109 protein-coding genes, 1 pseudogene and 1 riboswitch (1 of these 111 only partly in view) are annotated in these 113553 nt (G+C 65.1%); of the genes and pseudogenes, 64 read left to right on the plus strand and 46 right to left on the minus strand.

The features are described 5' to 3' along the window. Positions 1-237: 237 nt before the first annotated feature. From DFR67_RS22450 to DFR67_RS22475, 6 genes are all read left to right on the plus strand, one after another. Positions 238-1587, plus strand: a complete 1350-nt coding sequence (locus DFR67_RS22450; protein WP_110471717.1) for an MFS transporter — start codon at positions 238-240, stop codon at positions 1585-1587. A gap of 99 nt (positions 1588-1686) precedes the next feature. Beyond that, positions 1687-3114, plus strand: coding sequence for a benzoate 1,2-dioxygenase large subunit (gene benA / locus DFR67_RS22455; protein ID WP_110471718.1), 1428 nt, complete (start codon positions 1687-1689; stop codon positions 3112-3114). Further along, on the plus strand, positions 3111-3626 hold the full coding sequence (gene benB, locus DFR67_RS22460; protein ID WP_110471719.1) for a benzoate 1,2-dioxygenase small subunit: 516 nt from the start codon (positions 3111-3113) through the stop codon (positions 3624-3626). Before benA ends, benB begins: the two co-directional genes overlap by 4 nt. An 11-nt stretch (positions 3627-3637) precedes the next feature. Then, the gene (gene benC / locus DFR67_RS22465) at positions 3638-6346 is read left to right on the plus strand and encodes a benzoate 1,2-dioxygenase electron transfer component BenC (RefSeq protein ID WP_110471720.1); all 2709 of its coding nucleotides are present in this window, start codon (positions 3638-3640) and stop codon (positions 6344-6346) included. 40 nt (positions 6347-6386) lie between these two features. Further along, entirely contained in the window at positions 6387-9050 is a 2664-nt protein-coding gene (locus tag DFR67_RS22470; RefSeq protein WP_110471721.1) for a helix-turn-helix transcriptional regulator, read from the plus strand. A 165-nt stretch (positions 9051-9215) separates the two neighbouring features. Continuing rightward, positions 9216-10262 carry a glycerophosphodiester phosphodiesterase family protein gene (locus tag DFR67_RS22475; protein ID WP_170135270.1) on the plus strand — a complete coding sequence of 349 codons (1047 nt, stop codon included), beginning with the start codon at positions 9216-9218 and terminating at the stop codon, positions 10260-10262. 45 nt (positions 10263-10307) lie between these two features. On the opposite strand, the gene DFR67_RS22480 is transcribed toward DFR67_RS22475, so the two are convergent. After that, positions 10308-10973 carry a winged helix-turn-helix transcriptional regulator gene (locus DFR67_RS22480; RefSeq protein ID WP_110471817.1) on the minus strand — a complete coding sequence of 222 codons (666 nt, stop codon included), beginning with the start codon at positions 10971-10973 and terminating at the stop codon, positions 10308-10310. Between the two features lie 53 nt (positions 10974-11026). Between DFR67_RS22480 and DFR67_RS22485 the strand changes: the two genes are divergently transcribed. Together DFR67_RS22485 and DFR67_RS22490 are read left to right on the plus strand one after the other, a co-directional pair. Continuing rightward, the gene (locus DFR67_RS22485; RefSeq protein WP_110471723.1) at positions 11027-12604 is read left to right on the plus strand and encodes an MFS transporter; all 1578 of its coding nucleotides are present in this window, start codon (positions 11027-11029) and stop codon (positions 12602-12604) included. A 113-nt stretch (positions 12605-12717) separates the two neighbouring features. Next, positions 12718-13299 (plus strand): nuclear transport factor 2 family protein, encoded by a 582-nt coding sequence (locus tag DFR67_RS22490; RefSeq protein ID WP_110471724.1) that lies wholly within the window; start codon positions 12718-12720, stop codon positions 13297-13299. A gap of 9 nt (positions 13300-13308) precedes the next feature. Here DFR67_RS22490 and DFR67_RS22495 read toward each other — a convergent pair whose 3' ends face one another. Next, positions 13309-14673: an NAD(P)/FAD-dependent oxidoreductase gene (locus DFR67_RS22495; protein ID WP_110471725.1), complete on the minus strand. Its 1365-nt coding sequence runs from the start codon at positions 14671-14673 to the stop codon at positions 13309-13311. A 384-nt stretch (positions 14674-15057) separates the two neighbouring features. Between DFR67_RS22495 and DFR67_RS22500 the strand changes: the two genes are divergently transcribed. Continuing rightward, a complete protein-coding gene (locus tag DFR67_RS22500) occupies positions 15058-16512 on the plus strand; it encodes an aldehyde dehydrogenase family protein (protein ID WP_110471818.1) in 1455 nt (484 codons plus the stop codon). Positions 16513-16527: 15 nt separating this feature from the next. Here DFR67_RS22500 and DFR67_RS22505 read toward each other — a convergent pair whose 3' ends face one another. Beyond that, entirely contained in the window at positions 16528-18048 is a 1521-nt protein-coding gene (locus DFR67_RS22505; protein ID WP_110471726.1) for a PAS domain S-box protein, read from the minus strand. A gap of 181 nt (positions 18049-18229) precedes the next feature. Between DFR67_RS22505 and DFR67_RS22510 the strand changes: the two genes are divergently transcribed. The 3 genes from DFR67_RS22510 to DFR67_RS22520 all read left to right on the plus strand — a co-directional run bounded on the left by DFR67_RS22510 (position 18230) and on the right by DFR67_RS22520 (position 20597). Further along, entirely contained in the window at positions 18230-19402 is a 1173-nt protein-coding gene (locus DFR67_RS22510; protein WP_110471819.1) for an acyl-CoA dehydrogenase family protein, read from the plus strand. A 68-nt stretch (positions 19403-19470) separates the two neighbouring features. Next, positions 19471-19833: a hypothetical protein gene (locus DFR67_RS22515; protein ID WP_110471727.1), complete on the plus strand. Its 363-nt coding sequence runs from the start codon at positions 19471-19473 to the stop codon at positions 19831-19833. Further along, the gene (locus DFR67_RS22520) at positions 19833-20597 is read left to right on the plus strand and encodes an SDR family NAD(P)-dependent oxidoreductase (protein ID WP_110471728.1); all 765 of its coding nucleotides are present in this window, start codon (positions 19833-19835) and stop codon (positions 20595-20597) included. Before DFR67_RS22515 ends, DFR67_RS22520 begins: the two co-directional genes overlap by 1 nt. A 10-nt stretch (positions 20598-20607) precedes the next feature. On the opposite strand, the gene DFR67_RS22525 is transcribed toward DFR67_RS22520, so the two are convergent. Then, on the minus strand, positions 20608-21267 hold the full coding sequence (locus DFR67_RS22525; RefSeq protein ID WP_110471820.1) for a response regulator transcription factor: 660 nt from the start codon (positions 21265-21267) through the stop codon (positions 20608-20610). Positions 21268-21382: 115 nt separating this feature from the next. Next, a complete protein-coding gene (locus DFR67_RS22530; protein WP_245938099.1) occupies positions 21383-22669 on the minus strand; it encodes an amidase in 1287 nt (428 codons plus the stop codon). 108 nt (positions 22670-22777) lie between these two features. Between DFR67_RS22530 and DFR67_RS22535 the strand changes: the two genes are divergently transcribed. Then, positions 22778-23953 carry a flavin reductase family protein gene (locus tag DFR67_RS22535; RefSeq protein WP_245938100.1) on the plus strand — a complete coding sequence of 392 codons (1176 nt, stop codon included), beginning with the start codon at positions 22778-22780 and terminating at the stop codon, positions 23951-23953. 82 nt (positions 23954-24035) lie between these two features. Here DFR67_RS22535 and DFR67_RS22540 read toward each other — a convergent pair whose 3' ends face one another. Further along, positions 24036-24326 (minus strand): hypothetical protein, encoded by a 291-nt coding sequence (locus tag DFR67_RS22540; protein WP_110471730.1) that lies wholly within the window; start codon positions 24324-24326, stop codon positions 24036-24038. Positions 24327-24551: 225 nt separating this feature from the next. On the opposite strand from DFR67_RS22540, the gene DFR67_RS22545 reads away from it, so the two are divergent. From DFR67_RS22545 to DFR67_RS22555, 3 genes are read left to right on the plus strand one after another with little or no spacing between them, the layout of a single operon-like run. Further along, the gene (locus DFR67_RS22545) at positions 24552-25853 is read left to right on the plus strand and encodes an aromatic ring-hydroxylating oxygenase subunit alpha (protein WP_110471731.1); all 1302 of its coding nucleotides are present in this window, start codon (positions 24552-24554) and stop codon (positions 25851-25853) included. Next, positions 25846-26430, plus strand: a complete 585-nt coding sequence (locus DFR67_RS22550) for an aromatic-ring-hydroxylating dioxygenase subunit beta (protein ID WP_110471732.1) — start codon at positions 25846-25848, stop codon at positions 26428-26430. Before DFR67_RS22545 ends, DFR67_RS22550 begins: the two co-directional genes overlap by 8 nt. Beyond that, on the plus strand, positions 26427-27380 hold the full coding sequence (locus DFR67_RS22555; protein ID WP_110471733.1) for a PDR/VanB family oxidoreductase: 954 nt from the start codon (positions 26427-26429) through the stop codon (positions 27378-27380). The genes DFR67_RS22550 and DFR67_RS22555 overlap by 4 nt, the downstream gene beginning before the upstream one ends. A 193-nt stretch (positions 27381-27573) precedes the next feature. Here DFR67_RS22555 and DFR67_RS22560 read toward each other — a convergent pair whose 3' ends face one another. Together DFR67_RS22560 and DFR67_RS22565 are read right to left on the minus strand one after the other, a co-directional pair. After that, entirely contained in the window at positions 27574-28884 is a 1311-nt protein-coding gene (locus tag DFR67_RS22560; RefSeq protein ID WP_245938101.1) for a solute symporter family protein, read from the minus strand. A 234-nt stretch (positions 28885-29118) separates the two neighbouring features. Next, positions 29119-29406 carry a DUF485 domain-containing protein gene (locus DFR67_RS22565; RefSeq protein ID WP_110471734.1) on the minus strand — a complete coding sequence of 96 codons (288 nt, stop codon included), beginning with the start codon at positions 29404-29406 and terminating at the stop codon, positions 29119-29121. 196 nt (positions 29407-29602) lie between these two features. Between DFR67_RS22565 and DFR67_RS22570 the strand changes: the two genes are divergently transcribed. Together DFR67_RS22570 and DFR67_RS22575 are read left to right on the plus strand one after the other, a co-directional pair. Then, a complete protein-coding gene (locus DFR67_RS22570; protein ID WP_110471735.1) occupies positions 29603-30229 on the plus strand; it encodes a TetR/AcrR family transcriptional regulator in 627 nt (208 codons plus the stop codon). Then, positions 30226-31209, plus strand: coding sequence for an LLM class flavin-dependent oxidoreductase (locus tag DFR67_RS22575; RefSeq protein WP_110471736.1), 984 nt, complete (start codon positions 30226-30228; stop codon positions 31207-31209). The genes DFR67_RS22570 and DFR67_RS22575 overlap by 4 nt, the downstream gene beginning before the upstream one ends. A 26-nt stretch (positions 31210-31235) precedes the next feature. Here DFR67_RS22575 and DFR67_RS22580 read toward each other — a convergent pair whose 3' ends face one another. The 4 genes from DFR67_RS22580 to DFR67_RS22595 all read right to left on the minus strand — a co-directional run bounded on the left by DFR67_RS22580 (position 31236) and on the right by DFR67_RS22595 (position 34801). After that, the gene (locus DFR67_RS22580; protein ID WP_110471737.1) at positions 31236-32654 is read right to left on the minus strand and encodes a family 43 glycosylhydrolase; all 1419 of its coding nucleotides are present in this window, start codon (positions 32652-32654) and stop codon (positions 31236-31238) included. Positions 32655-32794: 140 nt separating this feature from the next. Beyond that, entirely contained in the window at positions 32795-33676 is an 882-nt protein-coding gene (locus tag DFR67_RS22585; protein ID WP_211325138.1) for an alpha/beta hydrolase fold domain-containing protein, read from the minus strand. Positions 33677-33773: 97 nt separating this feature from the next. After that, positions 33774-34088 (minus strand): DMT family transporter, encoded by a 315-nt coding sequence (locus DFR67_RS22590; RefSeq protein WP_110471739.1) that lies wholly within the window; start codon positions 34086-34088, stop codon positions 33774-33776. An 18-nt stretch (positions 34089-34106) separates the two neighbouring features. Next, positions 34107-34173, minus strand: a riboswitch (guanidine-III (ykkC-III) riboswitch). A 55-nt stretch (positions 34174-34228) separates the two neighbouring features. Beyond that, positions 34229-34801, minus strand: a complete 573-nt coding sequence (locus DFR67_RS22595; RefSeq protein WP_110471740.1) for a TetR/AcrR family transcriptional regulator — start codon at positions 34799-34801, stop codon at positions 34229-34231. A gap of 106 nt (positions 34802-34907) precedes the next feature. Between DFR67_RS22595 and DFR67_RS22600 the strand changes: the two genes are divergently transcribed. Together DFR67_RS22600 and DFR67_RS22605 are read left to right on the plus strand one after the other, a co-directional pair. After that, positions 34908-35855 carry an SDR family NAD(P)-dependent oxidoreductase gene (locus DFR67_RS22600; RefSeq protein WP_110471741.1) on the plus strand — a complete coding sequence of 316 codons (948 nt, stop codon included), beginning with the start codon at positions 34908-34910 and terminating at the stop codon, positions 35853-35855. A 56-nt stretch (positions 35856-35911) separates the two neighbouring features. Further along, positions 35912-37003: an NADH:flavin oxidoreductase/NADH oxidase gene (locus DFR67_RS22605; RefSeq protein WP_110471742.1), complete on the plus strand. Its 1092-nt coding sequence runs from the start codon at positions 35912-35914 to the stop codon at positions 37001-37003. Between the two features lie 6 nt (positions 37004-37009). On the opposite strand, the gene DFR67_RS22610 is transcribed toward DFR67_RS22605, so the two are convergent. Then, entirely contained in the window at positions 37010-37336 is a 327-nt protein-coding gene (locus DFR67_RS22610) for a cupin domain-containing protein (protein ID WP_110471743.1), read from the minus strand. Between the two features lie 132 nt (positions 37337-37468). On the opposite strand from DFR67_RS22610, the gene DFR67_RS22615 reads away from it, so the two are divergent. Further along, the gene (locus tag DFR67_RS22615) at positions 37469-38038 is read left to right on the plus strand and encodes a hypothetical protein (protein ID WP_110471744.1); all 570 of its coding nucleotides are present in this window, start codon (positions 37469-37471) and stop codon (positions 38036-38038) included. A gap of 28 nt (positions 38039-38066) precedes the next feature. Here DFR67_RS22615 and DFR67_RS31415 read toward each other — a convergent pair whose 3' ends face one another. The 3 genes from DFR67_RS31415 to DFR67_RS22630 form a co-directional block, all read right to left on the minus strand. Then, entirely contained in the window at positions 38067-38297 is a 231-nt protein-coding gene (locus tag DFR67_RS31415) for a YbdD/YjiX family protein (protein ID WP_110471745.1), read from the minus strand. After that, positions 38258-40519, minus strand: coding sequence for a carbon starvation CstA family protein (locus tag DFR67_RS22625; RefSeq protein WP_110471746.1), 2262 nt, complete (start codon positions 40517-40519; stop codon positions 38258-38260). The genes DFR67_RS31415 and DFR67_RS22625 overlap by 40 nt, the downstream gene beginning before the upstream one ends. Positions 40520-40716: 197 nt before the next feature. Next, positions 40717-41400, minus strand: a complete 684-nt coding sequence (locus DFR67_RS22630) for a hypothetical protein (protein WP_110471822.1) — start codon at positions 41398-41400, stop codon at positions 40717-40719. 29 nt (positions 41401-41429) lie between these two features. Between DFR67_RS22630 and DFR67_RS22635 the strand changes: the two genes are divergently transcribed. From DFR67_RS22635 to DFR67_RS22645, 3 genes are all read left to right on the plus strand, one after another. Continuing rightward, positions 41430-43604, plus strand: coding sequence for a sensor histidine kinase (locus DFR67_RS22635; protein WP_146240506.1), 2175 nt, complete (start codon positions 41430-41432; stop codon positions 43602-43604). Continuing rightward, on the plus strand, positions 43601-44254 hold the full coding sequence (locus DFR67_RS22640) for a response regulator (RefSeq protein WP_110471748.1): 654 nt from the start codon (positions 43601-43603) through the stop codon (positions 44252-44254). The genes DFR67_RS22635 and DFR67_RS22640 overlap by 4 nt, the downstream gene beginning before the upstream one ends. A gap of 315 nt (positions 44255-44569) precedes the next feature. Beyond that, the gene (locus tag DFR67_RS22645; protein ID WP_110471749.1) at positions 44570-45784 is read left to right on the plus strand and encodes an HNH endonuclease; all 1215 of its coding nucleotides are present in this window, start codon (positions 44570-44572) and stop codon (positions 45782-45784) included. A 202-nt stretch (positions 45785-45986) separates the two neighbouring features. Here DFR67_RS22645 and DFR67_RS22650 read toward each other — a convergent pair whose 3' ends face one another. The 8 genes from DFR67_RS22650 to DFR67_RS22685 all read right to left on the minus strand — a co-directional run bounded on the left by DFR67_RS22650 (position 45987) and on the right by DFR67_RS22685 (position 54751). Continuing rightward, on the minus strand, positions 45987-46961 hold the full coding sequence (locus DFR67_RS22650; RefSeq protein WP_110471750.1) for a 2-hydroxyacid dehydrogenase: 975 nt from the start codon (positions 46959-46961) through the stop codon (positions 45987-45989). Positions 46962-46976: 15 nt separating this feature from the next. Further along, positions 46977-48332 carry a glucarate dehydratase gene (gene gudD / locus DFR67_RS22655; protein WP_110471751.1) on the minus strand — a complete coding sequence of 452 codons (1356 nt, stop codon included), beginning with the start codon at positions 48330-48332 and terminating at the stop codon, positions 46977-46979. A gap of 25 nt (positions 48333-48357) precedes the next feature. Further along, positions 48358-49074, minus strand: coding sequence for a sulfite exporter TauE/SafE family protein (locus DFR67_RS22660; RefSeq protein ID WP_110471752.1), 717 nt, complete (start codon positions 49072-49074; stop codon positions 48358-48360). Beyond that, entirely contained in the window at positions 49071-50135 is a 1065-nt protein-coding gene (locus DFR67_RS22665; RefSeq protein WP_110471753.1) for an ABC transporter ATP-binding protein, read from the minus strand. The genes DFR67_RS22660 and DFR67_RS22665 overlap by 4 nt, the downstream gene beginning before the upstream one ends. Then, positions 50128-51150: an ABC transporter ATP-binding protein gene (locus DFR67_RS22670; protein ID WP_110471754.1), complete on the minus strand. Its 1023-nt coding sequence runs from the start codon at positions 51148-51150 to the stop codon at positions 50128-50130. The genes DFR67_RS22665 and DFR67_RS22670 overlap by 8 nt, the downstream gene beginning before the upstream one ends. After that, positions 51147-52163, minus strand: coding sequence for an ABC transporter permease (locus DFR67_RS22675; RefSeq protein WP_110471755.1), 1017 nt, complete (start codon positions 52161-52163; stop codon positions 51147-51149). The genes DFR67_RS22670 and DFR67_RS22675 overlap by 4 nt, the downstream gene beginning before the upstream one ends. Positions 52164-52172: 9 nt before the next feature. Next, the gene (locus tag DFR67_RS22680; protein WP_110471756.1) at positions 52173-53099 is read right to left on the minus strand and encodes an ABC transporter permease; all 927 of its coding nucleotides are present in this window, start codon (positions 53097-53099) and stop codon (positions 52173-52175) included. A 74-nt stretch (positions 53100-53173) separates the two neighbouring features. After that, complete coding sequence (locus DFR67_RS22685; protein ID WP_425451322.1) at positions 53174-54751, minus strand: ABC transporter substrate-binding protein; 1578 nt, start codon at positions 54749-54751, stop codon at positions 53174-53176. 363 nt (positions 54752-55114) lie between these two features. Here DFR67_RS22685 and DFR67_RS22690 point away from each other — a divergent pair, with 363 nt between their 5' ends. Further along, positions 55115-56137 carry a 2-hydroxyacid dehydrogenase gene (locus DFR67_RS22690; protein WP_110471757.1) on the plus strand — a complete coding sequence of 341 codons (1023 nt, stop codon included), beginning with the start codon at positions 55115-55117 and terminating at the stop codon, positions 56135-56137. Next, the gene (locus tag DFR67_RS22695) at positions 56134-56529 is read left to right on the plus strand and encodes a universal stress protein (RefSeq protein ID WP_110471758.1); all 396 of its coding nucleotides are present in this window, start codon (positions 56134-56136) and stop codon (positions 56527-56529) included. The genes DFR67_RS22690 and DFR67_RS22695 overlap by 4 nt, the downstream gene beginning before the upstream one ends. Positions 56530-56607: 78 nt before the next feature. On the opposite strand, the gene DFR67_RS22700 is transcribed toward DFR67_RS22695, so the two are convergent. The 4 genes from DFR67_RS22700 to DFR67_RS22715 form a co-directional block, all read right to left on the minus strand. Continuing rightward, on the minus strand, positions 56608-57501 hold the full coding sequence (locus DFR67_RS22700; RefSeq protein ID WP_110471759.1) for a LysR family transcriptional regulator: 894 nt from the start codon (positions 57499-57501) through the stop codon (positions 56608-56610). Positions 57502-57585: 84 nt separating this feature from the next. Next, the gene (locus DFR67_RS22705; RefSeq protein WP_110471760.1) at positions 57586-58857 is read right to left on the minus strand and encodes a glucarate dehydratase family protein; all 1272 of its coding nucleotides are present in this window, start codon (positions 58855-58857) and stop codon (positions 57586-57588) included. Continuing rightward, positions 58857-59792 (minus strand): 5-dehydro-4-deoxyglucarate dehydratase, encoded by a 936-nt coding sequence (locus tag DFR67_RS22710; RefSeq protein ID WP_110471761.1) that lies wholly within the window; start codon positions 59790-59792, stop codon positions 58857-58859. The genes DFR67_RS22705 and DFR67_RS22710 overlap by 1 nt, the downstream gene beginning before the upstream one ends. Positions 59793-59827: 35 nt before the next feature. Continuing rightward, entirely contained in the window at positions 59828-61426 is a 1599-nt protein-coding gene (locus DFR67_RS22715; protein WP_110471762.1) for an aldehyde dehydrogenase (NADP(+)), read from the minus strand. A 344-nt stretch (positions 61427-61770) separates the two neighbouring features. Between DFR67_RS22715 and DFR67_RS22720 the strand changes: the two genes are divergently transcribed. Continuing rightward, positions 61771-63111 (plus strand): wax ester/triacylglycerol synthase domain-containing protein, encoded by a 1341-nt coding sequence (locus DFR67_RS22720; RefSeq protein ID WP_110471763.1) that lies wholly within the window; start codon positions 61771-61773, stop codon positions 63109-63111. A gap of 24 nt (positions 63112-63135) precedes the next feature. Here DFR67_RS22720 and DFR67_RS22725 read toward each other — a convergent pair whose 3' ends face one another. Together DFR67_RS22725 and DFR67_RS22730 are read right to left on the minus strand one after the other, a co-directional pair. Continuing rightward, complete coding sequence (locus DFR67_RS22725; protein WP_110471764.1) at positions 63136-63879, minus strand: hypothetical protein; 744 nt, start codon at positions 63877-63879, stop codon at positions 63136-63138. A gap of 39 nt (positions 63880-63918) precedes the next feature. Continuing rightward, complete coding sequence (locus tag DFR67_RS22730; protein WP_110471824.1) at positions 63919-64500, minus strand: HhH-GPD-type base excision DNA repair protein; 582 nt, start codon at positions 64498-64500, stop codon at positions 63919-63921. A 167-nt stretch (positions 64501-64667) separates the two neighbouring features. Here DFR67_RS22730 and DFR67_RS22735 point away from each other — a divergent pair, with 167 nt between their 5' ends. Both DFR67_RS22735 and DFR67_RS22740 read left to right on the plus strand, forming a co-directional pair. Continuing rightward, positions 64668-65180, plus strand: coding sequence for a hypothetical protein (locus DFR67_RS22735; protein ID WP_146240507.1), 513 nt, complete (start codon positions 64668-64670; stop codon positions 65178-65180). Between the two features lie 162 nt (positions 65181-65342). Next, positions 65343-66839 (plus strand): sugar porter family MFS transporter, encoded by a 1497-nt coding sequence (locus DFR67_RS22740; protein ID WP_110471766.1) that lies wholly within the window; start codon positions 65343-65345, stop codon positions 66837-66839. A gap of 7 nt (positions 66840-66846) precedes the next feature. Here the strand turns inward: DFR67_RS22740 and DFR67_RS22745 are convergent, their stop codons facing one another. Beyond that, positions 66847-67656 carry an enoyl-CoA hydratase gene (locus tag DFR67_RS22745; protein WP_110471767.1) on the minus strand — a complete coding sequence of 270 codons (810 nt, stop codon included), beginning with the start codon at positions 67654-67656 and terminating at the stop codon, positions 66847-66849. 161 nt (positions 67657-67817) lie between these two features. Between DFR67_RS22745 and DFR67_RS22750 the strand changes: the two genes are divergently transcribed. Continuing rightward, positions 67818-68027 carry a PspC domain-containing protein gene (locus tag DFR67_RS22750; protein ID WP_110471768.1) on the plus strand — a complete coding sequence of 70 codons (210 nt, stop codon included), beginning with the start codon at positions 67818-67820 and terminating at the stop codon, positions 68025-68027. A 22-nt stretch (positions 68028-68049) separates the two neighbouring features. On the opposite strand, the gene DFR67_RS22755 is transcribed toward DFR67_RS22750, so the two are convergent. From DFR67_RS22755 to DFR67_RS22770, 4 genes are all read right to left on the minus strand, one after another. After that, complete coding sequence (locus tag DFR67_RS22755; protein ID WP_158540012.1) at positions 68050-68763, minus strand: lysoplasmalogenase family protein; 714 nt, start codon at positions 68761-68763, stop codon at positions 68050-68052. Between the two features lie 7 nt (positions 68764-68770). After that, the gene (locus DFR67_RS22760; RefSeq protein ID WP_110471770.1) at positions 68771-69952 is read right to left on the minus strand and encodes a lipase family protein; all 1182 of its coding nucleotides are present in this window, start codon (positions 69950-69952) and stop codon (positions 68771-68773) included. Between the two features lie 34 nt (positions 69953-69986). After that, positions 69987-70850 (minus strand): hypothetical protein, encoded by an 864-nt coding sequence (locus DFR67_RS22765; RefSeq protein ID WP_110471771.1) that lies wholly within the window; start codon positions 70848-70850, stop codon positions 69987-69989. Between the two features lie 249 nt (positions 70851-71099). Further along, positions 71100-71900: an Rv1157c family protein gene (locus DFR67_RS22770; RefSeq protein ID WP_110471772.1), complete on the minus strand. Its 801-nt coding sequence runs from the start codon at positions 71898-71900 to the stop codon at positions 71100-71102. A gap of 301 nt (positions 71901-72201) precedes the next feature. Here DFR67_RS22770 and DFR67_RS22775 point away from each other — a divergent pair, with 301 nt between their 5' ends. The 4 genes from DFR67_RS22775 to DFR67_RS22790 all read left to right on the plus strand — a co-directional run bounded on the left by DFR67_RS22775 (position 72202) and on the right by DFR67_RS22790 (position 76335). Continuing rightward, positions 72202-73233 carry a thiamine ABC transporter substrate-binding protein gene (locus DFR67_RS22775; RefSeq protein WP_110471773.1) on the plus strand — a complete coding sequence of 344 codons (1032 nt, stop codon included), beginning with the start codon at positions 72202-72204 and terminating at the stop codon, positions 73231-73233. A gap of 137 nt (positions 73234-73370) precedes the next feature. Further along, entirely contained in the window at positions 73371-74912 is a 1542-nt protein-coding gene (locus DFR67_RS22780; protein WP_110471825.1) for an ABC transporter permease, read from the plus strand. Further along, positions 74912-75943: an ABC transporter ATP-binding protein gene (locus DFR67_RS22785; RefSeq protein ID WP_110471774.1), complete on the plus strand. Its 1032-nt coding sequence runs from the start codon at positions 74912-74914 to the stop codon at positions 75941-75943. Before DFR67_RS22780 ends, DFR67_RS22785 begins: the two co-directional genes overlap by 1 nt. Further along, positions 75943-76335: a (deoxy)nucleoside triphosphate pyrophosphohydrolase gene (locus DFR67_RS22790; RefSeq protein ID WP_110471775.1), complete on the plus strand. Its 393-nt coding sequence runs from the start codon at positions 75943-75945 to the stop codon at positions 76333-76335. Before DFR67_RS22785 ends, DFR67_RS22790 begins: the two co-directional genes overlap by 1 nt. Before the next feature lie 77 nt (positions 76336-76412). On the opposite strand, the gene DFR67_RS22795 is transcribed toward DFR67_RS22790, so the two are convergent. Continuing rightward, positions 76413-76595, minus strand: coding sequence for a hypothetical protein (locus DFR67_RS22795; RefSeq protein WP_084892178.1), 183 nt, complete (start codon positions 76593-76595; stop codon positions 76413-76415). 208 nt (positions 76596-76803) lie between these two features. Here DFR67_RS22795 and typA point away from each other — a divergent pair, with 208 nt between their 5' ends. The 6 genes and pseudogenes from typA (at position 76804) to DFR67_RS22825 (ending at position 84202) form a co-directional block, all read left to right on the plus strand. Further along, on the plus strand, positions 76804-78714 hold the full coding sequence (typA, locus tag DFR67_RS22800) for a translational GTPase TypA (protein WP_110471776.1): 1911 nt from the start codon (positions 76804-76806) through the stop codon (positions 78712-78714). Between the two features lie 90 nt (positions 78715-78804). Then, on the plus strand, positions 78805-80781 hold the full coding sequence (locus DFR67_RS22805; protein ID WP_110471777.1) for an ABC transporter family substrate-binding protein: 1977 nt from the start codon (positions 78805-78807) through the stop codon (positions 80779-80781). A 14-nt stretch (positions 80782-80795) separates the two neighbouring features. Then, positions 80796-81668 carry an N-acetyl-1-D-myo-inositol-2-amino-2-deoxy-alpha-D-glucopyranoside deacetylase gene (gene mshB, locus DFR67_RS22810; protein WP_110471778.1) on the plus strand — a complete coding sequence of 291 codons (873 nt, stop codon included), beginning with the start codon at positions 80796-80798 and terminating at the stop codon, positions 81666-81668. Then, a complete protein-coding gene (locus tag DFR67_RS22815) occupies positions 81668-82066 on the plus strand; it encodes a facilitated glucose transporter (RefSeq protein WP_110471779.1) in 399 nt (132 codons plus the stop codon). The genes mshB and DFR67_RS22815 overlap by 1 nt, the downstream gene beginning before the upstream one ends. Positions 82067-82091: 25 nt before the next feature. Then, positions 82092-83408 (plus strand): annotated as a pseudogene (cofG, locus tag DFR67_RS22820) (7,8-didemethyl-8-hydroxy-5-deazariboflavin synthase CofG); the annotation flags it as partial. A gap of 38 nt (positions 83409-83446) precedes the next feature. Next, positions 83447-84202, plus strand: coding sequence for a hypothetical protein (locus DFR67_RS22825; protein ID WP_110471781.1), 756 nt, complete (start codon positions 83447-83449; stop codon positions 84200-84202). Positions 84203-84230: 28 nt separating this feature from the next. Here DFR67_RS22825 and DFR67_RS22830 read toward each other — a convergent pair whose 3' ends face one another. Together DFR67_RS22830 and DFR67_RS22835 are read right to left on the minus strand one after the other, a co-directional pair. Further along, positions 84231-84611 (minus strand): rhodanese-like domain-containing protein, encoded by a 381-nt coding sequence (locus DFR67_RS22830; protein WP_110471782.1) that lies wholly within the window; start codon positions 84609-84611, stop codon positions 84231-84233. Positions 84612-84657: 46 nt separating this feature from the next. Continuing rightward, positions 84658-85233, minus strand: a complete 576-nt coding sequence (locus tag DFR67_RS22835) for a cysteine dioxygenase (protein ID WP_245938103.1) — start codon at positions 85231-85233, stop codon at positions 84658-84660. Between the two features lie 369 nt (positions 85234-85602). On the opposite strand from DFR67_RS22835, the gene fdxA reads away from it, so the two are divergent. The 5 genes from fdxA (at position 85603) to DFR67_RS30960 (ending at position 89056) form a co-directional block, all read left to right on the plus strand. Continuing rightward, positions 85603-85929, plus strand: a complete 327-nt coding sequence (gene fdxA, locus DFR67_RS22840) for a ferredoxin (RefSeq protein ID WP_084892184.1) — start codon at positions 85603-85605, stop codon at positions 85927-85929. 8 nt (positions 85930-85937) lie between these two features. Beyond that, positions 85938-87053, plus strand: a complete 1116-nt coding sequence (dapC, locus tag DFR67_RS22845; RefSeq protein WP_110471783.1) for a succinyldiaminopimelate transaminase — start codon at positions 85938-85940, stop codon at positions 87051-87053. Positions 87054-87223: 170 nt separating this feature from the next. After that, entirely contained in the window at positions 87224-88126 is a 903-nt protein-coding gene (locus DFR67_RS22850; protein WP_110471784.1) for an MbnB/TglH/ChrH family RiPP precursor modification enzyme, read from the plus strand. After that, the gene (locus DFR67_RS22855) at positions 88104-88577 is read left to right on the plus strand and encodes an SCO6045 C-terminal-like domain-containing protein (RefSeq protein ID WP_110471785.1); all 474 of its coding nucleotides are present in this window, start codon (positions 88104-88106) and stop codon (positions 88575-88577) included. Before DFR67_RS22850 ends, DFR67_RS22855 begins: the two co-directional genes overlap by 23 nt. Positions 88578-88828: 251 nt before the next feature. Next, a complete protein-coding gene (locus DFR67_RS30960) occupies positions 88829-89056 on the plus strand; it encodes a hypothetical protein (protein WP_146240508.1) in 228 nt (75 codons plus the stop codon). A 93-nt stretch (positions 89057-89149) separates the two neighbouring features. On the opposite strand, the gene dapD is transcribed toward DFR67_RS30960, so the two are convergent. Continuing rightward, positions 89150-90100, minus strand: coding sequence for a 2,3,4,5-tetrahydropyridine-2,6-dicarboxylate N-succinyltransferase (dapD, locus tag DFR67_RS22870; protein WP_110471787.1), 951 nt, complete (start codon positions 90098-90100; stop codon positions 89150-89152). Positions 90101-90147: 47 nt separating this feature from the next. Between dapD and DFR67_RS22875 the strand changes: the two genes are divergently transcribed. Next, the gene (locus DFR67_RS22875; RefSeq protein ID WP_158540013.1) at positions 90148-90861 is read left to right on the plus strand and encodes a helix-turn-helix domain-containing protein; all 714 of its coding nucleotides are present in this window, start codon (positions 90148-90150) and stop codon (positions 90859-90861) included. Positions 90862-90898: 37 nt separating this feature from the next. Here DFR67_RS22875 and DFR67_RS22880 read toward each other — a convergent pair whose 3' ends face one another. Beyond that, positions 90899-91315: a VOC family protein gene (locus tag DFR67_RS22880; protein WP_110471788.1), complete on the minus strand. Its 417-nt coding sequence runs from the start codon at positions 91313-91315 to the stop codon at positions 90899-90901. A gap of 125 nt (positions 91316-91440) precedes the next feature. On the opposite strand from DFR67_RS22880, the gene DFR67_RS22885 reads away from it, so the two are divergent. The 12 genes from DFR67_RS22885 (at position 91441) to DFR67_RS22940 (ending at position 101707) form a co-directional block, all read left to right on the plus strand. Beyond that, positions 91441-92085, plus strand: a complete 645-nt coding sequence (locus tag DFR67_RS22885) for a maleylpyruvate isomerase family mycothiol-dependent enzyme (RefSeq protein ID WP_110471789.1) — start codon at positions 91441-91443, stop codon at positions 92083-92085. A gap of 47 nt (positions 92086-92132) precedes the next feature. Then, positions 92133-93230, plus strand: a complete 1098-nt coding sequence (gene dapE / locus DFR67_RS22890) for a succinyl-diaminopimelate desuccinylase (protein WP_110471828.1) — start codon at positions 92133-92135, stop codon at positions 93228-93230. A gap of 25 nt (positions 93231-93255) precedes the next feature. Next, complete coding sequence (locus DFR67_RS22895; protein WP_110471790.1) at positions 93256-94011, plus strand: LOG family protein; 756 nt, start codon at positions 93256-93258, stop codon at positions 94009-94011. Then, on the plus strand, positions 94008-94547 hold the full coding sequence (locus tag DFR67_RS22900) for an LOG family protein (RefSeq protein WP_110471791.1): 540 nt from the start codon (positions 94008-94010) through the stop codon (positions 94545-94547). The genes DFR67_RS22895 and DFR67_RS22900 overlap by 4 nt, the downstream gene beginning before the upstream one ends. Positions 94548-94648: 101 nt before the next feature. Continuing rightward, positions 94649-96427 (plus strand): long-chain-acyl-CoA synthetase, encoded by a 1779-nt coding sequence (locus DFR67_RS22905; RefSeq protein ID WP_110471829.1) that lies wholly within the window; start codon positions 94649-94651, stop codon positions 96425-96427. 12 nt (positions 96428-96439) lie between these two features. Next, positions 96440-97339: a dihydropteroate synthase gene (folP, locus tag DFR67_RS22910; RefSeq protein ID WP_110471792.1), complete on the plus strand. Its 900-nt coding sequence runs from the start codon at positions 96440-96442 to the stop codon at positions 97337-97339. 98 nt (positions 97340-97437) lie between these two features. Beyond that, positions 97438-98370 carry a glucosyl-3-phosphoglycerate synthase gene (locus DFR67_RS22915; protein WP_245938106.1) on the plus strand — a complete coding sequence of 311 codons (933 nt, stop codon included), beginning with the start codon at positions 97438-97440 and terminating at the stop codon, positions 98368-98370. Positions 98371-98506: 136 nt separating this feature from the next. Further along, complete coding sequence (locus DFR67_RS22920) at positions 98507-99379, plus strand: SDR family oxidoreductase (RefSeq protein WP_110471794.1); 873 nt, start codon at positions 98507-98509, stop codon at positions 99377-99379. Beyond that, positions 99376-100116, plus strand: coding sequence for an acetoacetate decarboxylase family protein (locus DFR67_RS22925; RefSeq protein ID WP_110471795.1), 741 nt, complete (start codon positions 99376-99378; stop codon positions 100114-100116). Before DFR67_RS22920 ends, DFR67_RS22925 begins: the two co-directional genes overlap by 4 nt. 94 nt (positions 100117-100210) lie before the next feature. Then, positions 100211-100531 (plus strand): DivIVA domain-containing protein, encoded by a 321-nt coding sequence (locus tag DFR67_RS22930; protein ID WP_110471830.1) that lies wholly within the window; start codon positions 100211-100213, stop codon positions 100529-100531. A gap of 132 nt (positions 100532-100663) precedes the next feature. Then, positions 100664-100837: a DUF3117 domain-containing protein gene (locus DFR67_RS22935; protein ID WP_084835037.1), complete on the plus strand. Its 174-nt coding sequence runs from the start codon at positions 100664-100666 to the stop codon at positions 100835-100837. Between the two features lie 33 nt (positions 100838-100870). Then, complete coding sequence (locus tag DFR67_RS22940; RefSeq protein WP_110471796.1) at positions 100871-101707, plus strand: putative RNA methyltransferase; 837 nt, start codon at positions 100871-100873, stop codon at positions 101705-101707. Here the strand turns inward: DFR67_RS22940 and glgA are convergent. Beyond that, positions 101680-102852, minus strand: a complete 1173-nt coding sequence (gene glgA / locus DFR67_RS22945) for a glycogen synthase (protein ID WP_211325139.1) — start codon at positions 102850-102852, stop codon at positions 101680-101682. The genes DFR67_RS22940 and glgA overlap by 28 nt on opposite strands. A gap of 153 nt (positions 102853-103005) precedes the next feature. Here glgA and glgC point away from each other — a divergent pair, with 153 nt between their 5' ends. Continuing rightward, positions 103006-104223 (plus strand): glucose-1-phosphate adenylyltransferase, encoded by a 1218-nt coding sequence (gene glgC / locus DFR67_RS22950; RefSeq protein ID WP_110471798.1) that lies wholly within the window; start codon positions 103006-103008, stop codon positions 104221-104223. A gap of 246 nt (positions 104224-104469) precedes the next feature. On the opposite strand, the gene DFR67_RS22955 is transcribed toward glgC, so the two are convergent. From DFR67_RS22955 to cofD, 3 genes are read right to left on the minus strand one after another with little or no spacing between them, the layout of a single operon-like run. Further along, positions 104470-105036 (minus strand): NUDIX hydrolase, encoded by a 567-nt coding sequence (locus DFR67_RS22955; protein WP_110471799.1) that lies wholly within the window; start codon positions 105034-105036, stop codon positions 104470-104472. After that, entirely contained in the window at positions 105033-106394 is a 1362-nt protein-coding gene (locus DFR67_RS22960) for a coenzyme F420-0:L-glutamate ligase (protein WP_110471800.1), read from the minus strand. The genes DFR67_RS22955 and DFR67_RS22960 overlap by 4 nt, the downstream gene beginning before the upstream one ends. Beyond that, positions 106387-107403 carry a 2-phospho-L-lactate transferase gene (cofD, locus tag DFR67_RS22965; RefSeq protein ID WP_211325140.1) on the minus strand — a complete coding sequence of 339 codons (1017 nt, stop codon included), beginning with the start codon at positions 107401-107403 and terminating at the stop codon, positions 106387-106389. Before cofD ends, DFR67_RS22960 begins: the two co-directional genes overlap by 8 nt. A gap of 486 nt (positions 107404-107889) precedes the next feature. Here cofD and DFR67_RS22970 point away from each other — a divergent pair, with 486 nt between their 5' ends. Next, positions 107890-108123, plus strand: a complete 234-nt coding sequence (locus tag DFR67_RS22970; RefSeq protein WP_168186967.1) for a WhiB family transcriptional regulator — start codon at positions 107890-107892, stop codon at positions 108121-108123. 68 nt (positions 108124-108191) lie between these two features. On the opposite strand, the gene DFR67_RS22975 is transcribed toward DFR67_RS22970, so the two are convergent. Further along, positions 108192-108695: a metallopeptidase family protein gene (locus DFR67_RS22975; protein ID WP_110471803.1), complete on the minus strand. Its 504-nt coding sequence runs from the start codon at positions 108693-108695 to the stop codon at positions 108192-108194. A 75-nt stretch (positions 108696-108770) separates the two neighbouring features. Here DFR67_RS22975 and DFR67_RS22980 point away from each other — a divergent pair, with 75 nt between their 5' ends. After that, positions 108771-109211: a DUF3499 domain-containing protein gene (locus DFR67_RS22980; protein ID WP_110471804.1), complete on the plus strand. Its 441-nt coding sequence runs from the start codon at positions 108771-108773 to the stop codon at positions 109209-109211. On the opposite strand, the gene DFR67_RS22985 is transcribed toward DFR67_RS22980, so the two are convergent. Continuing rightward, positions 109132-110370 (minus strand): phosphatase PAP2 family protein, encoded by a 1239-nt coding sequence (locus DFR67_RS22985; RefSeq protein WP_110471805.1) that lies wholly within the window; start codon positions 110368-110370, stop codon positions 109132-109134. The genes DFR67_RS22980 and DFR67_RS22985 overlap by 80 nt on opposite strands. Before the next feature lie 137 nt (positions 110371-110507). Here DFR67_RS22985 and DFR67_RS22990 point away from each other — a divergent pair, with 137 nt between their 5' ends. The 3 genes from DFR67_RS22990 to manA all read left to right on the plus strand — a co-directional run. After that, positions 110508-111893, plus strand: a complete 1386-nt coding sequence (locus DFR67_RS22990; protein WP_211325141.1) for a phosphomannomutase/phosphoglucomutase — start codon at positions 110508-110510, stop codon at positions 111891-111893. An 88-nt stretch (positions 111894-111981) separates the two neighbouring features. Beyond that, positions 111982-113079: a hypothetical protein gene (locus tag DFR67_RS22995; protein WP_110471806.1), complete on the plus strand. Its 1098-nt coding sequence runs from the start codon at positions 111982-111984 to the stop codon at positions 113077-113079. Then, a protein-coding gene (gene manA / locus DFR67_RS23000) for a mannose-6-phosphate isomerase, class I (RefSeq protein ID WP_110471807.1) crosses the window boundary here: on the plus strand, positions 113079-113553 show its 5' end (the start). Its footprint extends 761 nt past the window's final position; only the first 475 of its 1236 coding nucleotides appear in the window; its start codon is at positions 113079-113081; its stop codon lies beyond the right edge, outside the window. The genes DFR67_RS22995 and manA overlap by 1 nt, the downstream gene beginning before the upstream one ends.

Below are 113553 nucleotides of genomic sequence, written 5' to 3' on the forward strand. Positions count from 1 at the left end.
TGTTTGACGCCGTGCGCGATCATCGTGCCGCCGATGGCGGCGCGGAGCAGTAGTTGCACGGCGGTGTGGTCGGAGGCCGGCTTGGTGAACAGGCGTGTCATTGTCTCTTCAATCCCTTCGTTATGTACGAAGCTCTATGCAGAACCCCAGGTCGAGACTAGGCAAGACCCTGGTGTGACGGTAACCACAGCCATTCATGATCTGTGAATCAGCCCACCAAACACCTGGAGTCCAGTGATGACCTCACCACCGACCTGGTCAAACCCGGAGCACCGCAGAAGTGTTCTCTGGATCGTTGCCCTTGCCACCGCAGCCATCATCTTCGACGGTTACGACCTCGTCGTCTACGGCACCGTTCTTCCCACGCTGCTCGATGATCCGACGCAACTGGGCAACCTGAATCCGGGAACGGCCGGCGCGCTCGGGTCCTACGCGCTCGTCGGCGTGATGGTCGGAGCCCTCGCCGCCGGAGCAATCGGAGACAGGATCGGCAGACGACGAATGATGCTGATCAACATCGTCTGGTTCTCGATCGGCATGGCCGTCACTGCGACCGCCCAGAGCATCGTCTCGTTCGGAGTACTGCGCTTCCTCACCGGTATCGGGGTCGGCGGACTCGTCGCCACGGTCGGCGCCATGATCGCCGAGTTCGCTCCACCTGGAAAGCGAAATCTGTACAACGCCATCGTCTACAGCGGAATCCCGGTCGGTGGTGTTCTGGCCGCAGCGCTCGCGATCGTGCTGGAAGACCACATCGGCTGGCGCGGATTGTTCTGGGTCGGTGCACTTCCACTCGTCATCCTGCTGCCGCTGGCGATGCGCAAGATGCCGGAATCGCCGCGCTGGTTGATATCTCGGGGCCGCCTCGAAGACGCGCGAAATGTCTGTGACAGCACGGGTATCCCGTTCCCCGAGGACACGGTAACCGCGTCCGACACCGCCAAGGTCGGCTTCGCAGTGCTGGCAACCCGGAAGTACCTCACACCGACCGCCCTGCTCGGCGTGATGAGCTTCTCCGGCCTGTTGCTCACCTATGGTCTCAACACCTGGCTCCCGCAGATCATGAAGAACGCGGGATTCAACGCGAAGGGATCACTGGCCTTCTTACTCGTCCTCAACGGCGGCGCGATAGTCGGTGGTCTCATCGCTTCCCGGCTAGCCGACAAACGCGGCCCACAACGGATAGTTGCCACCAGCTTCTGCCTCGCGACGTTCGCGCTGATCTGTCTCACGCTGGGATTCCCGCTGCCGATCCTGCTCGCCGCAGTAGCGGTGGCCGGCACGGGAACGATCGGGACCCAGGTGCTCATCTACGGCTACGTCTCGAACTACTACCCGACCAGTGCACGGGCCGCAGGCGTGGCCTGGTGTGCCGGATTCGGACGGCTCGGCGGCATCGTCGGGCCGATGATCGGCGGGCTGCTCCTGGGTGCAGGGATCAGCTCCGCAAGCGCCTTCTACATCTTCGCCGCGGTCGCGCTGGTCGGCGCCGGGGTCACCATGCTGGTACCGAAGCGGGCCGACGAGTTGGACGCTGCCTCGTCGCCGCTGCCCGGCGGGACCCTAGCCCCCCTGGGTAGGGACTAGGCACATGCCTGGTGTGACCCAGGACACTCCCTGCCAATCTGGCAACAGCCCGCACTCTTCCACCCCCTGGCCACGGCCGGGTCTTCCAGGAGGCACGCCATGAGCGCACCCACCGCCGACAACCTCGGCCACATCGCGACGGTCCTGTCGGATGCCGTGATCGATGACCACGACGCCGGCGTCTTCCGGGCGAACCGACGAATCTTCACCGACGAAGACGTCTTCGAACTCGAGATTAAGCACATCTTCGAGGGCAACTGGATCTACCTGGCCCATGAGAGCCAGCTCCCCAACCCGGGGGACTACTTCACCACCTACATCGGTCGGCAGCCAGTGGTGATCACCCGCGCCAAGGACGGCGAAATCCATTGCCTCATCAACGCATGCGCTCACCGCGGCGCGATGCTGTGCCGCCGCAAGACCGACAATCGAATGACGCTGACCTGCCCGTTCCACGGCTGGACGTTCCGCAACGACGGCACCTTGCTGAAAGTGAAAGACCCCGACGACGCAGGTTACCCGGAGACGTTCGATGTCGACGGATCGCACAATCTGACCAAGGTGGCCAGATTCGACAGCTACCGCGGCTTCCTGTTCGGCAGCCTGAACCCCGACGTGCTCACCCTCGATGAGCACCTCGGCGACACCACCAAGGTCATCGACATGCTCGTCGATCAATCACCCGAAGGGCTCGAGGTCTTGCGTGGATCGTCGACCTACACGTTCGACGGCAACTGGAAGGTACAGGCCGAGAACGGTGCTGACGGCTACCACGTCAGCGCGGTGCACTGGAACTACGCGGCAACCACCTCCCGGCGCGGTACGGGGGAGTCCAAGAACGACACCAAGGCGCTCGACGCCGGCGGCTGGGGCAAATCCGGCGGCGGCTACTGGTCGTACCCTAACGGTCACCTGTGCCTGTGGACATGGGCCGCCAACCCCCAGGACCGACCGCTGTGGGACCAGATGGACGAACTCAAGCAAAAGCATGGAGACGCAAAGGGCGAGTTCATGGTCAAAGGTTCTCGGAACCTGTGCCTGTACCCGAACGTGTACCTGATGGATCAGTTCTCTACGCAGATCAGGCACTTTCGGCCCATCGCGCCGGACAAGACCGAGGTGACCATCTATTGCATCGCACCGAAGGGAGAAAGCGACGCGGCCCGCTCTCACCGGATTCGGCAGTACGAAGACTTCTTCAACGCCTCCGGCATGGCCACCCCGGATGATCTCGAAGAGTTCCGCTCTTGCCAACTCACGTTCCGTGCCCAGGCATCTCCCTGGAACGACATGAGTCGTGGCGCCGAGCACTGGAAGAACGGACCGGACCCGGTCGCGACCACCCTCGGCATGGACGGCGTCATCTCGTCGGGGATGAAGAACGAGGACGAGGGCCTGTATCCCGTGCAGCACGGATATTGGCTGTCTGCCATGAGAACCGCACTGGACCACGAACGAATGGCGGACGCAGAGGGTCTTGCGGCCGGGGACGGCGGCAGCGCCTCAACCAAGGAGGCACGAGCATGACCAGCACCGACACCACCAGCGCCCTGATCACACAGAACTCGATCGAACAGTTTCTGTACCGCGAAGCGAGGTATCTCGACGATCGTGAATTCGAGAAATGGCTCGAGTGTTACGCCGATGATGTCGTCTACTGGATGCCCTCCTGGGACGATGCCGACCTGCTCGTCGAGGATCCGCAACGCGACATCTCCCTGATCTACTACGGCAACAAGGGCGGACTGGAAGATCGCGTATTCCGGATCCGGACCGAGCGTTCGTCAGCGACCTCGCTGCCGGAGCCGCGTACCAGCCACAACATCAGCAACGTAGAGGTGATCGAACGTCGCGGAGACATCGTCGACGTCCGATTCAACTGGCACACCATGTATTTCCGGTACAAGACCGTCGACCCCTACTACGGGACGTCCTTCTACACGATCGACTTCTCCGGAGAGCAGCCGCTCATCCGGCGCAAGACGATCGTGCTGAAGAACGACTACATCCACCACGTGGTGGACATCTACCACTTCTGAAGGGCCATCCGATGACAACCACCCAGGAGGCGCCCGCCGACACGGGCGGTCACCAGGTCGCCCTCGCTTTCGAAGACGGCGTCACCCGATTCATCAACTGCCGCAGTGATCAAACGGTCGCCGACGCGGCATACCGGCAGCGGATCAACATCCCGCTCGACTGCCGCGACGGTGCGTGTGGCACGTGCAAGGCGCTGTGCGAATCCGGCGACTTCGACGGCGGTACCTACCTCTCCGATGCGCTGTCCGACGACGAGGCGGCGGCGGGCTACAGCCTGCCCTGCAGCATGAAGCCCCGCTCAGACCTTGTGTTGCAGATCGCCGCGACCTCGGCCATCGCGAAGACCGAGGCCGCCACGTTTTCCGGGAAACTGGCAGAGCTGGAAAGGATCTCGCAGACCACTGTGCGATTCGGAGTCGAGATACCCAACCGCACGGACCTGGTCTTCCTGCCCGGACAATACGTGAACATCTCGGTGCCGGGAACCGAGGTCACGCGGTCGTACTCGTTCAGCAACGGCCCTCACGAAGATCGGTTGACCTTTCTCGTGAAACTCAACGACGGTGGCGCCATGTCGGAGTACCTGACGACAAGGGCAGCGGTCGGCGACACACTGAGCTTCACAGGTCCGCATGGGTCGTTCTTCCTGCGCGAGGCCGAACGCCCGATCCTGATGCTGGCCGGCGGCACCGGTCTGGCGCCGGTCCTGTCGATGGTGCGCACGCTGCGCCGAGAGGGCAGTGACCGCACCGCTCACCTGATCTACGGGGTCAGCACCGATGACGACCTGGTCGAGACGGCCGAATTGGACGAACTCGCCTCGGGTTTGAGCAACTTCACCTGGGACCACTGTGTCTCCGATCCCGCGACGACCGCAGTCAACCATGGCTATGTGATGAGCCTGATGAGGCCCGATCACCTGAACGACGGCGATGTGGCCATGTATCTCTGTGGACCACCGCCGATGGTCGAAGCGGTACGGTCGCATGTCAAGGAAGCCGGCATCGACCCGACGGGGTTCTATTACGAGAAGTTTGCCCTCGCCGTACCGGCGGGTTCGCCCGACATCGCTTCCGGTCCGGTCGATTCCGCACCGGACATGCTCGAACAACTGCTCCTGTCGCCAGATGCGCGCGCCGTCGCCGGCCAAGAGATGTTGCGAGGGGCGCAGATCGAGCCCTGGTCCGGTCTTGCACGCAACACTGACCACGGTGACGTCCTGCGGCGGATCGCCGGTCAGCTCATCGTGCCCCGAGAGGCCGGTGCCCAGACGAATGGAGAGATGACCCTGGACCCAGACGGTGCCTCCGTCGCAGGATTCGAGTCCGCGCGAGCCATCGCGGGCCAAGAACTCTTCCCGGCCGCCGAGCACCCGGCCGTAGCAATGACGCCTGCGGAACCGCGACCGGTACCGCCGCCGAATTCCCTGGTCACCGTTGGCGAGGGCGGATACGAGATCGGAGAAGACCACCCGGCGGTTCACGAATCCGACGCCATCTTCGAGGCGCGCCGCGCCCTGGAACTCGGTGCCCTCGAGGTGACCCTGGGGCGGTTGAACAGCAGGCAGCTGGCCGGATATCGATTGCTGGCCGAATCGACACTGCCGCACGTGGAAGGCGATCGGTTCGTGAACGCCGCGGAGTACACCGAGACCAATGCCGCGTTTCACGACTATCTGTTCACCCTGACCGGCAACCAGCATCTGCTGCAGGCGTATACGGCACTCGGTGTGAAGGGGCGGATGAGCGAGGTCCTGAGGAACGCGACGTGGTGTCATCCCTTGTGCGCGCAGGACCATCTGGACATAGTTTCGGCCTTCGAGGCAGGCGACCGAGACGCGGCTCGGACCCTGATCGTCGCCCATGCCGAGCGGTCGAAGGAGACGATGCGTCGCGCGATGGCCGACAATCTCGCCGCGCAGACCCCGCGGCATGTCACTCCCGGCAGATTCGCCGGCAAGGTCGTCGTTGTCACCGGCGCGGCACAGGGGATAGGCGAGCGCGTGGCCCGCCGGATCAGTGCCGAAGGCGGCACACTTGTGGTCGCCGACCGCTCTGAGCTCGTCAAAGAGCTCGCAGATGACCTGTCGGCCGCGGGTCCGCGCACCTGTGCGGTCACCACTGATCTCGAACAGTGGGAGGGCGCCGAGAACCTCGTCCAGCAGGCGTTGTCGGCGTTCGGTCGCATCGATGTGTTGATCAACAATGTCGGTGGAGCCATCAACTTCAAGCCGTTCACCGAGTTCACCGATGCCGAGATCAGAGCGGAGATCGATCGGTCACTGTTCACGACGCTGTATGCCTGCCGGGCGGTGTTGCCGTCGATGGTGAAACGGGGCGATGGCGTTATCGTCAACGTGTCATCGGCGGCCACGCGAGGCATACACCGCATTCCGTATTCGGCAGCAAAGGGCGGTATCAATGCCATCACCGCCTCGCTCGCGATGGAGTACGCCGATGCCGGAATCCGCGTGGTCGCGACAGCGCCGGGTGGGACGGAGGCACCTCCACGCCGGATCTCCCGTGGCACACCGGAGCCGACCGACCGCGCCGAGGCGGATTGGTTTCAAGCACACATCGACCAGACGCTCTCGTCGTCCCTGATGCACCGATACGGAACCCTGGACGAGCAAGCCGCCCCGATCTGCTTCCTGGCCTCACCGGAGGCGTCGTATCTGACAGGGACGGTCTTACCGGTTGCCGGCGGTGATCTGGGCTGAACACGCAGGTCTTGCGAGCGCTGACGATTAGGCTGGATCGATGAGGTCGGCGGCAGACTGTGTCGGACGAGACGACGAACTCGCCGTGCTCGGTCGGTTCCTGGCGGACGCGCAGACCGGTGAAGCGACCATCGTGGCCGTGACCGGTGAGCCGGGCATCGGAAAGAGTTCTCTGGTGCGATGTTTCGCCGATGAACACAGTGGTCCGGTGTGGCGGGCGCGGTGCGCCCCGTGGGAGTCGGGAACCCCGGGTGCTGTATTGCACCAGTTGTTCCAGCATGAACTGAGCGGTGACCCGATCGCCGTCGCTGATCAGATCCTCGACCTCCTCGGGCCCAGGGACTCCTCAGAGGGTGTCCGTCTGATCGTGGTCGACGACGCAGAGTTCGCAGACGAGACCGCGCTGCAAGCGCTGGTATCCACGGTGCGGCATCATCGCGGTCTGCCCTTGCTGGTCGTGCTCACGGTCAGAGATCGGGCTTCCGTTGCCGCGTCACTCGCGCAGGAGGTCGTCGCGATCTCGGGGCTCACAGGAGCGGCGGTCGCCGAACTCGCTTCCGGTCGCGGACGTCCCCTGCACCCTGCGATCGCCCAGGCCCTCACCGACCACACCGGTGGGAACCCGGGTTACGTCGTCGCGTTGCTCGACGAAGTCGCCGAGTCGGTCTGGGCGATGCCGGGAGCGGCGCTACCGGCGCCGAAACACGTGGTCGCGGACGTGCGCGAACGACTCTCGGACTGCGGCCCGCAAGGACAGGTTTTGGTCATGGCTTTGGCCATCCTCGGCGAGCACGGGTCGCTCACCGAGGCCGCGCAACTCGCGGACCTGCCGAGCCCGCTGGCTGCGATCGACGAGGCGTCGGCAGCCGATCTCATCGTCAGGTCGCTCATTCCAGGACAACTGCATGAGGTGCGTATCCGCGACTCGATGACCCGCGTCGCCGTCCTGGATGTGATGGGTGCACATGCAGCCGGGCAGGCGCATCGGCGAGCCGCCGATATCGTGATCGACCGCGGACGCAGCCTGATCCATCGTGTCAATGCCACACCGATGCCCGACGCCGCTTTGGCTGACGAAGTCGATGCCCTGGCGCACGAGCGGGGTGCCGGAGGGGCGTGGGCTGAAGCGGCCGGGCTCTTCCGGGAAGCGAGTAGGCTCTCGCGTGATCGCGCTCTGCGTGATCAACGGCTCATTCGCACGGCGGATTCACTGGTCGCTGCCGGTGATGTCACAAGCGCGCTCGCGATGGTGCCTGCACTCGAATCGCTCGGGGAGACCCCGCTGCGCGACGCGGTACTCGCGTACCTCGCGATCGTCCGCGGCCGGGCTGCCGAAGCGGAACTTCGTCTGGCGCGTGCGTGGGACATCGTCGATCCCGACTCCGATCCCGATTCGGCGGCACTGATCGCTCAGCGTTTCGTCTTGCATTCACTGAGTCGTTGCCGGAGTGGCCAATTGGTTGAATGGGCTGATCGGGCGCTGCAGCTCGCGGACTACGACTCACCCGCTGGCATCGAGGCTGCGGCGATCCGGGGCCTCGGTCTCGGTTCCTCCGGGCGGCCGGACCTGGCCGCGCAGGCGTACGCGAACCTCTCCGAGCGGGTGCACCACGGCGTGCAAGCGCAACGGGTGACCCTTGGGCGCGGGTGGCTGCAGCTGGCGCAGGATGATCTCGACGGCGCCAGGAGCACACTGGAGACGGCGGTGGCGACCGCACATCTGGGAGGGTCCGCCCGAATCACTCTGTGGGCGTACGGGTGGCTGGGAAGGGTCCAGTTCCTCACCGGCGACTGGGATCAGGCCTTGCAGACTGTGACCGCAGGACGAGGACTCGCCGAGTCCAGCGGAATCGTCTTGGCCACAACACTGTTGGAATGGACCGCTGCGCAGGTCGGTGCGCTGCGCGGTGCATGGGAGGAAGCCGACGCTGCCGTGCGGAGGGCGGAAGCGGTCACCCAGGACTACGAGATCATGCGAGCGCCCATCTACTTCGCGCGAGCACACATCGCCGAGGCGTCGGCTGACTACGGCGCCGTGGTCAGAGCCCTCGACGAGGTTCGCAAGATGTCATCGACCACGTCGCTGAAGCATCCCGGATTCTGGCCGTGGGCGGACATACTCGCCAACGCGTTGGTGGTGGACGGCAAACTCGACGCCGCAGAGATTTTCCTGCGCACTCAAGAAGCCGTCGCCGACGAGATGGGTCATTGCTCCACCCAGGCCCGCCTCGGCTACGCGCGCGGCCGGTTACTCGGTGCGACGGGCGACTTGGTGGGCGCACGGCGATCTTTCGAGCGTTCCCTGTCCCTGCTCGACGGACTTCCGCTGCGCTACGATCTGGCTCGCGTCAACTTCGCCTACGGCCAGACCCTGCGTCGTGCGGGCAAACGCGGGGAGGCCGATCCGGTTCTGGGAGCGGCGAGAGACATATACCAATCGCTCGGTGCGACCACCCTGGTGCAGCGGTGCGACCGCGAGCTCCGGGCAGGTGGGGTGAACGCCAAACTGCCCCGCGGCGACATCAGCCTCACACCGCAGGAAGAGGCCGTCACCAAGCTTGTCTCTCAGGGGTTTTCGAACAGAGAAGTGGCGGCGGAACTGTTCGTCTCGGCCAAAACGGTTCAGTATCACCTCACCCACGTCTACGCCAAGCTGGGCATCCGTTCCCGGGTCGACCTCGCTCGGGTCTACAGCTCCGACTGATGCGCTCGCCGCGTCGGCTTCATCCACCGGGTCTCCGTGACATCCACCGAAACAAGAGATGAATTCCCTCGCCGCGGTGGCTTGGGCCTGCCGAACCGCACTAGGTTCATAGCGATGGGACTACTGCGTATGGGGAGGCACGTGAGTAAGCGATCTGCACTGTCCATGGCGGCAGCCGCGGCGGTGGTGGCCGCGCTCGTGTCGTGCTCGGAGGATGACGGAGACAGTGGCACCGCCGAGTCGACGTCGTCTGCCACGCCGGCAGCCGCCGAGCCGTTTGATCTCCAGGCCCACCGCGGGGGCCGAGGTGAGTACACCGAAGAGTCACTGGCAGCGTTCGACAAAGCGCTGTCGCTCGGCGTCAGCACCCTCGAGCTGGACATCGTGCTGACCGCGGACAAGCAGCCGCTGATCTGGCACGATCCGAAGATCGACGCGACGAAGTGCAGCGACACCGCGGCCGCCGAACCGGGTGATCCGCAGTTCCCCTACGTCGGCAAGCTCGTTCACGAGTTGACACTCGCCCAGGTGCGTACCCTGGATTGCGACAAAGTGCTCGAAGGCTATCCAGACGCGCAACCTGTCGTCGGCAACAAGATCGCGACTCTTCCCGAACTGTTCTCGTTGGTCGACGAACGCGGTGCTGATGCGGTGCGGTTCAACATCGAGACGAAAGTCGAGGGGGAAAATCGCGCCGAGTCGGCTGCCCCCGAGGAGTTCGTCGACGTCATCCTCTCTGCGGTCACTGCTGCAGGCAAGGTCGACCGGGTCAGTATCCAGAGCTTCGACTGGCGCACACTGCCGCTCGTACATCGGGCGCAACCTTCGGTTCCTCTGGTGGCGCTGTGGGACGAGACGACGTGGAAGCAGGGCTCACCGTGGCTCGGGCCGGTGGACTTCGACGCCGTCGGAGGTGATGTCATCGCCGGTGTGCAGACGATCGACGGTGTGTCGATCCTGTCGCCCGGATACGTCGACCCCTACCCGGACGGCTCGGTGCCGCCGGCCGGATACAAGCTGGTCGCGAACAAGGAGTTCGTCGAGCGTGCTCACGCCGCCGGCTTCACCGTGATCCCGTGGACCGTCAACGACGCCGCGGTCATGAACGCTCAAATCGATTCCGGGGCAGACGGAATCATCACCGACTATCCGACGACGCTGCGAACGGTCATGTCTGATCGGGGTATGGCCGTACCGCCGCCGGTGCAGTAGCAAGCCTCACCCCGAGTGCTCCGGCTGCCGGCGCTGAGGTGAGCGCTACCGGGGCCCGAGGGTGGATAGCTCGATGCCATGGGTGTGGGCCATGCTGGTCAACTCCGAGAAGCGTTGCAGCGCTGCAGCCTCGCCGACGGCAGCCGCCGTGGGTTGGTCGGTGAGTTCGCCGGACAGCGTTCGGAACACATCGTCCGAGCGACCTTCGATGGTGATGTCGGCGGTCCGGCCCGGGCCGGCCAGGGTGGTGTGTACGCCGTCGGCGCCGGCGGTGAGCAGTAGTTCGTCCCCGTCGGCCACGATGCGGACGGTCAACGGGGGATACTCGGCCTTCTCCGGATAGAGCGCCATGATGGCGAAGGCGAGCCATCGACCCTGACTGTGGTCACCGTCGATGCCGGGGGTCAGCAGGGGTACACCCCAGCGGGCGAGATCGACCAGCACGGTCTGCAGGCCGCGGCCCCAGTCGGTCAGTGAGTACACCCGAGCAGAGACCGGGGCCGGTTGCTCCTCGGACGTGACCACTCCCGCCTCCTCGAGGGTGCGCAGGCGTTGCGCCAGCAGGTTGGTGGCAATCCCGGGCAAAGCTTTGTGCAGGTCAGAGTATCGACTGGGGGCGATCAGGAGCTCACGTACCACCAGCATCGTCCACCGGTCGCCGATCACATCCAGAGCGCGCGACAACGCGCAGTATTCGCCGTACGACTTCATGACTGCCATCCTACGCTTGACAAAAAAGAGTTTCTACTTGAAATAATAAAGCGGTGACTTTCCTCGATAGACAACAACGAACCACTCCACGCAGGGTGGTCTTGGCCGTCCTGTGCTTGGCGACATTGACCATCAGCCTCGCCACGACAGCGATCAACGTGAGCTTGCCCTCGCTGGCGGTGGAGTTGGATGCGAACAACCGCGACCTGCAGTGGATCGTCGACGCATACAACCTGTTGTTCGCGACCTTCGTCCTGGCATTCGGTAGCCTCAGCGACCGCTACGGCCGAAAGGGTGCATTGGTCCTGGGCTTGATCGTCTTCGGCGGCGGTGCGATCGGGGCGTCGTTCGCGACCAGCTCGACCCAGCTGATCGGCTGGCAGGCGATCATGGGTCTGGGTGCGGCGTTTGTGTACCCGACGACCCTGTCGATCCTGTCGAACATCTTCACCGAACGTTCCGACAAGGCCAAAGCCATCGGAATCTGGGGCGCCACAACGGGAATCGGCGTTGCCTGCGGTCCCATCTTGGGTGGTTGGTTGCTGGAGTCGTTCTGGTGGGGCAGTGTATTTCTCGCGCTGTCCACAGCGGCAGCTGTCGCAGTGATCGCGGCCTTGTTGTTCGTCGAAACCTCCCGAGATCCCTCGACGCCGCGCATCGACTATGGCGGTCTCGTGCTGTCTGTGCTGGCTGTCGGCACGCTGGTCTACACCGTCATCGAGGCTCCGGAACACGGATGGTTGAGCACGGTGACTCTCGGTGGTTTCGCGGTGTCGGTGGGGTTGTTTGCCGGCCTGGTGTTCTGGGAGCGCCGCCGATCGGAACCGATGATCGACGTGACGCTGTTCACCAACATGCGGTTCACCGCCGCGAGCGCATCGGTGACGTTCGCCTACTTCGCGCTGTTCGGTTTCATCTTTCTCATCACCCAGTACTTTCAGCTGGTCCGCGGATTCGGCCCACTCGAGACGGGGGTGAAGTTCATACCGGTCGCGACCTCCATCGCAGTGGGGTCGATCCTCGGGACGATGCTTGCGGTTCGGTTCGGCAACAAGGTGGTGGTCTCCGGTGGGTTGGTGCTGTTCACGGTCGCCTTCCTCTGGATTTCGACACTGAGCGAGACCACGAGTTACTTCGAGATCGCATGCCAGATGATTCCGCTCGGACTCGGGTTGGGGTTGACGTCCGCACCGGCCACCGAGGCCATCATGGGTGCTGTGCCCGTGAACAAGGCGGGAATAGGCTCGGCCATGAACGACGCCACCCGCGAGGTCGGCGGCACACTGGGTGTCGCGGTCATCGGTAGCGTCTACGCCTCGCTCTACGCTTCCGGTCTCGCAGACTCCGACAGTGTCAAGCAGCTACCTTCACAGGTGGAGTCGGCCGTCAGTGAATCCGTCGGCTCGGCGCGGATCGCTGCCGAGCAACTCGGTGCCGCCGGCGATGTGCAAGGGGCACAGTCCGTGTCCGATGCGGCGGGCAGTGCGTTCCTCGACGGCCTGGCTGCCGGATCCTACGTTGCCGCCGCGGTCACCCTTGTGGGTGCCGTTGTTGCAGCAGCATTTCTACCGTCACGGCCGGCCCGCTCGAACTCAGATCGTCATCGTGGCGAGGAGGTCGGTGCTCGGTGACGCTGCGCCGCGGCGCTTTCGTCCTGCCGACAGCTCGCGACTAAGGATTCTTCTCATGGTGCGGAGCGTGTTGTAGACCGTAGCGTCGGAATGGCAAGCGTGCACTGCCGCCGATGAATGGAGATTTTGCTGTGACGATCGATACGGACCAGGCGTTGGCTGCGTTGACTGCGCGCGTCGAGATTCTTGAGGCCGAGGCCGAGATCCGTAGGATCCAAGCCCGATACATGTTCCTGTGCGATACGCCGTGTCCTGAGTTCGGGGTCCGCGACGACGCCCACCGTATCGATCTGATCCTCGATCTGTACACCGCGGATGCGGTCTGGGAAGGCGTCGGGGAATACTACGACGGACAATTCGGTCGCGCCGAGGGACATGAGGCCATTCGCGCTCATTTTCAGAACTTCTGGGGAACGAAGCGGGAGCCCGCGCTGCTGCTGAATGCGCACTACCTCACCTCAGAGCAAATACACGTGACCGGCGACGAGGCCATCGGTCAGTGGATCCACATGCAGCCCTGGCTCTTCGCCGACGGTTCCGGGATCTTGCGATCGAGCCGGCTGAACAACGCGTTTCGCCGAGTCGATGGGACGTGGAAGATCAGCCGGACCCGGACCGAGAACGTCTTCATTGCCCCGCTGCCAGATGCTTTCGCCGAAAGTTATCCCGCCGCCTCCGTGTTGATGAAGGACTGACCTCTCGCCTCAGTTCTGTGATCGGACGTCGTTGATCAGGCCGCGCGCAGTGCGGATCCCTGATTCGATCGCCCCGTCGACGACCACACCGTTCCATCCTTTGGCCCAGTCGGCCCCGGCAAAGCGCAACCGCGTCGCCGACTCCTGGAAATGGTTCCAGCCGCTGAAGAACTGCCCCGATTTCACGGTGGCCCAAGTTTGTCCGGACCATTCGTCCGCGACCCAGTCATGGCCACCGCAGTCGATGACCTGCATACCGGACTGCCACACGTCGAGCGCTTTCTGGGCAGAGGCCACGTTGTCGAGCTCGATGGACGTGTGGTCGGATCCGAATCCGACCAGGATTGTGGTGTCGTCCTCGAGGAAATACTCGCTGCGCAGAAGTGAGATGGGGTTGTCACCGGGTGCACCGGCGATCACCGAATGGTGCCCTTCGACCTTGATCCAGATCTTGAAACCCTGTGAGTTGGAGCCATCTCGGATGAGCCGGTTCTGGTCGTCGGACAGGGCGGGAACGAACTCGATCCGCTTCAGGGCGCCGATGGGGGCGGTGACGATGACAGCGTCTGCAGTCACGACGGTGCCGTTGTCCAATTCGACTGCGGCACCTGACGCTCCGTGTTCCACTCGGCGGACAGGAGTGCCGAGGGTGATGGTGGCTACCAACTCGGCTGCCATCGATTCGTACAGTCCGCGCATTCCGTGCACCAGCTTGAAACGCAGTGTCTGCTCGTCCATCAGCGAGCTCCGGTGATCGCTGAGTGCAGCCCAGTGTTTGGCCATCAGGGGCGACGCGGTTGATGTGGGGCCCTGGTATCCGGCCGACCAGTACGCATCCGCGAGATCGATGTCTTCTCGGGTGAACTGTTCATCGTTTTTCAGGCAGTCCAGAACACTGCCAGAATCCGCAGCCAGAAAGCGGGCCTTGAGGTCCTCGTCGGCGCTGATGCTGTCGAGGAGGAACAGGGGATCGTGTGGAAAGGGAAAGTAGTCGCGCGAATCCTCGCAGATCTTCTCCTGCACGCGCGCCAGCTTGGTGTCGAGGTCATGCTCGCTGCCTCTGTGCACGGTGCCGTCACTGACCCACATCGCAGTGTCGATGTCCGGGCTCGGATAGATTTCCTGTCCGTACCGAGTGATCTCGGTCCAGATGAACGGCTGCATCCAGTGCACCCAGGTGGCGCCCATCTCCAGCTGATGACCGACCCTGGTGTCGGTCCACGCGCGTCCGCCGATCCGGTCTCGAGCTTCGAAGATCTGAACGCTCCAGCCTGCGTTTTCCAGCTCGCGTGCGGCGGTGAGGCCGGAGAAGCCCGCCCCGACGATGATGGCCGTGGGCCGCGTTGGGTTGGTGTTGTCAGTGATGCCTGTCATGGGTGACCGCCTAGGTGACTAGCGAGTGAGGTGACGCGCAGGGCTGATTCGCAGCGTAAAGTGATGACAGCTTTGATGCAACAGTTGTAGAATAAAAGGTAGAAGTCTTGACGATGACCCCTGATCGGAGGTGGGTACTGAAGAAATCTTCAGTAGCACGAGGGTTTCACCCAGTGGTGCGCTTTCGCGGCACGTGACTACGCTGACGGCACCACGCCGGGTGGCGGGGGGTGCTCGACAGGAGCCCCAAAAGCATTGACACAGTGCGGGTCTCGAAAAGATGCCGCACTAGTCGAAGAACTGGTCCGTCCGCGCGACGTGGACGTCGGCAGCTGCACGCCTCGCCGACCCGCAGCTCATCCCACCATCTACACAGGAGACACCATGGTCGATCTGTCACACGTCAATACCGGACTGTTCATCGGGGGCCGATGGATTCAGCCCGAATCCGTCTACACGAGTGTGAATCCGGCTACCGGGGCATCGCTGGCGGAGATCGCCTCCGCGTCCACCGACGATGTAGACGCCGCTGTCGGTGCAGCCACCGACGCCTTCCGCGGTGATTGGGGCGCGCTGGCACCCTCCCAGAAGGGTGCGTTGCTGTACCGGCTGGCCGACCTGGTCGAGCGCGATATCGAGGTCCTGGCGCACCTCGAGTCCCTGGAGATGGGACGGCCGATCGGGATGAGCATGGCCCTGATGGTCCCGAATCTGGTTGCTTCGCTGCGCTATTACGCCGGATGGGCCGACAAGATCAACGGCGAGCACATCTCGAACGACGGCTACCTGGGAGGCCCGACGCCGACACACGCCTACACCCGTCGAGAGGCGCTGGGCGTGGTCGCGGCCATCGTGCCATGGAACGCGCCACTGATGATCCTGGGCTGGAAACTGGCCCCTGCCCTTGCGTGCGGCAACACCGTGATCGTCAAACCGTCCGAAGACGCGTCGTTGTCGATACTGCATCTGGTGGCTCTGGTCACCGAGGCAGGCTTCCCGGCCGGTACCGTCAACGTCGTTCCGGGTACGGGTGCCGTTGCGGGCGAGGCGCTGGCGCTGCATCGGGGCGTCAAGAAGATCTCGTTCACCGGGTCGACAGCGGTGGGCCGCAGGATCCTCGAGCATTCGGCGACCAACTTCAAACGCACCGCGCTCGAGCTCGGAGGCAAGGCGCCTCAGATCATCTTCGACGATAGCGATGTGGAAGCCGCGGTGGCGGGCACAGCCATGGGGCTCTTCTTCAATCAAGGAGAGGTCTGTGCAGCCGGCACCCGCATCATCGTGCACCGCAACGTATACGAGCAGGTGCTGGCAGGCCTGGAGAACGCTGCCAACGCGCAGGTGCTCGGTGATCCGTTCGACCCGGCGACGACGATGGGGCCACTCGTCAACGAGCGGCAACGCGACCGGGTACTCGCGTACTTCAAGGCCGGCGCCGAAGACGGTGCGCGTGTGGTCGCCGGGGGATCGGCGCCCGATCGACCCGGATTCTTCGTCGAACCGACGGTGTTCGCGGGTGACAACGACATGCGGGTGGCGCGCGAGGAGATCTTCGGACCGGTCGGTGTCGTCATCCCGTTCGACTCCGACGACGAAGCGGTATCCCTGGCCAACGACAACGATTACGGCTTGTCCGCCACCCTGTGGACCACCGATCTCTCCCGGGCTCACCTGCTCTCCGCCCGCATCGAGGCAGGGGCCGTTGCAGTCAACGGCTGGTCACCGCTTGCGCCGCAGTTACCCTGGGGCGGAGTCAAAGCCAGCGGTATCGGACGAGAACTCGGATATGAGGGCGTTCTCTCCTACACCGAGACCAAGACGGTCACGATCGTCTTGTGACCGCGGCGCGCGGACCTACAACCACGATTCGGCCGTCGGCGGTGTCATCGGCAGGTCGAACTCGAAAATCGCTCCGTGAGGGTGGTGTTCGCGGGCCGTCAGGGTGCCGCCCTGACGGGTTATTATCCGGTGGCTCAACGCAAGGCCGACACCGTGACCGTTCGATTTGTCGGTGAAGGCGCCGTCGAAGATCCGTCCCTCGGGCATGTGAGAGAGACCCTTGCCGCGATCGGTGACGTTGACAATGCCCCGATTGTCTTGCCGCCGCACGGACACCGACACGACCCGTTCGGCCTCCGGCCACTGCGACATCTCGTCGATGGCGTTGAAGCAGAGATTGAGGATGACCTGGCCGGTGAGGACCCGTTCGCACACAACCTCCACCGGATGGTCCGCCAGCGCGTAGTGCAGCGTCACGCCTTTCTCCCTGGCGCGCAGGTCGAGGAAATAGGCGCATTCGCCCACGATCTCGTTGAGGTCGGTGTGCTGCTGTGACTCCTCGAGCGTGGTGACGTACTCCCGGAGACTCCGGACGATCTGGCTGGCCCGATCGACCTGCCTCCGTGCGTTGTCCAGTCCGCGGTGGATCTCCGCGTTCGCCGTGTCCTGATCGGCGAGTCTGCTCTGTGTTCCCGCGAGATAGTTGGTGGCAGCCGCCAGCGGCTGAGCCAATTCGTGAGCGATGGCCATCGCCATGTCGCCCATGGCGTTGTAGCGCGCGAGATGGTTCAGGTACTGCGCGTCGCGACGATGCTCCTGCTCGGTCTCGACCAGGTCGGTGACGTCGTGACACAGCAGCAGCGAGCCGCTGAGATCGTTCTCGATGGCGATGTGTTGGCAGCTCCCTGCGTGCCACCGCCGCCGACCGCTGGGAAGTTCGAGTTCGTACCGTAGCCCCTCGGATTCGCCGTGTTCGGCCGTCCGGCGAAGGGCGGCGCGGACGGCGTCGCGCGAGGAGCCTGCCCGGCACAGTTCGGTGAACGTTATGCCCAGCAATTCGTCTACGTCGCTGTCGAGCAGATCGGCCGCCGCGGCGCTCGCGTACGTGATCTGCCCGTCGTCGTTCAGCACGATGATCCCCTCGCTCATGTTGCGAAGGAACGCCGACAGTCGCGCCTCGGTGCGGCTGAGATCGGCTTCGGTACGGACGAGATCGCGCCGCATGAGTGCTTCTCGTTCGATGTCGCGGAACTGCACCATGACCACCGCACGCGAAGACAACTCCACGCGGATCGCGATCGCTTCGGTCAAGATCACCCGCCCGCCTTTGGCGCGGTAGGCCCATTCGGTGACGGCCACTCCGTTGTCCACCGCGTCCTGAAGCCAGCGACGGCCGACCGATCGTCGATAGCGTTTCTCCTGGGCGCTCATCTGATGCGCCTTGAGGGGCCGGAGTTCTTCGACGCTGAACTCGAGCAACTCGGCGGCCGCCGGGTTGGCCCAGAGGATGTCCTTGGTCTCCGCGTCATGGACCAGCACGCAATACCGCAGTGAGCGCACCAACTGCTCGTAGTCGGCCGCACCGAGGTCAGGCATTACCGCCTCCTGTGTCGAGTCAGTGCCCGGGCAGGCAGTACTGGACTACCAGCATCAACTGATGACAAGGGCGACGCAAGTAAGGAATTGCTTAGTGGCTTCGCGGGAACTCCCGATACCGGTGGTGGCTGCTCCGCAATAGCGTTCACGGCAGTGCGAACCGATGAACGGAGACATGCAGATGACGACCGATAGCGTGATGCAGCGGGTGGCCGCCGAGCCGGCCGGACCGGCGCGTGCCGCGGCGTTCGAACACGCACTGGACGTGCTGCGGTCGCGACGGGACGAGTTCAACGAGCAGCGGTTTGTCCCATCCGAGTTCATCGGTCTGCTCAAACGCGCCGGAATGTACCGGGCGTCGACCCCGGCTATGTTCGGCGGCGAGCCGATGGATCCATCCAGCTTCATGCGGATGGTCGAGCGCGTATCTGCCATCGATCCGGCAACCGGGTGGGTCTCGAGCTTCGGCTCGTCCCTGGTGTACTTCGCCGCGCTTCCGCTCGAGACCCAGCAGCGGATCTACGCCGCGGGACCCGACGTCGCCTACGCAGGCGGTTTGTTCCCGATGCAGAAGGCCGAACGCGTCTCCGGAGGTTACATCTGCTCGGGAACATGGCAATTCGCCAGCGGATGCCGAGGTGCCGACCTCTTGGGGATCGGCCTGATGGGTGGTCCCGAATCCAATGGGATGCCGCTCACGGCCCTGGTCAGCCCGGAGGAAGTCGATATCGTCGAGAACTGGGACGTGGCCGGCATGAAGGCCACCGGGTCACATGCGATCCGGGCCGATCGGGTGTTCGTCCCAGAAGACATGACCTTCACCCGTGGCGGGACCCCGCAGATCGACGAACCTCTGACCCGCTATCCAGTATTGGCCTATGCGGCACAGGTTCTGGCGGTCGTCACGCTGGGTGCGGCGCGCGGCGCCCTTGATCACGTGGCGGAGGTCGGGGCATCGAAGACGTCCATCACCGGCGGTGCGGCCAAAGGAAACCGGCCCGCGTACAAGGCGGGTCTAGCCCGTGCGGAAGCGGAATTGCGTTCGGCCCGTGCCTTCTTCTACGACATCACCGACGAGGTGTGGGCAAAGGCGACTCTCGGCGAACCGATTCTCGACGAGGAACGAGCGCTGCTGCGACTCGGGGCAACCCATGCTGCGCACGTCGGGCGGACTGTGGTGCTCAACGCGTTCGATCTCGCAGGCACCGGTGCGATCTACGAGAACCATCCACTGCAGCGGTACCTGCGCGACGCACTGGTACCGGCTCAGCACGCGATGCTCCAGACCGGGACCTATGAGGCGGCCGGTGCCGTACTCCTCGGTATGGATGCCGGCATCCCGAGCTTTCCCTAGCACAAAGGGTTTCCCAGACAGCCAGGCGCACGACCTTTCCACGACCTCGACGAATACAGGAGACAGACATGTCGACCGAACCCCTTCGCACGCTGTTCTGCATCGGTAACAACCAGAACTTCTTCGACCTGCCCAAAGCTGACATCGGTCCCGTCTGGGTGGCGGTCTCATCGATGCTCTCGTCGTTGAAGAACATGGATGGCATCGACGTGATCGGGACATTCGACGATGATGCGCACATGGTCGGCCCTTCGGACGGGTGGCCGTGGACGTGCTACGTACTCGCCGATGTTCGTGACCAGGCCACGGTCCGAGAGGCGTGTAACCTGCTGCGCACCACGATGGTCGGAGAGTTCGCACTCTGGAAGTTCCTCAAGATCGAGGCGCGGATGGGACGTGAGCTCACGATCCGCGACGACGTGGCTCTCTGATGGCCGCGACCGATGTGAGCGCCGCGGCCCGGGTGGCCGTCGTGACCGGAGCGGCGGGCGGTATGGGAAGCCACATCGCACGGCGCCTTCACTCCGATGGGTACAGAGTGATGTTGACCGACGTGAACCTGGACGCCGCGCAGAGGCTCGCGGTCGAACTCTCGCCGGATGCGAGCACAGCACGAGCAGCGCAACACGACGTGGCGCACCGCCAGGCCTTCGTAGATGTGCTGGCACTGTGCCGGCAGACGTGGGACACCCCGGCCGTCCTGGTGAACAATGCGGCGATCACCCAGGCCGCCGATCTCATGACCCTCGGCGAAGACGACTTCAGTCGGGTTTTGTCGACGAACGTGAACAGCGTCTTCTTCGGTTGTCAGGTGTTCGGTGCCGCGATGGCAGACCGCGGCTACGGGCGGATCGTGAACATGGCGTCACTGGCCGGACAGAACGGTGGGACGGCCACCGGGGGCCACTATGCCTCGTCGAAGGGAGCCATCCTCACCGCCACAAAAATCTTTGCCCGAGAACTGGCGGCGAGGGGAGTGACGGTGAATGCCATCGCGCCGGGCCCACATGATCTGCCGGTCGTGCGGCAGACGGTCCCGGCCGACAAGCTCGACGGCGTGATCGCTGCCATCCCGGTCGGCGAACTCGGCAACCCCGCGTTCATCGGCGACGTGGTCGGTCTGCTGGCGTCAGAGGGAGCCTCGTTCGTCACCGGCGCCTGCTGGGATGTCAACGGCGGCCTCTACCTGCGGTGAGCGGGCCGGCTCAGCCCTGTGTGTCATCGAGCGGCAGATGGACATCGAACCGCAGGATGTCGCGGACCAGCGTGCTGATGCTGTCCGCATCGGTCTTGCTCTTGATCCGGGCCCGGTGCACGTCCACCGTCTTCACACTCATACCCAGTTTCCGTGCGATGTTCTGACTGGGAAGCCCTTCGACGACCAGTGACAGGATCTGGCGTTCGCGTGGAGTCAGTGAGTCGACCTTGACCTGTACTGCCTGCTGCAGCTGATGCTGACGAAAGCGGCTCTCGGCTTTCTCGACACCCGCCTGCACCGCGTCCAGGAGACGCTGTGGCTCGTAGGGCTTTTCGAGGAAGTCGAGAGCGCCCGCCTGCAGGGTGGACACCGACATCCGGATGTCACCGTGGGCGGAGACGAAGATGATGGCCACGTGGGGTGCGATGTCGTTCAACTTCTCCTGCAACCGGGTCCCGCTCATCTGCGGCATCCGGACGTCGAGAATGATGCAGGCTGCATGACTTCCGTCGTACGACGACAAGAATTCATCGGCGCTGTGGCAGATCCTGGGATGTATCCCGATGCTGTCCAACAACCAGGCCACCGATTCGCACAATTCGGGATCATCGTCCACGACATACACGGTCACGGCGGGCGCGTCGTCGGGACTCACGTCGTCGGTCATGTCTTCCCCCGTCGGTCGCGGCGTACTGAACACGAACGAACTGTACGCCCATGGTTCGTCGGATCCTCCGCGTCGACGCTCGAGCACTGGTGAACCTCGCACGCATGTGTGGGCGTCATGATGCGGACATCGATCGCAGCGCCGGCTCCAGAACCGCGGCCACAGCGAACACATCGTCCTCGTGCCCGGGCCGGCCGATCACCTGCAGCCCCAGCGGCATGCCGGAACCGTCGCGAGCACCTGGTACCACCACCACCGGCGCCCCGAGCAGTTGCCACGGTCGGCTCAACACCGGAGATCCGGTGGCGGCAAGGCCCGCTGGCGCAGGTCCGAGTGCGCCGGGGCCGATGACGACGGAGCAATCGGCGAGCAGGTCAGCGAATCCTCCCTGCAGCTCCGATCGTCGGCGCAGCGCATTCGCTTGGGCTAGGTCCGAGATACTTCGGCCGGAATCGACCAGTTCCCGTAGTGGTGCACTCAGTGCGGTGCTGTGTTGAGCCATGACGGTGTCGAGCGTTCGCGCGGCCTCGTAGGCCATCACGGTCACATGGTCATCGGCCAGCGTCCGGATGTTGTCGTCCCAGTGCAGTGGTTCGGCCGGGATCCCGATACCGGCGAGCAGGGTCGGCAGGGCGTCGATCAATCGGGCCATGGCCGGATCCAGCAGACCGAGATCGCTGCCGGCCCACAGGCAGACGCGAGGGAGGTCGCGCCGGGAGTCGGGAATCGTCCGGCCGGTGAAGGAGGCGAACACATGTCGAAGGTCGGCAACCGTACGTGTCAGGAGTCCCAGTGAGTCGAGTGATTCGCTGAGGCCGGTGATGCCCTGGAGACTTGTGGTGCCGTGCGCCAGGACCATTCCCGTTGCGCCGCAGAAAGATGCGGGCCGGGTCAGGGAACCCGCGGTCTGGGTACCCAACGCGAGCGGTATCGCTGCGGCGCCGACAGCGGCCGCCGACCCACTGGAGGATCCGCCGGGCGTGTGGCCGTTCCCATAGGGATTGCGAGTCGGTCCCGGTGCGAAATATCCGAATTCGGTGGTCACCGTCTTGCCTTGGACAACCGCACCCAGCGAGCGCAGGCGCGCCACGCAGGCGGCATCGGTGTCGACAGCGTGATCGTCGGTCGTCGCCGATCCGGCGCGCGTCGGGAAGTGGGCCACGTCGATGAGATCCTTGACGCCCATCGAGATACCGCGCAGCGGCTGCGATTGTCCGCTCTCGTCGCGGATACGCGCTTCCGCGAGATGGTCGGTCGCCAGCTCGACCCATGCTGCCAGAGCAGGTTCGGCCCGGACGATGTCGTTGCGGACTGCGCCGGCAAGTTCCTCGGCTGTAGTCGTGCCGTTGCTGATCGCGGCCACCTGATCTTCGATCGGCCATGTGTGGACGGCAGAATTCACCAGCATCTCCTTCGGTGGGTCCGTTCAGTGTGCCGGGTGCTGGGCCTGGACAACAGTAAAGATTTCCCCGCTTCCGCTGTAGGTGAGAGTCGAGCTAGCTTCGGCGACATGGTTGATACCGCAGCACAATCGGTGGACTCACAACTCTTTCGCGACGTCATGGGTCACTACCCGACCGGAGTCGTCGTGGTGACCGGACGCGCGGTCGATGGTGACATCCTCGCGATGGTGGTCGGAACGTTCAATTCGGTGTCGCTGGAACCACCGTTGGTGTCGTTCATGCCGATGAAGACCTCACGGACCTTCGCCGCGATGCAGGAATGCACGTCGTTGTGCATCAACATACTGGGCGGCGACCAAGAGGACATCGTGCTGACCATCGCCCAGCGCTGGCAGGACAAGTTGGCAGGTATCGACTGGTTTCCGTCACCGTCCGGTGACCCGGTGCTCGCCGAGTCCGTCGCCTGGATCGACACGCGGATCCGGGACACGGTCGAGGCGGGGGACCACTGGATCGTCCTGTGCGCAGTGGAGAACATGGCGGTCACCAACCCGGTGTCACCGCTGATCTTCTTCCAGGGTGGGTACGGCAGCTTCGTCTGCACCTCACTGTTGGCCCGGATGGATCACGAGATCCTGCCGGCCATCCACGCCGCACACGGGGTGAGGTCCGAGGTCGAGGCGATGGCTGCGGCGATCGGTTGTGACGCCGCCGTGTTCACCGCGGTCAGCAATGACGAGATGGCGACGGTGCTGTCGGTGACAGCGCCGGGCACCGATCGGGATGGCAGTCTGGCCAACCGAATCCCGATGGTCCCCCCGATCGGGGACAGCTTCGTGTTCGCGCAGTCGGGCCAAGAGCAGGACCGTTGGATCGGGAAACTACGAGGTGCCACGGACGACGTGGTGGAAATCCACCGGGAACGACTCCGCTTTGTCCGGGACAACGGCTACCTGTGCTCGTTCCTTCCCTCTGAGGGGAACGCGGCATACCGCGAGATGCGCGATGCCACCAAGCAGTACGAGAACGGACGGTTGACGCCTTCCGAGGAAAGGCAGATCCGCGCGTCGATCGGCAACACCCCGATCGACTACCGGGTGCGCGAGTTGAATGACTCAGAACACTACGACGTCGGCTCGATCGTGCTACCCGTGCGAGATCCCAGCGGGGTGTATTCGCTGACCCTGAGGCTGGGCAGCCTTCCGCTGGGTGCGTCAGGGGCGACGGTCAAGGAATGGCTTGCCCGGGCCCGCAGCGTTGTCGCCGCGCTCGAGAACAACTGAACGCAGAGCACCAACCAGAGAACGCCCGGCCTCTACTCGAGGCGGGCGTTCTTCTCGTTGTGCACCAACAACAGGACAGGATTTACTCGTCGGACCACGCGGCGTCGGCCTCCCAATAGTCCATGCCGGCTGCGCTGACCCGGTGGCGCCAGTCCGACGTCCTTCGCAGGGTCGGTTCGATCTGTGCAGTTGCCTGGTCGGCAGCGCTCGGACCGTCGGCGCGTACGGTCCAGTGCACCCAGTTCAGCTCGCGTCCTTCGTCATCGTGGGTGAACAGGTCGACATGCTTCCACCCGTACCCGAACGTGTCGTTGTAGCAGACGAGAGTCATTCGAGGGCCGGCGAGCGTACCCGCGACGACGGTGGTGGTCATTGCCGCTCCATTGGTCAGGGTTGAAGTGCACCCGACACTCGACTAGGTGCGAGAGCGGTTGTGGCACAGACGGTCATCGTTCAATTTACCCCCTGGGTCCGCCTTGTCGGCGGGGGCGAGGGTAAGGATTTCACCTACTCGGACGCGAGTCTTTCCCGATTTTCGCCGCGCCTGCTCGTCCGTACCGTGACCTGTATCGCGTCGTCTACCAATGGAGCACCACTCATGACCGTCGAGTTCACCGCAGCCGAGAAGGTGTACGACCTCGCACCCGCCGAGCTCGTCCGTCACGATCGGGTCGCCGGCCGGATGTACACCGACCCTGAGATCTTCGAGCTCGAGATGTCGAAGATCTTCGAACGTGCCTGGATCTGGGTGGCGCACGAGAGTGAACTCCCCAGGGCAGGCAGCTTCAAGTCCACCCACGTGGGCCGCCAACCCGTGATAGTCACGAAGGACCGAAAAGGTAATATCAATACCCTGCTCAACCGCTGCAGACACCGCGGCGCCAGCGTGTGTGAGAAGCGTAGTGGTCACGCGAACGGCTTCACCTGCCCGTACCACGCCTGGTCGTATGGGCTCGACGGTACGTTGCGGGGCATCCCATACCCGGACGGCTACGAGGACGTGATGGGCAAGGAGGGCATGGGGCTCAAGAAGCTTCGAACCGAGACGTATGCCGGGATGGTATTCGCCACCCTCGATTCCGACGCTCAGCCCCTGGAGAAATATCTGGGCGATGCCACACTGTGGATGGATCGCTTTTTCAAACAGGGTGGCGGGTATCCCGTCAAAGTTCTCGGCACACACCGTTTCAAGTTCCGCGGCAACTGGAAGATCCAGTTGGAGAACACCACCGACGGATACCACTTCCCGATCGTCCACCGCTCCTGGATGGCGTCGGTCGACTCCGAGACCTCGGACATGATGAGTTTCATGACCGACCCGGCGGCCATCACCCACGACCTCGGCAACGGCCACTCGGTGATGCAGATGGTGCCTGAACACTCCGACCTCGACGTCGACGACGGCAGCGAGCCGTTGCAGGGCCGGTTCGATGATCTGGTGTCCGAACTGCGGGGAACAGGTCTCGACGACGCCGCCGTCCGAAAGCTCGTGCGGGCGATGCACGGGACCGGATTCAATCTGAATCTGTTCCCCAACGTGTCGATGTCGATCTCTTTCTTCCGCATCTTGCGTCCGATATCCGTCGACGAGACCTGGATCGAGCACGTCGCGCTGGGATCAGATGGCCCGCCCGAGATCGTGGATCCGGTCAACCGCGAACGGCTCCGGGTGCACGAACATTTTCAAGGTCCGTTCGGTTTCGGTACCCCGGACGACGCCGAAGGCTGGGACAGGGTGCAGCGCGGAGCGATCGGTGGACCAGAACTGCCCATCATGGTCAATCGCGGGCTCGGGCGCGAGTCGGCGTCCGAAGAAGGATGGCCCACCTCGCACGTCACCGATGAGACCGGTATGCGGGCCGCATACGGCAAGTGGAAGGAAATGATGAGCGATGACTGACACGACCGCGACCCTCAAGCCGAAACCAGGGGCATGGGCTGCTGCCACGCAGTCGCGCGCGCTACCGTCGGCAGGCGTTCCCTCGACAGATCCCCGTGTCGTCCGCGCGATCGACCTGGTGGCACGCGAAGCGGAATTGCTTGATGCAAAGGACTACTGGAGCTGGCAGCAGCTCTACTCGGACGAGGCGATGTACATCATCCCGATCGAACCGGATGAAGACGACTTCGCGAACACGCTCAACATGGTCTACGACGATGCCCGGATGCGGCAGTTGCGCGTGACCCGGATGACCGAAGGCTATGCGATTGCGGCTGTCGACTCGGCAACCACCGTACGCACGGTGGCGCGGTTCGTCCCGGCAGAGGTGGAAGGTGGTCAGAGCGCTGCCCGAGTATGTCTGCGGGCTGCGCAGATCTTGATCGCCTACAAGCGTGGGAATCACGACATCTGGGCCGCGAACGTCGACTACGAGATCGCGGTGGGGGCGGTCCCGGCCGATGACCGGATCACGCGCAAAGTGGTGCGACTGATCGATGGCCGCGACGAAGTGCCCGCGGCAGGATTCTTGCTGTGAGCCTTCGAGTGCAGGTCGCCGAGGTGGTGGCCGAGACACCCGAGATACGAACCCTGCGCCTGGTTCGGGAAGACGGTTCGCCGTTTTCCCGGTACCAGGCGGGGGCTCATATCGACGTCGTCGGTCCCACGGGGGTCCTACGGCAATATTCACTGTGCAGTCCGCCGGCCGACTCGGCATCGCTCCTCATCGCCGTCAAACGTGAGACGGATTCGCGTGGCGGTTCGGTCGCTCTTCACGAGGTCACTGCTGGTGACCACGTCAAGATCAGCGAGCCCCGCAATCTGCTGTCCGTGGCCAAGGGAGCCGATCGGCACCTCCTGGTCGCCGGCGGCATCGGGGTGACCCCACTGCTGAGCATGGCCTACGAAATCTATTCGTGGGGCGAGGAGTTCGAGCTCCACTACTTTGCCCGCTCTCGTGACGAAGCGGCGTTCGTCGACCTTCTCGAGAACCGGGTGGAGTTCGCTGAGCGGGTGCACCTACATTTCGGCCTGCCGCGAGCCGAGCATCCGGCGTTGCTAGCCGAGTTGGCCGAGACCGCGACAGCCGCGTCGCATGTGTACACCTGCGGCCCTCAGGGGTTCATGGACCAGGTGGCTGCTGCGTTCTCGCCCAGGGTCGGCAGCGACCACGTGCACAGCGAGCATTTCGTGGCAGCGGATATCGACACCAGCGGCGATACATCGTTCACCGTCGAACTCGACACCGGTGAAGAGTTCGAGATTCCGGCGGACCGCTCGATCCTGGAGGTGCTCGAAGACAACGGGATCGAGGTGTTCAAGTCGTGCGAGGAGGGCATCTGTGGGTCGTGTGTCTCCGGCGTACTCGAGGGCACTCCGGATCATCGTGACAACTGCCTCACGGCGGCCGACAAGGCTGCAGGTAACCAAATGGCTCTTTGTGTCTCACGGACGGCGTCAGAGAAATTGGTGATCGAGCTCTACTGAGCTCGGGCCGAGCCCCGTTCGGCGAGTACCACCAGGCACCACACCGTTTCAGCGGTGTGGTGCCTTTTGTTTGTTGTTGTGCCCCTTTGTCTGCGGCTCACCTGGCTGTGGTGGCACGGTCTGTGGCAAGTGACACGCAAGCGGCCCGTCCCCTTCAGGGAACGGGCCGCTCGAGTTGCCGATCGGTGATGACTCAGGAGACCCGTACGGGATCCGCTGTGGTTTCGACAGGCCGGCCCGTCAGCGCCGTGATTCTCATGTCGTCGAACTTCTCGGTCGCCACGCGGGCACGATCGCCGCGCGGTGCGGTGACCAGGGCCACGACGATCGAGACGATCAGCGCGATCGGTGCAACGACAAGAGCTGGGTTCGAGAACCCGAGTAGCGCGTCTGGTCCATGGATGGCCGGGCTTGCGAGAATGATCGCAAGTGATAGCGTCAGGCCGACCACGATGCCGGAGATCACAGCGGCTGCGGTCATGCGTCGCCAGTACATCGTCAGCAACAGGGCCGGGAGATTGGCGCACGCGGCGATCGACATGCCCAACGATGCCAGGAATGCGACGTTCTGCCGCTCTGCGGCCAGTGCGATGAGAACGCCCACAGCACAGGTCAACACCGTGGCGATGCGCGCGGCGCGGTGTTGCCCTACTTCGGAAACCTTGCCGCGCCGGAAGACCTGGGCATAGAGGTCGTGGGCAATGGCACCGGACGTCGCGATCACCAGGCCCGACAGGGCGGCGAGGATGGTGACGAACGCGACTGCTGCGACGAAGGCGAGAAGCAGAGATCCGCCGAGTGATTCGGCGAGCTGCGCCACGGCCAGGTTCCCGCCCTTGTTCTCGGCTGCGATCTCTTCCCGCCCGACGATGTTGGCTGCGCCGTAACCAAGGACCGGGATCATCAGGTAGAAAGCAAAGAAGACCCAGATCGCCGTGTAGGCAGATGATCTCGCCTGCTTGGAGTCAGGGACCGTGAGAAACCGGATCATGACATGGGGGAGTCCGAGCACGCCCAGCACCAGGCCGACGATCTGCGACAACTGGTCGAAGGACGCCATGTCGGACGACCGGGCCGGACCGACAAACGATTCTCCGAACTCGCTGAGCGCAGACGAGAACGGACCCAGTGGGTTGAAGTCGAACCGGAACAGGACGAGCAGGAACATCGCGACGGCACAGGCGATCAGCAGCACTGTCTTGATGATCTGGATCCAACTGGTTGCGAGCATGCCGCCGATCATCGTGTAGGCCGTGGTCAGCGCGCCGATGATCAGCACGGCGACGTAGTACTTGATGTCGAACAACAGCGACACGATGAGTGCTGCGCCGACGAGTTGGGCCACCAGATAGACGACACTGATCACAACCGTGCTCGTCGCCATCGCGGACCGGACGGATGAACCCTGGAATCGGGTCGCGAGGACATCGGCGAGCGTGAACCGGCCGAGGTTGCGCAGAGGTTCGGCAACGATCAGCATGGCGAGCAGGAAGGCGATCGGCACGAAGACTGCCAGATAGAAGCCGTTGAACCCGGGTGAGTGCGATCGCGCCGGTCACGCCGAGAAACGATGCGGCAGATATGAAGTCGCCTGCGATGGCGATACCGTTCTGCCTGCCAGAGAGTCGGCCGCCCGCTACATAATGATCGGCGGCGGTGTTGTTTCTCTTGGCGGCCCACCAGGTGATGAACAGGGTGACGAGTACGAGAGAGCCGAAGAGGATTGCCGAGGACAGCGTCATGAGGCGCTCGCTCCGTTCATGGTGAGGGTGGCCATCCGTTCGTCGAACCGGCCTGCCCACTGCGAATACCAGCGAGCAACGACGATTGCGACGACGAACTGCGCGAAGGCGTAGAGCCACGCGACGGTGACCCCCTGGAAGACGACTCCATCCAACACGGAGGTGAACCCTCCGAGGATGGGCAGCGGTAAGAAGAATGCGAGTACTGCGGCACTCAGAGTCAGGGTGAGTCGCGTTCGTTCCCTGCTCAGTGCGTAGTACGCCGCACGGTCTGTGGTTTCCATCGATACTCCAAAGTGGGTACGCACTGCGTACATGGCTGTCGGGCTGCGTACAAGCGTGTCTGCAGTCACACACAGCCGCAATCGGGAATTCCCTTACCGCGGCGAAATGCCGCGGCTGTCAATGTGGTGTAGAGGCGCACTGCTTCTCGGTGTGGCGTTGGTACGGTGAGTCGTCCAGACGTCGAACGGAGAATCGGTGCCCAAACTCGTCGACCACGCAGAACGGCGCAGGGCGATCATCCGCGCAGCGTGGAGATTGATCGCGGCTCGCGGTATCGACGGCATCAACATGCGAGATCTCGCGGCGGAAGCCGGCTACACCAATGGCGCACTCAGCCACTATTTTTCCGGAAAAGACGAAATCTTGCGGACGGCGTTCGAGCACGTTCTGGAAGAGACGAATCAGCGCATCGAACAGTCCGCGAGTGGTTTGCGCGGTCTCAGTGCACTGCGCAAGGTTGCCTACGAGATCATGCCGCTGACCGAGGAAGCCCGGCTGGAAGCGCGGATCGCGATCTCCTTGTGGCAACGAGCGTTGACCGATCGGGCGATGGAAGGGGTCAACAACGCAGCAGTGGCGCAGTGGCGGCGGCGCCTGGGTCAGCATTTGTCCGAAGCCATCGAGGACGGGCAGTTGGCCGAACACGACGTTGCCGTCCGTGCAGATCTGCTGATGACCGCACTCATCGGTCTTCAGGTGACCGCTGTGCTGGACCGGGCAGCGACATCGAGGAAGTCCCAGATTGCGCTGCTGGATACCGTGCTCGCTCAGAACAAGATCCCGGGATCGGGAGAAAACACCACGCGAGGAGTTCACACATGACGGTACGGTCAGCTTTCAGCTTGCCTCTGGTCAGCTCGGTCGAGGGCAACCTCGAACTCGCCCGGCACGGTGAACGGCTCGGCTATGACGACGTGTGGCTGGCGGATACGGCGACCATCGACGTGTTCGTGCTGTCGGCACTCGTCGCATCGGCGACGTCGACAGTGCGAATAGGAACCGCTGTCGTTCCTGTCTTCACCCGCCCGCCGGCGTTACTGGCCGCTGCGGCGGCATCGGTGAGTCAGGTCGCGGGCCCTGATCGGTTCATCCTCGGGCTGGGGGCGTCGTCGCCCGCCATCGTGGAGGACTGGTGCGGAGTACCTTTCGAGCGTCCGGTGACCCGTGTGCGTGAAACCGTCGAAGCGCTCAGGATGATGTTCGCCGAACCGAAGGTCACCTACTCTGGGACGACAACCCGTGTGAAGAACTTTCGGCTCGGAGTCGCCCCTGCCGGTGAGGTACCGCTGTGGATCGGTGCGCAGCGTCCGATCATGGCCGGTGTGGCGGGAGAGTTCGCGGATGGTGTCGCATGCAACTTCATTCCCGCATCCGCGGTTCCGGCCTTCAAACAGACGGTCGCGGTCGGCGCAGACAGGGCCGCGAAGTCGGCTCCTCTTCCGCTGGTCGTACGACTCCAGACCATCGTCACGGACGATCGGGCAGCGGCCTTGGACACTTTACGCGCGGTGATGGGCCCCTACCTCGCGACGCCGACCTACAACTCGTTTCTTGCCTCGTGTGGCTATGAGGCCGAGGCGGCGAACATCAAGGCGGGCTGGGACGATCGCGATCGCGCGGCCGTGGCCGCAGGCGTCACCGATGAGCTCATCTGCGACCTTGCGATCGTGGGCGACGAGGTCGAATGTCGAGAGAAAGTCGCTCAGTTCACCGAATCCGGTGTCGATGTCCCGATGATTCATCCCGTCGCTCGGTCACAAGGCGAGGCAGCTGCGATGCTCGAGGCGCTGAGCCCCCGGTGAGCCCGCCCTGAGTGACCCGGGGTGACTCATTGCCGATCGAACGACGACGACATACCGCCGGGGTTCGGGGCCGGCACTTGCCCGGTTTTCCACGCAGAGACGGTCCCCATCTCGACAGGAGCGTCGACGGACGGACCAGCGAATGCGAAGATTCCGTAGATCCCCGCGGCGGAGTCGGGGGTGATCTCGTACACGACGGACTTCTCGATGGTCTGTCCAGCAGTCAGGTTCACCGTCTCGGGGCCGAAAATTGTTGCCCCGGTGCTGGTTCCCGGCACCGCCACGTTGACCCACACCTGGCCCGAATAGGATGCGTTCGTGGGCGCGGTGAGCATCAGCTTCGCGGTGACGCGGCCTCCGGTCTCGGGAAGTCTCACCGGGCTGTCGGTGGTGAGCGAGACGCGGACGGGCAGTGTCGTGTCGGGCAGTGCGGGACGGGTGGAGTTCGGCGAACCGTCACCGATCTCGGGCCACCCATTCGCCCACACGATCTTGTCGATCATGCCCTCGCGTCGTTGTGCACCGCTCGGCAGCTTCAGATCGGCGCGTGGAACAGCATGGTAGACAATCCAATCCGTTCTCGCGTCGTCGGTCACAACGGTGTTGTGGCCTGGCCCCGCCCAGGCCTGGCTGCCCGCGAGCAGTAGTGCGCCGCCACCCTTGTTCAGGTCATCGCCCTTGCGATCGAGGTATGGGCCGGTCAGCGACGTCGACCGGCCGGCGAGGACGCGATAGGCCGTGTCGGCGCCGTTGCAGCAATGCCCCGCGGACACGAACAGGTAGTAGTAGCCGTCGCGGAAGACGACCTCGGGCCCTTCGAAGCGGTTGTCGGCGACGGTGGCAACGGGGGCGCCGCTCGGGGCTGTGCCCTCGGCATTGAGCGGTATCGCGTGGATGCCCTTGAAGTTGCCGACGAACATCGTCTTGGAGGTGCCGTCGTGCCACAGATAGGGATCGATCGTGCCGTCCACGCCGACATCCTTCGCGCAGAACACGGGACGACCGAGATCGGTCCACGGGCCGGTGGGCGACGCCGAAGTAGCCAGCCCGACACACGGATTCGTCGCATCGTAGAGCGAGTAGTAGAGGGAATAGACCCCTGCTGATGAGCTGATGTGGGGTGCCCACGCCAGATTTCCGGGCCGATGCCACGACGGGGCGGTCGGGAAGACGTCGCCGACGTACCGCCAGTCGACGAGATCGAATGAGGTGAAGACCGTCATGTTGTGAGCGCCTTGGCCGTCACCCCAGTCGTCGGCCGTGGCGTACATGTAGTACTTGCCGTCGTCGGCGCGAATCACGCTGGGATCAGCCGCGACCGGTCTCACGATGGACTCCGCGCCGGCGGTGGGCGCGGGTGCGAAGACCAGAACGATCAGCGCCGCAAGCAGCGGAACCAGGATCGGACGCGCTCGTACCCTGGCCGAAGCCCCATACCCGTGCATGTTGCTCCTCGCCACCGCGCCACCTGTCTGGTCCGAGCAAACATATACACCTCAAGTAGAGGTTGACTGTTCGCCCACGCGCAGAGATCGTGCCGTGACCGAACCGTGGGGCGATCGAGACCGAGGTGGTGGTCGCGAAATCAGGCGATCTGCAGTGACTCGATAATGTCGCGGGTCGCCGCCCGGCCCTCGGGGGTGGGGGTGAGGGGGTAGATGTGCAGACCAGATGGGCAGGTGTGCAGCCGGACCACGGACCCTGCCGCTGCGGCCAGCTCCTGAAAGCGGACGGCGTCAGGATAGAGCAGATCGTGGGTGCCGATATGGAGATCGATCGGGGGGAGATCGCTCAGGTCGCCGTAGATCGGGGAGACCGAGGAATGGGTGAGCATTGTGTTGGGCGCCCAGGCCCTTGCGGCCATGTCGAGCGTGATGCGACTGAGCCACGGATCGCGACGTTCGACTCGCCGAATGCGCGGATTGCTGAGAGACAGATCGAGCCAGGGTGAGATGAGGATCAGGCGATCGGGCTTGGGTAGCCGGAGTTCGGCGGCAGCCTGGGCGAGTATCAGCGCCAGCCCGCCACCGGCCGAGTCGCCGACGAAGTAGAGCGGGCGTCCGGAGTTCTCTGCGACTACTCGTCGGTATACGGCGGTCAGGAACCGGTGCGCGTCGTGATGGTTGTGGCGGGGCGCGAGCCCGTAGATCGGCACCTCCACCTGCATTCCGGCGTCGGCGAGCTGGCTGATGAGTGACCAGTGACCCGGGCCGATTCCACTGACGTATCCGCCGCCGTAGAGGTACAGCACGGTCGAATCGGTGCGGGCGGTGCGGGAGAGGACGCGATAGGTGGGGAATCCGGCGATGAGCCGCTGGGTGACGAGGTGCGATTCGCGCAGGTCTGCGGGCGGGGTCGCCACCACCTTGGCGCGGTTGATATAGGCACGAACGCTCGCCGCGGTGTCTCCGCGGCGGAACGTCTGGAACCTCAGCATCGCCGACAATGCCTTCATCTGAATGCTCATCATCAATGATGGTACGGGCCGATTATGTGGCCAGTCCCGGTAATACCATGAGATTTCGCTGATGATGGGGCATGAATTCCAGCCGAATTGCCGGTCGTCAGTGCGCTACTTTCAGACCGACCACCGCGCCGATGACGACGAGTATCAAGATGATTTTGATCAATGACGCCGCTTCATTGCCGGTGATCATTGCGTACGAGACGGTCAGCGCGGCGCCGATCCCCACCCAGATCGCGTACGACGTCCCGGTGGGAAGTGTGCGCATCGCGTAGGCGAGACCAAGCATCGAGATGATCAACCCGCCGCAGAAGATGATGGTCGGCGTCAGCTTGCTGAAGCCTTCGGAGCGTCCGAGCGCCGTCGCCCAGATGGCCTCGAAGACCCCGGACACAATCAGTACCAGCCATGCCATGACGTACTCCCTTCGTGGGAAGTACCGTCTTGTCGGCGTCCGGGTACGGTTTCGATCGTCCGGCGTGATCATCGTTGATCACAGTCGATGATATCTGCCGCCGGTGGTGAGTCGGGCGATGGTGCGGAATCGCCCACACGTCATGGGCGTAGGCCGTTGACGAGAACTCGGACGTAACTGTCGAGGGATTCGCGGCCGGCCGCGCGGACTGCGAAGGCGGTTCCGCAGATGAGGTGCCGGATGTCGTCGGCGTCGAGTTCGGCCGACACGATGCCCTCTCGGACGCCACGCTCGAGTAGTTGCGACGTGAGCTTGCCCAGCTCTCCGATGACCGCCATCGTGTCTGTGCAGGCGCAGGTCTCGGACGCCAGGACCGCACTGAGTCCGGCGTCGTCGAGTTGCAGTTCGATCTCGGCGACGATCAGGCGGTGCAGTGCACCTGCGGTGTCTGGATTGTTCGTGAGGTCCCGCGCCTCGACGACGAGTTTGTCGAAGGAGTCGACAGCGAGCGCCTCGAGCAGCACCTGCCGGGAAGGGAAGTGTCGGTAGGCGGTGCCGACACCGACGCACGCCTCTTTTGCCAACGCGTTCATCGCGAGGGTGTCGTCGCCGGCTGCCAGGCTGCGACGCGCCACGGTGAGCAACGCGTCGCGGTTCCGGACAGCGTCCGACCTCAGCCCCGCCGGGCTCCGCGCATGCAAGCTGTCGTCCACGCCGCGAGTGTAGCGGAAACTTCATCGACTCGGATGATCTATCCGCTTCTGCTAGTGTTCGAGGTAACCGGATTTGCTATCCGATTCGAACGACCGAGGAGAAGCGATGAGCGACAGTTACTTCCACTGGACGAGGGCCGACATGCCGTCCCAGGTCGGCCGCCGGATCATCGTCACCGGAGCCAGCAGCGGTCTCGGAGCCATCGCGGCTCGCGAGTTGGCCGGCGCCGGCGCCCATGTGATCCTCGCGGTTCGTGACCTCGAAAAGGGCGATCGCGTCGCCAACAGCATTCGGGCGAGCAGTCCCGGAGCCGTGTGCCGTGTCGAGCATCTGGACCTCGCCGAACTCTCGTCGGTGCGATCATTCGCCGACCGCATGCTTGCCGCCGACCAGCCACTCGACGTTCTGCTCCTCAACGCCGGTGTCAGCAACCAGCCCTACTCGTTCACCGACGACGGTATCGAGACGACGTTCGCCACGAATGTCGTCGGCCATTTCGCGTTGACCAACCTGCTGCTCCCGCTGCTCGAAATGGGCGGCGATCCCCGCGTGGTCAGCGTCGGGTCCAATCTGTACCGCCGTTTTCACGCGGACCTGGCATTCGACGACCTCGCCTTTGGTGACGACTATTCGCCGCAGGGCTCCTATGTCCGATCGAAGGTGGCGACGGTGTTGTTCGCCGCCGAACTCGAACGCCGATTGCGGGCCGCGGAATCTCCGGTGCGCAGTCTCATCGCGCATCCGGGGATGAGCACCACCCCGATGCACGCCGGTGTCAACGGGGTGATCCAAAAGTCCGTGATGGGTCTCGCACAGGCCCTGATCGCGCGTGATGCCGAAGAGGGCGTGCTCCCGCTGCTGTTCGCCGCGACCGGCGACCGGGCGCCCGCGATGCGCTTTCTCGGATGGCATACCCGCCGCTCCGACAAGCGGCTCTGGAGCGACGAGTTCGTCGGGCGAGGCGCGGACGAAGATCTCGCCCGGAAGCTCTGGAAGACACTCGAAAGCGTCACCGCCGAGGACTTCGAATTGTTCGAGCGGGATTCTGCCTAGAGGTACGTGACCGGCGACACGGAATCTGTCGCCGCGTTTGCAGGTTGCACCGTGGCATGACCAGTCCAGCGCTCTTCGAGCCCATCACCCTGCGCGACCTGACCATTGCGAACCGGATCTGGCTGGCGCCCATGTGTCAGTACAGCTGCTTCGCCGGCGACGGGATGCCCACCGACTGGCATCTCGTGCATCTCGGCTCGCATGCGACGGGCGGTTTCGGACTCATCCTCACCGAGGCCACTGCGGTGGTTCCTCAGGGCCGGATCAGTCCTCAGGACGCAGGGATCTGGAACGACGAGCAGTCAACTGCCTGGCGGCGCATTGTCGATTTCGTGCACGGTCAGGACTCGGCGATCGGCGTCCAACTGGCGCACGCAGGGCGCAAGGCGTCGACCTATTCACCCTTCGCAGACGAGGACGGGTCTGTGCCGGTGGCCGAGGGCGGGTGGGTGACCAGCGCGCCCTCGCCGATTGCGTTCGAAGGATATGACGTTCCGACAGCGCTGAGTGCTGCCGAGATCGCGGACCTCGTACAGGCATTCGCCAATGCCGCCCGGCGTGCCGATGACGCCGGATTCGACGTCGTCGAGATCCACGCGGCCCACGGATACCTGCTTCACGAGTTTCTCTCGCCGCTGTCCAATCAGCGCGACGACCAGTACGGCGGCGACTTCACGGGCCGAACCCGTTTCCTGGTGGAGGTCGTGGACGCCGTCCGCGCGGTGTGGCCGCAGGGCAAGCCCCTGTTCGTCCGCATTTCGGCAACCGACTGGACCGACGGCGGGTGGACTGCGCAGGAGAGCGCGGATCTCGCGTCGGCGCTGGCACCACACGGCGTCGACCTCATCGATGCCTCCACCGGCGGCAACGTACTCGCCGACATTCCGGTGGGCCCCGGATATCAGGTGGAGTTCGCTCAGAGCGTCCGCGAGCAGTCAGGTGTCCCGACCGCAGCGGTGGGTCTGATCACCGAACCCGGGCAGGCCGAGAAAATACTCTCCTCCGAGGCCGCCGACGCGATCCTCCTCGCCCGTGCCGCGTTGCGTGAGCCTGCGTGGCCACTGCGCGCCGCGCATGAACTCGGGGTCAGCAGAAACGATGCCCCGTACCCTCCGCAGTACGTCCGGGGGGCCTGGCGCGATAGGTGAGCGGCGCTATTCGGGCAGCTCGACGTAGATGCGGGTCCACGGTTGATCGTCGATCAGTTCCCACCGGTGCCCACCGCCGATCGTGTCGTGAGCAAGCAGCACATCGCCGGGGGTCACGACGAACTGATCGCCTCCCCGGGTGGTGAAGCGCAAGGTGCCGGTGAGCGTGATCACGTACTGGCGGTGTGGGGCGGTGTGCCATTCGTACGTTCCACCCGCCGGGGTGATCGTGGCGTGGACGCGGAGGGCGTCCTGGATGGGTATGTCGAAATCGCGTTCGGCGAAGTGACTTTCGCCGTCTTCGCCGGTCCATAGTTCGATCAGTCGACTCACGTGTTTGCCCTGCTCCCTCGGTTGCCGGTGCGCAGGCCCACGATAACCGCGCCGCGGTCGGCGGTTGCAAAATCGACAGATGTGGCGACAATCGAGGTGACGGCCGGGTCGGCGCGACGAGGGATCGAATAGATGCTGGGTAGACGACATGTAGGGCACATCGGGCGCAGCGCACCGGCGGCCGCACTGAGCAGACCCGTCGATCGCTACGAGGTCCGACTACGCAGGTGGTTGGCGCTCACTGTCTGCGCGGCCACTCTGCTCCCGATCGTGGTCGGGTTGCTGGTGTGGAATGCGGCAGATCCAGCCGTTTCACCCACGGTGATCTCCTCGGCCCGAGCGGTGGTCGATACACCGGCGCAGCCGGTCACCGCGCAGACGATAGGCGCTCCGTTGGTGACCGTGCAGGCGCACTGGGACTGGAACGGTGTCCGCCACGACGGCGTGGTCGCAGTCCCGTCGGGCACAGCGGCCGGCACGAACGTGGCCATCAACGTCGACCAGAACGGCGACTGGGTCGGGGTCGCGTCACCCGCCGAGAAGCGGATGTACGCCACGACAGCGGCAACAGTGCTCGCGATCTTCGTGTCGATACTCATCGTCGCCGTCGGCCGCGAGCGCGCACGACATCTACTGGACCGTCGCCACGAGCAATACTGGACCGAGAGTCTGCGGCGCTTTTTCGCGACCCAACCCGACTGAGCCGGCCCACTTCTTCGCACCCACTGATTCAGCAGCACCGTCCCTGAGGGTTCGCATCCTGATTGCGGTATCGCATGCGCCAGTAGTCGCTCTCGCTCACCGGCGCGACGCCTGGGTGGTGTGCCGACTGGTGCGCGAGGTACCGCCGATAGTGATTGTCGCCCATCACCGAACGGACGTACCAGCGAAGCGCGCCGGCTCCCCGCCGCAGACTGTCGATCAGTGCGACGTCCTTGCCGGTCTGCCGATCTTCTCCCATTCTTGCTCCACCTCCTTCTCGGTGGATGTTGCGATCAGTCCGCTCGGCGCGAAGATCTTCGACTCGACGGGTTCGTCCTCCGTGGTCGGCAGACCACCGTTGCGGATGGCCTTCACACAGACGAACGCGGCTGCTGCAGCAACGATGAGCACGAGCACCGCGAAGATGATCGACAACGTCCCCTGGATGAAGGTGTTGCGGATCACCGCATCGATCGCGTCGGGGGTCGCGGCCGTCTTGAACTTCTCCAAACCCTGGTCTTTGGCGTTCTTGAAGTCACTGTGCTGCTGCCAGTAACCGATGGCCGGGTTGTTCGAGAAGATCTTCTGGTAGGACGCGGTCATCGTCACGATGAGATCCCACGCGAGCGGGATACCGGGTATCCACGCCCATTTGAAGAGTCCACGTTTGAGCACGACCACCAAGATCAGCGTCAGCGCGATCGCCGCGAGCAACTGGTTGGCGATGCCGAACAACGGGAATAGGGTGTTGATGCCGCCGAGCGGGTCGGTGACGCCCATCAGCAAAATCGAACCCCAGAGACCGACGACGATCAGCGTGCACAGCCAGGCGCCCGGCTTCCACGACGGATCCTTGAAACGCTTGCCACCCTTCACATTGCTCAGACCGTCCGAGAGCATGAACCGCGCGACGCGAGTTCCTGCATCGACCGTCGTGAGGATGAAGAGGGCCTCGAACATGATCGCGAAGTGGTACCAGAACGACCGCAGCGACTCGCCACCGAACGCGCTCTGCATGGTGTCGGCCATACCCATGGCCAGCGTCGGGGCGCCACCGGTCTTGGAGATTATGGATTCCTCGCCGACGGCCTTCGCGGCGGCGTCGAGCTCGGCCGCGGTGGTGGGGGCGCCGGAGAGGTTGAGGGTGTTGTTGACGTAGTCGGCTGCGCCCTCCGGGGTTCCGCCCGTGACCCCCTTGGGTGCGTTCATCGAGAAGTACAGGTGCTGATTGAGGATGCACGCCGTGATGAGCGCCATGATCGCAACAAAAGACTCGGTGAGCATGCCGCCGTAGCCGATGATCCGGGCCTGGCTCTCCTTCTCCATCAGCTTCGGAGTGGTGCCGGATGCAATGAGCGCGTGGAAACCTGACAACGCGCCGCATGCGATCGTGATGAACAGGAACGGGAACAGCGAACCGGCGAAGGCCGGGCCCTGACCGTTGTGGGCGAACTCGCTGACCGCAGGTGCCTGCATGACCGGCCTGGCGATGACGATGCCCAGAGCCAAGAGCACGATGGTGCCGATCTTCATGAAGGTCGACAGGTAATCGCGGGGAGCGAGCAGCAGCCACACCGGCAGCACTGCCGCGGCGAAGCCGTAGATGATGATGGCCCAGCTCAGGAAGACGGGAGAGAGACTGAACCAGTCCGCGCCCCAGCTGGATTCGCCGACGTACCGACCCATGATGATGGCGAGCATCAGCAGCACGAAGCCGATGATCGATACCTCCGACACGCGCCCTGGCCGCAGGAATCGCAGGTAGACGCCCATGAACAGGGCAATGGGGATGGTCATCGCGAGCGAGAAGACACCCCAGGGGCTTTCCGCCAGGGCGTTGACCACGACCAGTCCGAGCACAGCGATGAGGATGATCATGATGACGAACACCGCGATGAGAGCGGCGAAACCGCCTACGTCGCCGAGTTCGTCACGCGCCATCTGCCCGAGGCTGCGTCCGCGACGTCGGGTGGAGATGGTGAGCACCAGGTAGTCCTGCACACATCCGGCGAACACCGCCCCGATGATGATCCAGATGGTTCCCGGCAGATAGCCCATCTGCGCGGCGAGCACCGGACCGACCAGAGGGCCCGCACCGGCGATGGCAGCGAAATGGTGCCCGAAGAGCACACGGCGGTCGGTCGGCATGTAGTCCTGCGCGTTGTCGAGGACCTCGGCCGGGGTGGCGTGGTCGTCGCGCGGTTTGACGACCTTCATCTCGATCAGCCGCGCGTAGAAGCGGTAGCCAATCACGTAGGTACACAGCGCGGCGATCACGAACCAGATCGCATTGACGGTCTCACCGCGGACGAAGGCGATGATCGCCCAGGCGATGGCGCCGATGACAGCGATGACGGCGAACAGGATGCGTTTGCCGACGGTCATCGGGCTGCGATCGATGATCGCGACGGGGGGAAGATCGGGGTCTGTCTTGATGAGATCGATGTTCGGATCTCTGTCGCGTTCCTGGGTCAGCGTCACCGTTGCTCCTGTGCGTTGTGGGCGGTAGGAGGACTTACCGCTTCCGCCGTGATGACAGAAACGTTGGATCCGGCGCCACCCTGGCTCGCGGGTCTTGAACCAGTGTGGCGCCGGTCACTCTACGCCCGAACCCGAACGGAGAATTTCGGACCCCTTTCCCTTGCGAACGACGCACGTGCGATGCCGCTGATCGGTCGTCAGCGGTTGATGGTGCTCTTACCCAACGCCAGTCCGGCGAAGACGATCACCAGCCACAATCCGCTGACCACCCCCGGGAACCCGGGCAGCCCGAATGCGGCGACGGTCACGACGACCGGTAGAACCGCCAGTACGCTGACGACTCCGATCCAGCGCGAGACGAGTCGTTCACCGAAGGCCATCCACACGATGGCGCCGGCGGCAACGGTCACGCCGAGGTAGCCGATGAACGATCCGAAGTCGTTGAGCACGTACAGCACGTACAGGCCGGCTTTGTCGAAGGCCTCGTCTTCGCTGCCGCCGTTGTACAAACCCATCGCGCCCTTCCAGCCGTAGCCGAGGGACAGGGCTCCTGCCGAGGCCGTGAATCCGAGGGGCACGACGCGGGCCGCGGTGCTGGTCGGGGTCCGGGGTTCGACGTGCCGCTTCCAGGCGGCGGCGAGTACGAGCAGCAGTGCGACGGTGAGGTATCCGGTGATGATCGAGCCGTGGGCCTTACCGCTACTGATGTCGTCGACAACGTCGGAGTTGTACGGCGTGTTCTCGTCCCACTCGGGATGCAGATCGAACGCCAGCGTCGCTGCCAAGGCGCCGATGCCGGCAGCCACGCCCACCCAGGGCCACCGCCCCTTCGTCGTGGTCTCGGTCTCGGTCGTCGGGTGTGCGGTGATCGGAGTGGTCATCGTGGTTCGCTTTCTCGTGAGGGTGGTGCGTGGAGTCATCGAAGTCGTCTTGGATCGACATGGTCACCGACTCTGCGGCGGGACTTGTCCCGGACAACAGGGACACCGGTCCCGGTGGCCCGGGAAACTTCAGCCGAGCGGCGACTTTGCCGCGTCGGGCATGCCACGATGACCACGTGAAAGCCGCCGTCCATCGTTTCGCCGACAGGATCGGCGATCGGGGGCTGCGCCGAGCCGCGTTGGTCGGTGGAATCGTCGCGGTCGCCTGCGTCGCGGGCACCCTTGTCCTGCACTGGGAACTGACCCGACGCGTGGACGTCGACCCGGTGTACGCCAGCGATCTCGTGCTGGGTTCGGTGTGGCCGGTCGCGGGTGTGGTGGTGGTCTATCAGCAACCGCGAAATCGGTGCGGTTGGTTGCTCGTCGGTACCGGCCTCATGAGCGTCTACCTGCTGCTCGGGCAGTACAGCGTCTGGAGCGCGAAGGTGACGCCGTTGCCCGGATCGGCTGTGGCCGATTGGATCTCGATGTTCGGTTTCGGGGTCTACTTCATCGTGCTGCCGCTGCTCACCTTGATCTTCCCCGACGGCAGGGTGCGGTCGCGGCCCGAGAAGGCCCTCGCGGTCTCGGCGCTCACGGCAGCCGGCGGTGCCATCTGCGCGCGGATGGTGGTGCCCGGCCCCGCGGACGTCGACGGATCGATCCGCAACCCGATCGGTATCGATGCGCTCGAGCCCCTCAACTACGTGACGCTCGTCAGCTCCTTCTACTGTCTGGCGGTCGCGACGCCGCTGGCCGTGATCGCGCTCGTCGTGCGCACTCGGCGCGCTGTCGGCGTGCAGCGAGCGCAGCTGCAATGGTTCATGGTCGGCGGGATCGTGATGGCCTGCGCCTTGATCGGCGCGTTACTGCTCAGGGATAACGCCCTTGGTAACGCGGCGTTTGTCGTGGCGCTGCTGTCGCTGCCGGTGGCAGTCGTGCTGGCGACGTTGCGCTATCGGCTCTTAGATGCCGAGTTTGCACTGAGTCGATCGATCGTCCTGGTGCTCGTCGTCGCGGTGGTGGCCACCAGCGGGGGACTCGTACTGTGGCAGATCGATCCAGACATCGCCGGATCGCGCGCAGGTATCGCACTGGTGGTGGTCTGTGTACTGAGTGCGTTCGCCGTACGCGCAGTGCTGCAACGAGTCATCGACGACCTGTGGTTTCCCCAGTTGCGGGGAACACGGACCCTGGCGCCCAGGATCTCCGAGGCGGTCTCGTTGTCGACGGAGCCGCGTGCTGCGCTGGCCGACCTGATCTCGGCCCTGCGTAGCGAGTTGCGCATGCCGTATGTGGCGTTCGACGGTGCGATTCGCACCGAAGTCGGTCATCGCCCTGAACGTGTGGTCACCATCGAGGCAATCGCCATGGGTCGTAGGGTCGGCCAACTCGAAGTCGCGCCCCGCAGGGCGGGCGATGGCTTCAGCGATGCAGAACGCACGCTGCTCGAACAGGCGGCCGCGCACGGCGCGATGATGGCATACGCGGCATCGCTCGTGGCCGAGACAGAAGACTCACGCGCCCGCATCGTCGCGGCCCGGGAGGAAGAGCGGCGGAGGCTGCGCAATGATCTTCACGACGGCGTGGGCCCGAGTCTGGCCGGGATCGCGCTGCAGATGGATGCGCTCGCACATACCCTGCGCCGCAGCGGCGACATCGAATACGCAGAGAACGCCGACAGCATCCGCGACCGGGTCCGGGAGACCGTCGCGCAGGTCCGCGCGGTATCACATGGACTGCGACCGCCGGTCCTCGACCAACTCGGTCTCGCTGAGGCGCTGCGTCAACTCGTCGACGGGCTCGGGATGGTCGAAGGTGTGGTGCAACTCGACGACATGGGTGAGTTGCCCGCCGCCGCCGAGGTCGCCACCTACTCGATCGCCGCCGAGGCCGTGACCAATGTCGTCCACCACAGTGCCGCGTCGCGCGTGCGTATCGACGTCGAATGCGATGGGCAATACCTCGAACTCCGGGTCAGCGACAATGGTCGCGGATTGCCCGGCCGTCCGAGGCCGGGAGTCGGTTTGACGAGTATGCGGCAGCGGGCCGCCGAGGTGGGAGGTCGGGTGGAGCACCTGGCGGCCCAAGGTGGCGGAACGGTCGTCCGGTTGGTGCTACCGGTGACTTCCCTTCCCGGACAAGGGAAGGTGGCAAGTCTGTGACCACTGTGCTGGTGGTCGACGACCACGCGTTGTTCCGGGCGGGCCTGCTGGCCGTGCTCTCCGCCATGGACGATGTGGATGTCGTCGGCGAGGCGGCCAACGGGGAGGATGCCGTGGCGGCCGTCGAATCGATGCAGCCGCAGGTGGTCCTGATGGATCTGCGCATGCCCGGCATCGGTGGGCTTGCGGCGACCGCGAGAATCGCTGAACGGCATCCCGAGGTGGCAGTGGTGGTGCTGACCATGAGCGAGGACGCCGACTCGGTGTTCGCGGCGTTGCGTGCCGGAGCCCGCGGGTACCTGCTCAAGGAGGCAGGCGCAGACGATGTGCAGCGCACGATTGCGGCTGTGGCCAGAGGCGAGGCGGTGTTCGGCCCGCGGGTGGCCGAGCAAGTTGTCGGATTCTTTTCATCGGAGAGCACAGCCTCAACGGTGCCCCAGGCATTTCCCGAGCTCACCAGCCGCGAACGCGAGGTGCTCGAACTGATGGCCCGCGGTCTCGACAACGCGGCCATCGCTCGGCGACTGTTCCTGTCAGAGAAGACAGTCCGCAACAGGGTCAGTGAAATCCTGGCGAAACTGCGCGCCCGTACCCGCGCAGAAGCCGTTGCCAGAGCCCGGGACGCAGGGATCGGTGGCGCTCCTGGCTGACCTGCCACTTGGTTGCGTACGCGCCAGTTGCATGTGGCACCGGCCCCCTGGATGAATGTGACTGATCTGTCACCGATTTCGACCATGACATTTACGAAGTACTAAGCTGCACAACCTGTTACTCGTGCGAACGGACCGAGCGATGTCAGAGGTCGGTGATAACCTTCGATCGAAGGTGCTGCGCGCAAGCGGAGTCGACTACTTCTGAATCGTAATCTGTTCAACACCAATACTATTCATGCGTTCGAACTACTTGCGAACACCTGTTCGAGCGGATATGGTGAGTGTAGTCAATCGACCTGGGGGAGGGTTTCGATGAACATTCGCACTACTACTTCAGACATGATCGGTCTGGTGGTTCCAGACGATCCGGGTGAATTGTCCTCACTGACGGAGGATCTCATCACCTTGCGCAATGCCACCGAGTCGCAACTGTCGGTTTGCGCGGCGATGATCGACCGCCTCGGGTTCGCGAAGAAGGCCGGCACGACACCGTCGATGTGGTTGCAGGACAAAGGTGCTTCGCCAGCTGCTGCATCGCGCTGGCTACGCATCGGTAAAGGTATCTCGAAGCTCGATCGCACGGCCGGCTATTTCCGGGACGGGTTCTTGTCCACCGAGCACGTCGACGCCGTGGTCAAGGGGATCAAGCAGATCGCCGACAGGTCAGACGTCGGGATCGACGATGAGGAACGAGTCGTCTTCGAGAGAAGATTGCTGAGCCACGCCATCTCCGGAGCACGCCCTACCGAGATCGAGAAGATCGCCCAGGGTCTGGGAAACCAAGTCGCCCACGACAGCGGCGGACCCACACCGGCCGAGGACCCGACACTCAACAGACTCGACTACGCATTCAGTGAAGGCCGGTTGGTGGGGCGGTTCGATGTGGATGCGCAGATCGGCGAAAAGCTGTACGCCGCCTTGGATCTGTGGAGCAGGGCACGTCCCGAACCCGATGGATCTGATGACGCTCGGATTCCCACCCAGCGCCGCGCCGATGCGCTGCACCAACTCCTCGATTGCGGCGGTGGTGGCGGCGACGGCCTGGTGTCGGCGCCCCGGACTGAGGTGAACGTGACCGTGCCGGCAGATCATCCTGATCAGGCGTCGCTAGACTGGATGGGACCGATCACGGAAGCCCTGGCGGAACTATTGGCGTGTGATTCCTCGATGGCATCAGTGATCTTGGACAGCCACGGGGTACCGATCGACATGGGCCCATCGAAGCGGCTGTTCACAGGCGCTGTGCGCAAGGCGATCATCATTCGCGACCAATGCTGCATCAAGTGCGGGGGATCGGCATCTTGGTCTGATTGCCACCACATCATCTACTGGTCCGATGGTGGCACGACAACTTTGGGCAACGGGTGCCTCCTGTGCCGGACCTGCCACCGGGCAGTTCACACTACCGGCTGGGAGATCACCATGGGATCTGACGGGCACCCGTGGTTGGTCCCGCCCGCCGAGATGGACCCGCAACGAAGACCTTTGCCCGCCTACAACCGTCGCACCATGACACTGGCTGCCTGATCCGCTGGACCTGTAGATACCGCACCACAACAACTTCCAGACCGCTCCACCCGCGCACCCGAGAACGCTTCGGGACCGCGCTTGCACATTGACAATTCCACAGTGTGAAAACGCATGGTGCTGCCGCCCGGACGGGCCGGGAGGCAGCACCACGGGCACGGTCGACGCCAGCAGGGCGCGGTCGGCGTTCGGATCGGCGGACTCAGCGCACGGTGCGCGCGAGGGTGAGACCTCGCTCCAATCTGCGAATGTTGTCCGCGATGTCGCGGACACGGCCCACAAAAGTGTCCTCGGTGACCCCGGAGGCATGGGGTGTCATCAACAGATTCGGCAGCTCGGCGAACGGGAGTTGACCGGGGTCGCCTATCCCGTCGGGGCTGGGGTAGGAATACCAGACGTCGATGGCCGCCGCCCGAATGATGTTGCTGCTCAATGCGTCGAAGAGTGCCTCCTGCTGAACCAGTGGTCCACGTCCGACGTTGATCAGTACGCCGTCGCTGCCGAGCGCTGCGAACTCGTCTGGGCCGATCATCCCGCGGGTGTGCTCGGTCAGTGGGGTCGACACGACGACGATGTCGGATTCGGTCATCAGGCGGGTCAGGTCAGCGGCATAGCCCGCCCACGACAGTCCCGTGGCCACCGGATCGATGGTGCCCCGGCCGGTGACCGCGCAACCACTGCAGCCGAGAGCACGTAGGTGATTCCAGCTCTTGGAGCCGATGTGTCCGAAGCCGACGAATCCGATGTGCGCTCCGTTCATCGACAAGGGTTGTCCGAGCGCATCGTCATACACCGACGTCGACCAAAGGCCGCCCCGAAGTGCTTTGTCCTGCGCGATGAATCCGCGTCGCAACATGATTGCCGAGGACAGCACGTATTCGGCGATCGAGTCCTCGTGATGAAAGGTGTTGGCTACCCTGGTGCGCGGGTCGAGTGCTGCGAAGGCGACGTTGTCGGTGCCCGCGCCCGCCACATGAACGAGCTGCAATCGGGGTGCGGCGGCCGCCATCGCAGCGGTGAACCTGCCACCGACATAGACGTCGGCGTCTGCCAGGTCGGACGCGATCGCGGCTTCGTCGAACCGGTTGTGCCAGATCACGTCGGTATGTGGCGGAATCAGACTTTCGAAGAGTTTTCGATGTGGCGACAGGTTCCGGTCGCCGATGACCACGCGCATTGTTGTGCCGATCTGTCAGGCCCGCACCAGCGCGGGGCGTTTGCTGTCGAAAGTCCAATTCGGCACGAGAAACTGCATACCCACCGAGTCGTCCCGCGACCCCAATCCCTCGCGCATGTACAACTCGTGGGCTGCCTCCACCTGTGCCATGTCGAGATCCACGCCGAGGCCTGGGCGATCGGGCACCGTCAGGTGACCGTCGGTGATCTCGTAGGGTTCCTCGGTGATCCGTTGGCCGTCCTGCCAGATCCAATGGGTATCGATCGCCGTGACGTTTCCCGGAGCGGCGGCAGCGACATGGGTGAACATCGCCAGAGAGACGTCGAAGTGGTTGTTGGAGTGCGATCCCCAGGTGAGGCCCCAGGCATCGCACAGCTGCGCCACGCGAACAGAACCGGCCATGGTCCAGAAGTGCGGATCGGCAAGGGGGATGTCGACAGCACCGGACCGGATGGTGTGGCCCATCTCGCGCCAGTCGGTGGCGATCATGTTGGTGGCGGTGAGCATCCCGGTGGCGCGCTTGAACTCGCTCATGACCTCCCGGCCGGAGAAGCCGCCCTCGGGGCCGACGGGATCTTCTGCGTAGGCGAGCACATCGCGTAATCCACGGCAGGTCTCGATCGCCTCGGACAGCAACCACCCGCCGTTGGGATCAAGGGTGATCCTGGCCTCGGGGAAGCGCTGCGCCAGTGCCGTGACAGCCGCTGCTTCCTCACGAGGCGCAAGCACACCTCCCTTGAGCTTGAAGTCGGAAAAGCCGTAGCGGGTGTGCGCGGCTTCGGCGAGGGCGACCACGGCCTCCGGTGTCAGTGCTTCCTGGTGCCGAAGCCGCAGCCAGTCGTCGGTCTCACCGGCGCCGTCGGCGTAGTCGAGCCCGGTCTTGTTGCGGTCCCCGACGAAGAAGAGGTAGCCCAACGCCTGGACCCGCTCTCGCTGCTGTCCGTCACCGAGCAGGGCTGCGACCGGCACATCGAGGTGTTGGCCGAGAAGGTCGAGCAAGGCCGATTCGACCGCGGTGACGGCGTGGATCGCGATCCGGAGATCGAACGTCTGGTTGCCGCGCCCCCCGGCGTCGCGATCGGCGAAGGTGCGTCGCATGTCGCCGAGTACCGCGTTGTATGCGCCGATCCCACGACCGATGACGAGTTCACGGGCGTCGTCGAGGGTTTGCCGGATCGGTTCGCCGCCAGGCACCTCGCCGACACCGGTGTTGCCGTCGGAATCGGTGATGACCACCAGGTTGCGGGTGAAGAACGGTGCGTGGGCACCGGAGAGGTTGAGGAGCATGCTGTCGCGGCCGGCGATGGGGATCACGCGCATGTCGGTGACAACGGGTGCGCCGCGGGTTGCCGAGTTCGGGTGGGTTGTCATTTCTGCGGCCTTTCGGGTCGTGGGGTCAAAGTAGTTGCTGTCCGATGAGCAGGAGGGCCCCGACGGACGAGATCCCGATCGAGAGCCACCGCAGGCGGGCCGGGTCGAGGATCCGGTTCACGAAACGTGAAGCGAGGTATCCCAGCACGATCGCTGGGATGAGGGCGACGAACATCTCGGCGTTCTCCCGATCGATGGCACCGGCGACTGCGAGCACCGCGATGGACATGATCGATCCCACGAGGAAGAAGGCGCTCATATTGCTGCGGAGCCGGGGACCGGTCGAGCCCTGCAGCACGAGTGCCATGGGTGGGCCACCGATAGAGGTGGCGGTGCCGAGAAGCCCTGACGCCGCGCCTGCCGTCGCGAGATTGCGGCGTCGCGGTGGCGGTGCCCAGCCCATCGTCGCCAGCACCACCCCGGCGAGCACCACGCCCGCCAGCAGCAGCGACAGGCCCTGTTCCGGCAACAGCAGCAGCAGCGCCGCACCGGCGAGGGTGCCGGGCACCCGGCCGGCCAAGGCCCAGCCTGTCCCTCGCAGGTCCAGGCTCTGCCGCTCGCGTAGCACCACCAGTAGCGTGACGACGACCGCCGACATGATGAGGGTGCCGGGGATCAGGCTGGGCTCGACGAGAGCGACAACCGGGGCTGCGAGCATGCCCATCCCGAACCCGATCGACGCCTGCATGCACGACGCGGCGAAGACCGCGATGGTGATGACGGAGAACGCAGCAACGCTCACCCGACCGCGGTGGGTATGCCCAAGGCCACGGAGTTGCGCGGGTGGAAGCACTCGGCGACATGGGTGGGTTCGCTCAACTCAGCGCGGATCGACTTGCCCGGCGGCACCTCGGTCGCGACGGGAGGTGCCGACTCCGCGCATTCGGTGGTGGCGTGGACGCAGCGTGTGCGGAACCTGCAGCCCGACGGCGGGTTCAACGGCGACGGCACCTCACCTTCGAGGATGATGCGCGTTCGTCGGGTGCTCGGGTCGAGAGTCGGTGCGGCCGACATCAGCGCTTCGGTGTACGGATGTAGCGGCTTGTCGAAAACCGTTTCCGTAGGGCCTGTTTCGACGATCCGACCGAGGTACATCACCGCGACACGGTCGGCGACGTGCCGGACGACCGACAAGTCGTGCGAGATGAAGATGTAGGAGATGCCCAGTTCCTTCTGCAGGTCATTGAGCAGATTGAGCACCTGCGCCTGGACCGAGAGGTCCAGTGCGGAGACCGGCTCATCGCAGATGACGACCGACGGATTGAGTGCGAGCGCCCTGGCGATGCCGAGTCGCTGACGCTGACCACCCGAGAACTCCTGCGGCGAACGGTGCTCGTCGCTCGGCCGCAGTCCCACCAGATGCAGGAGTTCGCGGACCCTGGCGGCCCGGTCGCGCTTCGACTTGTACAACGTCTTGTGCGTCCGCCACGGCTCGGAGACGATCTCTCCCGCTGTCATCCGGGCGTTCAAAGAGGCATACGGGTCTTGGAAGACCATCTGAACACGACGCCGCAGGGCGAGCATGTCCTTGCTCCCGAGGGTGTAGGGATCTACGCCGTCCCAGCTGACGGTGCCGTCGTCGGGACGCTCCAGCATCATCAGGGTGCGGGCCAGCGTGGATTTCCCGCAACCGGATTCGCCGACGAGTCCGAGTGTCTCGCCGCGGGCGAGATCGAGGCTGATGCCGTCCAGTGCGCGGAGCTGCGTTTTGCCGTCTTTGCCCGCGGGCACCTTGAACGTCTTGGTGAGGTCCCGGACCTCGAGAACCTTCGACTTCGTGGCTGGACGGGTTGCTTCAGACATTGCCGACCTCCTCGGTGAAATGGCATGCGGCCGAGCGCCCGGAGGCGACGGACTGTAGTGCGGGGCGCGTGGTGCTGCAGATGTCTTGTGCCAGTGGACATCGCGCCTGGTAGACGCATCCGCTGGGGATCGAGTGCAGATCTGGCGGTGTGCCGCCGATCGACTTGAGATCCTCACCGCGCTTGGTGTGCACCGGCACCGAATCGAGGAGTCCCTTGGTGTACGGATGCTGCGGATTGGCGAAGACCTCAGAGACCGCGCCGGTCTCGACGACGTTGCCGGCGTACATGATCGCGACGCGATCGGCCTGCTCGGCGACCAGTGCCAGGTCGTGGGTGATGAGGATGACGGCCATGTCGAACTCGGTCCGCAGATTGTGCAGCAGCGACATGATCTGGGCCTGCACGGTGACGTCGAGGGCGGTCGTCGGTTCATCGGCGAGGAGCACCCGCGGGCTCAGGGCGACGGCCATGGCAATCAGCAAACGCTGCCGCATACCGCCGGAGAACTGGTGCGGGTACGAGTCGATCCGCGATTCCGGTTCCGGGATCCCGACGTGTTCCATCAGCCGGATCGCCTCGCGTCTGGCGGCTTTCGCCGACATCTTGCGATGGATCCGGAACGGCTCGGCCAACTGGGTGCCGACCGTGTACACGGGGTTCAGTGCGGTCAGCGCATCCTGGAACACGATGGCGAGTTCGGTACCTGCGACCTGACGCCGCTTTCGTTTGCTCGCCGTCGTGAGGTTGGTCTCGCCCAGCAGCACTGTCCCGTCGGTGATGTCGGCGATGGGATCGAGCAGCCCGACCAGAGCCTGCGCGGTCATGGATTTGCCGCAACCCGATTCCCCGAGGAGCGCCAGGGTCTCCCCGCGGCGGGCGACGAACGACACGTGGTCGACGGCGCGAACAACACCGGTCGGGGTACGCAGATCAACGGTCAGATCGGAGACATCGAGAGCGATGCGGTCGCCGGTGGCCGTGGCGGTCGGGTTGTCGATGGCGGGAGCACTCATGCGACTGCCTTTCGTGAGGAGAACAGACGGCGGCGGGCACGGGGCACGGTCAGGCGCCAGCGCTGGCCGGGATCGGTGGCGATACGGGCCCAGGCCGCCAGGATGGTTGCCGACACGGTGGTCACCACGATGGCCAGGCCGGGGAAGAACGACAGCCACCATGCGGTCTGCAGATAGGTGCGTCCCTGCGAGACCATCAGGCCCCAGCTGATGTCCGGCGGCTGGATGCCGATACCCAGGAAGCTCAGTGACGACTCGGCCAGCATCACGAAGCAGAAGTCGAGGGTGGCGACGGTGAGCAGGGTCGGGAGCAGGATGGGGAAGACGTGCGAACGGATGATGGACCCGCTGCTCGCCCCGAAGGTCCTCGCGGCGTCGACAAAGATCCGGCTCTGTAGTTCGGCCGACTCGGCCCGGGCGGTGCGCAGGTAGATGGGGATGCGGGTGAAGGCCAGTACCAGCACGATATTGGCGGCACTCGGTGAGAACACGTACAGCACCACGACCGCCAGCAGCAGTGACGGGAAACTCATGATCACATCGGCGACGCGCATCGCGGTGGTCTCACGCCAGCCGCGGTGGTAGCCGGCCCACATGCCGATCACCGATCCGATGATGCCCGAGATGACCACGGCGGGCAGCGCAACCATCATCGTGGTCTGGCAGGCGACGATCAGCCGGGCCAGCATGCTGCGGCCGAGCGGGTCGGTGCCCAGCACGTTCATCCACCCGGTGTCGAGGTTGAAGGGGGCCAGATTCGACTCGTCCAGGTTCTGATCGGTCGCGGCAGTGCCGACCAGCCATGGCCCGAAGACTGCGACGAGCAGAACGAACGCAAGGATTCCCGCCGCGACAGTGGCCATAGGGTCGCGCAGCAGCAATTTCCAGAGGGGCATCTTGCCCGTCGGAACCTTGCCGGTGGCAACGGAATCGCCGGTGGGATCGGTGGGCGCGACCAGTGACCCGGTCGGGTCGGTGACGGTGGACTCGGTGGGTCCGGTGGCAATCGACATGGCGTTCTCCTAGACCTTGACCTTTTCGCGGACCCGCGCATCGAGCAGCGCATATCCGGCGTCTATGACGACGTTGAGAATGAAGATGCTGACCGCGGTCAGCAGGACCGCTGCCTGCAGCACCGCGAAGTCGCGTTGCAGGATCGAATCGATCATCAGCTTGCCGATGCCGGGCCAACCGAAGATGGCCTCGACCACCACCGCGCCGTTGACGAGGGCGACGGCGAGATCACCGGCGACCGTCAGTGCCGGTGCCGCTGCGTTACGGAGTGCGTGGTGGGTGACGACCCGGAAGTCGCCTGCGCCCTTACTGCGGGCGAGTCGGACGTATGGCGCCGACAGGGCTTGCACCATCGCGCCGCGAACGACCTGGGTGAGAACGCCGAGCGGCCTGATCAACAGCGTCGCGATCGGCAGGATCCACGAGAGGGTGCTGCCTGTGCCCGAGGTGGGCAGCCAACCGAAGACCACGGCGAAGATCCAGATCCCGGTGATGGCGAACCAGAAGTCGGGGACGCTGGCGGCGGTCATCGACAGCAGCGACGAGAAGCGGTCGGCAAGGGAGTTGGGGCGCAGCGCTGCCCAGCATCCGAGGATCACCGCGCCGACGATGGCCAGCAGCATGGTGAAGAACGCGAGCTGCAGGGTGGCCGGGAACGCCCGCAGGGCCATACCTGCGGCGGACTCTCCTGTGCGTAGCGACTCACCGAAATCGAGGTGGATGACACCGCCGAGGTAGTCGAGCATCTGGTTCCAGACGGGCTTGTCGAGACCGTTTTCGGCGGCGAACTCAGCGCGCTGGTCTGCCGTGGCAGAGACCGGCAGGTAGAGGTTGGTGGGGTCACCGGTCAACCGGGCGAGAAGGAAGACACCGAACAGGACCACCAGTAGTGGGATGAGGCTGGTGTACATGCGGCGTCGCAGGAAGGCGAACATCTCTCACCGCTTTCTCGGTTGAGTGGGGCTGGTCATGGCGGATCCTTCGAAGGGGCGCGAGAGCGCGGGTGGGTTCAGTCGTTGCCGGATGCAGTGGCGTGGGTCATCTCCGCCAGGCGCATCTCGTCACCGGTTGCGGAATTGGGTTGGTAGGCAACAGTCGGTGCCTTGGCGAGCACGGCGTTCATGTGCGCGATATAGGCGTACTGCCGGATCAGACGGGGCTCGTCGGCGAGGACGGCGGCGAACGCATTCTGGCGGGCGTCGCCGATCTGCTCCTGTGCGTTCTCGATCTCGCGGTCGAAGGCGGGCGTGCCGTAGGTGCTCTGATAGCCGTCGCTGAGCAGGTACTGCTCTGCGGTGAACTGGGCATCGCCGGCCTGGTTGCCGTGCTGAATCATCAGGATCACCGGGCCCTCGTCGGGAAAGGGACGGATTTGATAGAGCATCTGGCCTGAGGTGTCCATCATCTCGATCTTCACGTTGAGGCCGGCTTGGTCGAGCGAGTTCTGGATGACCTCGATGGTCTCGTTGATCTTGGGGAACATACCTGTCCGACCGATCAATTTGATCTGCTTGTCGACAGGAACTCCGTCGGCTTTGGCTTGCGCCACAAGCTCTTTCGCCCGGTCGAGGTCATAGGGGGTGGGTGTGATCGTGTCATTGAATCCGACGATGCTCGGGCCCACCAGTTGCGATGCCGGATCTCCGAGACCGCGGAACAGCGCCTTGATGATGCCGTCACGATTCACGGACAGGTCGATGGCCTCGCGGACGCGGTAGTCGTCGAGCGGCGGTTCGTCGGCCTGCATCCGCAGGGCGGTGGTCTCGTTGTTCGGGTAGGAGACCCCGAGGTCGCCGGCTCCGTCTTCGGGACCGAGATAGGTGGCGATCTCGGCCTCGTCGTTGGTCACCATCGCGGCCCGCACGCTGCCCTCCGTACGCCACTGGTACACGGCCCGGGTGTATTCCGGCTTAGGGCCGGAATACTCGGGGTTGAGGGCGAGAGCCAGTTTCTGGCCCGCGTCCCAGTACTCGACGAGGTAGGGACCGGTCCCGATCGGGATTCGTACTTTGTCCTTTGCGTCGGTGGTGGTCGGCACCATTTCGATGAACGAGATGCGCAGCGGCAGAATCGGGTCGGGAGTCGGGGTGGTGACGGTGACGGTGGCAGGGTCGGTTGCCGTGACGATGAGCTCGTCGTCGCCGAACACGTATCCGTCGACCTCGCACCCGATCGAGGAGTTGATGGTGCGATTGATGGAGAAGGCGGCGTCCTCTGCGTCGAAGGTGGTGCCGTCGCTGAACTTGATTCCTTCGTGGATGCGGAAGGTCCAGGTGTTCTGCGAGGTCTGCTCCCAGGAGTCGGCGAGCTTGGGCTCGAGGTCGCCGCTGTCCGGATTGCGCTCGATGAGCGGCTCGGTGATGTTCGACCGGACCACGGGTCCGGTGGCGGTGAGAGAGGCGTCGCACGGCTCGAGGGTCGGCGGCTCCTGGGGGAGCACGATGCGGAGGGTGTCCGGATCGGCGGCGTCGGTCTGTGTCGTATTGGCGACAGAACATCCGGTGGCGAGTGCGGCGACTGCGGCGGCAGCCACGACAGCGCGCAGGGTGCGTCGGGAAGCCGGCTGCATCGGGGCTGCGGCGTGCATGGTTCCTCCGTAGTGAAGATGAATCGCGTCTGTCGTCGGACGCTGCCGTTTGTGACGGTAGCCACAACGTAGGAGCGCCCCGAGGACGCGTCAACAGGCCAAAGTGCCTGGAAACGGCGCTTTTAGCCGGTGATTGGCATCACCGGACCTCAAAACGAGTGACCTGACTCACTCTAAATATAGCGTCTGACCTGCCCCTTTCGCTCACCGGCGTGATGGGCACCGGAGTGCCGGTCAGCCAGTCATGCCGTTTGGGTATCAGTTGATGTTATTTACGAGTTGGACAGGTATTCCTGGGGCGGCTTACCGTACCTATAGCTCAGTGGTGACCATCTCCGGTCACCCCTGTCGTCAGGAGGCGCGATGGCAGACGTGACAACGTCCACAACCCAGACAGCTGAAGCTGTTGAGCTGCAGAGCGATCGGGTCTTGCAGGTGGGTCCTCTCAAGCCCTCCCTCGCCGAAATCCTTGCGGTCGATCATCGTGCGCTGACCCTGCCGGTCGATGATTCCCGGCAGGCCTTCCTTGCCGAACACGGCGCATCCGTGACAGCTGTGGTGACCTCTGGACGCACCGGCGTCGATGCGGAACTGATGGCGGAGCTGCCCCACCTGGGGGCGATCGTCCACTTCGGAGTCGGCTACGACACCACCGATGTCGACGAGGCGGCCCGCCGCGGGATCGGGGTCAGCAACACACCCGACGTGCTCACCGACTGCGTCGCCGACACCGCGGTGGGACTGCTGATCGACACCCTCCGCGGTTTCTCCGCTGCCGACAGGTTCGTGCGGGCGGGCCGCTGGCCCCGAGAAGGCAACGTTCCGTTGGCCCGCAAGGTGAGTGGATCACGGGTCGGCATCATCGGGCTCGGCCGGATCGGTGCGGCGATCGCTGATCGGCTCGTCGGATTCGGGTGCGACATCGCCTATCACAACCGCAACCAGGTCCCTGACTCGCCGTATCGATATGCGACCTCTGCCGCGTTGCTCGCAGCCTCGGTCGACGTCCTGGTGGTCGCCGCTGCCGGCGGTGAGGGCACCCGGCACCTCGTCGATCGTGAGGTGCTGGAGGCGCTGGGCCCCAACGGCTTTTTGATCAACGTGGCCAGGGGCAGCGTCGTCGATGAGGTGGCCCTGGTGGAAATGCTGACCACTGGTCGCCTCGCGGGCGCAGGTCTCGACGTCTTCGCCGACGAACCCCTGGTGCCCGCTGAACTCTTCGACGTCGACAACGTTGTGCTCCTGCCTCACGTCGGCAGCGGCACCATCGCGACGCGGGCGGCGATGGAGGCGCTAACCCTCGAGAACCTCGACGACTATCTGACCCGTGGAACCCTCACCACGCCTGTCCTGCAACCGCGATCCACCGCTGGAGCCCCATCATGAGTGTCGTACTGAGTTACGTCTCGAGCGTCGAAGGACGCGGAGCGTTGTCCTTCGGGTTTGCTGAAGCCCGCATGAGGGGCACCGACATACTCGTCATCGCCGAGGACGACAGTGCGGTCGCCCCGGAGTTCGAACTCGATCTCGCCGCCGCCCGGCAGGCCGCGAGCGCGGCGGAGGTCGTGGTCAAGGTCGAACCGAACGATCCGGATCTCTCCCACGCCGACAACCTCATCGACGCCTCCTACCGCGATGACGTCGAGCTCATCGTCATCGGCATCCGCCGCCGCTCGCCGGTCGGAAAGCTGTTGACCGGCAGCGCCATGCAACGCGTGCTGTTGGACGCCCAGTGCCCCGTGACGGCCGTAAAACCCCCGGTGCGTTCCGCCGTCTGACCCGATTTTGGTGGGTTCTGGCGACCGTTCGCCCAGGTCGGGCTCGCCAGAACCCACCACTTTCGGAGGGCGCGGGGGTCAGATCCATTCCCGCTGCGGCAGCACATCTTCCATGAGTCTGGCGAGTGCCGGGTTCTGGTTGTCGGGACGCCAGGCGGCGTTCATCTGCACGGGCCGGTCGCGTACGGACGTCACCTCTTTGAACACCACGCCCTCGGGGTGCATGGTGGCCGCTGATTCGGGTACCAATGCCATCCCGAGGCCCGACCGTACGAGCACCAGCATGGTGTGCACCTGCGTCACGTACTGAACGTATTTCGGTGTCGCGCCGACGATCGTGAAGGTGCTGATCAGCAGTTCGTGGAAGTATCTGGCGTCGACGGGGGAGTACATCACCACCGGGCGGTTGTCGAAGTCCTCGATGGTCAGGTGCTCGGCGTCGACCAGGTCGTGGTCGGTGGGCAGGGCCGCGATCAGTCGCTCGTGATGGATGGGTCTGCTACTGATCCCCGGGCGGGTCATGATGGGCCGGACCAGCCCCAGGTCGAGCTCTCCACCGGACAACGACTCGATCTGAGCCGACGAGACCATCTCGCGTAGAACCAATTTGACGTCAGGGAGCATCTCGCGCGCAGTCGCGAGCAATCGAGGCAACACCGCGTGAGCCGATGCACCGGTGAATCCGATGATCACGGTGCCGAGGTCGCCGGCGGGAACGCGGCGGACGGTCAGCACCGCGCTCTCCGACAGGCGGACGATGCGACGGGCGTCGGGCAGGAATGCTGTTCCTGCCGCCGTCAGCGTCACCGAACGGCTGGTGCGGTCGACGAGCTGCACGCCGAGTTCGTTCTCGAGCTGCTGGATCTGCCTGCTCAGGGGCGGTTGCGTCATGTGCAGGCGCTCAGCCGCCCGTCCGAAATGCAGCTCCTCGGCGACCGCGATGAAACAGGTGAGACGAGCCAGCGAGAACATTGATCCACTCCTGGTATCGGAAGAAGGCGCGTGCGCGTCCCAATGGATCAATGTACTCGCCCGCTCAGCCAGCAGGGAGCACGACTACCAGCGTGGACAGGTGTTCTCGAACGACGGATCAACCGATTTCATGTACCCGGTGTCATCACGATCCGAGATCCCGCAGTCGAGATACTGCTGGTGGAGCACAGAAAGTGCATCATCGTCGATCTCGACTCCGAGACCAGGAGCGGTCGGGACCGCGACCGCGCCGCCGACGATGGACAACGCCCCGGGTTTGACGACGTCCTCGTCCTTCCACGGCCAATGGGTGTCGCAGGCGTACGAGAGGTTGGGTGTTGCGGCGGCCAGGTGGACCATGGCCGCGAAACTGATGCCCAGGTGAGAGTTGGAGTGCATGGACAGTCCGAGTCCGAAGGTGTCGCAGATGCCGGCGAGCAGGCGCGATCGCTGCAGGCCGCCCCAATAGTGGTGGTCGGAGAGCACCACCGACACCGAGTTCCGCCGGACCGACTCCTCGATCTGATCGAAGGCGACCACGCACATGTTCGTCGCGAGCGGCATCTTGGCCTCCGCTGCGACCTCTGCCATGCCCTCGAGTCCCGGTGTCGGGTCCTCGAGATACTCGAGTACGCCGGCAAGTTCGGAAGCCACGTGGATCGACGTGTCCACCGTCCAGGCGGCGTTCGGATCGAGACGTAGCGGCAGGTCAGGGAACGCTGCCCGCAGCGCTGTGATCGCAGCGATCTCCTGCTCGGGCGGGAAGACCCCGCCCTTGAGTTTGATCGCCTTGAAGCCGTACTCGCCGATCATTCGTTGCGCCTGACGAACAAGCCCTTCCGGATCGAGCGCTGCGCCCCAGCTGTCTGGCTCAGCGCCCGGGTGCCCCGCCCACTTGTAGAACAGGTACGCACTGAACGGGACCTCGGTGCGGACGGCGCCGCCGAGAAGGTCGGACACCGGTCGGCCCAACGCCTTGCCTTGGACGTCCAAGCACGCGACCTCGAACGGGGACAGGACCCTGTCGGTGGTACTCGCGGTGGTGATCATCCCCGCGACGCCGTCGCCGCCGGTGATCGACAGGGTGTCGAGCTTCGCGTCGATCGCCTGCCTGATGGCTCCGAGGGCGAACACATCCTGACCGACGATGGCCTCTGTGGCCGCAGTCAGCCGCGCCAGGTGGGCGGTGTCCGCGTAGGTCTCGCCGAGCCCTACCAGACCGGCGTCGGTGTCGAGTTGGATGATCGCCCGCAGCGCGTAGGGCTGGTGGACGCCGACAGTGTTCAGCAGCGGCGGATCGACGAAGGCGACCGGGGTGATGCGGGCACCGGTGATCCGGATCGGTGGCGTGCTCATCACACCGCGATGGCCGGCGCCAGCGCACTCTCGAGGACTGCACGCCCCGCAGCGGTGATCTCGATGAGCTCCTGCTGGTGTTCTTCGGTCAGCGCCACCAGTGGTGCACGCACGGGTCCGGCGTCGATGCCCTCCATCGTGACCCCGAACTTGACCAGCGAGACCGCATATCCGGGAACCAGGTTGCGTAAACGGACCAGAGGGTGGAAGAAGTTGCGCAGCAGTGCTTCCGCCAGTTCGTCGTTTCCGGACTCGAGTGCGTTGTAGAAGGCCAGCGCGATCTCGGGTGCGAAGGCGAACGTTGCCGATGAATACAGGGTCACGCCGATGGCGCGGTAGGCCTGCTGGGTGATCTCGGCGGTCGGTAGCCCATTGAAGAAGAGGAAGTCCTTGCCGGACGGCGCCAGCGCATCCTTCACCGCGATGACGATGCGAGAGACATTGTCGAGATCTCCCGTCCCGTCCTTGAATCCGATCACGGTCGGCAGTTGCGCGACCTCCACCGCGGCGGCCTCGTTGTAGACGGCGGTGCCACGGTTGTAGACGATGAGCGGCAGGTCGGTGGCAGCGGCGACGGCGCGGGTGTACTCGACCAATCCGGCAGGCGGCATCGTCACGAGGTAGGGGGGCAGCAGCAAGATTCCGTCGGCACCCGCGGCCTTGGCGCTGACCGCGAACTCCTTGGCTTGCACCAGCGACCCGCCGGCTCCGGCGAACACCGGGACACGGCCGGCGACGACGTCGACCGCAGTGGCGACGATCCGGCCGAACTCCTCGAGCCCCAGAGCGTGGAACTCGCCTGTGCCGCAGGCGATGAACACGCCACCCGGACCGGCCGCCACACCCTTCTCGAGGTGCTGCGCGAGCAATGAGTAGTCCACATCGCCTGCCGGGGTGAACGGGGTGACGGGAAAGAACAGGACTCCGTCGAGCATGGTTGTCTCCTTGAATCGAGGGTGTGGGGTGTTGGTCAGTCTTGGACGAGGCGGCCGTCGATGCGGCGCCAGAGGCGATCGGGGTTGCCGTCGGCGATGGCTGAGGGCAGTAGTGCAGGTGGGACATCCTGGTAGGCGACCGGTCGCAGGAAACGCTCGATCGCGAGCGATCCGACCGACGTGCTGCGGGAATCCGAGGTGGACGGGTACGGGCCGCCGTGGACCATGGCGTGTCCGACTTCGACGCCGGTAGGCCACCCGTCGAACAGGATGCGTCCGACCTTCAGTTCGAGGACGTTCACCAGTGCCGCTGCGTCGTCCATGTCGGCGTCGTCGGCGTGCACCGTGGCGGTGAGTTGTCCCTCGAGTGCTGCTGCGACGTCGCGGACCTGCGCTGCGTCGGTGCACTTGACCACCAGACTCGCCGAGCCGAACACTTCTTGTTGCAGCACCTCCGAGCCGAGAAAGGTGTCGGCGTCGGTGCTGAAAATGGCTGCGCCACAACTGTTCGGCGCATCAGAGCCGGGGGCCTGGGCTTCGACGGTCGACGCGGCCGAGAGTGCATCGACGCCGGCCGAATACGAGTTCGCGATGGTGGGGGTGAGCATCGGGGTCGGGGTCGTGTCGGCAATTGCGGCGCCGGCGGACTCTACGAAGGTGGTCAATCCCGGACTGTCCACCGCGATGACCAGCCCTGGATTGGTGCAGAATTGCCCGGAGCCGAGGGTCAGGGAGCCGACGAAGGCCTTGCCCAGGTCCGCTCCGCGCGTCTGCAACGCCGTGTCGAGGACGAAGACCGGATTGATGGAACTCATCTCGGCATACACCGGGATCGGCTCGCGGCGGGCTGCGGCCGCCGCCACGAGAGCTGTTCCACCGGAACGTGACCCGGTGAATCCGACGGCTTTGACCCGGGGGTCGGTGACAAGACTGGTGCCCAGCGTGGGGCCGTGGCCGTACAGGAGGGAAAAGGTCCCCGCGGGCATCCCGGTCTGGACGACGGCGGCCGTGATGGCACGACCCACCAGTTCAGAGGTGCCGGGGTGGGCGTCATGGGCCTTGGCGATCACGGGGCATCCGGCGGCGAGTGCCGACGCGGTGTCGCCGCCCGCGACCGAGAATGCGAGCGGGAAGTTGCTGGCGCCGAAGACCGCGACCGGTCCTAACGGGATCTTGCGCTGGCGGATGTCAGCGCGCGGCAGGGGAGACCGATCGGGTTGCGCCGGGTCGATGCGTGCTCCGTTCCAGCCGCCGTCACGCAGTACGCCGGCGAACAATCGCAATTGGCCGGACGTGCGGCCCACCTCGCCGGTGATACGGCCGACGGGCAAACCGGACTCGGCGGCCGCGCGGTTGACGAGGGTATCGCCAAGAGCTTCCAAGTTGTCCGCGATCGCCTCGAGAAAGCGGGCGCGGGCCTCGGACGTCGTGGACCGGTACCGATCGAAGGCAGCTGCTGCCTGTGAGCAGGCAGCATCGACATGCGTGTCGTCGCCATGGGCGTAGCCGGGCTCCAGCACGGTGTCGGTTGACGGGTCCAGTCCACGGACCGTCTCGCCCGTACCGGTCACGAAGGTGCCGGCGATGATCATCTGGCCGGTCAGGGTGTCTGTTCGATTAACCGTTGCTGTCATGGTCGATTCCTTGCGTTGTCGCTGCGAGTACTCGGTGTCGGGCGACTCGGATCACGCCCGGAAGGCCATGGGCGTGACCTGAGTCATAACTCTGACCGTAGGAGCTGGATTCATTCCTGTCCAAGTCAAATGTGCCGATCTTCAATAGCCCGATTGAATCGACCCACGTCAGGCCTCCTCGGCAGACGACGTCGCCGGAGAAAACCGGGTTCTGTATTCGGACTCCGTTCACCGGGGTGGCCCACCCCAATCACGCAAGGGGTCTGCGATAGTCCGTGTCTGCGATAGTTCGTGTCTGCGAAAATCCGGGTTTGCGATCGTGCGCCCTGCGGTAGGTTTCCAGCATGGAGCGAATGTCGCCGGCCGACGCCCAGATGTACTGGATGTCGGAGAAGATCCCCAACGACCAGTTTCTGGTCTACGTGTTCGACGGTGCTCCGCAAAGCCTCGACGCAGCAATCGATTTGGTCATCGGTCGAGCCGAATTGATTCCGGATCTCCGGCTACGAATCGCCGATGTGGACTGCGCGCTGGACTATCCGTACTGGGTCCGGACCGACGCCGAATGGGATCAGGTCGTCGTCCACGACCTTGCGGATCCGACCTGGGACAACTGCCTCGACGGCATCGCCGCCCTCGCGGATACGCAACTCGATCCGCGGGACAAGGCGTGGCGGCTGCATGTCTTCACAGGCGTCACGAATGTTCCCCGGTGTGCTTCGGTGGCCACCGTCGCCGTACTGCAGATCTGCCACGCGCTGGCCGATGGCAGACGGTCATCTGCCCTGGCTCGGCTCCTGTTCGGTCCCACCCCGCCCGAAGCCGCGGAACCCGGTCGCAGTGAGCAGCCCTATTCGGTGGCGCAGGCCACAGCTGTGGCAGCACTTCGGCTTCCGAAACAGATCGGCTCGCTGGGCTGGCACGGCCTCAATGCTGCTCGCACACACCGCAGACTGGTCGACGACATGATCAAAGGGCTTGTCCCGCAGCAGGCGAAAGGCCGACCACTGTTGTTGACCAACACCCGGCCCGAAGGTGCGCGCGCTGTACGTACTCTCGTACGCCGACGCGATGACTTCCCGGGACCGACGGTGACGGTGAGCGCGCTGACCGCCGTCTCATTGGGGCTGTCGGACTACCTCCGGGAATGCGGTGAGGACCCGACCACGCTCGGAGCCGAGGTCACAATGGCCAAGTCGGGTGCGGCGCGCTCTCGCAATCACTTTCGTAACGTCGGCATCAGTCTCTACGCCGATACCGCCGACCTGGGGTCACGGTCGCGTCACATCGCGGATGCCCTGGGGCAACGGCAGCTACGCAACAACCATCCTGCGCTCAGGGCGGGCGATGAGGCCTTCGCGGCAGTGCCTGCACCGTTGTTGCGTTGGGGCATTTTGCAGTTCGACCCGAACCGCGTGCCGGACACGGTGACGGGTAACACCGTCGTGTCCAGCGTCAACCGCGGCGCGGCTGATCTGAGGTTCGCGAACGCGCCTGTCCTGTTCACCACAGGCTTTCCCGCGCTTTCCCCGGTCATGGGATTGACCCACGCCGTTCACGGCATCGGCGACACGGTCGCGATCAGCGTTCATGCCGCTGAATCCGCGGTCGGGGACATCGACAACTACATGGAGATACTGGGGGCGTCGATTTCCTGGAACCAGATCGTCTCCAGTAGTCGATAGCCGTCAGCGCCGGCGGCGAAGCGGTCAGTGTTCTCCAGTCCCGTTCTTGCTGCGGACCAGGCGTTTCGGTAATTTTCCGACGAGTTCGCCGAGCGGGGTGACGGCGACGCTGAGCGTCTCAGCGGCGTCATTGAGTTCGTCCACCGTCGACTGCAGTTTCTCGATGCTCGGAGCCAGTTGGCCGATCATCTCGACCAGATCCGAGAGGCGGTCTATGGGGCCGCCGGGCGCGATGACACGCTCCAGCGCGCCGTTGTCGCCCACGAGTTGTTCGAGCAGACCCTCGTCCGCGGTGAGACGGTCCAAGAACCCTTCGTCCTCGGACAGCCGGTCCAGCAGCCCTCCGGGTGTCGTGAGCTTGGCCAGGACCCCGTCTTCGGCGAGCATCCGGTCGACAGGTCCGTGCCGGGAGAGCAGGCGATCGAGTGGACCGCCCGCCTCGGTCATCTGATCGAGCACTCCATCGTCGGCCAGTACGCGCTCGACCAGCCCGTCTTCGGCGAGCAACCGATCGAGTGGACCGCCGCGGGCCAGGATCCGACCCAGCGAACGGTCCTCCTCCAGCAGCTCGCCGAGCTGATTCAGCAACTGCAGAGGGCTCCGGAAGGCCGGACTGTCCCGCAAACCCATCGCCGCGGATATCTCGTAGTGCACGTTCTCGACGGCGACACGGCTCAGGGCCACGCTCGCCTCGACGGCCGACAGTGCTGCCCCCGCTGCCGCGAACCCCAGCCGAGTTGGGATCTCGATCACCAATTTGGCATCCATGACCTCAGCCTAGGGCGTTGCCGTGACCCCCGGGTACATTCACCCGGCTTTGGCCTTGGCGGCGGCTTTCTGTTGCTTCTTGAACTCGCGCACTTCTTGCAAGGTGGCGTTGTCGACAACGTCGGCGACGGAGCGGCGTGACCCGTCGTCTCCGTAGTGGCCGGCGGCTTCCCGCCATCCCTCCGGGTCCACGCCCAGTTGCTTGCCGAGCAGTGCCAAGAAGATCCGTGCCTTCATGTCGCCCCACCCCGGCAGCGCCTTGAGGCGTTTGAGCACAGTCTTGCCGTCTGGATCGCCTTCGGTCCAGATGGCCGACGGTTCACCGCCATAGGTGTCGACGATGACGGTTGCGAGGTCGTGGACACGCTTGGCCATCGAGCCGGGGAAGCGATGTATCGCGGGGGTGACCGAGCACAACGCCACGAACTCATCGGGGTCCGACTCGGCGATGCGATGAACATCGAAACCGTCCATCCGGTCCGCGATCTTCTGCGGACCCTTGAACGCAGCTTCCATCGGGTACTGCTGATCGAGGGTCATGCCCACGACGAGCGCGAAGTCGTCCGTCGACAACAACTCGTCGGCCGCAGGGTCCTGTGCGATACAGATCTCGCGGGTCATGTCGTCCTCCAAACGCCGTCCGGACACATCGCGCTCCAGCGTATAGGGCAGGTCACCGGTATATCCGAGCGACGCATCGGGTAGGGCTCGAACGCCCGCGGGACGCCGGTCCGGCTGGTTGAATGCTGGCAGGAGACACACTCGGCTCGGGGATGAGGGAGTTCGCGGTGGCAATCGACGCAAGTGACAGCACGGTACGAAACGCAGTGGTGGGGGCGGCGGTTGCGATCGCGGCGGCCGCGATGACGGTGGTCGGCATGGCTCCCGCAGCGGCCGAACCCACGCTGGTCGACACGATCAGCTGCCACAGCGCCGATCCGTGGGGACCCCCGATCACCAATGGCAGCCCGCTGCGCATCGACATAGACGTGTACAACAACGTGCAGTTCCCGAAGGACGGGGCCAGGGGTCCGGTGCTGTATCTGAGCGCCAACAACCCGCGCGCCGGTTTTCTCTTCGAATACAACGTGGAAACCACCGTGCGCTGGGTCAACACGACCACCGGCGCCCGCGGCAAGGTGATCATCCCGGCGCGGGGGCGGTCGGCGAGTTGGGAGGGTTCGCTGCGCACGGGCCACGGGGCGGTGCAATTCACCGTCAACCAGAAGATCGGCGCGCTCGCGTTCTTCCCGATGGTCAACCCGCAGTACTCATCGTGCGGGGGAGCCGCCGTCGTCTAGGGCCGAACCCCGGGCGTTCGCGGCCTGCGACCGGATGTTCGAATTGTGACCGACTTTCTGTACAGGACTTACAAACTGGGGTTGCAGCGAGGAGTAACGTCACGCGAAGGTGTCCGACGCCGGCAATGACGCCGGCCGCCGATCGGAAGGTGGTTACCCCCGATGTCCACAGATGCGAGCAAGAGGCCGACCCCACCAGAGGTGGGAGAGGCTCACGTAGCCAAGGTGATCGGGGTGACCGTCGCGGCGGCAGTCGGCGGCTTCCTCTTCGGTTTCGACAGCTCGGTGGTCAACGGCGCCGTCGACTCGATCGGCACCCACTTCGAGCTCAACGACTTCATGAAGGGCTTCTCGGTCGCGATCGCGTTGATCGGCTGTGCGCTGGGCGCATGGTTCGCCGGCCGTCTTGCCGACATCTGGGGCCGCAAGAAGGTCATGCTGCTCGGTTCGGCACTCTTCATCGCGTCGTCGATCGGCACCGGCCTGGCCTGGGCGGTCCCGGATCTGCTGATCTGGCGCGTCATCGGTGGTCTGGGAATCGGTATCGCTTCGGTGATCGCACCCGCCTACATCGCCGAGATCGCCCCGGCTCGATACCGCGGTGCCCTGGGATCACTCCAGCAGCTCGCCATCACGATGGGTATCTTCGTCGCGCTGCTGTCGGACGCCCTGCTCGCCGACAGTGCCGGCGGTGCCGCGAACGATCTGTGGTTCGGTATCGAGGCCTGGCGCTGGATGTTCATGGTCGGCGTCATACCCGCACTCATCTACGGCATCCTCGCGTTCCTCATCCCCGAATCCCCGCGCTATCTCGTCGGCAGCAACATGGACGAGGAGGCCGCCCGGATTCTGACCGAGGTCACCGGTGAAGCGAATCCGCTCGAGCGTGTCGAAGAGATCAGGCTGACTCTCAAGCGCGAATCCAATGTGTCCATCAAAGACATCCGCGGACCGTCGTTCGGACTGCACCCGTTGGTGTGGGTCGGTATCTGGATCGCCATCTTCCAGCAGTTCGTCGGCATCAATGCGATCTTCTACTACTCGACGACTCTGTGGCAGTCCGTCGGTTTCAGTGAGAGTCAGTCGTTCAAGACCTCGGTGATCACGGCGGTGGTCAATGTCGTCATGACCTTCGCTGCGATCCTTTTCGTCGACCGGATCGGTCGACGAAAGCTTCTTCTCATCGGCTCTGTGGGCATGTTCATAGGGCTGGTGATGGCCTGTATTGCGTTCACGCAGCAGGAGGGTTCGGGCGACAACATCAGCTTGCCCGACACCTGGGGTCTGGTAGCGCTCATCGGCGCGAACCTGTTCGTGGTCGCGTTCGCGGCGACCTGGGGGCCGGTCATGTGGGTGATGCTCGGCGAGATGTTCCCCAACCGGATCCGCGGCGTCGCCCTGGGCGTCTGCACCGGCGTCAACTGGCTGGCGAACTTCACCATCTCTCTGCTGTTCCCGCAGCTGAATCAGACACTGGGTCTGGCGTACATCTACGGGTTCTTCGCCTTCTGCGCATTCGCCTCGTATTTCTACGTACGCACCAAGGTCCCGGAGACCAAGGGTATGGAGCTCGAGGACATGGACACCCTCGGCGATGTCGAGGAGGCCCTGAAGGCTTCCAAGGCCGCGGACAAAGCGGCGGCCAAAGACCTCAAATAGCTCGTCGCTATTTCGTATCCGTGAAGTTCGGCGGCCGTCCCTCTTTGCGGGCGGCCGTCGCTTCTTGGAAGTTGTCGGTCAGGAGCCGGACGTACAGCTGACCCATGCCTTCGGTCTGTATGTGGGCGTCGAGGTTCGACGCCTGGATACCGGACCACAGGGTGCGTTTGGTCAGTTCGATTCCCGGCCGGGACAACTCCGCAATGCGCTCGGCGATGCGAAAGGCCTCGGTCAGCAGATCATCGTCGGAAACGGCGCGGGAGACGAGCCCGATCCTGGCCGCCTCTTCGGCGGGGACGTCCCAGCCGGTGAGCATCATCTCGGCCGCATGTGACGTACCGACCGCGCGGGGGAGCAGAAAGCTCAGACCGAGCTCGCTGGCGGTGAGGCCGTTGTTGATCCCGGCGGCCCGGAAGTAGGCACTCGACCCTGCGATCCGGATGTCACAGGCCAGGGCCAGACACAACCCACCACCGATCGCTGCGCCGTTCACCGCTGCGATGACCGGCTGATGCATGGCCCGGAGTGCGCCCAGGGCGTCGTCGAGCATCTCCATCGACCGGAGTGCGATCGTCGGTGCGGTGAGCCCGTCGATGTGCGGAATCTTTCCTGCCGACTTCTGATCGGCGCCGGAGCAGAAGCCGGGTCCTGCTCCCGTGAGCACCACAGCACGGATGTCATTGTCGCGGCTGATCTGCTCGAGCGTCTCCTTGAATGGGATCATGACGTCAAAGGCCATGGCATTCATGCGTTCTGGACGATTCAGAGTCACCAGCGCGACGTGTGGCCGGGGGTGGTCTACCTCTACGAAAGACATGGGGCCATGGTGGCATGCGCTCGAATCCCTGAGACGTGGATCAGGGAAAGAGCCGTCGAAGATCAGGGTCGTTCCCCGATGCGACCGAGGCCGTCTGCTCCCTACCGTGAGTGAGGTGAGGCGGGAGACCATTTCCGCCCCATCGACGAAAGGTTGATGTGATGGACAAGTTGGTTCGGGTTTCGCACGGCAGGATGTTGGGTGGCGTCTGCACGGGCATCGCGAGGCGCTATGGATGGGATGTGAACGTGGTGCGCGTGGCGTTCGTCGCCTCGTGTCTGCTGCCGGGACCGCAGTTCGTGCTGTATCTCGCCCTGTGGCTGGTGATCCCGATGGACAAGCAACACGCGAACACGATGGCGACTGCCTGATCTACGGGGGCGTCCGCCTGGGCTACGGGCCAGGGCTTCGGCGGCTCAGTGCGTCCATGCCGTCGAGCAGCAGCATCTGCGCGATGAAGTAGGTCGAGAGGACCGTTGCCTCCGCAATGGCGCGGGGGACAGCGCCGCGCAGTAGATATCGACGATTCATGAGGATCGCATCCGATGCCATGAAGGCGATGCCACCGGCGGCCAACAGGCGGGTCGCGTCCGTGTCCGCACCGCGCAGGAGAGCAGGGTCCGCGGCGGTGGCCGCCATCGTCGCCAACGTCCCACCGTAGATCCCGAGGACCGGAAGCATGCGCGGTTGATGCAGGATCACCAGGACGGCAACCTCGTTCATCACAGCGAGGCGGGGGAGAAGTCGGCGTGTGGTGGGCACACCGCCGTGACGGATCAGTAGTCCCAGATAGGCCAGATGCGCGAGCCCGAACAGGGTGGCGCCGGTCTGGAGTGATCGGTCCTTGTCCGGCCCGGTTGCGAACTCCTCGCGATACATGAAGTAGTCGCCTGCTGCAGATGCCCCGACTGCCAATGACAACAGGGCGTTGTCAGGTGCACTGCGGTGTCGGGCGCCGCGTGCCACCGTGACGGCCAGCGCTGCCAGGGCAGCGGGCTTGGTCGCCGCGACCCCGGGCCGCCGGCGCGCTGCGCCGGCGACCGAGACGGCGACTGTTGCCGCCACGAAGATCTTGCGTTCCGGGAGTTTCCAACCGGGAAAACCCATCTCGGCGTCAGCCGCCCAAGATCTTAGAGATGAAGGCCGTGGCATCAGGCAGGGCAGCAGCCGAGGTCCCCGGACCGTCGACCGGGTAGGTCCGGACCGTCGCGGTGCGGTCGGTGGCCTGCACCCGGTTCAGGAAATCGAGCGTGTAAGGCAGTACCACCGTGGTGTCGAGCAATCCCTGGCCGATGAACACCGGCTTCTCGAATCCGCTGTCGGGGACGCCCAGGTACGCCTCGACGATCGGCCTGAGGTTCGGTATCGACGCCACCGGTTTCGTGAACAGTTCGTTCAGGCTGGTTCCGGCCACCGCGCGCTGGAGTTCGGCCGAGCAGACCTTGACGGCCTTGTCGGTCAGTGCCCGACCCTCGGCGCTGAGGTAGGAGTCGAGGTTCAACTCGGGGTGTGAGGCCCGGATCCCGGCGACCGCGTAGAGCACCTCTGCGGTGAGATCTGTGGGCAACGGCACCGGGATGAAGCCGGGGCCGGCGTTCAAGACAAGAGCACCGAGGTCGGCAGGCACGCTGGTGACCGTCGCTCCACGGAAATCGAGGTCAGGTCCCTGCAATTTGACGGCGTTGCGTGCGGTCGCGAGTGCGGCCGTGGCGCCACTGCCGTTGCCGTTGACAGCCCATTTGGCAGACAGGTTCGGCGCGATGTCGTGCGCTGCCTTGACCGCGTCGATGATGTTGTCCGACTTGATCGTCGTCTGCAGGTCGGGCAGCTTGCCCTCGGTGCCCAGTCCGGCGTAATCCGAGGCGACGACGGCGTAGCCCTTCTTCAGCCACGGCGTGATGTCGTTCCACCGAGCTGCCGATTCGGTCTTCCCCGACCACGACGGGGCGCATTTGTCGGCGAGGCCGACCGTGTCGTGCGCCCATGCCACCACGGGCCAACCACCCTCGGGGGCAGTGCCGGTCGGCAGATAGATGGCGGCGCTGCTGAGTTCGGTGCGGTCGGCTGCTGCGTTGGTCCAATAGGTGAACCGGTTGGCCGATCCGGCCCCGGTGACCCAGCGATCATCCGGTAGGCCGATGTTCGCGTACACCTTGCCTGCGGTGCCACCGGTCGGTACGGGTGCGGCTGCGGCCGTGCCGGCGCCGAGCCCGCCCGCGACCACGGCCGCGAGCGCCGTTGCGGTCAGTCCACACGTTCCGATACGCCGGAGTGCTTGTTTGTGAACACTTTTCATGTGATGTCTCCTACGAAGGTCCGCGGCGAGCGGACTAAGCCTGCGTGATCCCGATCATCGGGAGGAAGAAGCAACTGCGGTTGCCGTTCTCGACGGTTCCGAAGACCGCCGACAACACCGTTCCGTTGCCGGTCTTGACGGGCACCAGGCGTGATCCGGGCACGCTGAGACGGTTGGCGAACGTCGTCAGCGCGTCTTTGATCCGTCCCTTGAAGGGATTGCTGTCAGGTACTTTCTTCAGCCAGATGTCGACCAGGGTGGTACCGACCGGCGCCATGTCCGCGAAGCCGCCCTGCAGGGTGTTGACGTTGAACCAGGCGACCTGCATGCCGCTGGCGGAGCCGTCCTTGGTGATTCCAGAGGGGACGAAGCCGAAGAGTGTCTCGCCGCTGCCGACGAGATTGGCGTCGATGGCCGCGGGGAGCTTCAAGCCTGGAAGGAAGAAGGGGCCGGGTGCAGCGCCACCGACCGCGGGCAGCAAGCCGAACGGGTTGTCGGGGGTCGGTGCGGTGCAGTTGAACGCCACCGATGGGTTGACGAAGCTCTGGATCCCCATCTGGCGCAGGGTGTTGTTGGCGTCGGCGAGCAGCGTGAGGACGTCGGTCGGAGACGCCGCAGGTGTCGCTGTGGGTGCGGCCACCTCGGTGGCCGACAGCTGGGACCCGACGCCGAGTATGGCTTTCGCGGCCGAGAGCGCCTCTGGATCGAGACGAGTCTTCTGCAGCTGCGCGATGGCAGCGGACAGGTCCTTGTCGGCGGGGATGCCGGTGGGAGCGGTGAGTGTCAGGTCGGCGGGCGGTGCGGGCTCCGCCACGGCGAGTGCCGGTGACATCAGGGCTGCTGACGCCGCGATCGCGACTGCGACGACACCACGTCGGATCAGCGGTGAGTTCGGCATGGTTCTCCTTGAACAGACGAAACCGGCCCAACTGTTACGGATGTGACAGAAGTGGCCAATGTTGCGGTTGTTAAAGCCAACCATGTGATTTGCGCAGTTGGCAAGCCGCGAGGCCTACCTGTGACAGAACTGCGACCCAACCGCAGTTCTGCTGCGTTTCAACGGATCTGGGCGTGTGACGCGTTTCACCCTGAATAGCAGAACAGGCGCCGACCTGGTGGTCGGCGCCTGTTGCCCAGGTATCTGAGATCAGATGACTGCAAGTCCCACGGTCGGGATGATCGTGCAGCTGACCGTCTTGCCCTCGGTCTTGGTCGTGACGTTTCCGTAGATTGCCGAGATGACGCGACCCTGACCGGTTTTGGCGATCGTGGTGAACGTTCCGGGGCCTTCGGCCACATTGATCTTGTCGTTCCGCTGCAGGCTCTGCTGCCCGGTGGCGCCGGTGTCGACGTTGATCCACGCGACGGTCAGTGGTGCGGCCTTGTTGTTGAGGGCCGGCCCGGTGCCGAGGCTGGTGTAGACGAATCCCGCTTCACCCCGCCCGGGTCCGGGAGCCGGAGCCTTCTGAGGCCCAGCGGTCGCAAGTGCGGTGCCGACAGAGTTGCCACCGGGGATGCATCCCTGGCCGAGGGTGGGGTAGAGGAATTGCTGGATGATCGGGGCGCCTTCGCCGGTGGGGATGTCGGGCCCGCCGCCACCGGTGCCTTCGAGGAAGCTGATGACCTTGTTCCAGATCTCCGCGAGCTCGGGTGGTAGCCCGGAATCGGCGGCAAGTGTCTTGGCGTTGGCCACGAGATCGGCATTGACCTTGCCGTCGGGCCCCGGCGTGGCGGCCGAGCCGATGATCGCGGGTACGAAAGCGCCCAGGGATTGCAGGGTCGCCTCGTCGATCTTGGGGGCAGGCGGTGCCGTCGGCTCGGCGGACGCGGTGGCCGGAAGTGCCAGCGCCGCGCAGGCCGCTATCGCCACGGCAGTCGCAGTTCGGCGGGCGGTACGCCCAGCACGAGATCGTCCGCGGTCGCGACCTGTCAGCTCACTCAGTAGCACTGTTCTTGGTGTCCCATCTTGCGTTGGTAGCCCGCTGTCGCAGGTGCCTGTGTTCTGTATCGCCGTGCTGACGGTAACCGTTCCGTGACCCTGCCGCCAACAGTGCAGCCGGTAAACGTTCCAGCTGCGCTCTGCTGCGGGACCGGTTCGGAGCGTGGTTGTCGCCGCCCTGGGACCGTAGCTTGTGACTGATGGTGCTAGTGGTGCTGGTGATGCAATTGTGATGTCACATTTCGGGTGCGGATCGATTCGCCCGTGCTGGTTAGATCAACGAGACAAGAAAACGCTATCTGGAGGCACCATGCGTCGAAGAACTCACATCGCAGCAGTCCTGATCGCTGCTGCGGTCGCGGCGAGTGCCCTGAGCGCCTGCGGCGACTCGGGGTCCGACGACGAGGTGGTGCTGTTGACCCATGACTCCTTCGCGTTGCCCGACGAGTTGCTGACCTCGTTCAAAGATCAGACCGGGTTGACCCTGAAGGTCGTGAAGGAATCCGACGCCGGTCAATTGTCGTCGTCCATCGCATTGACGGCCGGATCTCCACGCGGCGACGTCGTGTACGGCATCGACAACACCTTCGCCTCGCGAGTGCTGGACGCGGACGCCCTCGAGCCCTACACGAGCCCCGACAACGGCCTCGGACCGAATGAGCACGCCCTGCCCGAACCCAACCGCCTCACCGCGATCGACCGCGGGGATGTCTGCGTCAACGTGGACAATGACTGGTTCGCCCAGCGCGGGCAGCAGCCCCCACAGAACTTCGCCGATCTCGCGGACCCCCGGTACAAGGGGCTGACCGTGGTTCTCGACCCTGCCACCTCGTCGCCGGGGATGGCGTTCCTGCTCGCGACCATCGCCGCGTACCCGAGCTCCACCGCGGGCGGTTGGGAAGGCTACTGGCAGAGTTTGCGCGACAACGACGTCGCAGTCGCACCCGGATGGTCGGAGGCCTACAACCAGGAGTTCACGGCGGGCGAGGGCAAGGGTTCCAAGCCAGTCGTCGTCTCGTACGCCTCGTCGCCCGCCTACCTGCCGACCACGACGGCACTGCTGAGCACCTGCTTCGAGCAGACCGAATACGCAGGTGTGTTGCGCGGCGCCGGGAACGTAGAAGGCGCCCAGAAGGTCGTGGACTTTCTGTTGAGCGAACCTGTGCAGGCGGCCCTGCCCGAATCGATGTACGTCTATCCGGTTCGGACCGGCACGCCGCTGCCCGCCGAATGGGCACAGTTCGCACCGGAGCCCGAGTTCGTGGCCTCCATGCCGCTCGACGTCATCGCCGAGAACCGCGAGGCGTGGCAGCAGGAGTGGCGCACCGTCATGGGTCGCTGACCGAGGTGACGTCTGGCCGGCGCAAGGGCCGACCCCGGCGCAGTCGGCCGCGGGGTTCCCGGGCAGGACTCCTGGACGCTGTGCCCACGTTCGCCCTGCCGCTGTTGTTCGTGCTGCCGCTTTTGTTCGTGGCGGTGATGTTTGGTTGGCCGTTGCTGGCGCTTGCGGCGCGCGCGTTCGGTGACGGTGCGAGCACCGATCTACCCCAGTTGCTCTCAGACGCCAATGCGGCTGATCTCCTGTGGTTCACGATTGCGCAGGCCGCTGCGTCAACGGCCGCGACGTTGGTCATCGGCCTTCCGATCGCCTGGGTGTTGGCGACGTACGAACTGCGTGGAGCGCTGGCGCTCCGGGTGATCGTCACCATCCCGTTCGTCTTGCCGACAGTCGTCGTCGGCGTGGCGTTCTCCGTCCTGCTCGGCGACCGCGGGCCGCTGGGGTGGCTGGGCATCGGCGCGTCGCTGTGGGCGATCATCCTGGCGCACATGTTCTTCAACATCGCGGTGGTGGTCCGGACCGTGGGTTCGGTCTGGGCTCAGTTGGACCCGCGGGCCGAGCAGGCTGCCCGGACCCTGGGCGCGAACCGGTGGCGGGTGCTGCGGACGGTGACCCTGCCTGCGCTCGCCCCCGCGATCGCATCGGCCGCGTCGGTGGTCTTCCTGTTCTGCGCCACGAGTTTCGGAGTCGTGCTCATCCTCGGGGCCGGGCGGTACAACACCCTCGAGACCGAGATCTACCGGCAGGCCATCGGATTCTTCAAACTGCCCGCCGCCGTGGCGTTGTCCATGGTGCAGATCGTTGTGGTCGCGGTGGTGGTGACCGTCAGTGCGTTGCTGAGTCGCCGGGCGAGGGCGGCCGGAGCACCGCGCCGGCGCCGCAAGCCGCATGGGCGCCAGTGGCTGCCGGTCGCGGCGATACTCACGGTTTCGTTGGTGATCCTGATCGCGCCGCCGGCTGTATTGCTCTGGCGCTCGGTACGGCCCACGGTCGGCGGCAGCTGGAATCTCGATGGCTATCGCGCCCTGTTCGAATCGGTGAACGGGCAGACGCCGTGGCAGAGCATGCAGTATTCCCTGATCAGCGCGACCTGGGCGATGGTCATCGCGATGGTTCTCGGGCTACTCGGCGCCCTCGCGCTCGTCCGTGCCCGCGGGGTGCTCGCGGGCGCAGCGACCGTGGTCGCCATGCTTCCGCTGGGCGTCAGCGCCGTGACCGTCGGACTCGGATATCTCGTGATCCTGACCGGGATGCCCCGTGAGATCAGTACGTCACCGGCCATCGTCCCGGCGGTACAGGCACTCATCGCCTGCCCGTTGGTGATCCGGATCCTGGTCCCGGCGATGGGGCTGGTCGACGATCGGTTGCGGCAGGCGACGGCCACGCTCGGTGCCAGACCTCTGCGGGTGTGGTGGACGGTCGATCTACCGGTCATCAAACGAGCGCTCTGTGCCGCAGCGGGTTTCGCATTCGTCATCGCCATCGGTGAGTTCGGGGCCACCAGCTTCGTCGCCCGACCCGACACCACCACCGTCCCCGTGCTCATCGGCGCGTCACTGGCGAAACCCGGCTCGGGTAACTTTGCGACCGCGATGGCGTGCTCGGTGATGATGCTCGTCGTCACCGCCGCGGTGGTCGCGCTGATCGAAGTGGTCCGCAAAGATGAGGGAGGGGAGTTCTGATGCTCGAATTGTCCTCTGTGACGGTCGGTTATCGATCAGAGATGGTTCTCACCGACCTCGATCTCGCGATCGGGACCTCCGGTGCGGCGATCACCGCACTGCTCGGGCCGTCGGGATGCGGGAAGTCCACGCTGATCCGTGCGATCGCCGGACTCGAACCCCTGTCCGGGGGTGCCATCTCGTTCGACGGAGAGGACTTGGCGCCGGTGCCGGTGCATCGTCGCGATTTCGGTGTCGTCTTCCAGGACGGTCAGCTCCTGCCGGGCCGGACTGTCACCGACAATGTCGCGTACGGGTTGCGGGTGCGCCGCCGGCCCAAACGCGAGATCGCCGAACGGGTCGGCGAGTTGCTGGAACTCGTCGATCTCGCAGGATTCGGCTCCCGGAAGGCCGCCGAGTTGTCGGGCGGTCAACAGCAACGAGTTGCCCTTGCCCGCGCACTGGCACCGCGACCGCGGCTGCTGCTCCTGGACGAGCCGCTCTCGGCACTCGACCGGCAGTTGCGAGAACGGCTGGCGTTGCAGATCACAGAGGTCATCGCTGCAACCGCGACTCCGACGATCGTGGTGACCCACGACCACACCGAGGCGGCGATGATGGCCGACCGGATCGCTGTCATGGAAGCGGGTCGCATCATCCAGTACGACGTTCCAGAAAAGCTTTGGCGGACGCCGCGTACGGAGAGCGTTGCCCGCTTCATCGGCTGCACCACGATCTGCGACGGAGCGGTACGAGGGGGAGTGCTCGACAGTTCGCTCGGGTCGGTGCCGATCGATCTGCCCGACGGCCCGGTACGACTGGGTTTGCGTCCCGAGGCCGTGATGGTCGGTCCGGTCACGGGGGGCCGACCGGTCGGGCGGGCGGTGCACGTCGCTTCGCTCCCCGACGGTGTCCGGGTGCGTCTGTCGACCGCGGGTCTCGAACTCGACGCAGTGAGCGACATCCGGGTCGAGGTGGGCGCAGACGTCGGATTCACGTTGGATCCCAACAGGATTGCGATCATCACCGAAGCGTCGATCGGCTGCCGTTGATGCGTGAGGTCGTGGCGGGTGCAGTGATCTCGGCCGGTCGGCTGTTGCTGGCCCGGCGCACCTACCCGCCCGAGGTGGCGGGCCTGTGGGAGTTGCCGGGCGGCAAGGTCGAACCGGGGGAGACGCGGGGTGGCGCGCTCGAACGTGAACTCGCCGAGGAACTCGGGATCGAGGTGGCCGCCGGCGAGCAGATCGGAGTCGGGGTACCGCTGCGGGAGGATCTGTCGCTGGTCGCGCTCGCCGCGACCCTGGTGGCGGGCGATCCACGGCCGACCGAGCACAGCGCCGTCTGCTGGGTGGACGCCGACGCCCTGCGTCAGATGGCGGCAGCCGGTGAATTGGTCCCCGCCGACGCAGTGTGGCTGGACGACCTCGCCGGGCTTCTCACCTGACCGCAAAAGCACACGTTCGAGTCATCTGCACACGTTCGAACGTGTGCAGATCACTCGAACGTGTGCATTTTTGAAAGTCAGGCGGCGCGGGCGCGAACCTTCTTCAGCGCTTTACCGAGCTCTTTCTCGGACAGGCCCTGACCGGAGAGCTTCTGCATCTTGTGGATCACCACGGGGCAACGCACGCAGCGCGTGGAGCTGCGGCAGCACTTCTTCTTGGGCTTGAGTCCGCACACCTTGGACGCCTTCTTGTTGCCCACGTACCTGCCTTTTCGTCCGGTTGTTCCGCTGTAAGTGAGGTTAGCATCACCTTGATCGAGGGAGGCCTTCGCCTGTGACGGTGCTCTCATCGATCGATGTGGTCCAGCGCCGCTTCTCGACGGGGCCTGCCGACGCGATACCCTGTTAGAGGTCTGAGCAACTTGCTCGACAGTTTTGACATGCCCACTTCACGTCCGGAGAACTTCAGTGACTGCTGCCCCCAATTTCCGCAACGTCGCGATCGTTGCGCACGTCGACCACGGGAAAACCACCCTGGTTGATGCGATGCTGCGGCAATCGGGCGTTTTCGAGGAACGCGCCGAACTCGTCGACCGCGTCATGGACTCCGGTGACCTCGAGCGGGAAAAAGGCATCACGATCCTCGCCAAGAACACCGCTGTGCACCGTCGTCAGCCGGACGGCACCGAGGTCGTCATCAACGTCATCGACACCCCCGGCCACGCCGACTTCGGTGGTGAGGTCGAGCGCGGCCTGTCGATGGTCGACGGCGTCGTACTCCTCGTCGACGCCTCAGAAGGACCGTTGCCGCAGACCCGTTTCGTGCTGCGCAAGGCCCTTGCCGCCTCGCTGCCCGTGATCCTGCTGGTCAACAAGACCGACCGCCCCGACGCACGTATCGCCGAGGTCGTCGAGGAGAGTCACGATCTGCTGCTCGACCTCGCGTCGGACGTCGACGACGAAGCTGCCGAGGCCGCCGAACTGGCCCTCGACCTGCCCGTCCTCTACGCCTCGGGTCGCGCCGGCATCGCCAGCACGAAGGCGCCCGAGAACGGCAACGTTCCCGAGGGCGAAAACCTCGACGCACTCTTCGACGTACTGCTCTCGTATGTGCCCGCCCCCAAGGGCGATCTCGATGCGCCTCTGCAGGCCCACGTCACCAACCTCGACGCGTCGGCCTTCCTCGGCCGCCTCGCGCTGGTCCGTCTCTACGCGGGAACCTTGAGGAAGGGTCAGACCGTGGCCTGGTTGCGTGAGGTGGACGGCCAGCCCGTCACCGAGCGCGCCAAGATCACCGAGCTCCTGATCACCGTCGGTGTCGAGCGCACCCCCGGTGAGGTCGCCGTCGCCGGCGACATCGTGGCCGTGGCCGGTATGCCGGAGATCATGATCGGTGACACCCTCGCCGACGTCGATCATCCGATCGCCTTGCCCCGGATCACGGTCGACGAGCCGGCCATCTCGGTGACGATCGGCACCAACACCTCGCCGCTGGTCGGCCGGGTCAAGGGTCACAAGCTCACCTCCCGCATGGTCAAGGACCGCCTCGACAGTGAACTCGTCGGCAACGTCTCGCTGCGCGTCCTCGACATCGGGCGTCCGGACGCCTGGGAGGTTCAGGGTCGTGGCGAACTCGCGCTGGCCATCCTCGTCGAGCAGATGCGCCGCGAAGGCTTCGAGCTCACCGTCGGAAAGCCCCAGGTGGTCACCAAGCAGGTCGACGGCAAGCTGCACGAGCCGTTCGAGCACCTGACGATCGACGTCCCCGAGGAGTACCTCGGTGCCGTCACGCAGCTGCTGGCCGCCCGCAAGGGCCGCATGGGCGACATGACCAATCACGGCAGTGGCTGGGTCCGGATGGAGTTCATCGTGCCCTCGCGTGGCCTGATCGGTTTCCGAACCGACTTCCTCACCGAGACCCGCGGTACCGGTATCGCCAACGCGGTGTTCGACGGCTACGCCCCGTGGGCCGGCGAGATCCGCGCCCGCCACACCGGCTCGCTGGTCTCCGACCGCGCGGGCACGGTGACCCCGTTCGCGATGATCCAGCTCGCCGACCGTGGAACCTTCTTCGTCGAGCCCGGCGCGGACACGTACGAGGGCATGGTCGTGGGCATCAACCCGCGCATGGAGGACCTCGACATCAACGTCACCAAGGAGAAGAAGCTGACCAACATGCGTCAGTCCTCCGCCGACGTGATGGAGACTCTCGCCAAGCCCATCAAGCTCGAACTCGAAGCGGCCATGGAGTTCTGTACCGACGACGAATGCGTCGAGGTCACGCCTGAGGTGGTCCGGGTGCGCAAGGTCAATCTCGACTCCAACACCCGCGCCCGCGAGCGCTCCAAGACCAAGGCTCGCAACCAGAGCGTCAGCTGATCTGCGGCGGACCCGGGGCGGCGACGCCCCGGGGACGCCTTCGGGTAGAAAGGTCGCCAGCCCCCCTCGGGTGAGTCGGGGCGGCAACCGATGAGGTGGCAGGACAGGGGATACGGGCAGTTGGGCAAACGAGGGATCTTCGCGCTGACGTTGTCATGCCTGCTCTTCGTCACCGGCTGCGTCGCAGATCCGCCGCCCCCCGTGCAGCAGACCAATTCCGTCCCGCCCGAACCGGCGGAGCCGTCCGGGCAGGTCCTCTACGTGGCGACCGATTCGATCGGCATCGGCTTCAACCCTCACCTCGCGGCAGACCAGTCCGCGGTCACCACCGCGGTCGCCGCGATGACGTTGCCCAGCTCGTTCCGGCCCGTGACCGAGGGCGATCGCGTGGTCTGGACGATGGACAGCGCGCTCCTGACGAGCGCCGACGTCACCGGCACGGCGCCGTTCACCGTCACCTATCGCATCCACGAAGACGCGCAGTGGTCAGATGGGTTGCCGATCACGGCCGAAGACTTCATCTACCTCTGGCAACAGATGGGGCGCCAGCCCAACGTCACCGCTCCGGCCGGCTACCGCATGATCACCGACGTCCGCAGCGGAGCAGGCGGCAAAGAGGTCACCGCAACGTTCGCCGCGCCCTACCCGGCATGGCGCGAGCTCTTCAATGACCTGCTGCCCTCCCACGTCCTCAAAGGCGCCCCCGGCGGATTCCAGTCCGGCATGGACAGCGGGTTCCCGGCATCGGGCGGCCCGTTCACCATCAGTGGTATCGACCACAGCCGGGACGAGGTTCGGCTCATCCGCAACGACAGGTTCTGGCTGACCCCGGCACTGCTCGACCGGATGACCCTGCGTCGCGCCGGCACCACCAGTCAGCTCTCGGACTCGATGCGCTCGGGCGACACCAGGGTGGCCGCGGTGAGCGGTGGGCCCGCACTCGCCGCCAACCTCGGCAGTATCGGCGGCGTGCAGACAGGCAACGTGGCGCAGTCGCGCACGCTCGGCGTCACGGTCAACACCCGGACGGAGGCGATGTCGAATATCGATCTCCGTCGGGCGGTCCTGGCCTCGATAGACACCCGGCTCGTCACCTTCGCCGGCGCTGACGACACCGAGGTACTGCCCGCCGAGAACTCGGTATACGCGCCGTCCGACCCCGGCTACTATCCGGTGCCGCGACCCGCGGTGACGCCGGAGCAGATCGAGCAGTGGCTGACCTCGGCCGGGTACCAGCGCGGTCCGGTGGAGCCCGCGCCCACACCTGCGCAGAGCACCCCCGGCGCAACGACCACGACCACGACCACCGAGACGCCCCCATCCGGTGACGAGGGCGCGAGCGGCTCGGAGAGCAACAGCGTGCCCCCGCTGCCGGCAGGCACGCGCGAGGTCGAGGAGGGCGACGACGGCGACGCACTGGTCGTCCGGGTGGCCTCGGTGACCGGAGACCCACGGACCGGGGCCGCAGCGGCGAACATCGTCGATCAGCTGCGGCGAACCGGAATCCGCGCGGAGACCGTGACGCTGTCGACCGCCGAGTTGTACAGCTCCGCGCTCACCGGCCGCCGGGTGGACATCGTCGTCGGGTGGAGCCGCGCAGGAGAGTCACCGGCCACCGCGCTCGCCTCGAACACCGAATGCCTGAGCACCGAAACGTCCGAGACGCCCAGCACCTCGGTCACTCCGACGGCCGAGGTCCCCCAGAGCGGTGTACCAGAGTCACAGATCGGTGTACCAGAGTCACAGACCGGTGAAAGCTCCTCGCCGCCCAGCTCGCAGGCCCCTGACGCCGAGCGCAGTGAACCGCGGTACACGAGCAACGTCTCCGGACTGTGCGACGCCGAACTGCAAGGTCTCGCGACCCGCGCGATCTCCGAGGACGACCCGACCGAAAACCTGCGAACGGCACAACGACTGCTCGACGAGCGGTCGGTCTATCTGCCCATCTACCAGGACGTCTTGACGACTGCCGCCTCGCCGCTGGTGACCGGCGCCGCGGTGACCGGACCGGTGCAGACCGGTATTTTCGGTGGATCCGCGGCCTGGCAGCAGCAGACCGGTAACTGAAAGCGAATCCACAGATGAATCGTTTGCTGCTCGTCCATGCCCACCCCGACGACGAGACCATCACCACCGGCGGCACCATCGCGAAGTATCTGGCGGCCGGCGCCGAGGTCACCGTCGTCACCTGCACCCTCGGCGAGGAAGGCGAGGTCATCGGTGAGCAATGGGGCGGCCTGGTGGCCGACGGAGGCGCCGATCAGCTCGGTGGGTATCGCATAGGCGAGCTCACCGACGCGCTCGGGGCGCTCAGTCCTCACCCGGCGACACCACTGCGACCCCACTTTCTCGGCGGCGCCGGCAGGTGGCGTGATTCGGGAATGGCCGGCGCACCGTCGAACGACCATCCGCGCGCGTTCATCGGCGCAGGGTCGGGGGCGCCCGCACAGGTGCTGGCGGACCTCATCGTCGAGCTACGCCCTCAGGTGCTGGTCGGTTACGACCCGGTCGGCAGCTATGGGCATCCGGATCACATCCAGGTACACGCGATCTGCGGTGAGGCGATCGACATCGCTGCCGGCGCAGAGAACGGGTGGGCGGTGTCCAAGCACTACTGGACGGTCACCGAAGAGTCGGCGCTGGCCGACGGCCTCGCTTCGGCGCAGACCCGGGTCCCCGCCGGCTGGCGTATGCCGGTGATCGGAGAACTTCCCAGCCATCGCGACGGTGAGATCACCACCGCCGTCGACATCCGAGAGGTCTACGACCGCAAGGTCCGGGCCCTGGCCGCGCATGCCACACAGGTCACGGTGTCACTCTCTGGCACCGAATATGCGTTGTCGAACAACATCATCCAGCCCATCTTCGCCGAGGAGCACTTCATGCTGGTGGCCGGCACACCCGGTCCGCTCGGTCCGGCGGGGCGGGAAACCGATCTGTTCGGAGGCCTGTGATGCAGAGCGAGATGATGCGGAAGATCCTGCTCGGGTTCCTGTGGATCGACGGTTTCCTCGTCGGCATCCTCGGCGTCGCGTTCCTCCAACTGTCACTCGGCTCGGTGGCCTTCCCGATCAGCGCGCTGGCGGCCGGCCTCGCGAACTATGTGCTGCTGTGGTTCAGCGCGACCCTGACTGCAGGACCTGCGAAATTCGGGGCGCTGGTGGCGTTCGCGGTTGCCTTCTTCGTCTCGGCCGCGGGCGGTCCCGGCGGCGATGCGGTGATCCCGCAGGACTGGCGCTCTTTCCTGCTGCTGGGACTGGGTATCGCGGCGCCGATGTTCGCCGGGTATGCGGGCCTGTTACCGGCGGTGGAGACGGCTCCGGCGCGCCCGACCAAGGGCGGCCGGGAATGAACCGGCAACCAGGGAGCATTATCTGATGGTGACCTCCGAGACGACGCTGCTGCCCGATCCGGCAATGCCCGGGGCCGTGAACCCGTCCGATGAGCCACCCGAACCTGCCGACGTGAGGCGTGCGCTCGGACGGGTGCGCGCCGGCGAGTCCATCGACCTCGACGACGCCACCGTCCTGCTCGGTGTGCGGGGCGAAGACCTCGCCGCGTTGTGCACCTACGCGGGCCGTGTCCGTGATGCCGGACTGGAGGCGGAGGGTCGCGCCGGACAGATCAGTTACTCCCGCAAGGTGTTCATCCCGCTGACCAGGCTGTGCCGCGACCGCTGCCACTACTGCACCTTCGTCACCGTCCCCGGCAAGCTGGCCCGCGCGGGCCAGGGGATGTACCTGGAGATGGACGAGGTCCTCGACATCGCTCGCCGTGGGGCCGAGATGGGCTGTAAGGAGGCCCTTTTCACGCTCGGTGATCGACCCGAAGATCGTTGGCCGGAAGCGCGGGCATGGCTCGACGACCATGGATACACCTCGACTCTCGATTACGTCCGCGCCGCCTCGATCCGCGTGCTCGAAGAGACCGGGCTGCTGCCACACCTCAATCCGGGTGTGATGAGCAGCGACGAGATGGCCTGGCTCAAACCCGTTGCGCCGTCGATGGGAATGATGCTCGAGACCACTGCCCGCAGATTGTTCACCGACAAGGGCAACGCGCACTACGGCAGTCCGGACAAAGACCCCGAGATCCGCAAGCAGGTGCTGATCGACGCCGGCAAGAACTCTGTGCCTTTCACGACCGGCATCCTGGTCGGAATCGGGGAGAACCGGGCCGAGCGCGCCGATTCGCTGTTCGAGATGGCGAAGGTGCACAACGACTTCGGGCACCTGCAAGAGGTCATCGTGCAAAACTTCCGGGCGAAACCGGACACCGCGATGCGCGGGACCGCCGATGCGGAGTTCGACGAGTTCCTTGCCGCTGTCGCGGTGGCGCGACTCGTTCTCGGGCCACACATCCGGATCCAGGCCCCGCCGAATCTCGTGTCACCGGAAGAGTGCGCTGCGCTGGTCGGTGCCGGTGTGGATGACTGGGGCGGCGTATCACCGCTGACCCCCGACCACGTCAACCCCGAGAGGCCGTGGCCCAACCTCGATGCGCTTGCCGAGATCACCGCAGGCACCGGCTACGTGCTCACCGAGCGTGTTGCGGCGCAACCGAGATACGTGTTGACCGGCGAGCCGTGGATCGATGACCGGATCAGCGCGCACGTCCGTGCTCTGGCCGACCCCGAAACCGGGCTGGCCGTGGAGGTCCACCCGGTCGGAATGCCGTGGCATGACAACGCAGAACCTGCCGCGACGCTCACCGGCACGACACAGGTCCGTTGATGCTGCTGCCACCCGTCCAGGCTCTGGCCGACCGCGATGTCGCCAAGCTGCTCTACACCCTCACCGGTGTCATCGACCCGGCGCTCGCCGCGGTCGAGCACCTCGACCCACTGGGCATCAAACGGCGCACCTTCAGCACAGTCGAACGGCAGGCGAACCAGGCGATGTCGTCCGAGGCGCTCATCACCAAGGTCATCGGTGCCATCGATGATTCGCTGGTCTGGGCGTCCGACAACGCGGGTCTGCCCGGAACCGCCAGGTGGGCGAGCTGGACCGCGGAAGAACGTCGGGACTGGTGGATCAAGAGGGTTGGCCCGATCAGCACTGTGGCCGTGGCGTACCCGGGCGTCTTCGGCATCATCGCCGATCGTCTCCCGTTGCAGACCGTCATCGGCTTTGCCCAGCAGGCGGTGCTCCTGTGCGCGGTCGCCCGCGCATACGGCGTCGACGATCGCCATCGCCACGTGGATCTGCTCGCGCGCGTACTGCTCAACCGGAATCTCGACTCGAAAGCCGTGCTCAGTACCACCGATGCGCACACACACGCATCCGTGTCGAATGACCTCGCACGCGGGGCGTGGAACGGGATAGGGAAATCGCGGTCCATCCTCTCCGAACTGGCCCGGCGCCCGTCCTCGCGGCAACCCTGGCGATTGCTCGGCGCGCTACCGGTCGTCGGTGCGGCTGCCGATTACATCGGGGAGACCGGCGCATTACGTCGCGCTGCCGACAACGCGGTGAAGAACATTCGCTGAGCAGAGCGAGCTTGTCGGCCACAGAGGGTCAGACGAGGCCCGCCTGAGCCAGCGCCTCATATCCGCCGATGACATCGGTGGCGCGGTGTAGTCCGATCTCGTGCAGCGCTGCAGCGGCCAGGCTCGAGGTGTAACCCTGCGAGCACAGGATGATCCACGCGACGTCGTGGTCGACGGCCTCGGGGATCCTGGCATCCGACGTCGGATCGGCGCGCCACTCGAGGACGTTGCGCTCGATCACCAGCGCGGCCGGGTGCTCACCCTCCTCCGCGCGCTGGGCGGCAGGGCGAATGTCGACGAGTACGCCCCCCTCGGCCAGTGCAGCCGGAAGATCCTGTGCCGCAAGTCGGTCGAGTCCGGCGCGGGCCTCGAGGAGAACCTCGTCGATGGTCTTGGGTCGCCGGCTCATGCCGCATCACCGTCGGTGAGCACTGTCTTGGTCCGACGTCCCGAACTCATGCCGCACCACCGTCGGTGAGCACTGTCTTGGTGCGCTTGAGCGACTGGCTGTCGGTGACCTCGTAGTAGGACATTGCGGTCAACGGCGGTGAGTAGGCATGGACGCTCAGGGTCGGTTCGCTCGTCACGACGCGACTCGGGCTGCGGACGACGTCGTGTACCCAGCCGAGCGGGAACGAGGCCTGATCGCCTTCCTCGAGAGTGCGCGCCCGCAATTGACTCCCGGTCCAGCGATACTCGGTCAGTGCGCCCGACAGCACGGTCAGCGCACCGAGTGATCCCGCATGGTCGTGCAGATCCGTGGACTCGTCGGGAGTCCAGCTGATCAGCCAGACGTCGACATCATCGTCGTAGTGGAGCCGGGTCGCCCAGCGTTGCTCGCGGTCCCAGTATCTGGGCAGCAGGTCGTCGTGACGACCGTCGAGGACGTCCGAGGCGCCCTGATCTGTCAGCCGAAGCAGGTCCGCGGGACGCAGCCGCGTGGGCAGGTGGTGGGTGGGGGACAGGGTGCGGCGCGGCTGGTGCTGAGTCGGCGCGCCGACGGCGACGGGCCGCGAAAGAGTCGAGGTCATGTGCGGATGCTCCTTGAGAGTCGAAAGGTGTTGGGTGGCCAGAGGTCAGCAACAACACATTCGGTTCCACAGGGGGGTCGGTCGCACGGTCACGGAACAGATCCTGCCGCCGCTGAGGCGTTGCGCACAGGTTTAGGACCGGTCTGATTTGAAAGCCGTGGTCAGGCGCGCGCGTCGGCATCGCCCCGCGTTGACCTGGACAGGCGCCGCAGAGCCCAGGTGACCCGGGTTTTGACTTGGAATCCAGTACGCGGATACTGGGAGGCAACGAGCGGGCAGGCTGGGCGACCTTCAATCCACAAGGCATGCCCGCTTTCGAGCGCGTGCAGCCCACGCGTGAGCGAACTGTGATTGTGAGGAGGGTGGCCGGTGACCTATATCATCGCTGAACCTTGCGTTGATGTCCTGGACAAGGCATGTGTCGAGGAGTGCCCAGTCGACTGCATCTACGAGGGTGGGCGGATGCTCTACATCCATCCCGACGAGTGTGTCGACTGCGGTGCGTGCGAACCGGTGTGCCCGGTCGAGGCCATCTTCTACGAGGACGATGTGCCCGACGAGTGGGCAGGCTATTACAACGCGAACGTCGACTTCTTCGACGACCTCGGGTCGCCGGGTGGAGCCAGCAAACTCGGCAAGGTCGACTACGACTCGCCGTTCGTGAAGGCGCTGCCGCCGATGAACACAGAGGACTGACGACGCCGATGTCTGTGTTGCGCGGTCGCGCGCCGGTGTCGAGGCGGCTCCCGGATTTTCCCTGGGACACGTTGCTCGACGCGAAGGAGCGCGCGTCCGCTCATCCGGACGGAATCGTGGACCTCTCGGTCGGTACGCCGGTGGATCCTGTTGATCCGTTGATCCGCGACGCGCTGGCTGCTGCCTCCGATTTCCCCGGATACCCCACGACGATCGGTACCCCCGAGGTGCGCAGGGCGGCGATCGATGCGTTGCAGCGCAGGTTCGGGATCGATGGTCTGGACCTCTCGATGATCCTTCCGGTGATCGGCACGAAGGAGGCCATCGCCGCATTGCCGTCGACCCTCGGGCTCGGCGTGGGTGACCAGGTCGTGATACCCGAGGTCGCTTATCCGACATATGAGGTCGGGGCCCTGCTGGCGGGCGCGGAGGTGGTGCGAGCCGATTCGCTGACCCAGCTCGGTCCCGCGACGCCCGCCATGATCTACCTCAACTCTCCCTCGAACCCAACCGGCAAGGTGCTGCCCGTGCAGCACCTGCGCAAGGTCGTCTCCTGGGCTCGCGAACGCGGCACGGTAGTGGTGTCGGACGAGTGCTACCTGGGCCTGGCCTGGGACGACGAGCCGGTCTCGATTCTCGATACGCGGGTGACCGACGGAGACAACACCGGCCTGCTGGCGGTTCATTCGTTGTCGAAGACGTCGAATCTCGCGAGCTACCGGGCCGGGTTCCTCGCCGGTGATCCCGGGCTCATCGGTGAACTGCTGGCCGTACGCAAGCACGCCGGCATGATCGTCCCCTTCCCGATCCAGGCAGCGATGACGGCGGCTCTCGGTGACGACGGCCATGCGGCCACCCAGCGCGAACGCTACCGGCGGCGCCGCGAGACCCTGCGGAACGCCGTGATCAGCGCCGGTTTCCGGATCGATGACTCGGCCGCCGGACTGTATCTGTGGGTCACGCGCGACGAGCCGTGCCGCGACACCGTCGCCTGGCTGGCAGAGCGTGGAATTCTCGCCGCCCCCGGCGACTTCTATGGACCTCGTGGCGTCCGGCACGTGCGGATGGCCTTGACGGCCACCGACGAGAGAATCGCGCAAGCAGCCAGCCGTCTGGCCTCCTGACCTGCGCCGTCGTAGCTGTGTCCAATCTGAGACCAGTCCGTTACCCCAGGAGCCGGTATTTCGGTGAAACTGTGGACAAGCAACAGAACTGACTGCGAATCCGCCACTCGGACAACGGATTCGAAAGTGGCCAACGGCGTCCACTCGTAAGCGAGTGAAAGGACGCGTAGATGAGGTCACCTGTATCGGGTTCGTCCATCGCCTGGCGGCCGGCAATTTCGGACACTCTCGTCGAACTCGCCGACCACGGCTCCTTGACCTTCACCGAGGTCGTCGCCGAGAACATGACGCCCGGCCGTCTGCCGATCGGCGTCCAAGAGCTCAGGTCGCGGGGCGTGGTGGTGATCCCGCACGGGGTCGGACTCGGGCTCGCCGGAGCGGACCTGCCGAACCCGGAGCGGCTCGCGCATCTCGCGGCACTCGCAAACGAACTCGAATCGCCTCTGGTGAGTGAGCACATCGCCTTTGTCCGGGCAGCCGAATCGCCGGATCCCGCACACCCAGATGTGCTGGAGGCCGGGCACCTGCTGCCACCACCGCGAACCCGCCAGGCCTTGGACATTCTGTGCGACAACATCTCCCGCGCGCAGGATGCGCTGGGTACGCCTCTCGCACTCGAGAACATCGCGGCCCTGATCGGCTGGCCCGACGACGAGTTCGACGAACCCGCCTATCTGGCCGAGATCGTCCGCCGCACCGGTGTGCGACTTGTCCTCGACGTGGCCAATCTCTACGCCAGTGCCACTGCTCGAGGTGATGACCCCATCAAGGACCTGCACCGTTTCCCGTTGGCGCACATCGCATACGTCCATATCGCCGGTGGGCGGTTCCGGGAGGGCATGTACATCGACACGCACGGTGATCCGATGGTCGACGATGTCGGTTCGATGCTCGCGGCGTTCGTCGCACAGTGCCGCCAGGGTTCCCAGACCCCGCCCGGCATCATGCTCGAGCGTGACAGTGACGTCACTGCCGCTGCGGTGCTGGCCGATCTGACCACCATCGATCGAATCATCAGTTCGGCACATTCCACTCGGGAGGAGAAGTCGCGTGACCTCGAACCCAGCACTTGACTACGCCCGGGCGGCACTGTCGGCACGGCAGCACGCGGTGGTCACGGACCTGCTGGCAGGTCGCGTGCCGACAGGGTTCGATCCGGTGGGCTCAGCTCTCACCAGCGACATCCTCATCGGCAAACGCGCATCGGCGGCCCTGCGAGCAGGCCCGCAACTCGGCGCCCTGCCGCAGTGGCGACGCCGGTTCGCCGAGTACGGACGTGAGGTCGCGGTCAGCGGGTGCGCGCACGACGATGTCGCGCAGTTCACGCGGTGGCTGGGAGGTCGCCCCGATCTCGATCCGGTCGCCCGGGGCTGGCTCGACGTCGAACAGGTGTATTCCGGTGCTCGACGGTCGGCGTGGGTGCGCTACCGCGGACGACGTGAGTGGGTCATCGGTATCGGTTCGCGCACATGGCATCTAGCTGTTTCGCAGGTACGAGAAGGTGATGAGGAGGGGTTGTCATGACCGTTGTGGTGATTGTGATCGTCGGAGTGGTCAGCGTTTCGGTGCTCTTTTTGGCAAGGGCATTTCACGACGACGCCGGACCCGACAAAGGTCGCCGCCGGCGTCCAGGCGGCTGGATCGGGGACGGCAGCGGTGGTGGTGACAGCAGTGGATCGTGCGGTAGCTCGTGTGGGAGTAGCTGCGGAGGTGGATCATCCGGTGGAGGTGGCGGTGGCGGCTGCGGAAGCAGCGGCGGATAGGGAGGCAGCGCGATGACAGTTCTCGTGGTGGTGATGGCATGTCTGGCGGGTGGGGCCGTCCTCGGCCTGATCGCGATCGTGGGGTCGAGGTCGTCCAGGGCGGCCGACCGGTACCGAAATGATTCCGGTAGCTCGGGTGGGCACTCGGACGGCTGGTCCGGCAGCTCGTGCAGCTCCGATTCGTCGTGCAGCTCGTCCTCGTGTGGATCGGGCTGCGGCGGAGGCGGCGGCGGGGACTGACAGGAAACCACCTCGCACCTGAATACGCACCGCCCACCGGTGACAACCGGTGGGCGGTGCGTATTTTCTGTGGCGGTGTGCGCCGGCGTTCGATCAGTTCGCGTGCAGCACGGCGTTCAGCTCGATGCCGTCGCCCTTCCACGGCACGACCTCGACCGCACCGGTGGTGCTGTTGCGACGGAACAGGATGTTGCTCTTACCGGAGAGTTCGCGGGCCTTGACGACGGTGCCGTCCGGTCCGGTGACCTTGGTCCCCGCGGTGACGTAGAGCCCGGCCTCGATGACGCAGTCGTCGCCGAGCGCGATGCCGCAGCCGGAGTTGGCGCCGAGCAGGCAGCGCTTGCCCAGAGAGATGATCTCCTTACCGCCGCCGGACAACGTCCCCATGGTGGACGCGCCGCCGCCGACATCGGAGCCGTCCCCGACGATGACGCCCGCCGAGATGCGACCTTCGATCATCGACTGGCCCAGCGTGCCCGCGTTGAAGTTCACGAAACCCTCGTGCATGACGGTGGTGCCGTCGGCGAGGTGCGCACCGAGGCGGACGCGCCCGGCGTCAGCGATCCGGACCCCGCTCGGCACAACGTAATCCACCATTCGAGGGAACTTGTCGATACCGTAGACGGTGACCGCGCCGCGGCTCTTGAGCTTGGCGCGGGTCAGCTCGAAACCGTCGACCGCGCATGGGCCGAAATTGGTCCAGACCACGTTGGAGAGCTTCCCGAAGACACCGTCCATGTTCGCGCCGTGTGGGATGACCAGGCGATGCGAGAGCAGGTGCAGACGCAGGTAGGCGTCGTGGGCATCGGTGGGGGCGTCGGCGAGCACGATCGAGGTGCGCACGGCCACGGTCCTGACGCCGCGGTCTGCATCCGTTCCCACCAGCGACGACAGTTCTTCGGGGGTGTCGGCAGCGTCGAGTTCGGTGGTTCCCGATTCGCCCGCCTCGGTCAGTTCGGGGGCGGGGTACCAGGTGTCGAGCACTGCGCCCGAGTCGGTGATGGTGGCGATGCCGATTGCGGAGGCTCCAGATGCGTTGGTCACGGGTCAGGAGTTTACGCGGGGTGATCGGGGGCGGAACAATGGAGCGCATGTCCTTCGCCTCGACCTACAAGAAGCGTCGCTCCGGGTCGGTGCCCGCAACGCTCTGGCGTCGCGGTGGGCAGAGAGGTTCGGCGCAGGTGCTACCGGACGGTTGCATGGACCTCATCTGGACCGGCACCGGCTTGCTCGTGGCCGGCCCGGACACCGGTCCGGTCGAGGTCAGCGGAGGCGCGGACATGGTGGCGCTGCGGTTCGATCCCGGCGTGGCTCCGTCGGTGCTCGGGGTCGCGGCCGACGAGGTGGTCAACGGCCGGATCGACTTCGCCGACATCGCAGGGTCGTGCCGGGCGCGGAAGCTGTCCGAGGAGATGGCGGCCGGCGAGCCCGAATTAGTCCTGGAGCAGTTCGCGACGACCCAGCTGGACCGGCGCCCGCCTCCTCGGTGGCTGCATCCGGCCACGGCCTTGCTGTCGGCGGGTCATCCGGTTGCAAGCGTCGCGGACCAGATCAATGCCAGTTCGCGGCAGCTACAGCGCTGGTCGCGCCATCACTACGGATACGGCCCCAAGACGCTGCAGCGGATCCTCCGGGTGAACGCGGCGATGACCGGTCTGCGCGCGGGCCGTACGGCCGTCGACACCGCCCACGACTGCGGGTACTCCGATTACGCTCACATGTTTCGCGACTTCCGGGCCGTGACGGGCCGCTCGCCCGCCGATTTCATCCCGCCCGCCGATGATGGGTTGTTCTGGCGAAGCTGACCAGGGCTTTTCTTCGCCAGAACGACCCATTATCGGGTCAGGGGAGCGCGGCGTAGAAGTCGACGGTGTTGCCGTTGGGGTCGCTGACCGTGGCGTACCGCTGACCCCAGACCGCGTCGAACGGGGTGAGGTGCCCGACGTGACCGGCGGCCGTCAGCGCTTGGTAACGGGCGTCGACCTCGGCGGGAGCAGCGCACTCGAATGCGAGCGAGATCCGCTGGCCACCGGTTGCGGGACGCCAGTCCGGATCGAAGGTCGCGACGCTCGCAGCGGTGTCGAACAGGATCCGGAATCCGCCCGCCGCAGTGGTTTCCGCGTGGGGGGCTCCCGCGTCCTCGGGAAACTCGAGACCGCAGGCGCGGTAGAACGTCAGCGTCTCGGTCATGTCGTCGACGATGATGGAGATGGCGTTGAGGGATGGCGTCGGAGATGACCGCGATATTGGGGGTGTCATGGCGTCGACGTTATCGGCGAGGGCGGTGGCGCGGCATGAACATTTCGGACACGTTGCAGGGCCGACGGCGGCGTTGTCGAATGGTTACGTCCGAACCCTCCCGATCAGCCTCGTAGGAGCCCCGTGTGAACACCGGATCAGACAGCTCATGGTTCGCCGAGATCGCCGACGAACGCCGCACGCTGGCCGGCACCCTTGCGACGTTGACCCCCGAACAGTGGGAGGCACAGTCGCTGTGTGATGCCTGGACGGTCCGCGATGTCGCGGCGCACCTCGTGATGCCCTTGGTGACGCCGCTCTGGACGTTCGGCCTGGCGATGGTGCGATCCCGCGGTGACTTCGACAGCGCAAACGTGCGGCTCACGCGTCGCACCTGCCTCCGGCACGGCCACCGATTGCCCGAGATGCTGGTCGAGCACGCAGACAGCACGTTCACCCCGCCCGGCCATGGCCCGTTGGCGCCGCTGACCGATGTCCTCGTCCACGGCCAGGACATCAGGCGCCCATTACAGATCGACTACGCCATCCCCGAACAGCGCCGGCGGGCTGTGCTCGACTTTCTCGTCGGCTCGTCCAGCGCGTCGATGTTCTCCGCGCAGACCGAGAACCTGCGTTGGCAGGCAACAGATCTCGATTGGGGTCATGGCACCGGCCCGATCGTCGAAGGGCCGGCGGCAGCCCTGATGCTCGTACTCACCGGACGACGTGTTGCGCTGATGGACACGACCGGTGCCGGCGCCGAACTCCTGGCCGAGCGGAAGTCCCGTTGAGTCCGACTCGGCCGGAAAGCCCAAACGCTACGGTGAACACTGTGAGCATCCCCGCACTGGACCTGCACGCCGACCCGATCGACCTGACGGCGGCGTTGGTCGACATCCCCAGCGAGAGCCATGACGAATCCCTCATCGCGGACGCCGTCGAAGCCGCGCTCCGCGAGCAGACGACCGGATTCGAGGTCGTCCGCCACGGCAACCGCGTGCTGGCCCGCACCAACTTCGGAAAAGGTCGGCGGGTGATGCTGGCCGGACACCTGGACACCGTGCCGATCGCCGACAACGTGCCAAGCCGACGAGAGCAGGACAGCTCCGAAGGCGACGTGTTGCACGGATGCGGCACGGTGGACATGAAGTCCGGCGACGCGGTGTTCTTGCATCTCGCGGCGACCCTCGAAGAACCCGTGTGTGATCTGACGCTGATCTTCTACGACTGCGAAGAGATCGCCGCCCGGTACAACGGTCTGGGTTTCATCGAGCGGGAGCTACCCGAATGGTTGCGCGCTGATGTCGCCATCCTCGGCGAACCGACAGCGGGCCAGATCGAGGCCGGATGCCAGGGCACGCTGCGGGCGAGGCTTTCGGCGTCGGGTGTGCGATCCCATTCGGCTCGCTCGTGGAAAGGCGACAACGCCATCCACAAACTCGGGTCGGTGTTGCAGACCCTGTCCGACTACACCCCGCGACGGGTGGACATCGACGGTTGTGAATACCGCGAAGGCCTCTCGGCGGTACGCATCGACGGCGGGGTGGCCGGGAACGTCGTGCCCGACGTGGCGAGCGTCGACGTGAACTTCCGGTTCGCCCCGGACCGCTCCGTCGAGCAGGCCACCGATCACGTTCGTGAGGTCTTCGCCGCGGCAATCGATTCGGGCGCGGTCACCTTCGAGATCACGGACGCGGCAGGCGGGGCGCTACCCGGATTGTCAGACCCGGCGGCCGCCGCGCTGGTCGCCGCGGCCGGCGGCAAGTTCAGGGCCAAGTTCGGCTGGACGGACGTCTCCCGGTTCTCGGCCCTCGGTATCCCGGCGGTCAACCTCGGTCCCGGCGACCCCAATCTCGCGCACAAACGTGACGAGCGGGTACCCACCTCCCAGATCACCGAGGTGACCGACATCCTGCGGCGCTATCTGCTCAGCTAGCGTCCCGCTCGGCTAGCGTCGTGGCATGCCACCACTCGACCGCGACACCAGACTCAGCTACCGCGGGGCAGCCCGGATCCGCGAAGACCAGGACACACCGACGCAGACCACCGATCAGCGTTTGCTGCGGTCGGCCGACTCGGCCCGCGACCCCTGGCGGGTGCTGCGCATCCAATCGGAGTTCGTCGAGGGATTCGACAACCTGGCCACGGTCTCGGGCGCTGTCACCGTCTTCGGGTCGGCGCGTATCGCGCCGGACACCCCGTACTACGACCTCGGCCGGGAACTCGGCGGTGCGCTCGCGGGCGCCGGCTACCCGGTGATGACCGGCGGAGGACCGGGTCTGATGGAGGCGGTCAATCGGGGTGCCTGCGAGGCGGGCGGATACTCCATCGGCCTCGGCATCGAGCTGCCGTTCGAACAGAACCTGAACCAGTGGGTTGATCTCGGCATCAACTTCCGCTATTTCTTCGTGCGCAAGACGATGTTCGTGAAGTACGCGCAGGCCTTTGTCTGCCTACCGGGCGGATTCGGCACGCTCGACGAGTTGTTCGAGGCATTGACGCTGGTGCAAACCCGGAAGGTGACCCAGTTCCCGATCGTGCTGTTGGGCACGGAGTTCTGGGGGCCACTGCTGGATTGGGTCCGCGGGACCCTTGTCGAGCAGGGCTTCGTCTCACCTGCCGACGTCGACCTGCTGCAGGTGACCGATTCCGTCGCCGACGCGGTCGCGATCATCGGACAGTCGCGTCAGCGCCAGGGCGGAGAGGACCACCGATGAGCGCCATCTGCGTCTACTGCGCGTCCGGCCCCGTCGCCGATCGCCACCTGGCCCTGGCCACCGAGCTCGGCACCGCCATCGGGGCCGCGGGCCACTCCCTGGTCTCCGGTGGGGGAAACGTCTCGATGATGGGCGCCATCGCGGTGGCGACCAGAAAGGCCGGCGGGCAAACAGTCGGAATCATTCCGAAAGCCTTGGTACACAGAGAAGTTGCCGACGTCGATGCGGACCAGTTGGTCGTCACCGACACCATGCGTGAACGCAAACAGCAGATGGACGACCGCGCGGATGCCTTCATCACGCTGCCGGGCGGTATCGGCACCCTGGAAGAACTGTTCGAGACCTGGACCGCCGGGTATCTGGGAATGCACGACAAGCCGGTGGTGCTGCTCGATCCGGACGGCCACTACAAGCCGCTGTTGCAGTGGCTGGACACGCTTGCGGGTACCGGGTTCGTGTCGCGATCGGCGCTGGACCGCTTGCTCGTGACGCGGACGGTACCCGAAGCTTTGGCAGGGTGCGGTATTTATCTGTGAATGTCGGTAACCTCTTCTACGCGACCGCGACGGGGGAGGTTGACCGGGGCGGAGTTCGACTAAATTCAACCGTGGCACAACTCACAAGCATCGGAGCTTACGTGGCGAACGAATCCCGGAACAGTGTTGGACTACTCGACGTCACCAAAGGCGCCCTGGGCATGGTTCCCGACCTTCCGGGGGTCATTCGGCACGCCCCCGGGCTGATCCTGCGTCGCCCGAAGGCCGAGGCCACGATCGGGTCGGTCTTCGACGGACTCGTCGCCAAACACCCGGAGCGTCCGTTCGTCCGCTTCGAGGGCACGTCGATCACCTACGGCGAGGCCAACCGCCAGATCAACCGTTATGCCGCATTCTTCGGCAAGAACGGCGTCGGCGTCGGAGACGTCGTCGGGGTGCTCGCCAAGAACAAGCCGCAGACGTTGCTCGTCATGCTGGCGGCGGTCAAGCTCGGTGCGATCGCGGGGATGCTGAACTACAACCAGCGCGGCCAGGTGTTGAGCCACAGCCTCGGCATTCTCGACGCAACCGTGCTCGTTGTGGATCCGGACGCCGCGGAAGCCCTCGACTCGATCGAGAAATCAGAAGTCCCCGAGGTGACCGTCGACTTCGCAGAACTCGACAGCCAATCCGAAGGGCTGAGCGAGGAGAACCCGTCCGTCACCGCCGGGCTTCCCGCGTCCACGAAGGCGTTCTACATCTTCACCTCGGGCACGACAGGGATGCCCAAGGCCAGCATCATGTCCCACTACCGGTGGATGACGAGCATGGACGGCATCGGCGGAATGGGTGTGCGACTGCGGCACAGCGACACGATGTACTCCGCGCTGCCGCTCTACCACAACAATGCACTGACGGTGGCGCTGTCGTCGGTGCTCGCCTCGGGGGCATGCCTTGCGATCGGCAAATCGTTCTCGGCCTCAAAGTTCTGGGACGACATCATCCTCAACCGCGCCACCGCGTTCTGCTACATCGGGGAGTTGTGCCGCTACCTGATGGCGCAGCCGGAGAAGTCCACCGACCGCAGCCACGGTGTGAACATCATCGTCGGAAACGGCATGCGCTCGGAGATCTGGGACGGCTTCACCAAGCGGTTCGGAATCGAGCGGGTGGTCGAGTTCTACGGCGCCTCCGAACTGAACCTCGCGTTCATCAACGTCTTCAACCTCACCAAGACAGCCGGCTTCTGTCCGCTCCCGTTCAAGATCGTCGAATACGATGCCGAGACCGGTGACCCCAAGCGCAACGCGAAGGACAGATTGACGAAGGTGCCCAAAGGCGGCACCGGGCTGCTGATCTCCGAGATCTCCGACCGGGTCCCGTTCGACGGGTACACCGACGAAGACGCCTCGAACAAGAAGATCATCAAAGACGCCTTCAAATCCGGTGACCGCTGGTTCAACTCGGGCGACCTGGTCCGCGATCTCGGGATGCATCACATCGCGTTCGTCGATCGGCTCGGCGATACCTTCCGGTGGAAGGGCGAGAATGTCGCCACCACCGAAGTCGAGGCCGAACTCGGCGGCGTCGACGCGATCGATCACTGCGTCGTCTACGGCGTGGAGGTCCCCGACACCGACGGCAAGGCCGGAATGGCGGCGGTCACCGTCCGCGAAGGCCAGGAACTGGACCCGAAGGCACTCGGCAAGCAACTCTACGATTCGCTGCCCGCGTACGCGGTGCCCCTGTTCATCCGAGTGGTCTCCGAACTCGAGCAGACCTCGACGTTCAAGAATCGCAAAGTCGAGTTGCGCGACGAGGGGTTCGGAGATGTAGGGGAAGACAAGCTCTACGTTTTGAAGGGTAGTGCCGACGGGTACGTCGAGTTCTATGACGAGTACCCGCAGGACGTGGCCGCTGCGAAGGTTCCTCGCGGATAGGGGCACCCGCACATGACGCTGTCTCAGCGCACCCCGGCGGGGCCATCCCTGTCGCCCACACTCTGCGGTCGGCCCGTCGCCACCGACCGGGCCCTGGTGATGGCCATCGTCAATCGGACCCCGGACTCCTTCTACGATCGCGGATCGAGCTTCACCGACGACGCGGCGAAGTCGCGCGTGGATCAGGTCGTGGCCGAAGGCGCCGACATCGTCGACATCGGCGGGGTAAAGGCCGGACCCGGTGCCGAAGTCGATGCCGCCGAGGAAACGCGGCGGGTACTGCCGATGATCGAGTGGATCCGGAACCGGCACCCGGATCTGATCATCAGCATCGACACCTGGCGCGCCGACGTCGCCAGGGAGACCGTCGCGGCGGGCGCCGATCTCATCAACGACACGTGGTCGGGTGCCGATCCCGGGTTGGTTGCCGTGGCCGCCGAGATGTCGGCGGGCATCGTCTGTTCGCACACCGGTGGGGCCGTGCCTCGCACCCGGCCGCACCGCGTGCGGTACCCGGACGTTGTCACGGATGTGCACACCGAACTCACCCGAGCTGCCGACCACGCGTTGGCCAGTGGGGTGAAAGAGGATTCGATCGTGATCGACCCCACGCACGATTTCGGGAAGAACACGCATCACGGGCTCACTTTGTTACGCCACGTGAACGTTCTGGTTAATACCGGTTGGCCAGTGCTGATGGCGCTGAGCAACAAGGATTTTGTAGGGGAGACTCTGGGTGTAGGCCTGGAAGATCGGCTGGAGGGGACTCTCGCCGCGACCGCACTTGCCGCCTCCGCCGGGGCTCGCGTGTTTCGCGTACACGAGGTTGCCGCCACTCGAAGGGTGGTCGATATGGTTGCCGCGGTGAACGGGACCAGACCACCCACCCGAACAGTAAGGGGTTTGGCATGACCGCTGGGAAGCAAGTCACTGAAAAGTCCGACCGTGCCTGGACGCCGATTGCGTCCGCACCCGACAGCAGACTGAAAGGCCGGAGTTCGCCTCAATCCATGTGGGCGGCCGATCACAGTTGGGATCGCCCCGACTGGACCGTCGACGAACTCGTCGCGGCGAAGAACGGCCGCACCGTCTCGGTGGTGTTGCCCGCACTCAACGAAGAAGAGACGGTGGCAGATGTCATCGCGTCGATCCGCCCGCTCCTCGGCACGCTCGTCGACGAGTTGATCGTGCTGGACTCGGGCTCCACCGATGCGACCGCCGAACGCGCCATCGCAGCGGGCGCGCGCGTCGTCACCCGCGAAGAAGCCGTTCCCGAGGTCGAGCCCGTTCGCGGAAAGGGCGAGGTGCTGTGGCGCTCGCTCGCCGCCACGACGGGTGACCTGATCGCGTTCGTCGATTCCGACCTGATCGATCCGGATCCGATGTTCGTGCCCAAGCTGCTCGGACCCCTCCTGATCAATGAGGAGATCCAGCTCGTCAAGGGCTTCTACCGCCGGCCGCTGCGGACCGGACAGGGCGAGGATGCCAACGGCGGGGGCCGGGTCACCGAACTCGTCGCCCGGCCGCTGCTCGCTTCGTTCAAACCGGAACTGACCGCGGTGCTGCAGCCGTTGGGTGGCGAATACGCGGGAACGCGCGAGCTGCTGTGTGCAGTGCCGTTCGCTCCGGGGTACGGGGTGGAGATCGGCCTGCTGGTCGATACCTATGACCTCTACGGGATGGGTGGTATCGGGCAGGTCAATCTCGGGGTGCGGACCCACCGCAACCGCCCGCTGGTGGAGCTCGGCGTCATGAGCAGGCAGATCGTCGGCACGTTGATGGGTAGGTGTGGCATCGAGGACTCGGGCGTCGGACTCACGCAGTTCAAGATCCAGCCCGACGGCACCTTCTCCCCGAAGACCACCGATGTCTACCTCACCGACCGACCCGCGATGAACACCCTGCGGCCGACGGTCGCCGAACGCAGCCGCCGCGCCTCGTAGCTCCGGCGCGCCAGACGATCCACTTGTACGAAGACGAGCCGCCTGTAGGCGGCTCGTCTTCGTATATCCGGCTCGTCCACGGATGCGGCAGGCTATCGTAGAAACTAGAACATGTTCTAGCTACGGGAGTTGGTCAATGTCGGGTTCGATGTCGGGAAAATCAGTTCTGGTCACCGGAGGTGGCAGCGGGATCGGCGAGGGAATTGCGGCGCTTCTCGCCGAACGCGGAGCCCAGGTCACCATCCTGGGTCGCAATGCCGAGCGGCTCGGCGAGGTCGCGGACAAACTCAACGCCGCTGCAGGTGGATCGCCGGTGCTGGCGCATGCCGCCGACATCACCGACGAGGACCAGGTGGCGAACGCGGTCGCGGTGGCCACTGCCCGTACCGGCCGTCTCGACGGCATCGTCGCCTGCGCGGGCGGCAGCGAAACGATCGGGCCGATCACCCAAATGGACACGGAAGCGTGGAAGCGCACCGTCGATCTGAATCTCAACGGCACCATGTTCACGATCAAACACGGTGCGCGAGAGCTGGTTCGCGGTGGAGGCGGCGCGATCGTCGCCATCTCGTCCATCGCAGCCAGCAATACCCACCGGTGGTTCGGTGCCTATGGCGTCACGAAGTCCGGGGTCGATCATCTGGTGGCACTGGCAGCAGATGAACTGGGCGCGAGCAACGTTCGCGTCAACGGCATCCGGCCGGGCCTGACCCGAACCGAACTCGTCGGGATGATCACCCAGGATCCGGCGCTGAGCGAGGACTACCGGGTCAGCACCCCGCTGCAGCGGGTCGGTGAGGTCGAGGACATCGCGGGCCTGGCGTTGTTCCTGCTCGGTGAGGAGTCCACCTGGATCACCGGACAGGTCATCAACGTCGACGGTGGGCAGATGCTGCGTCGCGGACCGGATTTCAGCTCGATGCTCGAGCCGCTCTTCGGCGCGGACGGGCTGCGCGGTGTCGTGGCTGCCCCGGACGGGCACGACTCCGATGAGGTGGCGGCCTCATGACCGCCCATGACGTGCTGGGCACGGCGATCGAGATGCCGGTCCGGATCCGGCAGGCCAGCTGTTTTGTGGCGGGGTTCACCGCATCGGCGGGCGCGGTCCAGTCGGCGATCTCCGACACCGGCCTGGAAGTCTTGCGGGTCCGTCCGGGCAGGGCGATGTGCATGCTCGTGTTCGTCGATTACGTCGACGGGGATCTCGGCCCGTACAACGAGTTCGGCGTCTGCGTGCTGGTCGCCGACCGCGAGCGGCCCGGGCAGTCGATGGTGCGCAACCTCAGGGACCTCGCCGGGGGACAGGCGCGGGCCCTGGTACACCGACTGCCGGTCGACGGCGAATTCACCTTGGCAGCCGGGCGCGGGATCTGGGGATTTCCCAAGACCCTCGCCGACTTCGACGTCGATCACCAGAGCCGGACCAAGCGCGGTGTGGTCAGTGAAGGTGGGCAGATGATCGCCGCGCTGACCGTGCGGCCGGGTATCAAGGTGCCGGATTCACCGGCGTCGGCCGTGTTGCGGGCATATTCGCACCTCGACGGCGTGACCCGTGAGACGCCGTGGGTGTTGAACAACACGGCAGACACGCGGACGCGACTCGGCGGTGCGCAGTTGCAGTTGGGGTCCCATCCGATCGCCGATGAACTGCGGCAATTCGACCTGTCACGGCATGCCTTGATGACGTCCTCGGTGGGAAGGATCGAGATGACCTTCGAGGATGCTCAAGTCGTGAACAGGAGCTGACGGTCGTGAGCCGGGGCTGACGGTCGTGAACAGGAGCTGACGGTCGTGAACAGGAGCTGACGCGGGCGACCGGCCACCGTGCGATAGTGGAGTGGTGCTGACTCTTCTTCTGTACCTGGCGGTCATGGTGGCAGTGATCGGGGTCGTGTTTGCGGTGGTCTGGCGGGTTTTCGGTCGCTCAGAAGATCTGCCGCCGCTGGAAAAAGGGACAACTCTGACGCGGTTGCCTCGGGCGGGCATCACCGGCGACGACGTTCGGTCACTCCGCTTCGCGCAGGTGACCCGCGGCTACAAGGCCGGCGAGGTGGACTGGGCGCTGGAGAAGTTGGCACGTGAGATCGATGAATTGCGGACCGCCTTGCACGATCTCCAAGCGCGGGACGAGATCGAAAGCCCAGCGCAACGGGCAGAATAACCTGACTCAGGTCCGTAGTATGGAACCGGATCAATGCAACGTGAACCGCGCGGTGTCCAACGATTGATGGCACCAACCTAATAAGATCAGACTTCGACGCCGACTGCGGCAGCGAATCTGAAGGGAGCAGAGATGGCGGCGATGAAGCCACGGACCGGGGACGGTCCCCTTGAAGCAGCCAAGGAAGGGCGAGGAATCGTCGTGCGCATACCTATCGAGGGCGGCGGCCGACTGGTAGTCGAGCTGACGGCCGATGAGGCAGCAGCACTGGGTGAGGAATTGCGTGGGGTGACCACCGCCTCGTAGCGGGGTCAGATAGCAAGAAGGAGACGATCGGCCGTGCTTTCCGCAGTGGTCGATCTGTTGTGTTGTCCGGTGTGCCGGGCCCCGTTCGAGTGTGCTGATCGCACACTCTGGTGTGGTCAGGGGCACAGCTTTGACCTGGCCAAGCAGGGGTACGTGACCCTGTTGGGCGGCGCCGGCAACAGTTTTCGGTCGGATACGAGTGAAATGCTGTCCGCCCGAACGCGTTTCCTCGATGGTGGTTTCTTCGACCCCATCATGACGGCGGTCAGCGGGAACTGCGAGGACGGCGCCGCCGTCCTCGACGTCGGCGCGGGCACCGGGCATTATCTCGCCGCCGCGGTGCACCATGCGGGCGGGCGCGGGGTGGGTCTGGACCTGTCCAAACTCGCCGCCAGGCAGATCAGCCGGCGCAGCGGCCCGATCGGTGCCGTTGTCGCCGACGGGTGGCAACCCTTCCCGATCGCCGACGGCATGATCGATGTTGCTCTGTCGATCTTTTCGCCGCGCAACGTGCCTGAGTTCTCCCGGGTGCTCGCACCCGGTGGACGACTGATCGTGGTGTCGCCGACGCCGCGGCACCTGACCGAGATCGTCGAGGCGGTCGGGATGATCGGCGTGGACAAGGACAAGGCCGTACGGATCGGCAACAGTATGTCCGGCCACTTCACCCGAGCAGAAAGAACTCTGGTCGAGTACCCGATCGCGCTGTCCCACACTCAGGTCGCCGACGTGGTGTTGATGGGTCCGTCAGCATTTCATCTGACCGAACGGGACGTGGCCTCGCGACTGAGCGGTTACCCCGATCCGATGACGGTCACGGTGTCCGTGACGGTCGCGGTGTATCAAGCCGATTCGGTGACCGACTCGTAGATCTTCATCGTCTGTTCGGCAATCGAATCCCAGGAGAACTCGGCGATCGCGCGTTCTCGCCCGGCGACGCCCATGGCGCTGGCCGACGTGGGGTCGGCGATGACCCGATTGACCGCTGTCGCCAGATCGTGTTCGAACTCGCCTGTCTTGTCTGCGTCGTAGTGCACCAGCAGCCCCGTGACCTCGTCGCGGACCACTTCGGGGATACCGCCCACGTCCGATGCCACGACCGCGGTTCCGCAGGCCATCGCTTCGAGGTTGACGATACCCAGTGGTTCATAGATCGACGGACAGACGAAAACATCGGCTGCCGAGAGTATCTCGCGGATCTTCTCGAGCGGGAGCATCTCGCGCACCCAGAAGACGCCGTCGCGGGCGCTCGACAGTCGGTCGACGGCCGCGGCGATCTCCGCGCCGATCTCCGGGGTGTCGGGGGCTCCGGCACACAGCACGAGCTGTAGATCCGGATCCATGTGATGGGCCGCGGCGACAAGGTGTCCGACGCCCTTCTGCCGCGTGATCCGGCCGACGAACACCGCAATCGGCCGATCGGGATCGACGCCTATCTTCCGCAACACCGACGTCGCCTCGTCGGGGGCGATCGACGGCCGCCACTTCACGGTGTCGATACCGTTGCGAACCACATGAACTTTGTCGGGGTCGAGGCGTGGGTAGGCGTCGCAGACATCGATCCGCATGCCCGAGCTGACGGCGATCACCGCGTCGGCGTACTCGACGGCGTTCTTCTCCACCCAGCTCGACACCCTGTATCCGCCGCCGAGCTGTTCGGCTTTCCAAGGCCTCCGGGGCTCGAGCGAATGTGCGGTCAGGACATGGGGAATGCCGTGTAGTTGTCCGGCGAGGTGCCCGGCCAACCCGGTGTACCAGGTGTGTGAATGCGCGACCTGGGCTCCCTCGGCCGCGACGGCCATCCGCAGGTCCGAGGACAGAGTCGTGATCGCCGCGTTGGCGCCGATGAGTTCGGGGTCCACGCCATAGACGTGTGCATCCTCGCGGGGGGCGCCCATGCAATGCACGTCGACGGTCGCGAGCCGACGCAGGTGAGCCACCAATTCGGTGACGTGTACGCCGGCCCCGCCGTACACCTCAGGCGGATATTCCCTGGTCATCATTGCCACGCGCATACGTCAAACGCTAGTGGTCCGGTGGCTTCAGCGCCATCTGCCCAGGAAAATTGCCTCGACACGATCTCGAACAATTGTTCCGACGTGGCAAGCGATTTGGACGGATCGGCCGGTCCTATGGCCGCGACGTCGGATGCCGGATAGGTTTAAGGGGTGATTTCACAGCGCCACGTGCTCGGGATAGTCCTCGCCGGCGGCGAGGGAAAACGACTCTTTCCCTTGACGATGGACCGGGCCAAACCTGCGGTTCCATTCGGCGGTGGGTACCGTCTGATCGATTTCGTCCTCAGCAACCTCGTCAACGCCGGCTACTCGCGGCTGTGTGTACTCACGCAGTACAAGTCGCATTCACTCGACAGGCACATCTCGCAGACGTGGCGGCCGTCCGGTTTCAACGGGGAGTACATCACTCCCGTCCCAGCGCAGCAGCGTCTCGGACCGCGGTGGTACACCGGCAGTGCTGATGCGATCTTCCAGTCCCTGAACCTCGTGTACGACGAAGAACCCGAATACATCGTGGTCTTCGGAGCCGACCACGTCTACCGCATGGATCCGGAACAGATGGTGGAGGCGCACATCGCCTCCGGTGCGGAATGCACCGTTGCCGGTATCCGGGTCCCGCGGGAGGAGGCGACCGCGTTCGGTTGCATCGACTCCGACGACAGCGGCCGCATCACCCAATTCCTCGAGAAGCCCGCCGACCCACCGGGCACCCCCGACGACCCGAACGCGACGTTCGCGTCGATGGGCAACTATGTGTTCACCGCAGACGCTCTGGTCGCGGCCATCAAGGCGGACGCAGACAACCCGGACTCCGATCACGACATGGGCGGGGACATCATCCCCGCCTTCGTCGATCGGGGCGAGGCGTTCGTCTACGACTTCAAGGACAACCAGGTCCCCGGCGCCACCGACCGCGACCGCGGGTATTGGCGAGACGTCGGAACCCTCGACGCCTTCTACGACGCCCACATGGACCTGGTGTCCGTGCACCCGATCTTCAACCTCTACAACCGCCGCTGGCCGATCCATGGTTCCGCCGACTATCTCGTCGCACCGGCGAAGTTCGTCAAAGGTGGGCTGGCGCAGGAATCCATGGTCGGCTCGGGGAGCATCGTCTCCGCGGCAACCGTCCGCAACTCGGTTCTCTCCTCCAACGTGTTGATCGAAGAGGGCGCCACGGTCGAGGGCAGTGTCTTGATGCCGGGGGTCCGTATCGGCAAGGGAGCGGTGGTGCGCAAAGCGATCCTGGACAAGAACGTCGTGATCTCACCCGGCCAGATCATCGGAGTCGACGAGGAACGCGACCGAGAACGCTTCGCCATCAGCAGTGGTGGAGTCGTTGCAATCGGTAAGGGTGTCAGGGTCTAACGGGTCCCTCGATCGACTGGCTTGGCTTTCATAGTCGGGTTGCCAGCTGTGTTTTTTCGCTCCGCTTCGCTACGCGGGGCGTGCGGCCCTTTATCGCGTGCTCTTCCTCAGTCGACTCAGTCGCTGCGCTCCCTCGCTCCCTCGTCCAGAACACGCGGGCGGGGCGAGTTCGTCCTACTCACCGCCCCCAGGTGGCCTTCCTTCGAGCGTGCCGAAACTAGTGTCGAGCGTGCCCTGATTGCGCCGTCAGGCGAGTGCTAGAGCGGCGGCGATGAGGTCGGGAATTGCCGGCACTTCGGTGTTCTCGGGGAGTGCGTCGATCGGCCACCAGGCCAGATCGACCGACTCCTCGCTGCGGACGAAGTCGGGCAGCGCGCCTTCGGGACCGTCTGCCGCCACTGCGACGAACCGCAGATCGAGGTGGCGCGTCGGTACCCCCAGTGAGCAGGTGATGGGGTGTGTGTGGACCTGCACCAATTGCGGTTCGGCGACCAGGTCGGCAATCCCGGATTCCTCTTGCGCCTCACGGGTGGCCGCGGCGGCGATGGTGGCGTCCGACTCCTCGCAGTGTCCCCCGAGCTGAATCCATTTGCCCACGCGCGGATGCAATGTCAGCAGTACGTGGGTCCGCGCGGTGTTGAGCACAATGGTCGAGGCCGTGATGTGGCCTGCCTCGCAGGCCCGAAGACATCCGAGGGGTGCGGCGGCGAGGAATGCCAACACCGTGTGTCGCAACGAATCCTGGTGTGGATCCGACGTCGTCCACGTGGTGAGTAGTTCCGTCGCCGACTCGTGCAGTGACTCTGCGCTCACAGTTCGACCACCAGGTTCTCGATCTCGGCGGGCGGCCGCGGCCCGTCATCGGGGGAGTCGGGATACCCGACGGCGACCGCGCCGAGCGGCTCCCAGTCCGCCGGTAGTTGCAGCTCGTCGCGGACCAGCTCCGGCGCAAAGATCGTCGAACCGACCCAGCAGCTACCCACCGAACGCACAGCCAGCGAGACCAGCAGCCCTTGGACGGCTGCCCCGGCGGCGACGGTGAACATCGTGTGCTCTGCGGTGTTGCGGACGGCGTCGGGATATTCATGTCGACCGTCGGACGTGAGGACCGGGATGACCACCTCCGGCGCGTCGTACAGCAGTTGCCCTCTGGCCACGCGCTTCTCGATCGACTCGGCGCTCTTGTGGTCGGCGAGCAGGTCGGCACGCCAGCGCGCCGACATCGCGTCGAGCAGTCGCACCCGGCGTTCGCGATCACGCAGCCAGATGAATCGGACCGGATGACTGTGGTGTGGCGCAGGTGCGGTAAGAGCCTCGGCGAAGGCCTCGTTCATCACGTCGGCCGGTACCCGTGCCCGCGCGTAGCGGCGGACCGACCGGCGCATCAGCTGGGCCTGTCTGCGCCCCAGATCGATGGCTTCGGTGGTTCCGAGCCAGAACAGATCTTCAGCGCCCGGGCGAACCAGATCTCTTGCCGTCGTTCCGTTTTCGCGGGGGTGCAAACCGCGAACCACGGCGACCGGGATCTCGCCGAGTTTTCCTTTGACCAGGTCGGCTGCCGCGGCGAGCTCATCGACGACCGCTATGTCGGTGACGATGAGGGAGTTGCCGTACTCGTCGACCGAACCCTCGTACGGGTGCGTGACAGCGATGCCGGCCGCCCCGATCGTCTGATCCGTCTGTCCGACGCGCCAAGCCCGTCCCATCGTGTCTGTGATCAACACGGCCACCTCTACCGACAGGAGCTCTCGCAGCGCTGCCCGCAGCGCTGCGGCGCTGGCGTCGGGATCGACGGGCAGCAGCGCCAACTCGTCACCGTCGACGTTGGAGCCGTCGACACCGGAAGCGGCCTGCACGATGCCGAGCCGGTTCTCCGTGATGAGAGTCCGGCCTTTGCGGGCCACCACGCGCACCGCTTCGGCATCGACGAGTGCACGGCGCGCGGCATCGCGGGCGTCGGGGTCCGTCGGCGCGGGCACCATACGACCTTCGACCTTGGAGATGATCTTGCTCGTGACCACCAGGATGTCGTCGTCGCGTAGCCAGTCCGCCGCCGCCGCCAGTGCGCCGGCCAGGTCGTCGCCTTTACGAAAACGGGGCAGGCCCGTGATCGGGAGGATTTCGAGGGTGCCGGGTGCAGCGTGGTCCCCGAGGTCGGCGCCCTCAGTCATGGGCCACACCCACGAGTGCACACGCCGCGCGAACCATTTCAGCGGTCGTGGCCGGATCGGTCATCAGCAGGGGTACCGACTGGACGGCGACACCGGGCACGTCGGCGGTGTCGCCGGTCGCGATCAGCCATCCGTCGAGCACCCCGTTCTCCGAGCGGGCGCCGTAGTGTCGTCCGACCGCCTCAGCCGTGGTCTCGACGCCGATGACCGACAGACATTCGTCGGCCATGCCGCGCAGGGGGCGATTGTCGATGATGGGGGAGATGCCGACCACCGGTGCACTCGTGGTCCGCAACGCGCCGCGCACACCAGGAACCGACAGGATCGCTCCCACACTGACAACAGGGTTCGACGGCGCCATCAGGATGATGTCGGCGTCGGCGATCGCCTCGAGTACGCCCGGGGCGGCCTTGGCGTCGTCGGAACCGACCTGGGCGAACCCGTCGGTCGGTATCTGCGCGCGGTACCGAACCCACCATTCCTGAAAGTGGATCGCCACCTTTTCGTCGGCTCCGTCGCCGCTGCCGGGCCGGGTCACGACCACGTGGGTCTCGTGGCGGTCGTCCGTGGCAGGCAGCAATCGCACACCCGGGTCCCACCGCTTGCACAGTGCCGAGGTGATGTCGCTGAGGCGATAGCCCGCGTCGAGCATCTGGGTCCGGATGAGGTGAGTGGCCAGATCGCGGTCGCCCAGCCCGAACCAGTCCGGATCGGCGCCGTACGCGGCCAATTCTTCTTTGGCGTGCCAGGTTTCTGCGCGCCGGCCCCAGCCGCGCTCGGGGTCGATGCCGTCGCCGAGCGTGTACATGCAGGTATCGAGGTCGGGACAGATCCGCACCCCGTGCATCCATGCGTCGTCGCCGACGTTGACGATCGCCGTCACCTCATGCGGGGACGGCGGACGTCCGGACGCGAGCACCTCTGGGAACGCGGTGGGTCCCAGAAGCTCACGTACCCCTTGCAGAAACCGGGCGCCACCGACGCCACCGACGAGAACCGTCACCTTCACAGGGAACCAGGGTAGGCGGTCTGCCGAAGCGCCTCGCACCGAGCCGACTACACGTAACGTTGAGGCAGGGGTGTCGGGAGTACGACCGGAGTTCGGGGTGTGTTCGAACTGTTCGATACTCTTGGGTGCACTTTTCGGTGGCGATTTCTGCATCAACCCCGTGTCGAGACTCAGGAATCAGCGGTAGGGGTGATAAAGCAATTTCCCGCTGAGCTTGACCTGGACACCCGAAACCGTGTCTAATCACATCAGTGTCATTCCAAGTTTTGACAGCGAGAATTGTTGCAGGACTTGGTGTTCGATCACTTGTTCGAATCCGATTGACCAACTGCACAATTCGAAGTGAGATGAGGAGGCGGGACGATGGCTTTTGAACACATGGCTACCAACAGCCTTGAACCGCAAGTCGATTCGCAATCGAACGCAACCGAAGACCGTATTGATGATCGTCCTCGCCTGAGCCTGGTCACCTCTGCATTCGACGATATGTTCGAAGACATCGAAGATCAGTGGCAGGATCGTGCGCTGTGCGCACAGACCGATCCGGAGGCGTTCTTCCCCGAAAAGGGTGGATCGACGCGCGAAGCGAAGCGCATCTGCCAGGGCTGCGAGGTGCGTTCGGAATGCCTCGAGTACGCCCTGCACAAGGACGAGCGGTTCGGAATCTGGGGTGGGTTGTCCGAACGCGAGCGCCGGCGTATCAAGCGCGGCATCGTCTAGCGGTTGGGGTTACTGAAGTTGTTGTGTCGCAATAAGTATTGAGCCCTGCGGCACTATTCCCCGCGGTGTCATTGCGGCGGGTCGATGGTGTCCTCGTCGACACCCAGGTGTGCTGCCACCTGCTGGACCAGCACCTCGTGAATCAGATCCAGCAGATCCGCGCCCTTGGTGGCGCGACTTTCCAGCGGCCTGCGGAACAGCAGTATCCGTGCCTTCGTCGCCCTGCCCGCGGAATCCATACCGGACGGGATGAGCCTGGCAAGAGGGATGGGCCCGTCCGCCGTCACCTCTGCCGGCCACTGAACGGTGTCGGGATCCCTCGGCAACATGCGCGGCACGTCATCGACGGCGATGTCCAAGTCGGTCAGCCGGCTGTGCCACCGCGCGTCTATCTCGGCGAACGCCTCGAGGACCACCGCGTCGAAGCTCTGGGCCCGGCTCGTCCAGGCCGGCACGTGGGCCGGCAGCAATGTCGATCGCAACCCGCGGCCGCGACGATCCCTGACCCGCGGAACCCCGCGACCACTACGGCGACGCCGCGGGCGAGCCTGTGGAGGTCGAATGTGAGCCATAGGCGGCAAGTCTAAGCAGTCGACTGCGGTGTGTCCTGCTTCGACCCGCCGGGCGGTCGGGATAATCTTCCTACCGTGAGGCTCCCACGTCAGTGTTCCAGGCCCGGCTGCGCCAATCCGGCGGTGGCAACCCTGACTTTTGTGTATTCAGATTCCACCGCTGTCGTGGGGCCGCTGGCCACCTCGGCCGAACCGCACTCCTGGGATCTCTGTGACACCCACGCGACCCGGATCACCGTTCCCCGCGGTTGGGAGATGCTGCGCAGCGAGGGTGGTTTCGCCCCACCGCTGCGCGACGAAGACGATCTGACGGCGCTGGCCGATGTCGTACGTGAGGCGTCAGGTGGCGGCGGATTGGTGCCGAGGTCGGCTCCCGTCGCGTCGTCCGAGGCATCCAGTCCCCGCATCCGCTCGCATGCTTCCCGCGAGGAGTCCCTCAGCGGGTCCGATCCGCTTCCCCGCCCGCGACCCGGCCGCCGAGGACATCTCCGAGTCCTACCTGATCCGGTCGACTGACTTCACCGGGCGTGGCCATCGAGGCGGTGGCGAGCTCGACCATCCCGGCTTCGGGATTGTCGATGGCCTTCCTGGCTTTGCGCCGATACCACGCTTTCTCGCCGTAGTTGCTGCCCACCATCACCAGCGCTGCCAGTCCCCAGCCGAGCAGGACATCGATCACGTAGTGCTCCGCCGAGTACACGAGCGTGAACGCCATGATGAGCGCATAGCCGGTGAACAGGGTGCGTCCGAGGGTCTTGGTGCGTGACCACATGAACATCGCGAGCAGCGCGGTCACACCGGCGTGCAACGACGGGATCGCCGCCACCTGATTGGACTTCTCCTGCCCCTGCTCGAGAACGGTCCGGACCGGACCGAAATGCAGGACGTCCCAGCCCCGGCTGGAGATTCGTTCGGTATACGGCGCCGCCCCTGGGTTGGTCGGCTCCACCGGGCCGAGGAGACCGCCGCCGGGGGCGTCCTGCACCGGTTCGGTGATGCACGGAGGGAAGGCCGGGCCGTCGACAACCTCTGCCGAGGTGCATTTCGCTGCCGCCCATGGCGGGGCGGCGGGGACCATGATGTACCCGATGAGTCCGAGGAAGAAGATCGCGACGAAACGCAGAATGAACTTCTTCCACTGCACCCGGTCGCGTAGCCAGAGGTAGCCGGCCAACGCGTACGGCACGATGAAGTACGACATGTAGACCGCGCTGGTGATGACTTCCCACCACTGGGGTTCCGCCATCTTGAGGTGTTCTTGCAGCCACACGGTCGGTACGACACCGAACATCCAGCGATCGGCATCGACAGGCCAAGCCCACTGCGTGGGCATCCCCAGGAATGCGGCAATGCCCCGGGTGGAGTCATAAATCGCGAGCAGGATGCCGAACGGTAGCCAATCCCGGACGACGGACAAGATGTTGCGGCGTCCGATGGAGGCAGCCGCGAGCCCGATCGCGATGGCGAGCAGGACGTACGACCTGCTGAACGACATCGTCCGGGTGCCGAGCAGTACCAGGAGTGTGAGCGCCCAGATCGTCACGGTGACCCGGCGCACGAGTACCAGGTTCAGTTTGGTGGCTCCGAAGCGTGCCGCCGCGAACTCGGCGAAACGCACCCGGGAGTACCACGATGGGGTCGGGTCTTCGGTGTGCCGGCTTTGCAGTTCCGTCATGGTTATCCGGCCGCCACACTGCCCGCGGTCTCCCGCGCGCCGCGAAAAGCGGAGCTCGACCCGACTAGGGTTGAACAGGTACGGGACTCTTCGAGTTCCCGATCACGCACCCGCACACGACAAGAAGGAGCCAACCTGTGAGTGGTCCCGCCAAGGTGTTCAGTCCCGAGCTCGTGAGTGCTGTCATCAAAGCCTATGACGTGCGTGGACTGGTCGGGAGCCAGATCGACGAGGACTTCGTGAGTGCGGTCGGAGCCTCGTTCGCGCGTCTGATGAAGGCCGAGGGCAGCAGCGCGCTGGTGGTCGGCCACGACATGCGTGAATCGTCGCCGGTGCTCGCCTCGGCGTTCGCAGACGGCGCGCTGGCCCAGGGGCTGGACGTGACGATGATCGGCCTGGCGTCCACCGATCAGCTCTACTTCGCGTCGGGTGATCTCGACCGGCCCGGAGCGATGTTCACCGCGAGTCACAATCCCGCGAGCTACAACGGCATCAAGTTGTGCCGGGCGGGTGCCAAACCGGTCGGCCAGGACACCGGTCTCGCCACCATCTCGGCAGAACTGGTCAGTGGTGTGGCCGCACCCGAGGTCACCAGGGGAACCCTCACCGAGCGCGACGTACTCGCGGACTATGCGGCGTATCTGCACAAGCTCGTCGATCTTTCCGGTCTGCGGCACTTGACGGTCGCCGTCGATGCGGGCAATGGCATGGGAGGTCACACAGTTCCGGTGGTCCTCGGCGGTTGCGAGGCGTTCACCGTACGGCCACTCTACTTCGAGCTGGACGGAAGCTTTCCCAACCATGAGGCAAATCCGCTCGATCCCAAGAATCTGATCGACCTGCAGGCCTATGTGAAAGAGACCGGCGCCGACATCGGGCTGGCGTTCGACGGCGACGCCGACCGGTGCTTTGTGGTCGATGAGCTGGGCGAACCGGTGTCGCCCTCGGCGGTGACCGCGCTCGTGGCCGAGCGCGAACTCGCGAAGAATCCCGGCGCCTGTGTGATCCACAATCTGATCACCTCACGGGCGGTTCCCGAACTCGTCCGGGAGTTGGGCGGCGTACCGGTGGTCACGCGCGTTGGCCATTCGTTCATCAAGCAGCGGATGGCCGAGACGGGTGCGGTCTTCGGCGGCGAGCACTCGGCGCACTACTACTTCCGCGAATTCTGGGGTGCTGACTCGGGGCTGCTCGCCGCGATGCACGTGCTGGCCGCCCTCGGCGCCTCCGACGAACCGTTGTCGCAGATGATGGCGCGGTACGAACGGTATTCGAACTCGGGAGAGATCAATTCCACGGTCGACGACCAGGCTGCCCGGACCGCCGCCGTGTTGGCGGACTTCGCCGACGAGACCGCAGGCACCACGAGGATGGATGGGGTGACGGTCGACCTGACCGACGGCTCGTGGTTCAACCTGCGTGCCTCGAACACCGAGCCGCTGCTGAGGCTCAACGTGGAGGCGACGTCGCCCGTTCGGGTGAACGCACTGGTGGAGCGCATCCTCGAAGTGGTTCGTAGTTGAGTGGTTCGCCACCGGGCGGTCGTCGATGGGCCCTGGGGCATTGCGTGTGAGACGCCGCCTGATCGGCTCGGAGCACTAGGCTGGTGACATGCTGACCGGAGCTCGGGACCTCGATGACGTCGCCGCCCTGACGGATGCCGACGTCGAAGGTCTGCTGCCCGCGTCCGCGCTGGCGGGAGCGCAGGTGCGGGCCGTCGTCGCGGCCCGTGAAGAAGGTGCGCTCGAGCCGCTACGGCACCTGCGGCCCCGGGCAGTTGTGGTCGTCTGCGGCGACGGGACGGCAGGGCGGGCGGCGGATCTGGTTCTCGCGCTGGCCGGCCCCCACATCGATGTGCCGCTGATCAAGACCGCCGTACTGCCGTCGTGGATCGGGCCACTGGACGTGGTGGTCGTCGCCGGCGACGACGCGGGGGATCCGCGTCTCGCCGAAGCCGCGTCGAGGGCAGGTCGGCGGCAGGCAGAAGTCGTCATCGCCGGGCCACTCGAGGGTCCGTTGCAGGAGTCGTTGGCCGGTCCGGTGCTCGACATGTCCCCTCGGGTACGGGTGCTCGAGCGCTTCCGTTTCGCCCATTACGTCTGTGTGCTCGTCGCAGTGCTCGACAGTCTGGACGCCGTCCGGATGTCCGGCGAGAGAGCGAAGCTGGCCGAGCTGGCCGACGAACTCGACCGAGAAGCGGCCGGTAATCATCCAGGTAACGAGATGTTCCACAACTCGGCCAAGGAACTGGCAGCCCGGGTGGTCGGCAGACCGACGGTGTGGACCGCGGAGACCCCCGCCGGGATGGCAGTGGCCTCCCACGCAGCACGGACGTTCTTCACGAGTGCGGGAAGTGTCAGCGTGGCAACCGATGTACATGACGTGGTGGCTGCTGGACCGCTACTGCTCCGCACGGCAATGCCTGCCGACTACGACCCGATATTCCACGACACGCAGATCGACGGACCTGCCGCCGCCGAACCGATTCGAGTGCAGGTGCTCACAACCCCCGATCGGGAATGGCTCGCCCGCCGCCTGACCGCGACGTTGCCGGAGGTCGACATACAGATCAGTGGCCCCGCCGCGGCGCCGACCGTGCAGGCGCCGCCCTCGGGCCCGCCGGGGATGGGAGACCTCGTTCCTTTGATGATCCTGGCGCTGCGCACCGAGATGGCCAGTGCTTACCTGCGATTGGTGGGGGAGCGCTGATGCGCCTGCTCGACGGCGTGGTCAGGCCGTATGCCTGGGGGTCGCGGACGGCGTTGGCCGAGTTGCGTGGGCTGCCGACTCCGAGCGCCCATCCCGAGGCCGAGCTGTGGTTCGGAGCCCATCCCGCGGCGCCGGCGCCGGCGCACGACGGCGATTCCACCGCGACGCTGCTCGAGGTGATCGACTCCGACCCTGCGGGTCAGTTGGGGGGACACTGTGTCGATCGGTTCGGTGGTCGTCTGCCGTTCCTGTTGAAAGTTCTTGCGGCGGAAGAACCGTTGTCGCTGCAGGCACATCCCAGCCTGGAACAGGCGAAGGAGGGATACGCCCGCGAGAACGCACAGGGGATCGAGGTGGGGGCCGCCAACCGCAACTACCGTGACGACAACCACAAACCCGAACTGGTGGTGGCGCTCACCGACTTCGATGCGCTCGCGGGCTTCCGCGACATCGCGGACACCATCGAGTTGCTAC

Source organism: Williamsia limnetica (assembly GCF_003217475.1).
Lineage (GTDB): Bacteria > Actinomycetota > Actinomycetes > Mycobacteriales > Mycobacteriaceae > Williamsia > Williamsia limnetica.

Excerpts from the sequence above, each read along its gene's own strand:
- DFR67_RS22450 (WP_110471717.1), top strand. The coding sequence starts at position 238 with ATGACCTCACCACCGACCTGGTCAAACCCGGAGCACCGCAGAAGTGTT.
- benA (WP_110471718.1), top strand. The coding sequence starts at position 1,687 with ATGAGCGCACCCACCGCCGACAACCTCGGCCACATCGCGACGGTCCTG.
- benB (WP_110471719.1), top strand. The coding sequence starts at position 3,111 with ATGACCAGCACCGACACCACCAGCGCCCTGATCACACAGAACTCGATC.
- benC (WP_110471720.1), top strand. The coding sequence starts at position 3,638 with ATGACAACCACCCAGGAGGCGCCCGCCGACACGGGCGGTCACCAGGTC.
- DFR67_RS22470 (WP_110471721.1), top strand. The coding sequence starts at position 6,387 with ATGAGGTCGGCGGCAGACTGTGTCGGACGAGACGACGAACTCGCCGTG.
- DFR67_RS22475 (WP_170135270.1), top strand. The coding sequence starts at position 9,216 with ATGGCGGCAGCCGCGGCGGTGGTGGCCGCGCTCGTGTCGTGCTCGGAG.
- DFR67_RS22480 (WP_110471817.1), bottom strand. The coding sequence starts at position 10,973 with ATGAAGTCGTACGGCGAATACTGCGCGTTGTCGCGCGCTCTGGATGTG.
- DFR67_RS22490 (WP_110471724.1), top strand. The coding sequence starts at position 12,718 with ATGAATGGAGATTTTGCTGTGACGATCGATACGGACCAGGCGTTGGCT.
- DFR67_RS22495 (WP_110471725.1), bottom strand. The coding sequence starts at position 14,673 with ATGACAGGCATCACTGACAACACCAACCCAACGCGGCCCACGGCCATC.
- DFR67_RS22500 (WP_110471818.1), top strand. The coding sequence starts at position 15,058 with ATGGTCGATCTGTCACACGTCAATACCGGACTGTTCATCGGGGGCCGA.
- DFR67_RS22505 (WP_110471726.1), bottom strand. The coding sequence starts at position 18,048 with ATGCCTGACCTCGGTGCGGCCGACTACGAGCAGTTGGTGCGCTCACTG.
- DFR67_RS22510 (WP_110471819.1), top strand. The coding sequence starts at position 18,230 with ATGACGACCGATAGCGTGATGCAGCGGGTGGCCGCCGAGCCGGCCGGA.
- DFR67_RS22515 (WP_110471727.1), top strand. The coding sequence starts at position 19,471 with ATGTCGACCGAACCCCTTCGCACGCTGTTCTGCATCGGTAACAACCAG.
- DFR67_RS22520 (WP_110471728.1), top strand. The coding sequence starts at position 19,833 with ATGGCCGCGACCGATGTGAGCGCCGCGGCCCGGGTGGCCGTCGTGACC.
- DFR67_RS22525 (WP_110471820.1), bottom strand. The coding sequence starts at position 21,267 with ATGACCGACGACGTGAGTCCCGACGACGCGCCCGCCGTGACCGTGTAT.
- DFR67_RS22535 (WP_245938100.1), top strand. The coding sequence starts at position 22,778 with ATGGTTGATACCGCAGCACAATCGGTGGACTCACAACTCTTTCGCGAC.
- DFR67_RS22540 (WP_110471730.1), bottom strand. The coding sequence starts at position 24,326 with ATGACCACCACCGTCGTCGCGGGTACGCTCGCCGGCCCTCGAATGACT.
- DFR67_RS22545 (WP_110471731.1), top strand. The coding sequence starts at position 24,552 with ATGACCGTCGAGTTCACCGCAGCCGAGAAGGTGTACGACCTCGCACCC.
- DFR67_RS22550 (WP_110471732.1), top strand. The coding sequence starts at position 25,846 with ATGACTGACACGACCGCGACCCTCAAGCCGAAACCAGGGGCATGGGCT.
- DFR67_RS22565 (WP_110471734.1), bottom strand. The coding sequence starts at position 29,406 with ATGGAAACCACAGACCGTGCGGCGTACTACGCACTGAGCAGGGAACGA.
- DFR67_RS22575 (WP_110471736.1), top strand. The coding sequence starts at position 30,226 with ATGACGGTACGGTCAGCTTTCAGCTTGCCTCTGGTCAGCTCGGTCGAG.
- DFR67_RS22580 (WP_110471737.1), bottom strand. The coding sequence starts at position 32,654 with ATGCACGGGTATGGGGCTTCGGCCAGGGTACGAGCGCGTCCGATCCTG.
- DFR67_RS22585 (WP_211325138.1), bottom strand. The coding sequence starts at position 33,676 with ATGAGCATTCAGATGAAGGCATTGTCGGCGATGCTGAGGTTCCAGACG.
- DFR67_RS22590 (WP_110471739.1), bottom strand. The coding sequence starts at position 34,088 with ATGGCATGGCTGGTACTGATTGTGTCCGGGGTCTTCGAGGCCATCTGG.
- DFR67_RS22600 (WP_110471741.1), top strand. The coding sequence starts at position 34,908 with ATGAGCGACAGTTACTTCCACTGGACGAGGGCCGACATGCCGTCCCAG.
- DFR67_RS22605 (WP_110471742.1), top strand. The coding sequence starts at position 35,912 with ATGACCAGTCCAGCGCTCTTCGAGCCCATCACCCTGCGCGACCTGACC.
- DFR67_RS22615 (WP_110471744.1), top strand. The coding sequence starts at position 37,469 with ATGCTGGGTAGACGACATGTAGGGCACATCGGGCGCAGCGCACCGGCG.
- DFR67_RS31415 (WP_110471745.1), bottom strand. The coding sequence starts at position 38,297 with ATGGGAGAAGATCGGCAGACCGGCAAGGACGTCGCACTGATCGACAGT.
- DFR67_RS22630 (WP_110471822.1), bottom strand. The coding sequence starts at position 41,400 with ATGACCACTCCGATCACCGCACACCCGACGACCGAGACCGAGACCACG.
- DFR67_RS22645 (WP_110471749.1), top strand. The coding sequence starts at position 44,570 with ATGAACATTCGCACTACTACTTCAGACATGATCGGTCTGGTGGTTCCA.
- DFR67_RS22650 (WP_110471750.1), bottom strand. The coding sequence starts at position 46,961 with ATGCGCGTGGTCATCGGCGACCGGAACCTGTCGCCACATCGAAAACTC.
- gudD (WP_110471751.1), bottom strand. The coding sequence starts at position 48,332 with ATGACAACCCACCCGAACTCGGCAACCCGCGGCGCACCCGTTGTCACC.
- DFR67_RS22665 (WP_110471753.1), bottom strand. The coding sequence starts at position 50,135 with ATGTCTGAAGCAACCCGTCCAGCCACGAAGTCGAAGGTTCTCGAGGTC.
- DFR67_RS22670 (WP_110471754.1), bottom strand. The coding sequence starts at position 51,150 with ATGAGTGCTCCCGCCATCGACAACCCGACCGCCACGGCCACCGGCGAC.
- DFR67_RS22675 (WP_110471755.1), bottom strand. The coding sequence starts at position 52,163 with ATGTCGATTGCCACCGGACCCACCGAGTCCACCGTCACCGACCCGACC.
- DFR67_RS22680 (WP_110471756.1), bottom strand. The coding sequence starts at position 53,099 with ATGTTCGCCTTCCTGCGACGCCGCATGTACACCAGCCTCATCCCACTA.
- DFR67_RS22685 (WP_425451322.1), bottom strand. The coding sequence starts at position 54,751 with ATGCACGCCGCAGCCCCGATGCAGCCGGCTTCCCGACGCACCCTGCGC.
- DFR67_RS22690 (WP_110471757.1), top strand. The coding sequence starts at position 55,115 with ATGGCAGACGTGACAACGTCCACAACCCAGACAGCTGAAGCTGTTGAG.
- DFR67_RS22695 (WP_110471758.1), top strand. The coding sequence starts at position 56,134 with ATGAGTGTCGTACTGAGTTACGTCTCGAGCGTCGAAGGACGCGGAGCG.
- DFR67_RS22700 (WP_110471759.1), bottom strand. The coding sequence starts at position 57,501 with ATGTTCTCGCTGGCTCGTCTCACCTGTTTCATCGCGGTCGCCGAGGAG.
- DFR67_RS22705 (WP_110471760.1), bottom strand. The coding sequence starts at position 58,857 with ATGAGCACGCCACCGATCCGGATCACCGGTGCCCGCATCACCCCGGTC.
- DFR67_RS22710 (WP_110471761.1), bottom strand. The coding sequence starts at position 59,792 with ATGCTCGACGGAGTCCTGTTCTTTCCCGTCACCCCGTTCACCCCGGCA.
- DFR67_RS22715 (WP_110471762.1), bottom strand. The coding sequence starts at position 61,426 with ATGACAGCAACGGTTAATCGAACAGACACCCTGACCGGCCAGATGATC.
- DFR67_RS22720 (WP_110471763.1), top strand. The coding sequence starts at position 61,771 with ATGGAGCGAATGTCGCCGGCCGACGCCCAGATGTACTGGATGTCGGAG.
- DFR67_RS22725 (WP_110471764.1), bottom strand. The coding sequence starts at position 63,879 with ATGGATGCCAAATTGGTGATCGAGATCCCAACTCGGCTGGGGTTCGCG.
- DFR67_RS22730 (WP_110471824.1), bottom strand. The coding sequence starts at position 64,500 with ATGACCCGCGAGATCTGTATCGCACAGGACCCTGCGGCCGACGAGTTG.
- DFR67_RS22740 (WP_110471766.1), top strand. The coding sequence starts at position 65,343 with ATGTCCACAGATGCGAGCAAGAGGCCGACCCCACCAGAGGTGGGAGAG.
- DFR67_RS22745 (WP_110471767.1), bottom strand. The coding sequence starts at position 67,656 with ATGTCTTTCGTAGAGGTAGACCACCCCCGGCCACACGTCGCGCTGGTG.
- DFR67_RS22750 (WP_110471768.1), top strand. The coding sequence starts at position 67,818 with ATGGACAAGTTGGTTCGGGTTTCGCACGGCAGGATGTTGGGTGGCGTC.
- DFR67_RS22755 (WP_158540012.1), bottom strand. The coding sequence starts at position 68,763 with ATGGGTTTTCCCGGTTGGAAACTCCCGGAACGCAAGATCTTCGTGGCG.
- DFR67_RS22760 (WP_110471770.1), bottom strand. The coding sequence starts at position 69,952 with ATGAAAAGTGTTCACAAACAAGCACTCCGGCGTATCGGAACGTGTGGA.
- DFR67_RS22765 (WP_110471771.1), bottom strand. The coding sequence starts at position 70,850 with ATGCCGAACTCACCGCTGATCCGACGTGGTGTCGTCGCAGTCGCGATC.
- DFR67_RS22775 (WP_110471773.1), top strand. The coding sequence starts at position 72,202 with ATGCGTCGAAGAACTCACATCGCAGCAGTCCTGATCGCTGCTGCGGTC.
- DFR67_RS22780 (WP_110471825.1), top strand. The coding sequence starts at position 73,371 with ATGTTTGGTTGGCCGTTGCTGGCGCTTGCGGCGCGCGCGTTCGGTGAC.
- DFR67_RS22785 (WP_110471774.1), top strand. The coding sequence starts at position 74,912 with ATGCTCGAATTGTCCTCTGTGACGGTCGGTTATCGATCAGAGATGGTT.
- DFR67_RS22790 (WP_110471775.1), top strand. The coding sequence starts at position 75,943 with ATGCGTGAGGTCGTGGCGGGTGCAGTGATCTCGGCCGGTCGGCTGTTG.
- DFR67_RS22805 (WP_110471777.1), top strand. The coding sequence starts at position 78,805 with ATGAGGTGGCAGGACAGGGGATACGGGCAGTTGGGCAAACGAGGGATC.
- mshB (WP_110471778.1), top strand. The coding sequence starts at position 80,796 with ATGAATCGTTTGCTGCTCGTCCATGCCCACCCCGACGACGAGACCATC.
- DFR67_RS22815 (WP_110471779.1), top strand. The coding sequence starts at position 81,668 with ATGCAGAGCGAGATGATGCGGAAGATCCTGCTCGGGTTCCTGTGGATC.
- DFR67_RS22825 (WP_110471781.1), top strand. The coding sequence starts at position 83,447 with ATGCTGCTGCCACCCGTCCAGGCTCTGGCCGACCGCGATGTCGCCAAG.
- DFR67_RS22830 (WP_110471782.1), bottom strand. The coding sequence starts at position 84,611 with ATGAGCCGGCGACCCAAGACCATCGACGAGGTTCTCCTCGAGGCCCGC.
- DFR67_RS22835 (WP_245938103.1), bottom strand. The coding sequence starts at position 85,233 with ATGACCTCGACTCTTTCGCGGCCCGTCGCCGTCGGCGCGCCGACTCAG.
- dapC (WP_110471783.1), top strand. The coding sequence starts at position 85,938 with ATGTCTGTGTTGCGCGGTCGCGCGCCGGTGTCGAGGCGGCTCCCGGAT.
- DFR67_RS22850 (WP_110471784.1), top strand. The coding sequence starts at position 87,224 with ATGAGGTCACCTGTATCGGGTTCGTCCATCGCCTGGCGGCCGGCAATT.
- DFR67_RS30960 (WP_146240508.1), top strand. The coding sequence starts at position 88,829 with ATGACAGTTCTCGTGGTGGTGATGGCATGTCTGGCGGGTGGGGCCGTC.
- DFR67_RS22875 (WP_158540013.1), top strand. The coding sequence starts at position 90,148 with ATGTCCTTCGCCTCGACCTACAAGAAGCGTCGCTCCGGGTCGGTGCCC.
- DFR67_RS22880 (WP_110471788.1), bottom strand. The coding sequence starts at position 91,315 with ATGACACCCCCAATATCGCGGTCATCTCCGACGCCATCCCTCAACGCC.
- DFR67_RS22895 (WP_110471790.1), top strand. The coding sequence starts at position 93,256 with ATGCCACCACTCGACCGCGACACCAGACTCAGCTACCGCGGGGCAGCC.
- DFR67_RS22900 (WP_110471791.1), top strand. The coding sequence starts at position 94,008 with ATGAGCGCCATCTGCGTCTACTGCGCGTCCGGCCCCGTCGCCGATCGC.
- folP (WP_110471792.1), top strand. The coding sequence starts at position 96,440 with ATGACGCTGTCTCAGCGCACCCCGGCGGGGCCATCCCTGTCGCCCACA.
- DFR67_RS22915 (WP_245938106.1), top strand. The coding sequence starts at position 97,438 with ATGTGGGCGGCCGATCACAGTTGGGATCGCCCCGACTGGACCGTCGAC.
- DFR67_RS22920 (WP_110471794.1), top strand. The coding sequence starts at position 98,507 with ATGTCGGGTTCGATGTCGGGAAAATCAGTTCTGGTCACCGGAGGTGGC.
- DFR67_RS22925 (WP_110471795.1), top strand. The coding sequence starts at position 99,376 with ATGACCGCCCATGACGTGCTGGGCACGGCGATCGAGATGCCGGTCCGG.
- DFR67_RS22935 (WP_084835037.1), top strand. The coding sequence starts at position 100,664 with ATGGCGGCGATGAAGCCACGGACCGGGGACGGTCCCCTTGAAGCAGCC.
- glgA (WP_211325139.1), bottom strand. The coding sequence starts at position 102,852 with ATGCGCGTGGCAATGATGACCAGGGAATATCCGCCTGAGGTGTACGGC.
- DFR67_RS22960 (WP_110471800.1), bottom strand. The coding sequence starts at position 106,394 with ATGACTGAGGGCGCCGACCTCGGGGACCACGCTGCACCCGGCACCCTC.
- DFR67_RS22970 (WP_168186967.1), top strand. The coding sequence starts at position 107,890 with ATGTTCGAAGACATCGAAGATCAGTGGCAGGATCGTGCGCTGTGCGCA.
- DFR67_RS22975 (WP_110471803.1), bottom strand. The coding sequence starts at position 108,695 with ATGGCTCACATTCGACCTCCACAGGCTCGCCCGCGGCGTCGCCGTAGT.
- DFR67_RS22985 (WP_110471805.1), bottom strand. The coding sequence starts at position 110,370 with ATGACGGAACTGCAAAGCCGGCACACCGAAGACCCGACCCCATCGTGG.
- DFR67_RS22995 (WP_110471806.1), top strand. The coding sequence starts at position 111,982 with ATGCTGACCGGAGCTCGGGACCTCGATGACGTCGCCGCCCTGACGGAT.